At 72.8% G+C, this 113,642-nt stretch carries 99 protein-coding genes, 2 pseudogenes and 1 riboswitch (2 of these 102 only partly in view); of the genes and pseudogenes, 64 read left to right on the top strand and 37 right to left on the bottom strand.

What is annotated here, in order from left to right:
• From glmS to AC2RP6_RS17135, 7 genes are all read left to right on the top strand, one after another.
• Positions 1–669 carry the final stretch of a glutamine--fructose-6-phosphate transaminase (isomerizing) gene (glmS, locus tag AC2RP6_RS17165; RefSeq protein WP_486447012.1) on the top strand. The gene continues 1,179 nt to the left of window position 1, outside the view, so 669 of the gene's 1,848 nt are visible here — the last part of the coding sequence; the start codon falls outside the window, past its left edge; its stop codon occupies positions 667–669.
• A 21-nt stretch (positions 670–690) separates the two neighbouring features.
• Entirely contained in the window at positions 691–1,059 is a 369-nt protein-coding gene (locus AC2RP6_RS17160) for a holo-ACP synthase (RefSeq protein WP_366677796.1), read from the top strand.
• Positions 1,060–1,063: 4 nt separating this feature from the next.
• Positions 1,064–2,467 (top strand): NAD(P)H-hydrate dehydratase, encoded by a 1,404-nt coding sequence (locus AC2RP6_RS17155; RefSeq protein WP_486447011.1) that lies wholly within the window; start codon positions 1,064–1,066, stop codon positions 2,465–2,467.
• Between the two features lie 108 nt (positions 2,468–2,575).
• The gene (alr, locus tag AC2RP6_RS17150) at positions 2,576–3,712 is read left to right on the top strand and encodes an alanine racemase (protein WP_486447010.1); all 1,137 of its coding nucleotides are present in this window, start codon (positions 2,576–2,578) and stop codon (positions 3,710–3,712) included.
• Positions 3,657–4,916, top strand: a complete 1,260-nt coding sequence (locus AC2RP6_RS17145) for an alpha/beta fold hydrolase (RefSeq protein WP_486447009.1) — start codon at positions 3,657–3,659, stop codon at positions 4,914–4,916. The genes alr and AC2RP6_RS17145 overlap by 56 nt, the downstream gene beginning before the upstream one ends.
• Positions 4,867–5,430 (top strand): tRNA (adenosine(37)-N6)-threonylcarbamoyltransferase complex ATPase subunit type 1 TsaE, encoded by a 564-nt coding sequence (tsaE, locus tag AC2RP6_RS17140; RefSeq protein WP_486447008.1) that lies wholly within the window; start codon positions 4,867–4,869, stop codon positions 5,428–5,430. The genes AC2RP6_RS17145 and tsaE overlap by 50 nt, the downstream gene beginning before the upstream one ends.
• Positions 5,431–5,549: 119 nt before the next feature.
• On the top strand, positions 5,550–5,732 hold the full coding sequence (locus AC2RP6_RS17135) for a hypothetical protein (protein ID WP_486447007.1): 183 nt from the start codon (positions 5,550–5,552) through the stop codon (positions 5,730–5,732).
• 61 nt (positions 5,733–5,793) lie between these two features.
• Here the strand turns inward: AC2RP6_RS17135 and AC2RP6_RS17130 are convergent, their stop codons facing one another.
• Positions 5,794–6,354 carry a hypothetical protein gene (locus tag AC2RP6_RS17130; protein WP_486447006.1) on the bottom strand — a complete coding sequence of 187 codons (561 nt, stop codon included), beginning with the start codon at positions 6,352–6,354 and terminating at the stop codon, positions 5,794–5,796.
• A 120-nt stretch (positions 6,355–6,474) separates the two neighbouring features.
• Here AC2RP6_RS17130 and tsaB point away from each other — a divergent pair, with 120 nt between their 5' ends.
• The 4 genes from tsaB to AC2RP6_RS17110 are packed head-to-tail and all read left to right on the top strand — an operon-like array spanning position 6,475 to position 9,068.
• Positions 6,475–7,137 carry a tRNA (adenosine(37)-N6)-threonylcarbamoyltransferase complex dimerization subunit type 1 TsaB gene (tsaB, locus tag AC2RP6_RS17125; protein ID WP_486447005.1) on the top strand — a complete coding sequence of 221 codons (663 nt, stop codon included), beginning with the start codon at positions 6,475–6,477 and terminating at the stop codon, positions 7,135–7,137.
• 26 nt (positions 7,138–7,163) lie between these two features.
• On the top strand, positions 7,164–7,643 hold the full coding sequence (gene rimI / locus AC2RP6_RS17120; RefSeq protein ID WP_030653711.1) for a ribosomal protein S18-alanine N-acetyltransferase: 480 nt from the start codon (positions 7,164–7,166) through the stop codon (positions 7,641–7,643).
• Positions 7,636–8,799: a tRNA (adenosine(37)-N6)-threonylcarbamoyltransferase complex transferase subunit TsaD gene (gene tsaD / locus AC2RP6_RS17115; protein WP_486447004.1), complete on the top strand. Its 1,164-nt coding sequence runs from the start codon at positions 7,636–7,638 to the stop codon at positions 8,797–8,799. Before rimI ends, tsaD begins: the two co-directional genes overlap by 8 nt.
• Positions 8,796–9,068, top strand: a complete 273-nt coding sequence (locus AC2RP6_RS17110; protein ID WP_486447003.1) for a hypothetical protein — start codon at positions 8,796–8,798, stop codon at positions 9,066–9,068. The genes tsaD and AC2RP6_RS17110 overlap by 4 nt, the downstream gene beginning before the upstream one ends.
• Before the next feature lie 15 nt (positions 9,069–9,083).
• Here the strand turns inward: AC2RP6_RS17110 and AC2RP6_RS17105 are convergent, their stop codons facing one another.
• Positions 9,084–10,280, bottom strand: coding sequence for a class I SAM-dependent methyltransferase (locus tag AC2RP6_RS17105; RefSeq protein ID WP_486447002.1), 1,197 nt, complete (start codon positions 10,278–10,280; stop codon positions 9,084–9,086).
• 107 nt (positions 10,281–10,387) lie between these two features.
• Here AC2RP6_RS17105 and AC2RP6_RS17100 point away from each other — a divergent pair, with 107 nt between their 5' ends.
• Positions 10,388–11,344 carry a polysaccharide deacetylase family protein gene (locus tag AC2RP6_RS17100; protein WP_486447001.1) on the top strand — a complete coding sequence of 319 codons (957 nt, stop codon included), beginning with the start codon at positions 10,388–10,390 and terminating at the stop codon, positions 11,342–11,344.
• A gap of 14 nt (positions 11,345–11,358) precedes the next feature.
• The gene (locus AC2RP6_RS17095) at positions 11,359–12,219 is read left to right on the top strand and encodes a polysaccharide deacetylase family protein (protein ID WP_486447000.1); all 861 of its coding nucleotides are present in this window, start codon (positions 11,359–11,361) and stop codon (positions 12,217–12,219) included.
• A gap of 1,643 nt (positions 12,220–13,862) precedes the next feature.
• Here AC2RP6_RS17095 and AC2RP6_RS17090 read toward each other — a convergent pair.
• The 4 genes from AC2RP6_RS17090 to AC2RP6_RS17075 form a co-directional block, all read right to left on the bottom strand.
• A complete protein-coding gene (locus AC2RP6_RS17090; protein ID WP_486446999.1) occupies positions 13,863–15,257 on the bottom strand; it encodes an FtsW/RodA/SpoVE family cell cycle protein in 1,395 nt (464 codons plus the stop codon).
• Entirely contained in the window at positions 15,245–16,450 is a 1,206-nt protein-coding gene (locus AC2RP6_RS17085) for an LCP family protein (RefSeq protein WP_486446998.1), read from the bottom strand. The genes AC2RP6_RS17090 and AC2RP6_RS17085 overlap by 13 nt, the downstream gene beginning before the upstream one ends.
• A 136-nt stretch (positions 16,451–16,586) precedes the next feature.
• Positions 16,587–17,978 (bottom strand): sensor histidine kinase, encoded by a 1,392-nt coding sequence (locus AC2RP6_RS17080; protein WP_486446997.1) that lies wholly within the window; start codon positions 17,976–17,978, stop codon positions 16,587–16,589.
• Positions 17,971–18,651, bottom strand: a complete 681-nt coding sequence (locus AC2RP6_RS17075; protein WP_486446996.1) for a response regulator transcription factor — start codon at positions 18,649–18,651, stop codon at positions 17,971–17,973. The genes AC2RP6_RS17080 and AC2RP6_RS17075 overlap by 8 nt, the downstream gene beginning before the upstream one ends.
• A gap of 924 nt (positions 18,652–19,575) precedes the next feature.
• Here AC2RP6_RS17075 and groES point away from each other — a divergent pair.
• Entirely contained in the window at positions 19,576–19,884 is a 309-nt protein-coding gene (gene groES, locus AC2RP6_RS17070) for a co-chaperone GroES (RefSeq protein ID WP_030011064.1), read from the top strand.
• Positions 19,885–19,995: 111 nt separating this feature from the next.
• Positions 19,996–21,624, top strand: a complete 1,629-nt coding sequence (gene groL, locus AC2RP6_RS17065) for a chaperonin GroEL (RefSeq protein ID WP_384447083.1) — start codon at positions 19,996–19,998, stop codon at positions 21,622–21,624.
• 63 nt (positions 21,625–21,687) lie between these two features.
• Here groL and AC2RP6_RS17060 read toward each other — a convergent pair whose 3' ends face one another.
• The 3 genes from AC2RP6_RS17060 to AC2RP6_RS17050 form a co-directional block, all read right to left on the bottom strand.
• A complete protein-coding gene (locus AC2RP6_RS17060; RefSeq protein ID WP_486446995.1) occupies positions 21,688–22,398 on the bottom strand; it encodes an ester cyclase in 711 nt (236 codons plus the stop codon).
• 105 nt (positions 22,399–22,503) lie between these two features.
• Positions 22,504–23,277: an SDR family NAD(P)-dependent oxidoreductase gene (locus AC2RP6_RS17055; RefSeq protein ID WP_486446994.1), complete on the bottom strand. Its 774-nt coding sequence runs from the start codon at positions 23,275–23,277 to the stop codon at positions 22,504–22,506.
• 31 nt (positions 23,278–23,308) lie between these two features.
• Entirely contained in the window at positions 23,309–23,995 is a 687-nt protein-coding gene (locus AC2RP6_RS17050) for an MOSC domain-containing protein (protein ID WP_486450360.1), read from the bottom strand.
• Between the two features lie 88 nt (positions 23,996–24,083).
• On the opposite strand from AC2RP6_RS17050, the gene AC2RP6_RS17045 reads away from it, so the two are divergent.
• Positions 24,084–24,983 (top strand): LysR family transcriptional regulator, encoded by a 900-nt coding sequence (locus AC2RP6_RS17045; RefSeq protein WP_486446993.1) that lies wholly within the window; start codon positions 24,084–24,086, stop codon positions 24,981–24,983.
• Between the two features lie 133 nt (positions 24,984–25,116).
• On the opposite strand, the gene AC2RP6_RS17040 is transcribed toward AC2RP6_RS17045, so the two are convergent.
• Positions 25,117–25,443 carry a WhiB family transcriptional regulator gene (locus AC2RP6_RS17040; protein ID WP_030027725.1) on the bottom strand — a complete coding sequence of 109 codons (327 nt, stop codon included), beginning with the start codon at positions 25,441–25,443 and terminating at the stop codon, positions 25,117–25,119.
• 389 nt (positions 25,444–25,832) lie between these two features.
• On the opposite strand from AC2RP6_RS17040, the gene AC2RP6_RS17035 reads away from it, so the two are divergent.
• The 4 genes from AC2RP6_RS17035 (at position 25,833) to AC2RP6_RS17020 (ending at position 30,372) form a co-directional block, all read left to right on the top strand.
• Complete coding sequence (locus tag AC2RP6_RS17035) at positions 25,833–26,444, top strand: response regulator transcription factor (RefSeq protein WP_003948568.1); 612 nt, start codon at positions 25,833–25,835, stop codon at positions 26,442–26,444.
• 375 nt (positions 26,445–26,819) lie between these two features.
• A complete protein-coding gene (locus AC2RP6_RS17030) occupies positions 26,820–27,449 on the top strand; it encodes a sigma-70 family RNA polymerase sigma factor (RefSeq protein WP_486446992.1) in 630 nt (209 codons plus the stop codon).
• Between the two features lie 113 nt (positions 27,450–27,562).
• Positions 27,563–29,062, top strand: coding sequence for an IMP dehydrogenase (gene guaB, locus AC2RP6_RS17025; protein ID WP_486446991.1), 1,500 nt, complete (start codon positions 27,563–27,565; stop codon positions 29,060–29,062).
• Between the two features lie 185 nt (positions 29,063–29,247).
• A complete protein-coding gene (locus AC2RP6_RS17020) occupies positions 29,248–30,372 on the top strand; it encodes a GuaB3 family IMP dehydrogenase-related protein (RefSeq protein WP_486446990.1) in 1,125 nt (374 codons plus the stop codon).
• Between the two features lie 81 nt (positions 30,373–30,453).
• On the opposite strand, the gene AC2RP6_RS17015 is transcribed toward AC2RP6_RS17020, so the two are convergent.
• Positions 30,454–30,921: a hypothetical protein gene (locus tag AC2RP6_RS17015; RefSeq protein WP_486446989.1), complete on the bottom strand. Its 468-nt coding sequence runs from the start codon at positions 30,919–30,921 to the stop codon at positions 30,454–30,456.
• A gap of 115 nt (positions 30,922–31,036) precedes the next feature.
• Entirely contained in the window at positions 31,037–32,266 is a 1,230-nt protein-coding gene (locus AC2RP6_RS17010; protein ID WP_486446988.1) for a nucleotide sugar dehydrogenase, read from the bottom strand.
• Positions 32,267–32,495: 229 nt separating this feature from the next.
• Here AC2RP6_RS17010 and AC2RP6_RS17005 point away from each other — a divergent pair, with 229 nt between their 5' ends.
• From AC2RP6_RS17005 to AC2RP6_RS16975, 7 genes are all read left to right on the top strand, one after another.
• The gene (locus AC2RP6_RS17005; protein WP_486446987.1) at positions 32,496–34,202 is read left to right on the top strand and encodes a glycerol-3-phosphate dehydrogenase/oxidase; all 1,707 of its coding nucleotides are present in this window, start codon (positions 32,496–32,498) and stop codon (positions 34,200–34,202) included.
• A 362-nt stretch (positions 34,203–34,564) separates the two neighbouring features.
• A complete protein-coding gene (locus tag AC2RP6_RS17000; protein ID WP_486446986.1) occupies positions 34,565–37,054 on the top strand; it encodes a serine/threonine-protein kinase in 2,490 nt (829 codons plus the stop codon).
• A gap of 77 nt (positions 37,055–37,131) precedes the next feature.
• Positions 37,132–39,726: a protein kinase gene (locus tag AC2RP6_RS16995; RefSeq protein ID WP_486446985.1), complete on the top strand. Its 2,595-nt coding sequence runs from the start codon at positions 37,132–37,134 to the stop codon at positions 39,724–39,726.
• A 125-nt stretch (positions 39,727–39,851) separates the two neighbouring features.
• Positions 39,852–41,501 (top strand): serine/threonine-protein kinase, encoded by a 1,650-nt coding sequence (locus AC2RP6_RS16990; protein ID WP_486446984.1) that lies wholly within the window; start codon positions 39,852–39,854, stop codon positions 41,499–41,501.
• A 103-nt stretch (positions 41,502–41,604) separates the two neighbouring features.
• Positions 41,605–43,236 carry a succinic semialdehyde dehydrogenase gene (locus AC2RP6_RS16985; RefSeq protein ID WP_486446983.1) on the top strand — a complete coding sequence of 544 codons (1,632 nt, stop codon included), beginning with the start codon at positions 41,605–41,607 and terminating at the stop codon, positions 43,234–43,236.
• A gap of 10 nt (positions 43,237–43,246) precedes the next feature.
• Positions 43,247–45,067, top strand: coding sequence for a GMC oxidoreductase (locus tag AC2RP6_RS16980; RefSeq protein ID WP_486446982.1), 1,821 nt, complete (start codon positions 43,247–43,249; stop codon positions 45,065–45,067).
• Between the two features lie 166 nt (positions 45,068–45,233).
• Positions 45,234–46,874 carry an LPXTG cell wall anchor domain-containing protein gene (locus AC2RP6_RS16975; protein ID WP_486446981.1) on the top strand — a complete coding sequence of 547 codons (1,641 nt, stop codon included), beginning with the start codon at positions 45,234–45,236 and terminating at the stop codon, positions 46,872–46,874.
• Between the two features lie 264 nt (positions 46,875–47,138).
• Here AC2RP6_RS16975 and AC2RP6_RS16970 read toward each other — a convergent pair whose 3' ends face one another.
• The gene (locus tag AC2RP6_RS16970; protein ID WP_381884652.1) at positions 47,139–47,399 is read right to left on the bottom strand and encodes a chorismate mutase; all 261 of its coding nucleotides are present in this window, start codon (positions 47,397–47,399) and stop codon (positions 47,139–47,141) included.
• 292 nt (positions 47,400–47,691) lie between these two features.
• On the opposite strand from AC2RP6_RS16970, the gene guaA reads away from it, so the two are divergent.
• The 4 genes from guaA (at position 47,692) to AC2RP6_RS16950 (ending at position 52,059) form a co-directional block, all read left to right on the top strand.
• Entirely contained in the window at positions 47,692–49,278 is a 1,587-nt protein-coding gene (gene guaA, locus AC2RP6_RS16965) for a glutamine-hydrolyzing GMP synthase (RefSeq protein WP_486446980.1), read from the top strand.
• A gap of 123 nt (positions 49,279–49,401) precedes the next feature.
• Positions 49,402–50,172, top strand: a complete 771-nt coding sequence (locus tag AC2RP6_RS16960) for a class II aldolase/adducin family protein (protein WP_486446979.1) — start codon at positions 49,402–49,404, stop codon at positions 50,170–50,172.
• A 102-nt stretch (positions 50,173–50,274) separates the two neighbouring features.
• Positions 50,275–51,531: a hypothetical protein gene (locus AC2RP6_RS16955; RefSeq protein ID WP_486446978.1), complete on the top strand. Its 1,257-nt coding sequence runs from the start codon at positions 50,275–50,277 to the stop codon at positions 51,529–51,531.
• Positions 51,532–51,549: 18 nt separating this feature from the next.
• Positions 51,550–52,059: a DoxX family protein gene (locus AC2RP6_RS16950; RefSeq protein ID WP_486446977.1), complete on the top strand. Its 510-nt coding sequence runs from the start codon at positions 51,550–51,552 to the stop codon at positions 52,057–52,059.
• Here AC2RP6_RS16950 and AC2RP6_RS16945 read toward each other — a convergent pair.
• Both AC2RP6_RS16945 and AC2RP6_RS16940 read right to left on the bottom strand, forming a co-directional pair.
• Entirely contained in the window at positions 52,005–52,229 is a 225-nt protein-coding gene (locus tag AC2RP6_RS16945) for a hypothetical protein (protein WP_486446976.1), read from the bottom strand. The two genes, AC2RP6_RS16950 and AC2RP6_RS16945, sit on opposite strands and share 55 nt — an antisense overlap.
• Positions 52,216–53,565 carry a PspC domain-containing protein gene (locus AC2RP6_RS16940; protein WP_486446975.1) on the bottom strand — a complete coding sequence of 450 codons (1,350 nt, stop codon included), beginning with the start codon at positions 53,563–53,565 and terminating at the stop codon, positions 52,216–52,218. The genes AC2RP6_RS16945 and AC2RP6_RS16940 overlap by 14 nt, the downstream gene beginning before the upstream one ends.
• Positions 53,566–53,696: 131 nt before the next feature.
• Between AC2RP6_RS16940 and AC2RP6_RS16935 the strand changes: the two genes are divergently transcribed.
• The 3 genes from AC2RP6_RS16935 (at position 53,697) to AC2RP6_RS16925 (ending at position 56,947) form a co-directional block, all read left to right on the top strand.
• The gene (locus tag AC2RP6_RS16935) at positions 53,697–54,992 is read left to right on the top strand and encodes an ATP-binding protein (RefSeq protein WP_486446974.1); all 1,296 of its coding nucleotides are present in this window, start codon (positions 53,697–53,699) and stop codon (positions 54,990–54,992) included.
• On the top strand, positions 54,989–55,687 hold the full coding sequence (locus AC2RP6_RS16930; RefSeq protein WP_376075144.1) for a LuxR C-terminal-related transcriptional regulator: 699 nt from the start codon (positions 54,989–54,991) through the stop codon (positions 55,685–55,687). Before AC2RP6_RS16935 ends, AC2RP6_RS16930 begins: the two co-directional genes overlap by 4 nt.
• A gap of 156 nt (positions 55,688–55,843) precedes the next feature.
• The gene (locus AC2RP6_RS16925) at positions 55,844–56,947 is read left to right on the top strand and encodes an alpha/beta hydrolase (RefSeq protein WP_486446973.1); all 1,104 of its coding nucleotides are present in this window, start codon (positions 55,844–55,846) and stop codon (positions 56,945–56,947) included.
• A 25-nt stretch (positions 56,948–56,972) separates the two neighbouring features.
• Here the strand turns inward: AC2RP6_RS16925 and AC2RP6_RS16920 are convergent, their stop codons facing one another.
• Together AC2RP6_RS16920 and AC2RP6_RS16915 are read right to left on the bottom strand one after the other, a co-directional pair.
• Positions 56,973–58,025, bottom strand: coding sequence for a C40 family peptidase (locus AC2RP6_RS16920; protein WP_486446972.1), 1,053 nt, complete (start codon positions 58,023–58,025; stop codon positions 56,973–56,975).
• Positions 58,026–58,171: 146 nt separating this feature from the next.
• Entirely contained in the window at positions 58,172–58,525 is a 354-nt protein-coding gene (locus AC2RP6_RS16915) for a hypothetical protein (protein WP_486446971.1), read from the bottom strand.
• 136 nt (positions 58,526–58,661) lie between these two features.
• On the opposite strand from AC2RP6_RS16915, the gene AC2RP6_RS16910 reads away from it, so the two are divergent.
• Complete coding sequence (locus AC2RP6_RS16910) at positions 58,662–59,009, top strand: ArsR/SmtB family transcription factor (protein ID WP_486446970.1); 348 nt, start codon at positions 58,662–58,664, stop codon at positions 59,007–59,009.
• Positions 58,993–61,512: a DNA helicase PcrA gene (gene pcrA / locus AC2RP6_RS16905; protein WP_486446969.1), complete on the top strand. Its 2,520-nt coding sequence runs from the start codon at positions 58,993–58,995 to the stop codon at positions 61,510–61,512. Before AC2RP6_RS16910 ends, pcrA begins: the two co-directional genes overlap by 17 nt.
• A 75-nt stretch (positions 61,513–61,587) precedes the next feature.
• On the opposite strand, the gene AC2RP6_RS16900 is transcribed toward pcrA, so the two are convergent.
• Together AC2RP6_RS16900 and AC2RP6_RS16895 are read right to left on the bottom strand one after the other, a co-directional pair.
• Complete coding sequence (locus AC2RP6_RS16900; RefSeq protein WP_486446968.1) at positions 61,588–63,237, bottom strand: M23 family metallopeptidase; 1,650 nt, start codon at positions 63,235–63,237, stop codon at positions 61,588–61,590.
• Between the two features lie 164 nt (positions 63,238–63,401).
• Entirely contained in the window at positions 63,402–64,184 is a 783-nt protein-coding gene (locus AC2RP6_RS16895; RefSeq protein WP_486446967.1) for an esterase/lipase family protein, read from the bottom strand.
• A gap of 173 nt (positions 64,185–64,357) precedes the next feature.
• On the opposite strand from AC2RP6_RS16895, the gene icmB reads away from it, so the two are divergent.
• Positions 64,358–64,759: a coenzyme B12-dependent isobutyryl CoA mutase small subunit gene (gene icmB / locus AC2RP6_RS16890; RefSeq protein ID WP_361590982.1), complete on the top strand. Its 402-nt coding sequence runs from the start codon at positions 64,358–64,360 to the stop codon at positions 64,757–64,759.
• Between the two features lie 282 nt (positions 64,760–65,041).
• On the opposite strand, the pseudogene AC2RP6_RS16885 reads toward icmB, so the two are convergent.
• Positions 65,042–66,623 (bottom strand): annotated as a pseudogene (locus AC2RP6_RS16885) (DUF5691 domain-containing protein).
• A gap of 250 nt (positions 66,624–66,873) precedes the next feature.
• A complete protein-coding gene (locus AC2RP6_RS16880) occupies positions 66,874–68,217 on the bottom strand; it encodes an SWIM zinc finger family protein (RefSeq protein ID WP_486446966.1) in 1,344 nt (447 codons plus the stop codon).
• A gap of 134 nt (positions 68,218–68,351) precedes the next feature.
• Here AC2RP6_RS16880 and AC2RP6_RS16875 point away from each other — a divergent pair, with 134 nt between their 5' ends.
• The 5 genes from AC2RP6_RS16875 (at position 68,352) to sucD (ending at position 75,416) form a co-directional block, all read left to right on the top strand.
• The gene (locus tag AC2RP6_RS16875; RefSeq protein WP_486446965.1) at positions 68,352–69,458 is read left to right on the top strand and encodes an ATP-binding protein; all 1,107 of its coding nucleotides are present in this window, start codon (positions 68,352–68,354) and stop codon (positions 69,456–69,458) included.
• Positions 69,455–71,794, top strand: a complete 2,340-nt coding sequence (locus AC2RP6_RS16870; protein ID WP_486446964.1) for a DUF5682 family protein — start codon at positions 69,455–69,457, stop codon at positions 71,792–71,794. Before AC2RP6_RS16875 ends, AC2RP6_RS16870 begins: the two co-directional genes overlap by 4 nt.
• A 43-nt stretch (positions 71,795–71,837) precedes the next feature.
• Positions 71,838–73,034 (top strand): VWA domain-containing protein, encoded by a 1,197-nt coding sequence (locus AC2RP6_RS16865; RefSeq protein WP_486446963.1) that lies wholly within the window; start codon positions 71,838–71,840, stop codon positions 73,032–73,034.
• Between the two features lie 291 nt (positions 73,035–73,325).
• The gene (gene sucC / locus AC2RP6_RS16860; protein WP_486446962.1) at positions 73,326–74,504 is read left to right on the top strand and encodes an ADP-forming succinate--CoA ligase subunit beta; all 1,179 of its coding nucleotides are present in this window, start codon (positions 73,326–73,328) and stop codon (positions 74,502–74,504) included.
• Between the two features lie 21 nt (positions 74,505–74,525).
• Positions 74,526–75,416, top strand: coding sequence for a succinate--CoA ligase subunit alpha (gene sucD / locus AC2RP6_RS16855; protein ID WP_030764277.1), 891 nt, complete (start codon positions 74,526–74,528; stop codon positions 75,414–75,416).
• 77 nt (positions 75,417–75,493) lie between these two features.
• On the opposite strand, the gene AC2RP6_RS16850 is transcribed toward sucD, so the two are convergent.
• Positions 75,494–76,768 carry a helix-turn-helix domain-containing protein gene (locus AC2RP6_RS16850; RefSeq protein WP_486446961.1) on the bottom strand — a complete coding sequence of 425 codons (1,275 nt, stop codon included), beginning with the start codon at positions 76,766–76,768 and terminating at the stop codon, positions 75,494–75,496.
• 119 nt (positions 76,769–76,887) lie between these two features.
• Here AC2RP6_RS16850 and AC2RP6_RS16845 point away from each other — a divergent pair, with 119 nt between their 5' ends.
• Positions 76,888–78,477 carry a cell division protein PerM gene (locus AC2RP6_RS16845; RefSeq protein WP_486446960.1) on the top strand — a complete coding sequence of 530 codons (1,590 nt, stop codon included), beginning with the start codon at positions 76,888–76,890 and terminating at the stop codon, positions 78,475–78,477.
• Positions 78,478–78,675: 198 nt separating this feature from the next.
• On the opposite strand, the gene AC2RP6_RS16840 is transcribed toward AC2RP6_RS16845, so the two are convergent.
• Positions 78,676–79,260, bottom strand: coding sequence for a hypothetical protein (locus AC2RP6_RS16840; protein WP_486446959.1), 585 nt, complete (start codon positions 79,258–79,260; stop codon positions 78,676–78,678).
• 243 nt (positions 79,261–79,503) lie between these two features.
• Between AC2RP6_RS16840 and purN the strand changes: the two genes are divergently transcribed.
• Both purN and purH read left to right on the top strand, forming a co-directional pair.
• Complete coding sequence (gene purN, locus AC2RP6_RS16835) at positions 79,504–80,127, top strand: phosphoribosylglycinamide formyltransferase (protein ID WP_486446958.1); 624 nt, start codon at positions 79,504–79,506, stop codon at positions 80,125–80,127.
• Positions 80,124–81,720 (top strand): annotated as a pseudogene (purH, locus tag AC2RP6_RS16830) (bifunctional phosphoribosylaminoimidazolecarboxamide formyltransferase/IMP cyclohydrolase). The gene purN and the pseudogene purH overlap by 4 nt, the downstream one beginning before the upstream one ends.
• A 78-nt stretch (positions 81,721–81,798) precedes the next feature.
• On the opposite strand, the gene AC2RP6_RS16825 reads toward purH, so the two are convergent.
• Positions 81,799–82,479: a hypothetical protein gene (locus AC2RP6_RS16825; RefSeq protein ID WP_486446957.1), complete on the bottom strand. Its 681-nt coding sequence runs from the start codon at positions 82,477–82,479 to the stop codon at positions 81,799–81,801.
• Positions 82,480–82,724: 245 nt separating this feature from the next.
• On the opposite strand from AC2RP6_RS16825, the gene AC2RP6_RS16820 reads away from it, so the two are divergent.
• The 6 genes from AC2RP6_RS16820 (at position 82,725) to AC2RP6_RS16795 (ending at position 88,385) form a co-directional block, all read left to right on the top strand.
• Positions 82,725–83,585, top strand: a complete 861-nt coding sequence (locus AC2RP6_RS16820; protein ID WP_486446956.1) for a bifunctional methylenetetrahydrofolate dehydrogenase/methenyltetrahydrofolate cyclohydrolase — start codon at positions 82,725–82,727, stop codon at positions 83,583–83,585.
• A complete protein-coding gene (locus AC2RP6_RS16815; RefSeq protein WP_486446955.1) occupies positions 83,575–84,006 on the top strand; it encodes a DUF3017 domain-containing protein in 432 nt (143 codons plus the stop codon). Before AC2RP6_RS16820 ends, AC2RP6_RS16815 begins: the two co-directional genes overlap by 11 nt.
• A 221-nt stretch (positions 84,007–84,227) precedes the next feature.
• The gene (locus tag AC2RP6_RS16810) at positions 84,228–85,217 is read left to right on the top strand and encodes a malate dehydrogenase (protein ID WP_486446954.1); all 990 of its coding nucleotides are present in this window, start codon (positions 84,228–84,230) and stop codon (positions 85,215–85,217) included.
• 143 nt (positions 85,218–85,360) lie between these two features.
• The gene (locus AC2RP6_RS16805) at positions 85,361–87,082 is read left to right on the top strand and encodes a hypothetical protein (RefSeq protein ID WP_486446953.1); all 1,722 of its coding nucleotides are present in this window, start codon (positions 85,361–85,363) and stop codon (positions 87,080–87,082) included.
• On the top strand, positions 87,069–87,452 hold the full coding sequence (locus AC2RP6_RS16800; RefSeq protein ID WP_486446952.1) for a hypothetical protein: 384 nt from the start codon (positions 87,069–87,071) through the stop codon (positions 87,450–87,452). Before AC2RP6_RS16805 ends, AC2RP6_RS16800 begins: the two co-directional genes overlap by 14 nt.
• Before the next feature lie 3 nt (positions 87,453–87,455).
• On the top strand, positions 87,456–88,385 hold the full coding sequence (locus AC2RP6_RS16795) for a hypothetical protein (RefSeq protein ID WP_486446951.1): 930 nt from the start codon (positions 87,456–87,458) through the stop codon (positions 88,383–88,385).
• Positions 88,386–88,447: 62 nt separating this feature from the next.
• Here the strand turns inward: AC2RP6_RS16795 and AC2RP6_RS16790 are convergent, their stop codons facing one another.
• Positions 88,448–88,972, bottom strand: a complete 525-nt coding sequence (locus AC2RP6_RS16790) for a carboxymuconolactone decarboxylase family protein (RefSeq protein ID WP_486446950.1) — start codon at positions 88,970–88,972, stop codon at positions 88,448–88,450.
• A gap of 47 nt (positions 88,973–89,019) precedes the next feature.
• Between AC2RP6_RS16790 and pdxR the strand changes: the two genes are divergently transcribed.
• A complete protein-coding gene (pdxR, locus tag AC2RP6_RS16785; RefSeq protein WP_486446949.1) occupies positions 89,020–90,417 on the top strand; it encodes a MocR-like pyridoxine biosynthesis transcription factor PdxR in 1,398 nt (465 codons plus the stop codon).
• A gap of 140 nt (positions 90,418–90,557) precedes the next feature.
• Here the strand turns inward: pdxR and AC2RP6_RS16780 are convergent, their stop codons facing one another.
• On the bottom strand, positions 90,558–91,412 hold the full coding sequence (locus tag AC2RP6_RS16780) for a DMT family protein (RefSeq protein WP_486446948.1): 855 nt from the start codon (positions 91,410–91,412) through the stop codon (positions 90,558–90,560).
• Between the two features lie 104 nt (positions 91,413–91,516).
• On the opposite strand from AC2RP6_RS16780, the gene AC2RP6_RS16775 reads away from it, so the two are divergent.
• Positions 91,517–91,813 (top strand): hypothetical protein, encoded by a 297-nt coding sequence (locus AC2RP6_RS16775; protein WP_030659419.1) that lies wholly within the window; start codon positions 91,517–91,519, stop codon positions 91,811–91,813.
• Positions 91,814–91,820: 7 nt separating this feature from the next.
• Positions 91,821–93,023, top strand: a complete 1,203-nt coding sequence (locus tag AC2RP6_RS16770; protein ID WP_486446947.1) for a glutathionylspermidine synthase family protein — start codon at positions 91,821–91,823, stop codon at positions 93,021–93,023.
• A gap of 18 nt (positions 93,024–93,041) precedes the next feature.
• On the opposite strand, the gene rocD is transcribed toward AC2RP6_RS16770, so the two are convergent.
• Positions 93,042–94,247 carry an ornithine--oxo-acid transaminase gene (rocD, locus tag AC2RP6_RS16765; RefSeq protein ID WP_486446946.1) on the bottom strand — a complete coding sequence of 402 codons (1,206 nt, stop codon included), beginning with the start codon at positions 94,245–94,247 and terminating at the stop codon, positions 93,042–93,044.
• Positions 94,248–94,373: 126 nt separating this feature from the next.
• Positions 94,374–94,464, top strand: a riboswitch (ZMP/ZTP riboswitch).
• A 34-nt stretch (positions 94,465–94,498) separates the two neighbouring features.
• Between rocD and AC2RP6_RS16760 the strand changes: the two genes are divergently transcribed.
• The 4 genes from AC2RP6_RS16760 to AC2RP6_RS16745 all read left to right on the top strand — a co-directional run bounded on the left by AC2RP6_RS16760 (position 94,499) and on the right by AC2RP6_RS16745 (position 98,707).
• A complete protein-coding gene (locus AC2RP6_RS16760) occupies positions 94,499–95,767 on the top strand; it encodes a serine hydroxymethyltransferase (RefSeq protein WP_486446945.1) in 1,269 nt (422 codons plus the stop codon).
• Positions 95,768–95,879: 112 nt separating this feature from the next.
• Positions 95,880–96,893, top strand: coding sequence for a tryptophan--tRNA ligase (gene trpS, locus AC2RP6_RS16755; protein ID WP_486446944.1), 1,014 nt, complete (start codon positions 95,880–95,882; stop codon positions 96,891–96,893).
• Between the two features lie 94 nt (positions 96,894–96,987).
• On the top strand, positions 96,988–97,593 hold the full coding sequence (locus AC2RP6_RS16750) for a 2'-5' RNA ligase family protein (RefSeq protein WP_486446943.1): 606 nt from the start codon (positions 96,988–96,990) through the stop codon (positions 97,591–97,593).
• A 178-nt stretch (positions 97,594–97,771) separates the two neighbouring features.
• On the top strand, positions 97,772–98,707 hold the full coding sequence (locus AC2RP6_RS16745) for a YihY/virulence factor BrkB family protein (RefSeq protein ID WP_486446942.1): 936 nt from the start codon (positions 97,772–97,774) through the stop codon (positions 98,705–98,707).
• A 186-nt stretch (positions 98,708–98,893) separates the two neighbouring features.
• On the opposite strand, the gene AC2RP6_RS16740 is transcribed toward AC2RP6_RS16745, so the two are convergent.
• Positions 98,894–100,141 (bottom strand): D-alanyl-D-alanine carboxypeptidase family protein, encoded by a 1,248-nt coding sequence (locus AC2RP6_RS16740; RefSeq protein WP_486446941.1) that lies wholly within the window; start codon positions 100,139–100,141, stop codon positions 98,894–98,896.
• A 121-nt stretch (positions 100,142–100,262) separates the two neighbouring features.
• Here AC2RP6_RS16740 and AC2RP6_RS16735 point away from each other — a divergent pair, with 121 nt between their 5' ends.
• From AC2RP6_RS16735 to AC2RP6_RS16725, 3 genes are all read left to right on the top strand, one after another.
• Positions 100,263–100,532, top strand: a complete 270-nt coding sequence (locus AC2RP6_RS16735; protein WP_486446940.1) for an SCO4848 family membrane protein — start codon at positions 100,263–100,265, stop codon at positions 100,530–100,532.
• Complete coding sequence (locus AC2RP6_RS16730) at positions 100,529–101,890, top strand: metallophosphoesterase (protein WP_486446939.1); 1,362 nt, start codon at positions 100,529–100,531, stop codon at positions 101,888–101,890. Before AC2RP6_RS16735 ends, AC2RP6_RS16730 begins: the two co-directional genes overlap by 4 nt.
• A gap of 123 nt (positions 101,891–102,013) precedes the next feature.
• On the top strand, positions 102,014–103,570 hold the full coding sequence (locus AC2RP6_RS16725) for an ABC transporter substrate-binding protein (RefSeq protein WP_486446938.1): 1,557 nt from the start codon (positions 102,014–102,016) through the stop codon (positions 103,568–103,570).
• A 7-nt stretch (positions 103,571–103,577) separates the two neighbouring features.
• Here the strand turns inward: AC2RP6_RS16725 and AC2RP6_RS16720 are convergent, their stop codons facing one another.
• The 4 genes from AC2RP6_RS16720 to AC2RP6_RS16705 all read right to left on the bottom strand — a co-directional run bounded on the left by AC2RP6_RS16720 (position 103,578) and on the right by AC2RP6_RS16705 (position 105,860).
• Entirely contained in the window at positions 103,578–104,306 is a 729-nt protein-coding gene (locus AC2RP6_RS16720) for a TetR/AcrR family transcriptional regulator (RefSeq protein ID WP_486446937.1), read from the bottom strand.
• Positions 104,307–104,317: 11 nt separating this feature from the next.
• The gene (locus AC2RP6_RS16715; RefSeq protein WP_486446936.1) at positions 104,318–104,743 is read right to left on the bottom strand and encodes a thiol-disulfide oxidoreductase DCC family protein; all 426 of its coding nucleotides are present in this window, start codon (positions 104,741–104,743) and stop codon (positions 104,318–104,320) included.
• Positions 104,744–104,746: 3 nt separating this feature from the next.
• A complete protein-coding gene (locus tag AC2RP6_RS16710; protein WP_486446935.1) occupies positions 104,747–105,151 on the bottom strand; it encodes a hypothetical protein in 405 nt (134 codons plus the stop codon).
• A gap of 157 nt (positions 105,152–105,308) precedes the next feature.
• Complete coding sequence (locus AC2RP6_RS16705; protein ID WP_486446934.1) at positions 105,309–105,860, bottom strand: hypothetical protein; 552 nt, start codon at positions 105,858–105,860, stop codon at positions 105,309–105,311.
• A gap of 147 nt (positions 105,861–106,007) precedes the next feature.
• Here AC2RP6_RS16705 and AC2RP6_RS16700 point away from each other — a divergent pair, with 147 nt between their 5' ends.
• Together AC2RP6_RS16700 and AC2RP6_RS16695 are read left to right on the top strand one after the other, a co-directional pair.
• Complete coding sequence (locus tag AC2RP6_RS16700) at positions 106,008–106,400, top strand: hypothetical protein (RefSeq protein WP_486446933.1); 393 nt, start codon at positions 106,008–106,010, stop codon at positions 106,398–106,400.
• Positions 106,400–108,823 carry a DUF4132 domain-containing protein gene (locus AC2RP6_RS16695; protein ID WP_486446932.1) on the top strand — a complete coding sequence of 808 codons (2,424 nt, stop codon included), beginning with the start codon at positions 106,400–106,402 and terminating at the stop codon, positions 108,821–108,823. Before AC2RP6_RS16700 ends, AC2RP6_RS16695 begins: the two co-directional genes overlap by 1 nt.
• Positions 108,824–108,906: 83 nt before the next feature.
• Here the strand turns inward: AC2RP6_RS16695 and AC2RP6_RS16690 are convergent, their stop codons facing one another.
• From AC2RP6_RS16690 to AC2RP6_RS16670, 5 genes are all read right to left on the bottom strand, one after another.
• Positions 108,907–109,674, bottom strand: a complete 768-nt coding sequence (locus AC2RP6_RS16690; RefSeq protein WP_486446931.1) for a succinate dehydrogenase iron-sulfur subunit — start codon at positions 109,672–109,674, stop codon at positions 108,907–108,909.
• Positions 109,674–111,428, bottom strand: coding sequence for a succinate dehydrogenase flavoprotein subunit (gene sdhA / locus AC2RP6_RS16685; protein WP_486446930.1), 1,755 nt, complete (start codon positions 111,426–111,428; stop codon positions 109,674–109,676). Before sdhA ends, AC2RP6_RS16690 begins: the two co-directional genes overlap by 1 nt.
• A gap of 23 nt (positions 111,429–111,451) precedes the next feature.
• On the bottom strand, positions 111,452–111,934 hold the full coding sequence (locus AC2RP6_RS16680) for a succinate dehydrogenase hydrophobic membrane anchor subunit (protein WP_486446929.1): 483 nt from the start codon (positions 111,932–111,934) through the stop codon (positions 111,452–111,454).
• A 5-nt stretch (positions 111,935–111,939) separates the two neighbouring features.
• Positions 111,940–112,320 (bottom strand): succinate dehydrogenase, cytochrome b556 subunit, encoded by a 381-nt coding sequence (gene sdhC / locus AC2RP6_RS16675; protein ID WP_078628202.1) that lies wholly within the window; start codon positions 112,318–112,320, stop codon positions 111,940–111,942.
• Positions 112,321–112,472: 152 nt separating this feature from the next.
• Complete coding sequence (locus AC2RP6_RS16670; RefSeq protein WP_486450359.1) at positions 112,473–113,045, bottom strand: 2-oxo-4-hydroxy-4-carboxy-5-ureidoimidazoline decarboxylase; 573 nt, start codon at positions 113,043–113,045, stop codon at positions 112,473–112,475.
• Between the two features lie 378 nt (positions 113,046–113,423).
• Here AC2RP6_RS16670 and AC2RP6_RS16665 point away from each other — a divergent pair, with 378 nt between their 5' ends.
• Positions 113,424–113,642, top strand: partial view of an RNA polymerase sigma factor gene (locus AC2RP6_RS16665; protein ID WP_486450358.1) — the 5' portion only. It continues 534 nt past the right edge of the window; only the first 219 of its 753 coding nucleotides appear in the window; it begins with the start codon at positions 113,424–113,426; its stop codon lies off the right edge, out of view.

Genomic DNA, 113,642 nt, shown 5'->3' with positions numbered 1-113,642 from the left:
CACGCCGGTCCGGAGGTCGCCGTCGCCTCCACCAAGGCCTTCCTGACGCAGCTGGTGGCCTGCTACCTGGTCGCCCTGTACCTGGGGCAGGTCCGCGGCACCAAGTGGGGCGACGAGATCCGGGCGGTGATCCGCGAGCTGTCGGACATCGCCGCGGCCGTGGACACCGTCCTGGAGACGATGGAGCCGGTACGCGCACTCGCGCGCTCCCTCGCCGACAAGGACACCGTGCTGTTCCTCGGACGGCACGTGGGCTACCCGGTGGCGCTGGAGGGCGCGCTCAAGCTCAAGGAACTGGCGTACATGCACGCCGAGGGCTTCGCGGCGGGCGAGCTCAAGCACGGGCCGATCGCGCTCATCGAGAAGGACCTTCCGGTGGTCGTGGTCGTCCCCTCGCCGCGCGGCCGGTCCGTGCTCCACGACAAGATCGTGTCGAACATCCAGGAGATCCGGGCGCGCGGGGCGCGGACCATCGTGATCGCGGAGGAGGGCGACGAGGCCGTCGTCCCCTACGCCGACCACCTGATCCGCATCCCGGCGACGCCGACGCTGCTCCAGCCGCTCGTGGCGACGGTGCCGTTGCAGGTGTTCGCCTGCGAGCTGGCGACGGCCCGGGGCAACGAGGTGGACCAGCCGCGTAATCTCGCAAAGTCCGTGACGGTGGAGTAGTCGGGTAGTGGGGTGGGCCAAGTGATCGTCGGCGTCGGGATCGATGTGGCGGAGATCGAGCGGTTCGGCGCGGCGTTGGAGCGCACCCCGGGCCTCGCCGGGCGGCTGTTCGTCGAGGCCGAGCTGACGCTGCCGAGCGGCGAGCGGCGCGGGACCGCCTCGCTCGCCGCCCGGTTCGCCGCCAAGGAGGCGCTGGCCAAGGCGCTCGGGGCGCCGGCGGGGCTGCTGTGGACCGACGCCGAGGTCTACGTGGAGGACAGCGGTCAGCCCCGGCTGCGCGTGTCGGGGACGGTCCAGGCGCGAGCGCTCGCGCTGGGCGTGAAGTCCTGGCACATCTCGCTGAGCCACGACGCCGGTGTGGCCTCCGCCGTGGTGATCGCCGAGGGTTGACCCCATGCGTACTGCTTACAGCGTGGACACCGTACGGGCCGCCGAGCGGGAGCTGATGGCCCGTCTCCCCGAGGGCGCCCTGATGCAGCGGGCGGCGGCCGGGCTGGCCGCCGCCTGCGCGGGACTGCCGGCCCGCCGGCGCGGCCGGGTCTACGGGGCCCGGGTCGTCCTGCTCGTCGGCCCCGGTGACAACGGCGGCGACGCCCTGTACGCCGGGGCCCGGCTGGCGCGGCGCGGAGCCGCAGTGACGGCCGTGCCGATGGACCCCGAACGGATGCACGCGGGCGGGCTGGCCGCGCTGCGCGCCGCCGGCGGCCGGGTGGAGCGGGCCGTACCGCAGCGGGCGGACCTGGTGGTGGACGGACTGCTCGGCATCGGCGGGCGGGGCGGGCTGCGGCCCGCGGCCGCCGCGCTGGCGGAGCGGATCCCGCCCGGCGTGCCCGTGGTCGCCGTTGACCTGCCGAGCGGGGTCGACGCCGACACCGGTGAGGTGGCGGGGCCGGCCGTCACCGCCGACGTGACGGTGACGTTCGGGGCGTACAAACCGGGACTGCTGATCGACCCCGGCGCCTCCCGGGCGGGCGCGCTGCACCTCGTGGACATCGGGCTGGAGCTGCCGGAGCCGGAACTGGAGGCCCTCCAGCACGCGGACGTCGCGGAACTGCTGCCGCAGCCGACGGCGTCGAGCGACAAGTACCGGCGCGGCGTCGTCGGCATCGTCGCCGGGTCGGCCCAGTACCCGGGAGCGGCCGTGCTGGCCGTGGCCGGGGCGCTGCGCGGCGGCGCGGGCGCGGTGCGCTACGTCGGCCCGGCGGCCGACGCCGTCCTGGCCCGCTACCCCGAGACGCTGATCGGGCCCGGGCGGGTCCAGTCGTGGGTGATCGGCCCGGGGCTGGGGGAGGGGCGCGCCGGCGAGGTGGCGGACCTGCTGGCGGGCGACGCGGCGGTGCTCGTCGACGCGGACGGGCTGCGCGGCCTGGACCCGGCGGCGCTGCGCGCCCGGACGGCCCCTACCCTGCTGACCCCGCACGCGGGGGAGGCCGCGGCGCTGCTCGGGGTCTCGCGGGAGTCGGTGGAGGCGGGCCGGCTGGAGGCCGTACGGCGGCTCGCGGAACGGTACGGAGCGACGGTCCTGCTCAAGGGGTCGACGACGCTGGTGGCCGCCGCGGGCGGCCGGCCGGTCCGGGTGAACCCGACGGGCACGCCGTGGCTGGCCACCGCGGGCAGCGGTGACGTGCTGTCCGGACTGGCGGGCTCCCTCCTGGCGGCCGGGCTGTCCGGGGCGGACGCCGGCTCGGTGGGCGCGTACCTGCACGGCCTGGCGGCCCGTCGCACCGGGGGCCCCCTCCTGGCCCACCACCTGGCCGAAGCCCTCCCCGCCGCCTGGCAGGACACCACCCACCCCTGACCGCGCGCGGCCCTGCCCCACTGCGCCCGCGCGCCGCGCGGGCGCAATCGTCCGCCGCATCGGCCGCCCGCACCGGGGCCCGGCGGGGATTCTGAGAGACTGTGGGCGATGAACGAGACAGCGACGCGCGTGTACGCCGAGATCGATCTTGATGCCGTACGGGACAACGTGCGCGCACTGCGCGAGCGGGCGCCCCGGTCCGAGTTGATGGCCGTCGTCAAGGCGAACGCCTACGGGCACGGGGCGGTGGAGTGCGCCAGGGCCGCCCGGCAGGCCGGCGCCACCTGGCTCGGGACCGCCACTCCCGAGGAGGCCCTCGCGCTGCGCGCCGCCGGGCTCGAAGGCCGCATCATGTGCTGGCTCTGGACCCCGGGCGGGCCCTGGCGCGAGGCCGTCGAGGCCGACGTGGACGTCTCCGTCAGCGGCATGTGGGCCCTCGACGAGGTCCGTGCGGCCGCCCGCGCGGCCGGCCGCACCGCCCGCGTCCAGCTCAAGGCCGACACCGGCCTCGGCCGCAACGGCTGTCAGCCCGGCGACTGGGAGGCCCTGGTCGGCGCGGCCGTCGCCGCCGAGGCCGAGGGCACCGTCAAGGTCACCGGCGTCTGGTCGCACTTCGCCTGCGCCGACGAGCCCGGCCACCCCTCGATCAAGCTCCAGCTCGACGCCTTCCGCGAGATGCTCGCGTACGCGGAGAAGGAGGGCATCGACCCCGAGGTCCGGCACATGGCCAACTCGCCCGCCACCCTCACCCTCCCCGAGTCGCACTTCGACCTGGTGCGCCCCGGCCTCGCCGTCTACGGGGTCTCGCCCGCGCCCGAGATCGGGACCCCGGCCCAGCTCGGCCTGCGGCCCGCCATGACCCTCAAGGCATCCCTCGCCCTGGTCAAGACGGTGCCCGCCGGGCACGGCGTCAGCTACGGCCACCACTACGTCACCAGCGGCGAGACCACGCTCGCGCTGGTACCGGCCGGCTACGCCGACGGCATCCCGCGCCACGCGTCGGGCGCCGGCCCCGTGCTCGTCGCCGGCAGGGTCCGCCACGTCGCCGGCCGCGTCGCCATGGACCAGTTCGTCGTCGACCTGGACGGGGACCGGGCCCGGGCGGGTGACGAGGTCGTCATCTTCGGGGACGCGGAACGCGGTGAACCCTCCGCCGGGGACTGGGCACGGGCGGCGGACACGATCGCGTATGAGATCGTCACCCGTATCGGTGGACGCGTACCCCGGGTGTACCTGGGCGGCTGAGCGGAGTGAGGGCGGCGGCGTGAGCGAGAACTGGCGCAGGGCCGGCTGGGCCGGCGCCGCCATCGGCGTGATAGCCGCGGGCGCGGCGGCCGGTGTCGCGGTCGAACGGATCACCGTCGGACGCGGCATGCGCCGCAAGGCCCGCCTGGCCCTCGACGCGGCGGGGGACTACGGCTCCCTGCGCGGTACCGAGGGCACCTGCCGGGCCGAGGACGCCACCGAGCTCTACTACGAGGTCGACGAACTCCCCGAGGACGGCAAGCGCCGCCGCCTGCGGCGCAAGGCCGAAGCCCCGGCCACCGTCGTCTTCTGCCACGGCTACTGCCTCGCCCAGGACTCCTGGCACTTCCAGCGGGCGGCCCTGCGCGGAGTCGTCCGCGCCGTCTACTGGGACCAGCGCAGCCACGGGCGCAGCGCGCGCGGCCTGGCCCAGGCCGACGGCGAACCGCTGACCATGGAGCAGCTCGGCCGGGACCTCAAGGCCGTCATCGACGCCGCAGCTCCCGAGGGCCCGCTGATCCTGGTGGGTCACTCGATGGGCGGAATGACCATCATGGGATTCGCCGAGCAGTATCCCGAGCTCGTGCGTGACCGCGTCGTCGGCGTGGCCCTGGTCGGTACCTCCAGCGGCCGCCTCGACGAGGTGACGTACGGACTGCCCGCCGCCGGCATGGGCGCCGTGCGCAGGATCCTGCCGGGCGTGCTCAAGGCCCTCGGGTCACAGGTGGAACTGGTCGAGAAGGGCCGCCGGGCCACCGCGGACCTGTTCGCCGGCATGATCAAGATGTACTCGTTCGGCTCGCGGGACGTGGATCCGGGCGTGGCGCGCTTCGCCGAGCGGCTGATCGAGGGCACGCCCATCGACGTCGTCGCGGAGTTCTACCCGGCCTTCCAGACCCACGACAAGTCCGCCGCGCTCCAGCAGTTCGCCGGCATCCCGGTCACCGTCATCGCCGGGGACAAGGACATGATCACCCCGCCGGGGCACAGCGTGGCCATCAAGGACGTGCTGCCCGCGGCGGAGCTCGTCGTCCTGGAGTCCACCGGGCACCTGATGATGCTGGAGCGGCCCGAGACCGTGACGCGGCTGCTCACGGAGCTGCTGGCGCGCACCGGGGCGGTGCCGGTCCCGGTAGCGACTAACGTTGGCGCGCATGGAAGAAGTACCGCTGGAAGCACAGCGCAGCCAGGCACCGGCAGCTGAGTCCGCGCACGGCACGCAGACCCGGATCACCGTCGACTCCCCCCACGCCATGCAGGAGCTGGGCCGCCGGATCGCCGGCCTGCTGCGGCCGGGAGACCTCGTCCTGCTGACCGGCGAGCTGGGCGCAGGCAAGACCACGCTGACCCGTGGCCTGGGCGAGGGCCTGGGCGTCCGCGGGGCCGTGACCTCGCCGACCTTCGTGATCGCCCGGGTGCACCCCTCGCTGACCGGCGGGCCGGCCCTGGTGCACGTGGACGCGTACCGCCTGGGCGGCGGGCTGGAGGAGATGGAGGACCTGGACCTCGACGTCTCGCTGCCCGAGTCCGTGGTCGTCGTCGAGTGGGGCGACGGAAAGGTCGAAGAGCTGTCCGACGACAGGCTGCACGTGGTGATCGCGCGGGCCGTCGGCCACGAGGAGGTCCTGGACGACGTGCGCGAGGTGTCCGTGCGCGGGATCGGCACGCGGTGGGGCGCGGGAGCGGGGCTGGAAGCCCTGGCCGGGGCGGTGTCGTAGGAAACGTACCGACAACTCGTCGGCAAGATATTGCGCCGGCGGCGGCGCTCGTGGTGACATGGTACCGAGAGTTTCTTAGGTATGCCTAAGTACGGCGTCCCGGGGTCCAGGAGGCAGCCATGTCGGCACCAGCAGGAGCACAGCGCCACCCCCGCCCGTCCGCCGTCTCCATGCGCGTGCTGCTGGCCGCCGGCATGGCCGCCAGCGCCGTCTCCACGCCCCCGCGCGACGACCGCGCACCGCGCGAGGACGGACCCGAGGACGTACGCGAACAGGCCGCTCCGGAGTCCGAAGCGGCCTGAGGGCTCATACCGTACGACGGGGCCCCAGCGGGGTCCCCCGTCCGGGTGAACGGGTGGCCCGTCAGGGCGTGACGACGACCTTGGAGCTGATCGTCGCGAAGGCCCACATGGCGTCGCCGTCCGCGCGCGTCATGCGGATGCCGCCGGTCTTCTTGTTCGGGTCGGGCTCCGGGGTCGTACCGTCCACCCGGGCGCTGAAACCGACCGCCACGCCCTCCGCGGTGGCGAACCGGACCACGTGCTCGATCGGCACCCCGTCGGATCCCGTGACCGAGCCCGAACGCGACCCCACGAGGTAGGTCCCCGGCTTCGGGTGCACCGTGCTGGGCATCACCGCGAACGACTTCGGCGGCTGCGCGGCGTCCGTCACCAGCCACACCCGCTTCTGGCCCACCGAGTACACGACGCGCACACCCGTGCCGGAACCTTCCGGCACCGGAACGGGCTTCGCCGGATCCTGCTTGCCCGCGGCCGCGGGGCTCGCGGCGGGCGCCGGCTCCTGCGCGGCCGCCTTCGGGGGGTGCGCCGGCGCCGTGGCGGAGGCCTGGTAGCCGAGGAAGCCGACGGCGGCGATCGCCGCGGCGGTGAGCCCGGCCACGATTCCCGAGCTGCTGCGTGCCACCTTGCTCCACCTCTCCGCGCTGACGTGATCCCTCGTGATCCCTTCCGTCGAAAGGTAGCAGCCGCCCCGCTCGACGACCGGGCGCAAGGGGCGCGGCCCCCGGAGTCGTAGGCTGTTCGCGTGCTCTTGCTCGCAGTAGATACCGCCACGCCCGCCGTCACCGTCGCCCTGCACGACGGCGAGTCCGTCGTCGCCGAGTCCAGCCAGGTCGACGCCCGCCGCCACGGGGAGCTGCTCATCCCCTCCGTGGACCGGATCCTCGCCGAGGCCGGACTGAAGCTCGACGCCGTCACCGGCATCGTGGTCGGCGTCGGCCCCGGCCCCTACACCGGACTGCGTGTCGGCCTCGTCACCGCCTCCACCTTCGCCGCCGTGCTGGGCGTGCCCGTCCACGGCCTGTGCACGCTCGACGGACTCGCCTACGCCGCGGGCGCCGCCGGGATCGAGGGCCCCTTCACCGTCGCCACCGACGCGCGGCGCAAGGAGGTCTACTGGGCGCGCTACGAGGACCCGCGCACCCGCGTCGGCGAGCCCGCCGTGGACCGCCCGGCGGAGATCGCCGAGCAGGTCGCCGGCCTGCCCGCGGTGGGCCAGGGCGCGCTCCTCTACCCCGAGGTCTTCCCCGACGCGCGCGGCCCCGAGCACCAGTCCGCCGCCGCACTGGCCTCGCTCGCCGCGGAACGGCTCGCGGCGGGCACGGATTTCCTGCCCCCGACGCCGCTCTACCTGCGCCGCCCCGACGCGCAGGTGCCCAAGAACTACAAGGTGGTCACCCCGCAGTGACCACGGCCGAGACGGTTCTGCGCGAGATGCGCTGGTGGGACATCGCACCGGTGCTGGAACTGGAACACGACCTCTTCCCCGAGGACGCCTGGTCCGCCGGGATGTTCTGGTCCGAACTGGCCCACGCGCGCGGCCCGCAGGCCACCCGCCGCTACGTCGTCGCCGAGACCGCCGACGGCCGCCTCGTCGGTTACGCCGGCCTGGCCGCCGCCGGCGACCTGGCCGACGTACAGACCATCGCGGCCGCACGCGACCAGTGGGGGACCGGGCTCGGCGCCCGGCTCCTCACCGACCTGCTGCGCGCCGCCACCGCGTTCGAGTGCGCCGAGGTGCTGCTGGAGGTGCGCGTGGACAACACCCGTGCCCAGAAGCTCTACGAGCGCTTCGGGTTCGAGCCCATCGGCTTCCGGCGCGGCTACTACCAGCCGGGCAACGTCGACGCGCTCGTCATGCGACTGACCGACCCCGCACAAGCACGAACTGAGAGCAGTGAGAGCAATGGCTGACGAACCGCTCGTCCTCGGCATCGAGACGTCCTGCGACGAGACCGGCGTCGGCGTCGTCCGCGGCACCACCCTCCTCGCGGACGCGATCGCGTCGAGCGTCGACGAGCACGCCCGCTTCGGCGGCGTCGTGCCCGAGGTGGCCTCGCGGGCCCACCTGGAGGCGATGGTCCCCACCATCGAACGCGCCCTGAAGGAGGCCGGCGTCAGCGCCCGCGACCTCGACGGCATCGCGGTCACCGCCGGACCCGGCCTCGCCGGGGCGCTGCTGGTGGGCACCTCGGCCGCCAAGGCCTACGCGTACGCCCTCGGCAAGCCCCTCTACGGCGTCAACCACCTGGCCTCGCACATCTGCGTCGACCAGCTGGAACACGGGCCGCTGCCCGAGCCGACGATGGCGCTCCTGGTCTCCGGCGGACACTCCTCGCTGCTCCTCGCGCCCGACATCACCTCCGACGTCCGGCCGCTCGGCGCGACCATCGACGACGCCGCCGGCGAGGCCTTCGACAAGATCGCCCGCGTGCTGCAGCTCGGCTTCCCCGGCGGCCCGGTCATCGACCGGCTCGCGAAGGAGGGCGACCCGAAGGCGATCAACTTCCCGCGCGGCCTGACGGGCTCGCGCGACCCCGCGTACGACTTCTCCTTCTCCGGCCTGAAGACGGCCGTCGCCCGCTGGATCGAGGCGAAGCGGAACGCGGGCGAGGAGGTGCCGGTGCGCGACGTCGCGGCGTCCTTCCAGGAGGCCGTGGTGGACGTCCTGACGCGCAAGGCGATCCGGGCGTGCAAGGACGAGGGCGTCGACCACCTGATGATCGGTGGCGGCGTGGCGGCCAACTCCCGGCTGCGCTCGCTCGCTCAGGAACGCTGCGACGCCGCGGGGATCACCCTGCGCGTACCGCGTCCCAAGCTGTGCACGGACAACGGCGCGATGGTCGCCGCGCTCGGCGCGGAGATGGTCAGGCGCAACCGCCCCGCCTCGGACTGGGACCTGTCCGCGGACTCCTCGCTTCCGGTCACGGACCCGCACGTACCGGGGACGTCCCGCACCCACGCGGACGGCCACGGGCACTCGCACGGGCACGCACCCGGCCACGGGCACGGGCACGGCCACGACCACGACCACGTGCACGAGCTGAGCAAGGACAACCTGTACTCGTGAGCACCGTCGTCCTGATGTGGGAGGCCCGGGCCGCCGACGGCCGGGGCAACGAACTGCTGGAGTGGTCCCGGGCCCAGATCCTGGCCCGGGAACCGGTACGCCGCGAGGTCTTCCGGGCCCCGCAGGACCGGGTGCTCGTGATGACCTGGTGGGAAGCGGCCGAGGGACTCGCGGCGGACCTGCCCGAACTGCCCGAACCGGCCGCCGACCTGATCACGCGCGCGGTGCACCGCTGGCGCTTCGAGTCGGTGGAGGTCGACGGGGGTTAGGGGGTGTCCGGCACGTCACTGCCCGGGCTCGGCCGCGGGCGGCACGGCCGGAGCGCCGATCAGCATCGAAGGGGCGCCCGCCACCCGGGTCAGGAAGACGGTCGCCGCGTTCGGGCCCTGCGGCTTGACCTTCCTGCGCAGCTCCTCGGGCTCGATCGCCGAACCGCGCTTCTTCACCGTCAGGATCCCCACCCCGCGCTCGCGCAGCAGGGCCTTCAGCTTCTTCAGGCCGAAGGGCAGCACGTCGGTGATCTCGTACGCCGTCGCGTACGGCGTCGCGCGCAGCTCGTCCGCGGTGATGTAGGCGATCGTCGGGTCGATGAGCCGGCCGTCCAGCTGCCCGGCGACCTCGGCGACCAGGTGGGCGCGGATCACGGCGCCGTCGGGCTCGTAGAGCCAGCGCCCCACCGGCCCCGCCTCCGGATCGGGCAGCGGATCGGCGGTGTGCAGCCCGCGCGGCCCCGGGAGCAGGGTGGCGCGCACCGTCCCGGGGGCGGTGCCGAACCACAGCACGGCCTCCTTGACGTCCCCCTGGTCGGAGATCCACTCCGCCTCGGCCTCCGCCGGGACCGCCTCGTGCGGGATCCCGGGCGCGATCTTGATCGCGGCGTACTTCGCCGCGCGGGCCGTCCGCACCGCCCACGACAGCGGCGGTGAGTACGACTCCGGGTCGAAGATCCGGCCGCGGCCCCCGCGCCGCGCCGGGTCGATGAAGACCGCGTCGAAGCCGGAAGTGTCCACCTCCGTCACATCGGCCTCCCGGACCTCGATCAGGTCCGCCAGTCCCAGCGCCTCGGCGTTGGCGCGCGCGACCGCGGCCGTCAGCGGGTCGCGGTCCACCGCGAGGACCCGGATGCCGAGCCGGGCCAGCGCCAGGGCGTCCCCGCCGATCCCGCAGCACAGGTCCGCGACGCTGCGCACGCCCAGCGCCGCGAGCCGCTCGGCCCGGTACGAGGCCACGGACGCGCGGGTGGCCATCTCGCCGCCCCCGGGGGTGAAGTACATCCGGAAGGCGTCCCCGGCCCCGAACTTCGCCACCGCGCGCTGTCGCAGCCGGGCCTGCCCGAGGGCTGCGGAGACCAGCGCGGCGGGGTGCTCGCGGCGCAGCCGGGTGGCGACGGCCAGCTCCTGGGCGGGGTCGTGGTCGCGGAGCGAGTCGAGGAGGGCGCGGCCCTCGGGGGTGAGGAGGGCGGCGAAGTCTTCGGGGGTCACGGGTCCATTGTCGGCGACGGGGTGTGTGGGCCGGTCGGAGGAACGTCGCACCCCGGTGCGCGGTGTCGTCCCGGAAGCCCGCGTGTCGGGTGCCAGGATGCGCAGCTATGCAGCTAGTCGGACAAAGGGAAGATAAGACGCAACTGGGTCACCGGTCCGCGGCGGGTGCGCGCGGCCGGTTCGGGGTGGCCGTGGCCGCCCTGCTGGTGGCAGCCCTCGGCACGGCCTGCGGCTCCGGGGAGTCGGGCGGGCCGGACAAGGCCGAGAAGGCGAAGGCCGCCAAGGGTGCGGAGGCGGGTGCCGCGGGCGCGCTCAGCGCCGCCGAGAAGGCCAAGGCGATGCAGCAGGCGCGCGTCGCCGCCGCCAAGAAGTGGGGGCTGCGCAAGGTGCCGCTCGCGGCCCCCGCGGCGCCGAAGGAGAAGCCCCACATCAGCACGCGTGACGGCTTCGAGGTGTGGAACCACGAAGAGGACGAACTGCCCCCGGTCTTCACCACCGTCCCGACCGAGGACAAGGTCGTCTTCCTGACCATCGACGACGGCTCGGAGAAGGACCCCGAGTTCCTGAAGATGATGCAGGAGCTGAAGATCCCGTACACGGCCTTCCTCAGCGACTACCTGGTGAAGGACAACTACCCGTACTTCAAGCAGATGCAGGCCGCCGGCGTCACCCTGAACAACCACACCCTCAACCACCGCTACATGCCCGGCCTGTCGTACGAGCAGCAGCGCGAGGAGATCTGCGGCCAGCAGGACACCATCCAGAAGACCTTCGGCAAGCGGCCGACCCTCTTCCGCCCGCCGTACGGCAACTACAACGACGACACCCTCAAGGCGGCGAAGTCCTGCGGCATCAAGGCCGTCCCGCTGTGGAACGCCGAGGCGTTCACCAACCGCATGGACTACCGCGAGTGGGACCGCGACCTGCACCCCGGTGACATCATCCTCACGCACTTCCGGGGTAAGGAGGACTGGAAGGGCACGATGCCTGACATGATCCGTCATGTCATGAAGACCGTCACGGACAAGGGATACGCCGTGGCTCGCCTGGAGGACTACTTGTGAGGTATGCGCGCCGGTTGGTAGCCGGAACGCTGGCGGCCGGCGCGCTCGCGCTCTCCCTGACGGGGTGCGGGGAGAGCGTGGACCCCATCGAACGGCTGGGCCGCAAGACGACGCAGGAGCCGTCGCAGACGCCGTCCGCGCCGGCTCCCGCGCCCGCGTCGCCCGCGCCGGGAGGCGCGGGCGACGAGGCGTACAAGAAGTGGGGCCTCACCGCCCCCGTCCAGTACGCGCCCAAGCCCGCCCAGAAGCCGCAGATCCCGAAGGCCGACCCCGGCAAGGTCCCTGTGATAGACCGAATACCCCTGCCGGCCGGGGAGAAAATAGTCTTCCTGACCTTCGACGACGGCGCGGAGAAGGACCCCGAGTTCCTCAAGATGGCGGCCGATCTCAAGCTGCCGATCAGCATGTTCCTCACGGACAGCGTGGCCTCCTCCGACTACGGGCACTTCGAGAAGCTCCGCGACAATGGCTCGGCGAGCACGGTGAACAACCACACGCTGACCCACCCGAACCTGAGGACCCTCTCCTTCGAGGCGCAGAAGAAGGAGATATGCGGCCAGCAGGACCGGCTGGAAAAGCGCTTCGGCCGGCGCCCGCCGCTCTTCCGCCCGCCCTTCGGCAACTACAACAACGACACCCTCCGGGCCGCCTCGGAGTGCGGTGTCTCGTCGGTACTCCTGTGGCGGGTGTCGATGCAGATCAACAACTTCCAGTACGCCCAGGGCTCCGCCCTCCAGCCCGGAGACATCATCCTGGCCCACTTCCGCGGCCCGTCCGAACTCAAGGGCGCGACGGAGATCCAGATGACGACCCGCATGCTCCAGCGGATCCAGGAACAGGGCTACGCGATCGGCCGCCTGGAGGACTACCTGTAGGGGCGGTACGCAGGCCTGGGCATTCGGGATCCCCACCCCCGCGGGCCCACCCCCTGGCCCGGTGGCTGCCCACCCGCCAACGGCGGTGGCGGTGCGGAAGCCGGCGGCTTGCGGGACGGGGGCTTGGGGGGAGCGGGACCCACCCGACCGGCATCAGAGCTGTCCTGGGGTTTCCCGTCAGTCCCATCGTCTTCCGTGTCGGGCCGGCCCCTCAAGGGCGCTCCTTCGTCGCGTCACTGCGTGATGGCCTTCGGCCACCCTTGACCGCCCGTCCCGCCACGGAAAGTCGAGGACTGTCGGGAAGCCCCCAGAAGAACGGGCCGGGCGTTCCGTTCCAGGGACGGGCAGATCACAGATGCGGACCGGTGCCCGGGGTGCGCCATAAATCGCTACGCGCTCCTCGAAGACGGCGTCCGCAGACCCCGAGGGCTGGGCATAAGCCGCCATCGATCGCTACGCGCTTCTCGATCACGCGTCCGCAGGCCTCTGGGGCTGGTCATAGGCCGCCACCTGTTGCGCACGCTTCTGCCTCACGCGGCTGCGATCCGCCTGGGGCTGGGCAGAAGCCGCAGAAGCCTTGTGTCTTCTCCTCGCGGTCGGCGTCCGGCGCTTGTTCGTGGTCTGGAGGGGCGATGTTGGGGGGCAGGGGAGCGATCCATCGGTTCAGCCGATGCCAACCCAGGAGAGCGGGGTGGTGGGATCCCACTCGCCGGTACAGACAGGGGTGATTGGGGCATATCGGCGGCTTTCTGAAGTGCCCACCCAGGCACACATGGATTGGGTTCGCTTCAGCCGTCGTCTGAGGCGTTTCCACCCCTCGCGAGGGTCTGACGCCGTCTGTGAGGGGTGAGGGAAGGTTTCTGCGGCCTGCGGCCAGCCCAGGACGAACTGCGGACGCGTGATCGAGAGCGCGCCACATCGATGGCGGCCTATGCCCAGCCCCAGGCGGGATCGCAGCCGCGTGAGAGAGGAACGTGCGTGATCGATGGCGGCCTATGACCAGCCACAGGAACTCGCAGGCGCTGTCTCGCAGGAGCGCGTAGCGATTGGTGGCGGCTTATGACCAGCCACAGGAACTCGCAGACGCCGTCCTTGAGGAGCGCGTAGAAAGCGGTGGCGGCCTATGTCGAGCCACAGGGGCTCGCAGGCGCCGTCGTTGAGGAGCGCGTAGCGATCGGTGGCGGTTTATGCCCAGCCCACGGGGCCTGCGGGCGCCGTCTGGCAGGAGCTCGTAGCGATTTGGGGCGCACTCGGCCACCGGCCCGCTTCTGTGACGCCCCGTCCCTTTGTCGAACGCCCGGCCCGTTCTTCTGGGGGCTTCCTGGCAGTCCTCGAATTTTCCGTGGCGGGACGGGCGGTCAAGGGTGGCCGTAGGCCATCACGCAGTGACGCGACCGCAGGGAGCGCCCTTGAGGGGCCGGCCCGACACGGAAGACGATGGGACTGACGGGAAACCCCAGGACATCTCTGATGCCGGTCGAGTGGATCCCGCCCTCCCCGAAGCCCCCGTCCCGCAAGCCGCCGGCTTCCGCACCGCCACCGCCGTTGGCGGGTGGGCAGCCACCGGGCCAGGGGGTGGGCCCGCGGGGGTGGAGGTCCGGGCGCGCGTCACTTCGTACCCCCCGCGCCTCCCCCCCGACCCCCTACGCGGCCGCCAGGGGGGTGATCGTCGTTTCCGCCGGGCCTCGGGCGTCCGCCTCGCGTTGGCGTTCCGCGCTGTCGCTGATGCGGAGGAGGAGGGCGATCATGATCCAGTTGGCGAGGAGTGACGAGCCGCCCTTGGCGAGGAAGGGCAGGGCCTTGCCCGTGAGGGGGATCAGGCCCGTCACGCCTCCGGCGACCACGAAGACCTGCAGGGCCAATGCCGCGGCCAGGCCGACCGCCAGCAGCTTGCCGAAGGGGTCGCGGGCGCCGAGTGCCATGCGCAGCCCGCGCTGCACGAGGAGCGCGTAGAGGATCAGTACGGCCATGACCCCGGCGAGGCCGAGTTCCTCGCCCACCGTGGTGAGGATGAAGTCGCTGCGGCCGGCGAACTTGATCAGCTCGGGGTGACCCTGGCCGAGGCCGGTCCCGGAGATGCCGCCCGTGCCGAAGCTGAAGAGCGCCTGCGCCGACTGGTCCGAGGTGACGCCCGGGGGAGGGTTGTCCCAGTAGACGGAGAGCGGGTTCAGCCAGGCCGCCACGCGCGCCTTGACGTGCGGCTCCGTCGAGCCGACGACGAAGGCTCCCGCCGCGGCCATGAGCACGCCGCACACGATCCAGCTGGTGCGCTCGGTGGCGACGTACAGCATCACCACGAAGACGCCGAAGAAGATCAGCGACGTGCCCAGGTCGCGCTCGAAGACCAGGACCAGCATCGAGAGGATCCACACCGTGATGATGGGTCCGAGCTGGCGCATCGGGGGCAGTCGCATGCCGAGGAACCTGCGGCCCGTCAGGGCGAGGGAGTCGCGGTGGACGACCAGGTAGCCGGCGAAGAAGATCGCGATCATGATCTTCACGAACTCCCCCGGCTGGATCGAGAAGCCGAAGAGGATGATCCACCGCTTGGCGCCGTACGTGTCGGCGCCGAAGAACGCCGGCGCGATGAGCAGCACCAGCGCGACGGCCATCGTGATGTAGATGAACCGCTGGAGCAGCCGGTGGTCGCGCAGCAGCGCCAGCATCGCGATGCACGCGGCGACGCCGACCACCGTCCACAGCAGCTGCCCGGGGGCGTTCGCGTCGGAGTTCCACCGCTCGATGTAGCCCTGGTCGAGCCGGTGGATCAGGACGAGCCCCAGGCCGGTCAGCAGCATGGCGAGCGGGAAGACCAGCGGGTCGGCGTAGGCGGCGAAGCGGCGCACGCCCAGGTGCCCCACCAGGGACAGCAGCGTCATGCTGATGGTGAAGTAGGCGAGGTTGGGCGGGAGCTCGCCGTTCATCGCGAGGCCCGCGGCCGCGTGCCCGAAGACCGCGATGGCGATGACGAGGACGAGGAGCAGTGCCTCGGTGCGACGGCGGGCGCCCGCCGTCGTCAGCGGCCTCAGTCCACGCACGGGATGCCGCCGACGTCCTTGGGGGCGGACGGGGAGGGCGCCGCGGGCCCGCTGGACGTGGAGGGCGGCGGGGCGCCGGGATCGGCGGAGGCGCCGGGTGTGCCGGGGCTTGCGGAGGCTTTGGGTCCGATCTGCTCGGCAATGAGGCGCTTTATCTTCATATCATCTACGACGTTGATGTCCTCCCCAAGGTTCCGTCCGAAGCCCTCGACGGGGAGTGTCGTGAACCGCACCCTGCCGCCGGACAGGCTCTTCGCCTGCTTCACGAACGACAGCAGGTCCCACCCCTGATCGGTCACCACGTCCTGTTTCGCGGCGTCGACCAGCTTGATCAGCTTCGCCGGATCGGTGAAGGTCCCGGCCGAGTTCAGCTTCTTCGTCGCGCCCGCCAGGAAGGCCTGCTGCCGCTTCGTCCGGTCCAGGTCGCCGCCGGCCAGACCGTGCCGCTGGCGCACGAAGGCGAGCGACTGCCGGCCGTCGAGGGTTTGCGGGCCCGCCGGGAAGTCGGCGCCCGAGTACCGGTCCTTGACCGCCTTGTTCAGGCACACCGGTACGCCGCCCAGCGCGTCCGCCAGGTGGTGGAAACCGGCCAGGTTCAGCTCGGCGAAGTGGTCCACCGGCACCCCCAGGAAGGCGCGCACCGTGGCGATCTGGGCCGCCCGTCCCGCTTCCCGGCCCTCCCGCTCCAGCTGCCGGGAGTCCTTCACCCCCTGGGCGGCGAGCTGCCCCTCCTTGCGGGCCTTCGCCAGCCCGTAGGCCTTCTTGATCTTGTCCTTGCCGTGGCCGGGTATGTCGACGAAGTCGTCGCGCGGCACGGAGAAGGCCTGCGCCCGGCCGCCGTCACCGGGCACGTGCAGCAGGATCAGGGTGTTCGCGTTGTAGCCGCCGATGTCCGAACTGCCGGCGTGCAGCTTGTCGAGGATCTCCTCCGGCAGCGGCTCACCGTTCTGGTCACGGCGGCTGTCCAGGCCCATCAGCAGGATGTTGGTGTCGCCGAACTTCGACTTCTCGGCGCCTTCGAGGACCTTCGAGCTGCCGATGCCGGAAGCCAGGTCCTGGTACAGGTACCAGGCGCCCCCGCCCGCCATGACCACCAGCGCGCAGCTCGTGACCAGCAGCGTGCGGACCAGTCGCCGCCCGCGGGACGGGGGTCGGCGTCGGGTCGGCGTCGTCTTCCTCCGGTGGGCGCTCATGCCAGTCGATGCTGGGGCAGACCCGCTGAAGGAATCCTGAGGGTCCTGAAGGGGCGTTCAGGGCCGCCGCCCGTGCCCCGCCGCTGCCTGCGCCCCGCTCAATGCCCACGCCCCCGCCGCCCGCGCCCCGCCGCCGTTACCGGATCCGCAGCACCAGCCGCGCGCCCCCGGCCGGGGCCGGCAGCGCCCGTACGTCGCCCCCGTGCGCCCGCGCGATCTCCCGCGCGATGGCCAGGCCGAGGCCGGTGCCGCCGACGGCCCGGCTGCGGTCCGCGTCCAGCCGTACGAACCGCTCGAAGACCCGGTCGCGGTCCGCGTCCGGGATGCCCGGGCCGTCGTCCGTGACCTCCAGCACCGCCCAGCCGTCCTGCTCGGACGCCCGTACGGCGACCTCCGAGCGGGCGTGCCGCAGGGCGTTGTCCACCAGGTTGGCCAGGGCCCGCTCCAGCCGCGCCGGGTCCCCGGCCGCCGGTACGGGTGCCCGCGCGTCCAGCCGGAGCGCGACCCGGGCTCCGCCCCGGCGCGCCACGTCCTCCGCCGCCAGCAGCGCCAGGTCCACCGGCTCGGTCCGGGGCGGCGGCCCACCGTCGAGGCGGGCCAGCAGCAGCAGGTCCGCGGCGATCCGCTGGAGCCGCTCGGTTTCGGCCAATGCGGCCACCACCGACTCGCGGTCGGGGCGGTCCGCCGCCAGCGCGACCTCCAGCCGGGACCGTACGGCGGCCAGCGGATTGCGCAGCTCGTGCGAAGCGTCCGCGGTGAACTGCCGCTGCCGGGCGTCGGAGCGCTCCAGCCGGTCCAGGGTGGCGTTGACGGTCCGCGCCAGCCGCGCGATCTCGTCCGCCCCGCCCGGGTCAGGGACCCGCCGGTCCAGTTCGCTGGCCGTCACTGCCGCCAGTTCGGTCCGGATGTCGCTCACCGGGCGCAGCGCGCGGCCGGTCACCCACCAGGCCAGGGCCGCGGCGAAGGCGATCAGCGGGGGCGCGCCGGCGAGCAGGCCGACGGCGACGGCCCGGGTCGCGTCGTCGACGTCGCCCAGCACGGTTACGGCGTACACCGTCCGCCCGCCGGGCGCCGCGACGGCGACCACGGCGCGCCGGTGTCCGCCGGGGTGCTCGGGCGGGAGTACGGCCGGGCGGGGGTCCTCGCCGGGGCCCGGCCGCGGCGCGCCGTCCAGGTCGGGGCCGGGGCCGGGGTCGGGGCCGCCGCCGGTCGCGGCGACCGTGCGGCCGGCCGCGTCCCGTACGAGGACCAGGTCCACGCCGTTCTCGGGCGCGGGCAGCCGCCCGCCGGGCGGCGGGTTCCGGCCGTCGAGCTGGGCGGCGGCCCGGAGGGCGGCGAGCTCGGTGCGGCCGGTGGTGTTGTCGAGCAGGTTGGCGCGCAGCAGGGCGTGCAGCCACAGGCCGCCGCCGGCCAGTACGGCGGCCATGGCGAGGGCGGCGGCCGCGGCGGTGCGCGCCCGGATGCCGGGTCGCCTGCGGCGGGCGGTGCGGGCGGTGTGGGCGCGCCGGTGCGCTTCGGGGTCAGCCACCGTCGGGGGCCATGCGGTAGCCGGTGCCGTGGACGGTGAGGATCGAGCGGCGGCCGAAGGGTGCGTCGATCTTCTTGCGCAGCGAGGAGACGTACACCTCGACGATGTTCGGGTCGATGTGCTGCGGCGTGTCCCAGACCTCGTCCAGGATGTCCTGCTTGGCGACGGCCCGGCCGGGCTGCTCCATGAGGCAGGCGAGTACGCCGAGTTCGCGTGCGGTCAGTTCGATGTCCCGCTCGCCGCGGCGGCAGCGGCGGCCGCGCGGGTCCAGGACGAGGTCGCCGGCCTGCAGGACGCCGCGGCCGGAGGCCCCGGCGCGGCGGGCCAGCGCGCGGATCCGGGCGGCGAGGACCACGAAGGAGAAGGGCTTGGTGAGGTAGTCGTCGGCGCCGGCGTCCAGCCCGTCGGCCTCGTCGTGCTCGCCGTCCCGGGCGGTGAGCATCAGGACGGGCGTGGTGTCGCCGTGGGCGCGCATGCGGGTGCAGATCGCGTGGCCGCCGGGACCCGGGAGCATCAGGTCGAGCAGGACGACGTCGTACGGGCCGCCGGCGAGGGCCAGGTCCAGGCCGCGGTGGCCGTCGTGGGCGACGTCGACGAGGTGCCCGTCCGCGGACAGGCCGCGCCGCAGGGACTCGGCGAGGCCCTCTTCGTCTTCGACCACGAGAATGCGCACGTCCCAAGCGTCACATATCGCCCGCCGCCGCCTCTCCCGGGCTCCGCCCGGCCCCGCGGCATGCCCTGCGGTCGGCTCGGCTCGGCGTGTGCGAGCCGGTGCCCGGGCGCTGCCCGGGCCCGCGCCTCAATCGCCGGCGGGGCTGGATGGTCGGGCCGGGTCGGCCTGGTCGGTGCGGGGTGCCACGGCGGGGTGTCTCCTCGGCTCGGCGCGTGCGGGCCATCGCGGTGGTGCCCGGGGGTCGCGCGCTCGTCCTGCGGGGACACCCCGCCCTGTCCCCCCTCCCCTCACGCCACCGGCGGGGTGGGGACACGCAGGAGGGTCCCCGCAGGACGAGGCGCAACCCCCGGGTACTGCCGCGAACCGCCCGCGCGCGCCGAGCCGAGGAGATCCTCGTGCGGGGCACCACCCCACACCGAGACCCCGCCCAACCAGCCCCGCCGGCGTTTGAGGCGCGGGTCCGGGCAGCGCCCGGGACACCGGCCCGCACCGCCGAGCCGCCCGCAGGGCGCACCGCGCGGGTCCGGGCAGCGCCCGGGACACCGGCCCGCACCGCCGAGCCGACCGCAGGGCGCACCGCGCGGGTCCGGGCAGAGACCGGGACATCGGGCCGCACATGTCGAGCCGACCGCAGGGCATACGGCGCGGGTCCGGGCAGGGCCCGGGAGGATGGGCGGGCGCCCCCCAGCGCCCCCCAGGGCACCCCCGCGGGGCGTCCCCGCAGGGGGGTCGCGCAACGCCCGGGGGACGGGAATTGGCACTCCGCTTGACCGAGTGCTAATCGCCGGAATAGTCTCGCACCTGGCACTCACCCCCGGTGAGTGCCAACACAGCGACAGGCAGGTCCGGCACCCGCGACGACGGATCGACCTGGTCGCCACCTCAGACAGTTAACCCCGGATCTCCGAAGGGGGAGGTCGGACAGTGACGACCGCCAGCTCCAAGGTTGCCATCAAGCCGCTTGAGGACCGCATTGTGGTCCAGCCGCTCGACGCCGAGCAGACCACGGCCTCCGGCCTGGTCATCCCGGACACCGCGAAGGAGAAGCCCCAGGAGGGCGTCGTCCTCGCGGTCGGTCCGGGTCGCTTCGAGGACGGCCAGCGTCTCCCGCTGGACGTCACCGTCGGCGACATCGTGCTGTACAGCAAGTACGGCGGCACCGAAGTGAAGTACAGCGGCGAGGAGTACCTCGTCCTCTCGGCTCGCGACGTGCTCGCGATCGTCGAGAAGTAATTTCGCTTCACAGCACTGCTTTGAGCTGCGCCCCTGGTCACCCCGCTGATTGCCGGGCGGCGAGGGGCGCAGCCCGTTAAACCGAGTTTTCGAGAGGGCTGAACCGCTCCCATGGCGAAGATCCTGAAGTTCGACGAGGACGCCCGTCGCGCCCTCGAGCGCGGCGTCAACAAGCTTGCCGACACGGTCAAGGTGACGATCGGCCCCAAGGGCCGCAACGTCGTCATCGACAAGAAGTTCGGCGCCCCCACCATCACCAACGACGGTGTCACCATCGCCCGCGAGGTCGAGCTGGACGACCCGTACGAGAACCTGGGCGCGCAGCTCGTGAAGGAGGTGGCGACCAAGACCAACGACATCGCGGGTGACGGCACCACCACCGCCACCGTGCTGGCCCAGGCGCTGGTCCGCGAGGGTCTGCGCAACGTCGCCGCGGGCGCGTCCCCGGCCGCCCTGAAGAAGGGCATCGACGCCGCGGTCAAGGCCGTGTCCGAGGACCTCCTCGCGACCGCCCGCCCGATCGAGGACAAGTCCGACATCGCCGCCGTCGCCGCGCTCTCCGCGCAGGACGCCCAGGTCGGCGAGCTCATCGCCGAGGCGATGGACAAGGTCGGCAAGGACGGTGTCATCACCGTCGAGGAGTCCAACACCTTCGGCCTGGAGCTGGAGTTCACCGAGGGCATGGCCTTCGACAAGGGCTACCTCTCGCCGTACATGGTCTCCGACCAGGAGCGTATGGAGGCCGTCCTCGACGACCCGTACATCCTGATCAACCAGGGCAAGATCTCCTCCATCCAGGACCTCCTGCCGCTGCTGGAGAAGGTCATCCAGGCGGGTGGCTCCAAGCCGCTGCTGATCATCGCCGAGGACGTCGAGGGCGAGGCGCTCTCCACCCTCGTCGTCAACAAGATCCGCGGCACCTTCAACGCGGTGGCCGTCAAGGCCCCGGGCTTCGGTGACCGTCGCAAGGCGATGCTGCAGGACATGGCCACCCTCACCGGTGCCACCGTCATCGCCGAGGAGGTCGGCCTCAAGCTCGACCAGGCCGGTCTGGACGTGCTGGGCTCCGCCCGCCGCGTGACCATCTCCAAGGACGACACCACCATCGTCGACGGTGCGGGCAGCTCCGACGAGGTCCTCGGCCGCGTGAACCAGATCAAGGCCGAGATCGAGGCCACGGACTCCGACTGGGACCGCGAGAAGCTGCAGGAGCGCCTGGCGAAGCTCGCCGGCGGCGTCTGCGTCATCAAGGTCGGCGCCGCCACCGAGGTGGAGCTCAAGGAGAAGAAGCACCGTCTCGAGGACGCCATCTCCGCGACCCGCGCCGCGGTCGAGGAGGGCATCGTCTCCGGCGGTGGCTCCGCGCTCGTCCACGCCGTCAAGGTCCTCGACGGCAACCTCGGCCTGTCGGGCGACGAGGCCACCGGTGTCGCGGTCGTGCGCCGCGCCGCCGTCGAACCGCTGCGCTGGATCGCCGAGAACGCGGGCCTCGAGGGCTACGTCATCACCTCGAAGGTCTCCGAGCTCGACAAGGGCCAGGGCTTCAACGCCGCCACCGGCGAGTACGGCGACCTGGTCAAGGCCGGCGTCATCGACCCGGTGAAGGTCACCCGTTCCGCGCTGGAGAACGCCGCCTCCATCGCCTCCCTGCTGCTCACGACCGAGACCCTGGTCGTCGAGAAGCCGGCGGAGGACGAGGGCGACGCCGGTCACGGCCACGGTCACGGCCACAGCCACTGACCCGCTCCACGTCGAAGGCCCCGTTCCGCAGCCGCGGAGCGGGGCCTTCCCCGTGTTCGGGCCTCAGCTGCCGTAGGGCGTTCCCGTTCCGCCCATCTGGCGCTGCAGCGCTCCGGGGTTGTAGTGCCACCAGCCCTCGGTGATCTCTCCGTCCTGGCACCGGAAGGTCGTGGTTCCGGACATCTCGTACGTCTTACCGGTCGGTGCGACCCCCATGAACTCTCCCTTGTGGGTGCCGCGCCAGTTCCACACCGTCGTGACCATGTCGCCCTCGGCCACCTGGGCGGTCGGCTCGAAGGCCATGTCGAAGGCCGCCCGCCACCTCTCCATGTCGGCGCGCATGCCCTCGCGCCCGATGACGGTGGCCTCCTCCTTGCTGACGTCGTGGTCGATGTAGTTCGTCGCGAAGCACTCGTCGAGGACGCTCATGTCCCCGGCCATGGCGGCGTCCCGGAACACCCGTGTGGCGAGCTGCTTGTTGAGGTGCTCGTCGCGGACCACGTCGAGGTTCATGAACGTCGGCATCCCCTCGCAGAGGGCCACCATCTCCTGGAACATCCGGTCCGTCTCGGGGAGCTGAGAGTTCCTCATGGCCTCCTCGTACGAGGCGAATTCCACCATGTCCACGTAGTGGTTCCGGGCCTCGCGGTCCTGGCCGATCATCGTGTGCGTGGCGGTGCGCCTGCCGCTGCTCTGCTCCGCCCAGCGGTCGATGAGCGCGTTCATCTCATCGAACCGCGTGGTCTCGTAATCGATCACCTGTACGAATGTCATCGCGTCGCCTCCCGCCTGAGATGGGACACGTCCAGTTTAGGGAGGTCTGACCCGATCGGCGGTTCCGGCAGGGCTGCGACGGACGCCACCGACGAGTCACGAACGCTACTGGGGCCCGTACTTGCGGCCCGTGCGCGAGGACATCCCGCCGAGCAGCCCGCGCGGCGCCAGCTTCACCACGCCCATCAGCGCCTTGTACCGCGGGTCCGGGATCGACACCGTCTTCCCGCGCGCCAGATCGGCCAGCGCCGCCGCCACCAGCTTGTCGGCGTCCAGCCACATCCAGCCGGGGATGTTGTCCGTGCCCATGCCGGCACGCTGGTGGAACTCCGTCCGCACGAAGCCGGGGCACAGTGCCATCAGCCGGACCCCCGACCCCGCCATGTCCCGCGCCGCGCCCTGGGTGAACTGCACGACCCAGGCCTTGCTGGCCCCGTACGTACCGCGGGGTACGAAGGCGGCCACCGACGCCACGTTGATCACGCCGCCGCGGCCGCGCGAGCGCATCGACTCCGCGGCCGCCGAGGTCAGCCGCAGCACCGCCTCGACGTGGACCTTCAGCATGGTCAGCTCGTCGGCCATGGAGACCTCGAGGTACCGGCCCTTGTTGCCGAAGCCCGCGTTGTTGACCAGCAGGTCGACCGGGTGCGTACGGTCGTCGAGGCGCTTCTCGACCGCCGCGATGCCCTCCTCCGTCGCGAGGTCGGCGGCCAGCACCTCGGCCTCGATGCCGTGCAGGTCGTGCAGCTCCGTGGCCTGTTCGCCGAGCCGCTTGGTGTCGCGCGCCACCAGCACGAGGTTGTGCCCCTGGGCGGCCAGCCGCCGGGCGAAGGCGGCGCCGATGCCCGCCGTGGATCCCGTAATCAACGCAGTCGTCATAGGCGCAACCTAGCCGCCCCGGATGACAGCGTTATCGCGCCCCGGCCCCCGCCCCGTACTTCTCCACGTACTGGCGCACCGTCTCGTGCGCCGCCGGCTCCATCGCAGCCCCGGCGGCGAGGGTGCGCGGCAGCAGGGCGCGCTCGGTGGTGAAGGCGCGGAACCACATCTGCACCGTCACGTCGTGGTCCGGCCTGTGGATGATCTCGATGGGGTCACCGGGGGACACCGAACCCTCTTCGATCACCCGCAGGTACGCGCCCGGCCGGGCCTCCCGCGTGAACCGCCGGACCCAGCCGGCCTCGCCGAGCACGCCCTGGAAGGTCCGGCACGGGATGCGGGCCGAGGCCACTTCGAGGACGAGGTCCGCGCCGACCCGCCAGCGGTCGCCGAGCCGCGCGGTGTTCAGGTCGACGCCGGAGGTCGTGAAGTTCTCGCCGAAGAGCCCGCCGGGCAGTTCGCGGCCCAGTTCGCGCTCCCACAGGTCCAGGTCCTCGCGGGCGTACGCGTAGACGGCCTGGTGGTCGCCGCCGTGGTGGCGCCGGTTGCAGACCGCGTCACCCTCCAGGCCGCTGCCGAGGCCGGTGGCCTTGGCGCCGGGGGCGAAGACGCGGACCGGACCGGGGACCGGGCGCTTGCCGATGCCCGTCACCCCGCTCTCGGCGTCGGTGTACTCGGAACGGGTCGCGGTGCCGACGTTGACGGAGATCAGATGCATGGGGCCCATGCGCACAGATTATCCGCGCGGCCCCAAAGCGTCACTGAGGTATTCGCACAGGCATCAAAGTGGGCCTTATGCTCAAGGGGTGATCGAGGCACGTCATCTCCGGGTACTGCGCGCCGTCGCCGGGACCGGATCCTTCTCCGCCGCCGCGCGCGAACTCGGCTGCACCCAGCCCGCCGTCTCCCAGCAGATGAAGGCGCTGGAGCAGTCGGCCGGCACCCCGCTGCTCATCCGCACCGGCCGCGAGATGCGGCTGACCCAGGCGGGCGAGGCCCTGGTCCGGCACGCCGCCGGGATCCTGGCCGGGCTGACCGCCGCCGAGGAGGAGGTCGCGGCCATCGCCGGGCTGCGCGCGGGCCGGGTGCGGCTCGTGTCCTTCCCGAGCGGCAGCTCCACCCTGGTGCCGACCGCGCTCGCGGCGATGCGCTCCGAGCACCCGGGCACCCGTATCTCCCTGGTCGAGGCCGAGCCGCCGCGGTCGGTGGAGATGCTGCGCGAGGGCGACTGCGACCTGGCGCTGGCCTTCCGCTACGGCGGGGCCGCCGGGTCGGCCGCCGAGTGGGACGACCTCGTGGTGCGGCCGTTGCTGACCGACCGGCTCGTGGGGCTGGTGCCCGAGGGGCACGCCCTGGCCGGGGCGGAACGCGTGGGCATGGCGGAGCTGGCCGACGAGCCCTGGATCGCGGGCTGCCCGCGCTGCCGCCGCCATCTGGTGGAGGTGTGCGAGGACGCGGGCTTCACCCCGCGCATCGACTTCGCCACCGACGACTATCCGGCGGTGGTCGGCCTGGTCGGAGCGGGGCTGGGCGTCGCCGTGCTGCCGGAGCTGGCGGTGGAGTCCGTACGGGCCAAGGGCGTCAGCGCGGTCGCCGTGGAGCCGGCCGTGGAGCGGGAGGTCGTGGCGCTGACGCTGCCCGACCTGGCCCGGGTACCGGCGGTGGCCGCGACCCTGGCCGAACTGGAGCGCGCGGCTGCGCGCTGACGCCGGACGCGTCGGCCGTACGCGCCGGGGCGCATACGGCCGAACGCGTGGAACCGGGACCGGGCGGCGACGGGACGCGCCCGGGCGGACGGGTGGTGCGGAGGAAACGTTCCTTCCGTCGTTTCGTCGGCTCTCAGTGCGGCGCGATCGGTCCGATCGCACTCGACGCGGGAATCAGTCGGTGCCGGGCGCGGCCCATCAGTTCCTCGCGTTCGTCCTCCGTGAGGCCGCCCCACACCCCGTAGGGCTCACGGACGGCGAGTGCGTGCGCGGCGCATTCCGAACGAACCGGGCATCGCATGCAGACCTCTTTAGCCGAGGCCTCGCGCGCGCTCCTGGCCGCGCCCCGCTCGCCTTCCGGGTGGAAGAAGAGGGAGCTGTCGACCCCGCGGCAGGCGGCTAGCAACTGCCAGTCCCAGAGGTCGGCGTTCGGTCCGGGGAGGCGGGAGAAATCTGCCATTGGTAGTCCTCTTGGTGCCGGTACTGAGGCGGATACGGTCCATGTCTCCAAGGGTCTCCACACCTACTGTCGGAGTAGATGTAAATATGACTCATTGGGAATCTAGCCTCAGACACGTGCCAAACGGAAGGAAAGCCGCCAAATAGGGCATAGCTCCAGATGGAGGACAGGCAGGGTGCGCCTCCGCCGCCGTGATCGCTTCCTCACGTAGAGTGCCGAAGGTGTCCGTCCGACCCGTAACTCTTTCGAGTGACCATCGTTGAGAGTGCGAAGGCGGTTGAACCGACAAGTTCTCGGACAGGTGTCCGGGAGCATCGACCGCACAGGTGACGATACGTACCAGCCTGGAGGCTCAAGGTGACGCGCATCAGCAGCTGCGGAGGGCGGTCATGACATCCGTCCTCGTCTGCGACGACTCCCCGCTTGCCCGAGAGGCGCTCCGTCGCGCGGTTGCCACCGTGCCCGGCGTCGAGCGTGTGACGACGGCTGCCAACGGCGAGGAAGTCCTCCGCCGCTGGGGCGCCGACCGCTCCGACCTGATCCTGATGGATGTGCGGATGCCCGGGCTCGGCGGTGTGGAGACGGTCCGCCGCCTCCTCTCGGCCGACCCCGGCGCCCGCATCATCATGCTGACGGTCGCCGAGGACCTGGACGGCGTGGCCCTCGCGGTCGCCGCCGGCGCCCGCGGCTACCTGCACAAGGACGCCTCGCGCGCCGAACTGCGGGCCACGGTCACCCAGGCGCTCGCCGACCCGACCTGGCGGCTGGCCCCGCGCCGGCTCCGCTCCGCCGAGATGGGCGCCGCGCCCACCCTCACGGCGCGCGAGATCCAGGTGCTGGAGGGCATGAGCCACGGCCGGTCGAACGCGGAGATCGGGCGCGAGCTCTTCCTCTCGGAGGACACGGTCAAGACGCACGCCCGCCGGCTCTTCAAGAAGCTCGGCGCCTCGGACCGCGCGCACGCCGTGGCGCTCGGCTTCCGCTGGGGTCTCGTCCGCTGACCCGGCCGCGGCCGGGCTCCGCCCGGTCCGCCGCACACCGCGGATCGTCGAGAGCGGTCCCGTCCGCCACCGGTGGACGGGGCGGCGCGCCGCTCTCGCCGTCGCCCGGCGCCTCCCGGCGCCCCTTCTCGTCGCGGTAGCCCCGTCCCGCCGTACCCGGTGCGCACCCGGGGGTTGGCGGGGCACAATCCGGGGGACGTCTCGCTTCGTGCGCGATGCCGCATCCTTGAGGGTGTGGAGTCTCTCGGGGACTATTCGGCCGAGCGGGAGGGGAGGGCGCAGATGCAGAGTTCCGGCGCACCCGCTCATAACGCTTCGACGTACAACAAGGGCCACGGTGCCGCGGATGCTCCGGCGTCAAGGCACCATGGACGGATGCGCGACGACGAGGCCCTGGGGTCCCTCGCGGCCACAGGCCCCACCGGCGCCGCCGGAGGCGGCAGTGCCGGGGGCGCGAGCGCGCTCGTCCGCCGGGCGGTCGAGGGCGACGAACAGGCCACCCACGACCTGCTCGCCTTCGTGCACCCCCTCGCGATCCGCTACTGCCGCACCCGGCTGTCGCGGCTGCCGGGTGACGCTCGCCACTTCGTGGAGGACCTGGCGCAGGAGGTCTGCGTCGCCGTCCTGATGGCGCTGCCGCGCTACCGGGACACCGGTCGCCCCTTCGAGGCGTTCGTCTTCGCCATCGCCGCGCACAAGGTCGCCGACCTGCAGCGGGCCGCCATGAGGCACCCGGGCAGCACGGCCGTGCCGTCGGACGAGATGCCCGAGCGGCCGGACGACTCGCTGGGCCCGGAGGAGCGCGCGCTGCTCAGCAGCGACGCCGCCTGGGCCAAGAAGCTGCTGGCGAACCTTCCGGAGAACCAGCGCGAACTCCTCGTCCTGCGGGTGGCCGTCGGGCTGACCGCGGAGGAGACCGGCCAGATGCTGGGGATGTCCCCCGGAGCCGTGCGCGTGGCCCAGCACCGGGCGCTCAGCAGGCTCCGCGCACTCGCCGAGCAGTAGGCCAGACGTAGGAAACTACGAATCTTCTGGTTGACCTTGGTCGTGGAATGAGACGCGTCGGGATCCCGTTAGCATGGACATCCGCGCTGAGCAAGACCATTTGGGAAGGTGTCATGACCGCCGACGGAGTGCCCGACAAATTCGCCACGCTCGGACTGACCTACGACGACGTGCTGCTGCTGCCGGGCGCGTCGGACATGGCACCGGACGACATCGACACCTCTTCCCTCATCTCCCGCAACGTGCGCGTGAACATCCCGCTGCTGTCCGCGGCCATGGACAAGGTCACCGAGTCGCGCATGGCCATCGCGATGGCCCGCCAGGGCGGCGTCGGCGTGCTGCACCGCAACCTGTCGATCGCCGACCAGGCCAACCAGGTCGACCTCGTCAAGCGCTCCGAGTCGGGCATGGTCACCGACCCGATCACGGTGCACCCCGACGCGACGCTGCGCGAGGCCGACGAGCTGTGCGCGAAGTTCCGCATCTCCGGCGTCCCGGTCACCGACCCCGCGGGCAAGCTCCTCGGCATCGTGACCAACCGCGACATGGCCTTCGAGTCGGACCGCAGCCGCCAGGTGCGCGAGGTCATGACGCCGATGCCGCTGGTCACGGGCAAGGTCGGCATCTCCGGCGTGGACGCCATGGAGCTGCTGCGCCGGCACAAGATCGAGAAGCTTCCGCTGGTCGACGAGGCGGGCGTCCTCAAGGGCCTCATCACGGTCAAGGACTTCGTCAAGGCCGAGAAGTACCCGAACGCCGCCAAGGACAAGGACGGCCGCCTGCTCGTCGGTGCGGCCGTCGGCGTCGCCGGTGACGCGTACGAGCGCGCCCAGGCCCTGATCGAGGCGGGCGCCGACTTCATCGTCGTCGACACCGCCCACGGCCACTCCCGCCTGGTCGGCGACATGGTCGCCAAGATCAAGTCGAACAGCACCGTCGACATCATCGGCGGCAACGTCGCGACCCGCGACGGCGCCCAGGCCCTGATCGACGCCGGCTGCGACGGCATCAAGGTGGGCGTCGGCCCCGGCTCCATCTGCACCACCCGCGTGGTCGCCGGCATCGGCGTCCCGCAGGTCACCGCGATCTACGAGGCCTCGCTCGCGGCCAAGGCGGCCGGCATCCCGGTCATCGGTGACGGCGGCCTGCAGTACTCCGGCGACATCGCCAAGGCCCTCGTCGCGGGTGCCGACACGGTGATGCTCGGCTCGCTGCTCGCCGGCTGCGAGGAATCCCCGGGCGAACTGCTCTTCATCAACGGCAAGCAGTTCAAGTCCTACCGAGGCATGGGCTCGCTCGGCGCGATGCAGTCCCGCGGTGACCAGCGCTCCTTCTCCAAGGACCGCTACTTCCAGGAGGGCGTGGGCGGCGACGACAAGCTCATCCCCGAGGGCATCGAGGGCCAGGTGCCCTACCGCGGTCCGCTGGCCGCGGTCGTCCACCAGCTCGTCGGCGGCCTGCGCCAGTCGATGTTCTACGTGGGCGGGCGCACCGTGCCGGAGCTCCAGGACAACGGCCGCTTCGTGCGCATCACGTCGGCGGGCCTCAAGGAGAGCCACCCGCACGACATCCAGATGACCGTCGAGGCACCGAACTACAGCCGCAAGGGCTGAGCAGGCGCAACGCGACAGGGGCGGGCCCGGGTCACCGGGCCCGCCCCTGTCGTGTGGAGACCGTGCCCCTCGCGCACGGAATCCGCCACGGAGTCCGCACGCCGTCCGTACAGCGGTCACCGGAACGCGGCCCGCCGGGGTTCGGGGATACTGGACGGGCAGACCCAGAGGAAAGGCCACCACACGTGACTGAGATCGAGATCGGGCGCGGCAAGCGCGGCCGCAGGGCGTACGCGTTCGACGACATCGCCATCGTCCCGAGCCGGCGTACCCGGGACCCGAAGGAGGTCTCGATCGCCTGGCAGATCGACGCGTACCGCTTCGAGCTCCCCTTCCTGGCCGCCCCCATGGACTCGGTCGTCTCCCCGCAGACCGCGATCCGCATCGGTGAGCTCGGCGGCCTCGGCGTGCTGAACCTCGAAGGCCTGTGGACCCGTTACGAGGACCCGCAGCCGCTGCTCGACGAGATCACGGAGCTGGACGAGGAGGCCGCCACCCGCCGCCTCCAGGAGATCTACTCCGCGCCGATCCAGGCGGACCTGATCCGTGAGCGGATCAAGGAGGTGCGCGACTCCGGTGTCGTCACCGCCGCCGCGCTCTCCCCGCAGCGCACCGCAGAGTTCTCCAAGGCCGTCGTCGACGCGGGCGTGGACATCTTCGTGATCCGCGGCACCACCGTCTCCGCCGAGCACGTCTCGGGCGCCGCCGAGCCGCTGAACCTGAAGCAGTTCATCTACGAGCTGGACGTCCCGGTCATCGTCGGCGGCTGCGCCACCTACACCGCGGCCCTGCACCTGATGCGCACCGGCGCCGCGGGCGTGCTGGTCGGCTTCGGCGGCGGCGCCGCGCACACCACGCGCAACGTCCTCGGCATCCAGGTCCCGATGGCGACCGCCGTCGCGGACGTGGCCGCGGCCCGCCGCGACTACATGGACGAGTCCGGCGGCCGCTACGTGCACGTCATCGCGGACGGCGGCGTGGGCTGGTCGGGCGACATCCCGAAGGCCGTGGCCTGCGGCGCCGACGCCGTGATGATGGGCTCCCCGCTGGCCCGCGCCACGGACGCGCCCGGCAAGGGCAACCACTGGGGCATGGAGGCCGTCCACGAGGACGTGCCGCGCGGCAAGAAGGTCGACCTCGGCACCGTCGGCACCACCGAGGAGATCCTCACCGGTCCCTCGCACAGCCCCGACGGCTCGATGAACATCTTCGGCGCGCTGCGCCGCTCGATGGCCACCACCGGCTACAGCGAGCTGAAGGAGTTCCAGCGGGTCGAGGTCACCGTCGCGGACTCCCAGCACCGCCGCTGACCCCCGCCCGTACGCCGTAGGGCCCGGCCCCCGCTCCACGGGCGCCGGGCCCTACGGCGTACGGGCCGCGCCCGGAACGGTTCAGGCGGACTTGCGGGCCGTCTGGAAGGCCGCGTACGCGCCGATCGCGTAGAAGAGCAGCGAGATGGGGTCGATGTTGTCCACGTAGAACCGGTTCAGGTTTACGAGCTCGGTGGTGAGCAGTTCGGAGACCGGGACCCCCTCGTGCTCGGACACGGCGAGGGCCATGTCCAGGAGGTATCCGACGTACACGCCGGCGAGCGTGAGCACGGCGCTCAGGACCGGCAGGACGGGGTTGCGGCCGCCGAGGCGGACTGCGACGAGGGCGACCGCGAGGCCGACGCCGGCGGCCAGGTAGCCGATCTGGAACGAGATCGCGCTCATGATGCCGCCGTAGGCGGCGCCCGCGACGAGGGCCGTGCCGGCCGCCGCGAGGATCGCCAGGCCGACGTTGCCGCTGCGGGCCGGGGCCGGGGCGGCGACCGGGGAGTAGGAGTCGGGCGCGGGCGGCGTGAAGTTCTGGCTCATCGGAAAGATCCCCCCAGGGATGCGAACGCACGTGTGGCCATCAGGCATAAGTGCGAGATAAGTGACGCCGCAGGCTAGCAGGCCGGTCGGACATCGGCAGGGGGGATTTCCGCTGCTAGAGGCGGTGGGCGGCGCCGACCGGGCTGGCGCCGCGGGTGTCCAGGAGCAGCTGCGCCTTCACCGCCAGGGCCTGCATGTCGTAGGTGCGGTGGTGCTGGAGCAGGATCGTCAGGTCCGCGTTGGCCGCGGCCTCGTACAGGGACTCGGCGCGGGGGACCGGCTGGTCCCTGACCCGCCACCCCGTGATGTACGGGTCGTGGTAGCTGATCAGAGCCCCGAGGTCGATGAGGCGGCTGGCGATCTCGCCGGCCGGGGAGCCCTCCTGGTCGGCGAGGTCGGGCTTGTAGGTGACCCCGAGGAGCAGGACCCGGGCCCCGCGGGCGGACTTGCCGTGCTCGTTCAGCAGGGTGGCGGAGCGCTGGATGACGTACTGCGGCATCCGGTCGTTGATCTCCTGCGCCAGGCCGACCATGCGCAGCGGGTGGCCGGGGGTGCGGGTGGGGTGGGGGAGGTAGTTCGGGTCGAGGGGGACGCCGTGGCCGCCGACGCCGGGGCCGGGGCGGAAGGCCTGGAATCCGTACGGCTTGGTCTCGGCGCAGCGGATGACGTCCCACAGGTCCACGCCCAGGTCGTGGCAGAGCACGGCCATCTCGTTCATCAGGGCGATGTTGACGTGGCGGTAGTTCGTCTCCAGGAGCTGGACGGTCTCGGCCTCGCGCAGGCCGCGGGCGCGGACGACCTTCTCGGTGAGGCGGGCGTAGAAAGCGTGTGCGGACTCGGTGCAGGCGGGGGTGAGGCCGCCGATGACCTTGGGGGTGTTGGCCACGCCGTGCGTGCGGTTGCCGGGGTCGAGGCGGCTGGGGGAGTAGGCCAGGTGGAAGTCCCGGCCGGCGCGGAGGCCGGACCCCTCCTCCAGGATCGGCCGCAGGTAGTCCTCGGTGACGCCGGGGTGGACGGCGGATTCGAGGATCACCGTGGTGTGCGGGCGCAGCCGGGCGGCGAGCGCGCGGCCGGCCCCGCCCACGGCGGACAGGTCCAGCGCGCGGTCGGGACCGAGCCGGGTGGGGGCGCAGATGACGGCCGTGCGGACCCGGCCGAGCTCGGCGGGGTCGGTGGTGACCCGGAAGCCGGCCGCCGACATGCGGCGGATCTCGGCAGCGGAGAGAGTGGAGTCCGTGACCGGACCGCTGTCGTAGCCGACCGTCTCGATTCCGGCGGCGACGGCCGCCTGTGCGAGCGGGAGGCCGAGATGGCCCAGTCCGATGACGGCGAGGTCTGCGGGCATGGGGATGCCGTCCCTTCCCTGGCGTGAGGAGGTGCCGCGCGAGTCCTCCGAGGACAGGGGAGCTGGCGCAATGTCAGACTAGGCTTATATATGACAGATATGTCGCATTCCGGGGTGAATGCCACCGTTGTGTTGTCCACAGGCGGTGGCTGATGTGGATGCGGGACGTCAGAATCGAGAAACGGGGGCATGTGAGCGGGGAACTCACCCGCACCAACGGGAGGCAGCCGTGAGGACAGCGACACTGGGGCCGGAGCAGCGGGCCGAGGCCTTCACCCGGATGGCCGAGCGGGAACTGGACGTCCTGGTGGTGGGCGCGGGCGTGGTCGGCGCGGGCACCGCGCTCGACGCCGTGACGAGGGGGCTGTCCACCGGTCTGGTGGAGGCGCGGGACTGGGCCTCGGGCACCTCCAGCCGGTCCAGCAAGCTCATCCACGGCGGCCTGCGGTATCTGGAGATGCTCGACTTCGCCCTCGTACGGGAGGCGCTGAAGGAGCGCGGCCTGCTGCTGGAGCGGCTCGCCCCGCACCTGGTGAAGCCCGTGCCCTTCCTGTACCCCTTGCAGCACAAGGGCTGGGAGCGGCTCTACGCCGGCGCGGGCGTCGCGATGTACGACGCGATGTCGGTCTCCAGCGGCCATGGACGGGGCCTGCCGGTGCACCGGCACCTGTCGCGCACGCGGGCGCTGCGCGTGGCGCCGGCCCTGCGCAAGGACGCCCTGGTGGGCGCCCTGCAGTACTACGACGCCCAGATGGACGACGCGCGCTACGTCACCACGCTCGTACGGACGGCCGCGGCGTACGGGGCGCACTGCGCCAACCGGGCGCGGGTCGTCGGGTTCCTGCGCGAGGGCGAACGGGTCGTCGGTGCGCGCGTGCGGGACGTGGAGGGCGGCGTCGAGTACGAGATCCGCGCGAAGCAGGTCGTGAACGCCACGGGCGTGTGGACCGACGACACCCAGGCACTGATCGGGGAGCGCGGGCAGTTCCACGTACGGGCCTCCAAGGGCATCCACCTGGTCGTGCCGAAGGACCGCATCCACTCGACCACCGGGCTGATCCTGCGGACCGAGAAGTCCGTGCTGTTCGTCATCCCGTGGGGCCGGCACTGGATCGTGGGGACCACGGACACCGACTGGGACCTGGACAAGGCGCACCCGGCGGCGTCCAGCGCGGACATCGACTACGTGCTGGAGCACGTCAACTCGGTGCTGGCGGTGCCGCTGACCCGGGACGACGTCCAAGGCGTCTACGCGGGCCTGCGGCCGCTGCTGGCCGGCGAGTCGGACGCCACGAGCAAGCTGTCGCGCGAGCACACGGTGGCGCATCCCGTGCCGGGGCTGGTGGTGGTCGCGGGCGGCAAGTACACGACGTACCGGGTCATGGCGAAGGACGCGGTCGACGAGGCGGTGCACGGGCTGGACCAGCGGGTGGCGCCGTGCGTGACGGAGGACGTGCCGCTGGTGGGAGCCGAGGGGTACCGCGCCCTGTGGAACGCGCGGGCCAGGATCGCTGCCCGGACGGGTCTCCATGTGGTCCGGGTGGAGCACCTGTTGAACCGGTACGGGACGCTGACCGAGGAGCTGCTGGCGCTCATCGCCGCCGACCCGGAACTGGGCAAGGCGGTGACCGGGGCGGACGACTACCTGCGGGCGGAGGTCGTGTACGCCGCCTCGCACGAGGGGGCGCGGCACCTGGACGACGTGCTGACGCGGCGGACGCGGATCTCGATCGAGACCTTCGACCGCGGGACGCGGTCGGCGCGGGAGTGCGCGGAGTTGATGGCGCCGGTGCTGGGGTGGGACAAGCAGCAGATCGAGAAGGAAGTGGAGCACTACGAGAAGCGGGTCCAGGCGGAACGGGAGTCGCAGCGGCAGCCGGACGACCAGACGGCGGACGCGGCACGGCTGGGGGCGCCCGACATCGTTCCGTTGTAACTCCGGGATACGGAACGCGGAACCGCAGACCCGGGGGGTCCGTCCGTTGCGGAGTGAGGAACAATGATGGCTCTGCCGGGGCGGGTTACCGTGGGCCCCGGCCGCCGGGTCGCTCAGCCGCTGGGGCGGGCGGAGCAGCGGCACGATCGCAGAGGGGACGCATGTCGAAGCCGGAGCACACCGAGTCACCTGCCGGGGCGCCTGCGGCGAAGCTTGACGATGGCGCCTCTGCGGGGTCGCCTGCGGGGTCGCCTGCGGCGAAGCCCGAGGATGTTTCCGTGCCGGCGGCAAGGACCGCCGCTGACGCGGAGGCTGACGGGCCGAAGCCCGCGGCTTCGCCTGCGGCGGAGCCGGAGGTGTCTGTGCCTGCGGCACGGGCCGCCGCCGAAGCGGAGCCTGACGCGGCGAAGCCGACCCTGAGCAAGGCCGCGCCCGCGCCTGTGGCGGAGCCGGAGGACGGGAAGCCTGCGGCGGCGAAGGCGAGCCCGGGCAAGGCCGCGCCCTCGGCTGCGGCGGAGCCGGAGGGTGCGAAGCCTGCGGCGGCGAAGGCGAGCCTGGGCAAGGCCGCGGCCGGCGGGACGAAGTCCGCCCGTGGCGCCGGGCCGGAGGGTGACGCCGAGCCCGCGGCTTCGCCTGCGGCGGAGCCGGAGGTGTCTGTGCCTGCGGCACGGGCCGCCGCCGAAGCGGAGCCTGACGCGGCGAAGCCGACCCTGAGCAAGGCCGCGCCCGCGCCTGTGGCGGAGCCGGAGGACGGGAAGCCTGCGGCGGCGAAGGCGAGCCTGGGCAAGGCCGTGCCTGCGGCGGAGGCCGCGGCTGCGGGGGAGTCCGACGGGGGGAAGGCGGGGGCGGGCAAGGCCGCGACCGGGGCCAATCCCGTCGTCGAGAAGGCCGACGCCATGGCCGCCGCCGTGAAGGCCGCCGCCGCCAAGGCGGCCAAGGGCGCGCACGACGAGGGACGGCTCCTGGCCGGCCGGTACCGGCTGGACGCCGTGCTCGGCAAGGGCGGCATGGGTACCGTCTGGCGTGCCCAGGACGAGACCCTGGGCCGCACCGTCGCCGTCAAGGAGCTCCGCTTCAGCAGCGGCGTCGACGAGGACGAGAAGCGCCGCCTCATCACCCGTACGCTCCGCGAGGCCAAGGCCATCGCCCGGATCCGCAGCGGCGGCGCCGTCACCGTCTACGACGTCGTCGACGAGGACGCCCGCCCGTGGATCGTCATGGAGCTCATCGAGGGGCCCTCCCTCGCCGAGTTCATCCGGGAGAACGGCCCCCTCACCCCGCACCGCGCCGCCGAGGTCGGCCTCGCCGTGCTGGACGTGCTGCGCGCCGCGCACGGCCAGGGCATCCTGCACCGCGACGTGAAGCCCTCCAACGTGCTCATCGCCGGCAACGGCCGTGTCGTGCTGACCGACTTCGGCATCGCGCAGGTCGAGGGTGACCCCTCCGTCACCTCCACCGGCATGCTCGTCGGCGCCCCGTCCTACATCTCGCCCGAGCGAGCCCGCGGCCAGAAGCCCGGCCCGCCCGCCGACATGTGGTCGCTCGGCGGTCTCCTGTACGCCTCTGTCGAGGGCGTGCCCCCGTACGACAAGGGGTCCGCGCTCGCCACGCTCACCGCGGTGATGACCGAGCCGGTGGATCCGCCGAAGAACGCCGGGCCGCTCGCCGAGGTCATCTACGGTCTCCTCGCCAAGGACCCGGCCCGCCGCCTCGACGAGGCACGCGCCCGGGCGATGCTCACCGCCGTCCTCGCCGCGCCCGAGCCGGTACCGGACCCGGTGCCCGCCGTCGCCGAGGAGACCCGTCAGATCTCGCTGGCCGACGCCCGGCAGGCCGCGGAGAAGGCCACCGCGGAGAAGGCCGCCGAGAAGGCGGCCAAGAAGGAGCGGGAGCGCCACGAGCGGGAGCAGCGCGAGCGCGCCCGCGCCGCGCTGAAGGCCGCCCGCAAGGCGCAGGCGGCCGCCGCGGCCACCACCGCGGCCTCGGCCGCGGAGGCGCCGAAGAGCCGCCCGGCCTCGGTCGTCGCACCGCTCACGGACGTCATGCCGCGCCGCACCATCGCGCTGGCCGTGGTCGCCGTGGTCGCCGTGCTGGCGGTGGTCGGCTCGCTGATCGCCTGGGCGGTCAGCGGCGACGACAAGGACAAGAAGGACCAGGGCAAGGGCGGCAAGGCCACTCCGGCGGCCTCCGCGCCGCAGACCCCGGGCGGCGCCGACCAGGGCTCCCCGAAGCCGTCGGGGAACACCGGCGAGACGGGTACGGGCGACACCGCCGGCACCGGAAACGGCACCGACGCGGGAGCCGGCGGCCAGGGCCAGGGCCAGGGCCAGCAGACCGCCGGCCAGGGCCAGGGGCAGGGGCAGGGAGCCACGACCGGGGGAGCGGGCGCCGCCCTCCCGCCCGGGTACGCGATGGTGACGGAGCCCGGGTTCCACTTCTCGATGGCGATGCCCGAAGGGTTCAAGCGGACGGGCACGGCCGGCGACAACTCCGGCGGGATATTCAGCCGTGACGGCGGATTCCCCCGGATCCAGGTCGACTTCACCGGTAAGCCGGGCGACGACGCGGCCCTCGCCTGGGTGAAGCTGGCTCCCGCCGTGGGCGGCAGCAGCAAGGGCTACCGGCAGATCCGCATAGACAAGGTGGACTACCGGGGTTACCCGACCGCCGCGGACTGGGAGTTCGAGCGCGAGCAGGGCGGGACGAAGGTCCGGGTGCTCAACCGCGGCTTCAAGACCGACGCCACGCACGGCTACGCCATCATGATCAGCTGCCCCGCGGACCAGTGGGACGGCCCGGAGTGCACCCAGATGCGCAACGTCGCCTTCGAGACCTTCCGGCCTCTCGGCTGACCCCGGGACGCAGGCTCCCCTGTCGACGTATCGTGTCAGCGGGGCCCAGGGGGCCTGCCGCACTCGGGGGAGGCGATGTGGAGGAGTACGCGGGCCGGATCCTGGCCGGCCGCTACCGCCTGCCGCTGCCGCCGTCCGACGACTACGAGCTGGTCGAGACCCGGGCCTTCGACACGCGCAGCGGGCAGGAAGTCCTGGTGCGCCAGGTGCCGTTGCCGGAGGTCGTGGACGCCGAGCTGGTGGACGGGCCCCTGGCCGTTCCCGCGGCTCGCCGGGCTCCCGCCGACCTGCCGGCCGTGCGGCGCGCGATCGGGGCGGCGCAGGCCGCGGCCTCGATTCCCGACCACCCCCGGCTGGACCAGGTCTTCGACGTCTTCGCCGAGGGCGAGTCGTTGTGGATAGTGAGCGAACTCGTCCCGGCCAGGCCGCTGGCCGCGCTCATCGCCGACGAACCCCTCAGTCCCTACAGGGCGGCTGAGGTGGCGTCGGACGTGCTCACCGCGCTGCGCGTGCTGCACGCGCACGGCTGGACCCACCGGAACATCACCGTCCGCACGGTGCTGGTGTGCGAGGACGGCCGGGTCGTACTGACCGGCCTGGCGGCCGGCGCCGCGGAGGAGGCCCTCTGCGGGTACGACCCCGTCCCACGGGCCGAGGACTCCGCTCCCGACGAGCGGTGGGGTGCGGGCCCCGCCCCCGCCCCGTTACCGGCTCCCGCGGCCCCGGCCCCGGCCGTTCCGGCTCCGCCGCTCCCCCCACCAGGGGCGTCCGGCGGGCCGGGCGACGTGGGGTACGCGCCGCTCGTGGCCCCCGGCTACGACACCGGGCCGCGGTACACCGACCACATCACCGCCGGCCGGCCCCAGGACGCCCCCGACCAGCAGGCCGCGGCGCGCGCAGGGGTCGTCGCCGCGTACCGGGCGGGTGCGCGGGCGGCGGCCGCCCGGGTCACCGAGCAGCGCAAGGCCGAAGCCGCCGCGATCGAAGCGGGCTCGGGGCCCGGCGCCGCTGCCGAGCGCAGGCCCGAGGGGTCGACGCTCCCGCAGGGCTACTCGTACCCGTACGGCAGTGGACCGCAGGCCCGGGACGGCGGCGCCTGGCACGGCGCGACCCCGCGCCGCCCGGCCCTGCCCCAGCAGGAACAACAACAGCAGCAACAGCAGCAACGACAACAGCAGCAACAGGAACGGCAGCAACAGGAACAGCGGCCGGAGCAGGCCCCACAGCACCGGCCGGAGCCGGAGCCGGAGTCCGCACGTGAGCCGCTGCCCGGGCGCGGCCCCGTACCCGCGCCGAGGCCCGAGCCCGCCCCGTCGGGCCGGGGCCGGGCCGCCCCGCCCGCGCCGGCCCTGCCCGCCCGGCTCGCGCTGCCCCAGGGTTACCGCCAGGCCGACGCCCCCGGAGGCCCGGCACCTGCCGGCCCCACCCCCCTCCCGGCCCCGGCCCCGTTCCCGGAACCGGCCGCGCAGCGCCCTGCGCGACCGGCTCCCTGGACCGGGCTCGACGCCGAACGGGCCCGGCACACGCGCATGGCCGTGGTCGGCGCGGTCACCGAACGGTGGGCCCCCGAACAGGCCGGGCCCGTGCACGGCCACTGGCAGCTGGCGGCGCCCGTCGGCCCCGCGACCGACCTCTGGGCGCTCGGCGCGCTGCTCTACCGCGCCGTGCAGGGGCACGCCCCGTACCCGGAGGAGAACGTCGCCGACCTCGTCGAGATGGTCTGCGCCGAGCCCCCCGCCTTCGCCGAGGAGTGCGGCGCGCTCCGCCCGGTCGTGGAGTCCCTGTTGCGTCAGGACCCCACCGAGCGGCCCGACTTCGAGGAGCTGCGCGGCTGGCTGCGCTCGCTCGTACGGTCCGCTCCCGAGCCGGACGCCGGGCTCGGCCTGCTCCCGATGCCCGATCCCGATCCGGCACGGCTGCCCGTCGTACGCCGCCGCGGCGAGGTCCACGGGCGGCACCGCAATCCCACGGCCGCCCGCAGGCCGCGCGCGCTCGGCCGGACCCTGCTCGTCGGCATCCTGGTCCTCCTCGCCGGGGCCGTCGCGTACGCGATGCTGTTCATGCCCCGGGCCGGCGTCCCGCAGGAGGACGGTCCCGGGGAGGCCACCGCGCACGCCTCGTCGCGGCCGAGCCCCTCCCAGGTGCCCTCCGGCACCCCCGAGTCCAGGCCCGCGCCCCAGACGACCGGGCCCGCGGCCTCGCAGCCGGCTCCCGCACCGGCCCCGCCCGGCTACACCACCCAGCAGGACCCCGAGCACTTCGAGATCGCCGTCCCCGAGGGCTGGGAGCGCCGCGGGATCAACGAGGCGGGCCAGGTGCGGTACACCGACGGGGCGTTCGTGCTGACCGTGGTCCCCGGCCGGGACAAGGTCGAGGGCAATCCGGACCCGGCCGCGTACCAGAAGGACAAGGAGCCGGAGCTGACGCCGTACCGCACCTCCACCTGGTCGACCGTCGGGGACGTGAAGAGCACCCGGGTCGGGCAGCAACTGCGGGCCACGGGACGCTACACGTGGATCGACGGGACCGGTCGCAACGTCTTCGCCCGCAACTTCGTCGTCGCGCTGGGCGGCAGTTACCACGTCGTCCTGGTGACCGGTCCGGAGGACGAACAGAGCAAGGTCACCGAAGTCTTCGAGAAGGCCACGGCGAGTTACAAGGCGGGCGGATGAGCGGATATTGACGACTGATCAGTACGGCGATTGCGTCACAGTGCCGTCTTTCGGCGCCCGGGCGGTTCCGACAGCCCCCGTGGGCTCCGTAATCTGGCCTGAAGTGCAGAGAGCGGCGGGATTTCGTGGAACAGCAGACTGGTGGGGGCGCCGTGCTGGCGGGCCGGTACAGGCTCGTCGAGCCGATCGGCCGGGGCGGTATGGGAAAGGTGTGGCGCGCGCATGACGAGCTGCTCCACAGGACCGTCGCGGTCAAGGAACTGACGGCGGGTCTGTACGTCGCCCAGGCCGACCGGGACGTCATGCACGCCCGGACGCAGAAGGAGGCGCGGGCCGCGGCCCGCATCCAGCACCCGGCGGTGGTCACCGTCCACGACGTGCTGGAGCACGACGACCGGCCGTGGATCGTCATGGAGTACATCGACGGGCCCTCCCTCGCGGACGCGGCCAAGGCGGCAGGACGCATCGAGCCGCGGGAGGCGGCGCGGATCGGACTGCACGTGCTGGGCGCGCTGCGCGCCGCGCACGCGGTCGGCGTGCTGCACCGGGACGTGAAGCCGGGCAACGTGCTCCTCGCCAAGGACGGCCGGGTGCTGCTCACGGACTTCGGGATCGCCGCGATCGAGGGCGACTCGTCCATCACGCGCACCGGCGAGATCGTGGGCTCGATCGACTACCTGGCACCCGAGCGGGTCACCGGTGGCATCCCCGACCCGTCCTCCGACCTGTGGTCGCTGGGCGCCACCCTCTACACGGCGGTGGAGGCGCGCTCCCCGTTCCGCCGTACGTCGCCCATTTCCAGCATGCAGGCCGTGGTGAACGACGAGCCGCCCGCGCTGCGCCAGGCGGGGGCGCTGGGTCCGGTGATCACGTCCCTGCTGCGCAAGGACCCGACGGAGCGGCCCTCGGCGGAGGAGGCCGAGCGGATGCTGCTGGAGGCGATGGAGGGCCGCGAGCCGAAGGCGGCGCACGCGTACGTGCCGACGCGCGCGGTCACCCCCGAGGAGCTCGCCCCGGCGCAGGAGCGGCCCGAGGAACCGGCCCCGCGGGAGGAGGTCGCTCGGACGGCCCCACTGCCGGAGCCCGCCGTTTCCGGGACCGTGGCCGCGCCCGCGCCCGCGCCCGCCGACGGGGACAGCGGCTGGCTCAAGCGCGCCGCGGTGGTGGCGTTGGTGGCCGCGCTGCTCGGCGGCGGCGGTGTCTTCGGGGTCCTCAAGTACACCGGGGACTCGGGGGCGGACGGCAGTACCGACAAGGTCACCAGCTCACCGGACGGCCAGTCCGGCGAGGACGGCAAGCCGGAGGCGGCGGCCCCGCCGGCCGGCTACACGAGGGTCGTCGACCCCATCGCGGGCTTCACCCTGTTCGTTCCGGAGGGCTGGAAGAGACAGGCGAACGGTGACCAGATCGACTACACCCCGGACGACGGCAAGCACCTCATCCGGATCGCGGCCGACCCCAGCCCGGACTACAAGGACCCGTACGCCCACCTGCTGGACCTGGAGCAGAAGGTGGCGGCGCGGACCGACTACAAGAAGCACCAGCTGAACCAGAACACCTTCCGGGGCAGCACCCGGGGCGCGCTCTGGGACTTCAGCTGGACGGAGAAGCAGAGCCACCCCGGCCCGCGCAGGGCCAGGGAGCAGATGTACGTCGCCGCGGACGAGACCGAGTACGCGATCTACATGTCGAGCCCGGTCGCCGACTGGGACAAGACCCGCCAGCAGTTCGACGTCGTGCTCAGCGGGTGGGAGCCGCCCGCCAAGAAGCCCTGATCGGCACCGATCCGGGCATCCTGCCAGCGATCACTGGCGGAAAAGGCAAAATCCGGTTACCGGCGGGTACCCAAAGGCTGCCGGGCGCAATACGCTCACCGGCATGACGGACTCGCAGGCCCCCGCCGCCCCCCTCCGGACCGCACCGGAGCCCACCAACCCGGTCGCCCCGGCCCCGGCCGGTGCCCGCACCGCAGCCGATGTGGTGACTCCCGACCTGGTCGCCCGGCTGACTCGCGGAGTGATCGGCTCCGGCCGCACCGCCAACCACACCCCCTTCACCGGGGACCGGCTGGCGGAGCTGCCCGAGGCCACCCCCGAGGACGTCGCCGAGGCCTTCGACCGGGCCCGGGCCGCGCAACCCGCATGGGCCGCCGTCCCCGTGCGCAAACGGGCCGCCGTCCTGCTCCGCTTCCACGACCTGGTCCTGGCCCGGCAGGCCGAGGTCCTGGACCTGATCCAGCTGGAGACCGGCAAGGCCCGCCTGCACGCCCACGAGGAGGTCCAGGCGGTCGCCGTCTCCGCCCGCCACTACGGCCGCAGGGCGCCCTCGTACCTGCGGCCCAAGGGCCACACCGGTGCGATGCCCACCCTCACCAAAGTGACCGAGCTGCGCCAGCCGCGCGGGGTCGTGGGCCAGATCGCCCCCTGGAACTACCCCCTGGAGCTGTCCGTCGGCGACGCCCTGCCGGCCTTCGTCGCGGGCAACGCGCTCGTCATGAAGCCCGACACCGAGACCGCGCTGACCGCCCTGTGGGCCCGCGACCTGCTGATCGAGGCGGGGCTGCCCGCCGAGGTCTTCCAGATCGTCCTCGGCGAGGGCCCCGTCGTCGGCCCCGAGGTGGTCCGACACGCCGACTACGTCTCCTTCACCGGCTCCACCCGCACCGGCCGCGAGGTCGCCCGCGGCGCCGCCGACCGCCTCGTCGGGGTCTCCCTCGAACTCGGCGGCAAGAACGCCATGCTCGTCCTGCACGACGCCGACATCGAGAAGGCCGCCGCGGGCGCCGTCCGCGCCTGCTTCTCCTCCGCCGGCCAGCTCTGCATCTCCATCGAGCGGCTCTACGTCCACGCGTCCATCGCCGACGCCTTCGTCGAGCGGTTCGCCGCCCGCACCCGGGCCATGCGGCTCGGCGCCTCCCTCGCCTACGGCGCCGACATGGGCTCGCTGGTCGGCGAGCGCCAGCTGGAGACCGTGACCCGGCACGTCGACGAGGCCGTCGCCAAGGGCGCCACCCTCGTCGCGGGCGGCACCGCCCGCCCCGACATCGGCCCGCTCTTCTACGAGCCCACCATCCTCGACGGCGTCGAGGCCCCCATGGCCGTGTGCGGCGAGGAGACCTTCGGGCCGGTCGTCTCGATCTACCGCTTCACCGACGAGGAGCAGGCGATCGCTGAGGCCAACGCCACCGCCTACGGCCTCAACTCCAGCGTCTGGACCAAGGACGCCCGCCGCGGCCACTCCGTCGCCGCCCGCCTGCGCACCGGCACCGTCAACATCAACGAGGGCTACGCCCCCGCGTACGGCAGCGCCCAGGCCCCCATGGGCGGCATGAAGGACTCCGGCCTCGGCCGCCGCCACGGCTCCGAGGGCATCCTCAAGTACACCGAGGCCCAGACCGTGGCCCACCAGCGGGTGCTCCCCATGGCGCCCTCCCTGGGCATGGACGACGAGAAGTACGCGGCGTTCATGACCCGCAGCCTCCAGGTCATGAAGGCTCTCCGACTGCGCTGAGGAGGTATCCGTGTCGCACGACGACGCATCCGGCGACGACGCCTACGACTACGACGTCATCGTCATCGGATCGGGCTTCGGAGGGTCGGTCTCGGCCCTGCGCCTCACCGAGAAGGGCTACCGGGTCGGTGTCCTGGAGGCAGGGCGCCGCTTCACCCGCGAGAGCCTGCCGAAGAACAGCTGGGACCTGCGCAACTACCTGTGGGCGCCGGCCCTCGGGCTGTACGGGATCCAGCGGATCCACCTGCTCGGCAACGTCATGGTGCTCGCGGGCGCCGGCGTGGGAGGTGGCTCGCTCAACTACGCCAACACCCTGTACGTGCCACCGGACGCCTTCTTCCGGGACCGGCAGTGGGCGTCCATCACCGACTGGCGGGACGAACTCGCCCCGTACTACGACCAGGCCAAGCGGATGCTCGGGGTGCGCCTCAACCCGACCATGACGCCCTCCGACGTCCACCTGAAGGCGGCCGCCGAGAAGATGGGCGTCGGCGACTCCTTCCACATGGCGCCCGTCGGCGTCTTCTTCGGCGACGGCAAGGACGCCGCGGGCACCTCCCGGGCCCGCCCCGGCGAGGAGAGCCCCGACCCGTACTTCGGCGGCGCGGGCCCCGCCCGCAAGGCCTGCACCGAGTGCGGCGAGTGCATGACCGGCTGCCGGCACGGCGCGAAGAACACCCTGAACGAGAACTACCTCCACCTCGCCGAGCGGGCCGGCGCCGTCATCCACCCCATGACGACCGTCACCGCCCTGTCCGAGCACCCCGACGGCGGCCACCGCGTCCGCACCGTGCCCACCGACGGCCGCCGCCGCGGCAGGGCGAAGGTGCTGCGCTGCCGGTACGTGGTCGTCGCGGCGGGCACGTACGGTACGCAGACCCTGTTGCACACCATGAAGGACCGCGGGGAGCTGCCCGGGATCTCGCCGCGCCTGGGCGACCTGACCCGGACCAACTCGGAGGGCATCATCGGCGCCCAGACCGACGACCGCCGCTACCGCAGGCGGCGCGGCGCGGTCCCCGGCGAGGAGCAGCGGGCCGACTTCACCCGCGGCGTGGCGATCACTTCCTCGGTGCACCCCAACGCCGACACCCACATCGAGCCCGTCCGCTACGGCAAGGGCTCCAACGCCATGGGGTTCATGACCGTCCTCCAGGTCCCCTACAGCGCCCACCGGGTCCGCGGCTGGTTCGCCCGGACCGCGCGGCACCCCCTCCAGCTGGCCCGGTCGCTGTCCAACCGGCGCTGGTCGGAGCGGACCATCATCGGCCTGGTCATGCAGTCCCTGGACAACTCGCTGACCACCTACCGCAAGCCGGGCGGCATCGGGAAGGGCCTGCTCACGGCCCGCCAGGGGCACGGAGCCCCGAACCCGGTGCAGATCGCCGAGGCCACGCAGGCCGCGACCCTGCTGGCGGAGGAGATCAACGGCTTCCCGGGCAGCAACATCGGCGAGCTGATGGGCACGCCGCTGACCGCGCACTTCCTCGGTGGCTGCCCGATCGGGGCCTCGGCGCAGGAGGGAGTCGTGGACCCGTACCACCGGCTCTACGGGCACCCGGGCATCTCGGTGGTCGACGGCGCGGCCGTCTCCGCGAACCTGGGGGTCAATCCCTCGCTGACGATCACCGCGCAGGCGGAGCGGGCGATGTCGTACTGGCCGAACAAGGGGGAGCGGGACCCGCGGCCCGAACAGGGCGCCGCCTACACCCGCCTGGACGCGGTCGAACCGGTCCGGCCGGCCGTCCCCAAGGACGCGTTCGGCGCGCTGCGGCTGCCGTTCCTGGCAGTCCCCGAAATTCCCCCACGGGATCCGGAACCGGCCGGATGACGGCGGTGGGTACCGCGCTCCCCCTCCGAGCGCGGTACCCACCGCGGTACATACGTGACAGATGTTCAGCCTTGATGGTTGTACCGGAATCCGCCCCGCCGGGCTGTGGTGTCGATCACACGGTCAATGAGGCAACTGCGCATCGCATTCGGCCGTCAACGGCAGCATGAGAAAGCGCATCTCCCTGCTGGCTGCCTGCGGCGTCGCCGCCGTAGGGCTCGCCGCCACTCCCGCGCAGGCCGCGGACCCCGTCTTCGCCCTGGCCGGACCGGCCGAGGTCGGCCTGCGCCCGCACCCCGGGCAGAACGGCGGACCGCAGAAGACCTCGGTGGAGTTCCGGCTTGTCAACGACACCGGCTCCGCGTTCGACCGCCGGAGCACCTTCACGATCGACCTCACCGCACTCAAGGGCGTCGCCGACGTCGCGCTCGCCCGGCAGCAGGGCTCCGACTGCGCGCTCACCGAGGCCGCCGTCACCTGCAAGCGCCCCGCGCTGTGGAAGGGCGAGACCACCGTCGTGGACCTCGACCTGACCGCCGCCAAGGACAGCAAGGCCGGTGCCACCGCCGACCTCACCGTGACGGGCAAGGCCGAGGGCGCCACCTTCAAGGCCGCCACCACCAAGGTCCGCGTCGGCGGCCCCGACCTCGTCCTGGAGCGGGCCGACCTCAAGGCGGAGCAGCAGCCGGGTGACAAGCAGCCCCTGTCGGTCGTCTTCGCCAACGAGGGCACGGAGTCCGTACAGGGCGTCGTCCTGGAGATGCGCACCACCCACGGCATCGACCTCGTCGAGCAGTACGACAACTGCTCCTCCTCCGAGGACACCGGCGACGGGCAGCCCTGGAACACCGGCTGGACCACGGTGCAGTGCCTGCTGGAGGGCGAGTACGAGCCGGGCACCGTCTACGGGGTCGACGGGCCGCTCACCCTCAAGGCCGCCCCGCACGCCTTCGCCGACGGCCTCACCTATGCCGTCTACGCCGCCGGCGACCAGCCGAAGGCCGGCAAGACCTCCAAGAAGCCGGTCGGCGGCAAGAAGCTGGCCGCACGCGAGCGTCCCGCCAAGGCCTCCGCGCAGTCGGCCGACCTCGACCCCTGGAACAACCTCCAGGAGTTCGACTTCCGCACCAGGAACAGCGCCGACCTCGTGGCGTGGCCCGTCGCCCTCGCCGGCGCCGCCGGCGAGACGGTGAAGGCCGACTTCGGCTTCCGCAACAACGGCCCCGCATGGGTGGCGTACCTGCGCTCCGGCGAGAGCGTCGCCCGCACCGACATCGTGATCCCCGCCGGCACGAAGGCCACGAAGGTCCCGGCCGGCTGCCAGGCGGTCAACGCCGACGGCAGCCCCCGTGAGCAGACGCCGGGCGCTCCGCGCTACTTCTGCTCCACCGGGCACGTCGTGGGAGAGCGGGAGAAGTTCTCCTACCCGTTCGAGCTGAAGATCGAACAGGTCGTCGCGAACGCGGCGGGCTCCGTCTCGGTCGGGCAGTGGACGCCCGACGGCACCAAGGGCCAGCCGTGGGACCCCAACCACGCCAACGACAAGGCGCCCGTCGTGATCAGCGCGAAGGGCGGCGGCGCCTCGCCGAGCCCGACGGCCACGGCCGGCGCCTCGCCGACCGCCACGGCGTCCGCCTCGGCCTCGGCCACGGCCGCGGCCACCGCGACCTCCGGCACCACGGCCGGTGGCGGCCTGGCCGCCACCGGCAGCTCCGCCGGGGCGCTCGCGCTCGGCGGCGCGGTGCTCGTGGCCGCGGGCGGCGGCCTGGTCCTGGCCTTCCGCCGCAGGAGCGGCACGCACGCGTAGCCGCGGCGGTACCGCACGCGCAACGGCCGGCCCGGGGCGTCCCCCGGGCCGGCCGTTTTCTACGGGGTGACCGGTCTGCTGTCCCCTGCCGCCCGGTCACGCGAAGGAGCGAGGTCCCACGACGCGCGCACCACGAGGCGCACGTCTCATCGCTCCGGCGGAGCCACGCGTGGTGTTGCGGTTCCGCGGCTGGCTGTCGCGGACACCCTCACCAACGAAGCCCTTCCCGGGCCGGTCACGCTCCGGACGGGTGACGAACAGCCGTCACACCCGGCCCCGGCACAGCTCCAGCAGGGTCATCGCCAGGGCCGTGCCCGGCCTGCCGAGGGCGTCGCTCCAATGGGACAGCACCTCCATCTCACGGGACAGGTGCACCCGGCGCCCGCCGGAGGCGATCCGGGCGTCCTGGATCACCGTCGAGACGGCCATCCGCTCCTGGATCAGTCCGATGATCCTGTCGTCGATCGCGTCGATCCGGGTGCGGGAGTCGGCGATCAGCTGCTCGGGGGTGGTGGTGACGCTCATGGTGTTCTCCTGTGGGTCGTGCCGGCAGGAGCGGAAACGCGGAGCGCCCCGGTCCTGTCGGACCGGGGCGCTCTGGGAAGTCAGCGGCTCAAGCGAGCATCACGATGACCCATGGCGACCGGACCGACCGGTGCCATAGGTAAAGAGGAAGCTCAGCTGCTCGTGCACGGAAGGGATTATTGCCTCCCCTCCGCCCGCACGCCAAGCACATTCGGATGGTGAGACGAAGGGGCCCCGGCGTCCCCCGTTAGAATCGACAAAACAGCCACCTCTTCCGCCGGAAGGCCGCCCCGTGCCAGAAGCACCCTCCGCCGCCCACGACAGCGCCCCGGACACGGTTCTCGTCGTCGACTTCGGCGCCCAGTACGCCCAGCTCATCGCCCGCCGCGTCCGCGAGGCACGGGTCTACAGCGAGATCGTGCCGAGCTCGATGCCCGTCGACGAGATGCTGGCCAAGAACCCCAAGGCGATCATCCTCTCCGGCGGCCCGTCCTCCGTCTACGAGGAGGGCGCCCCGCAGCTGGACCGCGCGATCTTCGAGGCCGGGGTCCCCGTCTTCGGCATGTGCTACGGCTTCCAGCTGATGGCGACCACCCTGGGCGGGACGGTCGACAACACCGGCGCCCGCGAGTACGGCCGCACCCCGCTGGCCGTCTCCAAGGCCGGCTCCACCCTCTTCGAGGGCACCCCGGCGAACCAGTCGGTGTGGATGTCGCACGGCGACGCCTGCTCCGCCGCCCCCGAGGGCTTCACCGTCACCGCGTCGACGAACGTCGTCCCCGTGGCGGCCTTCGAGAACGACGAGAAGAAGCTGTACGGCGTGCAGTACCACCCCGAGGTGATGCACTCCACGCACGGCCAGCAGATCCTGGAGCACTTCCTCTACCGCGGCGCCGGCCTCGCCCCCACCTGGACCACCGGCAACATCGTCGAGGAGCAGATCGCGGCCATCAAGGCGCAGGTCGGCGACAAGCGCGCGATCTGCGGCCTGTCCGGCGGCGTGGACTCCGCGGTCGCCGCGGCCCTCGTGCAGAAGGCCATCGGCTCCCAGCTGACCTGCGTCTACGTCGACCACGGCCTGATGCGCAAGGGCGAGACCGAGCAGGTCGAGAAGGACTTCGTCGCCGCCACCGGCGTGCAGCTGAAGGTCGTCGACGCGCAGGAGCGCTTCCTGACCGCCCTCGCCGGCGTCTCCGACCCGGAGACCAAGCGGAAGATCATCGGCCGCGAGTTCATCCGCGTCTTCGAGCAGGCCCAGCTGGAGATCCTCCAGGAGGACGGTCCCGCGGTCGCCTTCCTCGTGCAGGGCACGCTGTACCCGGACGTCGTCGAGTCCGGCGGCGGCACCGGTACCGCGAACATCAAGTCGCACCACAACGTCGGCGGTCTCCCCGACGACATCGAGTTCGAACTCGTCGAGCCGCTGCGCCAGCTGTTCAAGGACGAGGTCCGCATGGTCGGCCAGGAACTCGGCCTGCCCGACGAGATCGTCCAGCGCCAGCCCTTCCCCGGCCCCGGCCTCGGCATCCGCATCGTCGGCGAGGTCACCAAGGAGCGCCTGGACCTGCTGCGCGAGGCCGACGCCATCGCCCGCCACGAGCTCACCGCGGCCGGCCTCGACCGCGAGATCTGGCAGTGCCCGGTCGTCCTGCTCGCGGACGTCCGCAGCGTCGGCGTCCAGGGCGACGGCCGGACCTACGGCCACCCGATCGTGCTGCGCCCCGTGTCCTCCGAGGACGCGATGACCGCGGACTGGACGCGCATGCCGTACGAGGTGCTCGCCCGGATCTCGACCCGCATCACCAACGAGGTGCCGGAGGTGAACCGGGTGGTCCTGGACTGCACGAGCAAGCCCCCGGGCACCATCGAGTGGGAGTAGTCCCCACCCGCAGTGCGTGACGAGCCGCCGCTCCCTCCGGAGCGGCGGCTCCGCCGTTTCTCTGGCCACTTGGCAGACGCGCGGGTACCTTGCGCCGCGAGCCGAGCCGTCGAAGGAGCGCCCATGCCGGACCAGCCCGCACCCGTGCCCGTGGAACGGCTCCGCTTCGAGATGCCGCCCGTGCACACGGACCCGGCAGAGGAACGCGCCCACCGCAAGGAGCGGCTCGCGGGCGCGCTGCGGCTGTTCGCCCGGCTCGGGTACGAGGACGGGGTCGCCGGGCACGTCACCGCCCGGGACCCGGAGGCCGACGACTGCTACTGGGTGAACCCCTTCGGCCGGGCCTTCGCCTCGCTCGGCCCCGAGGACCTGCTGCTCGTCGACGGCGACGGGCGGGTCCTGCGGGGGGAGCGGCGCGTCAACCAGCTGGCCTTCGCCGTGCACGCCGCCGTGCACCGGGCCCGCCCCGACGCGGTCGCCGTCGTCCGCGCGCAGGCCCCGTACGGCCGGGCCCTCGCCGCCCTCGGCGAGCTGCTCGCCCCGGTGACCCACGAGGCCTGTGCCTTCTACGAGGACCACGCGCTCCTCGACGAGTACGCCGGCGCGGAGGACGGCGCGCGCATCGCCCGCGCGCTCGGCCCGTACAAGGCGCTCGTCCTGCGCAACCACGGGCTGCTGACGGTCGGCGGCTCGGTGGACGCCGCCGTCTGGTGGTCCGTCGCGGCGGAACGGGCGGCGCAGGTCCAGCTGATCGCCCGGGCCGCCGGGAAGCCGGTGCTCATCGACCACCACAGCGCCCTCGCCACCCGCGAGCGGTTCGGCGGGGACCTGGCCGCCTGGGTGAGCTACCAGCCGCTGTGGCAGACCGTCGCGGACATGGCGTCAACATCATGAACCGTTAATCACCTGCTCTGACATCGTGCGCAATCCGGAGCACTGCCCCAGTGGTGCACAATTCGCTGGCATTGCCCCGTAGTTCAGAGAGGCGGCACGTACGTGGCTGTCCAAGAGATGTCCCGCGGCACCCATACCGCTGCCTGCGCCTGCGAAGAGTGCGCTCGGGAGGGGCACCGCCGCGCGGTCGCCGCGTTCCTGGAGAAGCGCGACGAGTTCGCCGCCGGACAGGGCGTGCCGTCCGCCGTCGCCCACTCCCTCGGCGCCTCCCGCCAGTGGGTCTCCGACGAGCTGACCCTGTCGGCCCGTACCGTCGCCGACCGCGGCCGCGAAGCCGGCACCTCCTGGCTGTACGTGTTCTCCCGGCGGGCCGTCCTCGCCGTGTGGATCGCCGCCGGCGTGCTGCTCGTGGTCCAGGTCGCCGCCGCGCTCGGCACCGGCTGGTCCACGGCCCGCACCGCCGGGCTGCTCGCGGCCCTGCTGCTCGCCGGGCTGCTGACGGTCGCCGCCCGCGCCCAGTCGGTGCGCGGCGGGCTGCTGGCCCCGCTGGTCGGCGAGGACAACCGGCTGTCCACCTCCAAGGCGGTGCCCAGTGCCTGGGTGGTGCTGACGGCGTTCGCCACGCTGCTGCTCGCGCTGCGGCTGGCCGCCTCGGCCCCCGGCCCGGAGCGGCAGGCGCTCTCCGCGGGCCTCGCCCTGGACCGGGCGCTGCCGCTGCTGTCGGTGGTCGTGCTGACCTCCGCGGTGGCGGTGCTGGTGCGCCGCGTGGTCTGCGTACGGATCATGAGCCAGCGGCTGCAGAAACTGCCGGCCGACCGGCCGCGCGGAGCGGACCTGCTGACGGACGACGCGGGCCGCGGCAGCTTCCCGGACGCGCAGTACCTGCTCGTCTCCACGGTCGCACTGGCCTACGCGGCGGCCTCGCTCGCCCGCTTCCCCGGCCGGCTGCCGCAGCTGCCCTGGGCGCTGGCCCTGCTGGTGGCCCTGTCGGCCGCCGTCTACCTGGCGGCGAAGTACGCCGAGGGCAGCCGCCCGCTGGTGCTGTCGGTGGTGCGCAGACGCGAGCCCGGGGACCTGGACGCCGCCGTCCGCCCCGGGGACGACATCGAGATCCGCGGGGTGGGCTTCGTCCCGCCGGGCGCGCAGACCCCCGAGATGCTCGCCCGGCTGGTGGTACGGATCGGCGCGGTCCACGTCCACGTGCCGCTGGTCCCGGTGCCCGGCGGGTTCACCAACCCCTCCGACGCGGTGCTCACGGTGCCGGTCCCGGCGGAAGTGGAACCCGGGCGCACCGAGATCCAGGTGGTCACGGCCGCCGGAGTGGAATCCAACCGCTGCACCATCGACGTGGCCGAGTGATCGGGGTAGACATGTCGCGTGACCAGAACCGAAGCACCTCCCCGGACCGACGTACCGCGCGGGCTGCGTGACCAGGCTGCCCGGTACCACCTGCTGCCCCTGCGCCTCTTCCTCGGCGTGACCTTCGTCTACGCGGGTCTGGACAAGCTCTTCGACCCCGCGTTCCTCTCGGCCTCCGGCGACGGCTCCATCGGCGACCTGATGCGCGGGGTGCGCGACACCTCCGCGGTCCCCGCCCTCGTGGACCTGTCCCTGGAAGCGCCCGTCGGCTTCGCCGTGTTCCTCGCGATCGCCGAGGTCCTGGTGGGCCTGGGCACCCTGGCCGGTCTGCTGTCGCGGGCCGCGGCCGCGGGCGGGGCGCTGATCTCGCTGAGCCTCTGGCTCACGGTGTCCTGGGCCGTGACCCCGTACTACTACGGCAACGACCTGATCTACCTGATGGCCTGGACTCCGCTGATCCTCGCCGGCGCGCCCTACCTGTCGCTGGACTCGGAGATCCGGTCTCGCCGGTCCCGGCGCACCGCGTAGGTCACCAGCCCCACCAGCGCGGCCAGCGTCAGCCCGCCCGCGGTCAGCGGGACGACCGCGTACCACGGCATGTCGGTCCCGCCGGTGGTCTCCACGAGGTGGAGCGCGCCCGCCAGCAGCAGGACCAGCCCCGCGATCAGCCGTCCCGGCTGGAACTCATGACGCCGCACGGGCCACCTCCACCTGTCCGATTCCCGCACTGAGGTCCAGCTCGATCGTCCCGCCCGCCTCGGTGCCGGCGGGCGGCGCGAGGGTCGCCGTCCGGTGCTGCTTCCCGGGCCCGGCCCGCTCGATGCGGCCCGCGGAGTCGCCGGGCAGCTGGATGTCGCCCAGGCGCCGGACGGTGACGTCCGCCTCGGCGGTGACCTCCCGCGGCAGCAGCACCTTGAGCCGGCCCGCGTCGACGGCGGCGCGGACGGTCACGCTGGTGCCCTTCGGCACGTCCAGGCGGCTCAGGTCCAAGGTGGCCAGCCCGGTGCCCGCCTCGTACACGGGCCGTACGTCGGCCACCGCGGCCGGGCGCCACTCGATCTCCTGCCAGTCGGTGCCGATCTCGCGCGGCAGCGCCGCGGCGCCCGCCAGCAGACCGGACGTGAGCAGGGCCAGGACGACCGTGCCGAAGCCGGTACGGCCCAGCAGGGAGCTGACCGCGAGGCCGAGGCCGAAGACGATCAGAGCGCAGGCGAGACCCGTCTGCAGGGCCACGCCGAGCGGGTTGCCCTCCCAGGCCGCCGCGGTACCGGCGCCCCCGGCCAGCAGGGCCAGTACGAACACCCGGCCGCCGATGCCGCCGCGCCCCCGCACCGCGGCGGCGGGCCGCCGTACGGCCGCGGCCGCGGCGCCGGACGCGCCGGACGCGCCGGACTCTGCCGGGTCGACGGTGTCGTCGGGCCCCCACAGGTATCCCGTCGCACCGACCGGACCGGTGGTGCCGTCCTTGACCAGCGGGTCGCGCCACCAGGAGGGGGAGCCCGGGGCGGGCGGCGCCTTCGTCTCCGGCGGGGCCGCCGGCGCGTGCGCGGCGCGGGGTGCGGCCCCGCCCGGGGCCGGTGCCTCCGCCTCGGGGGCCACGGCCTGCCTCCGCCGCTGCGACCAGTACGAGGCACCGCCCAGCGCCAGCACCACCAGCACCGAGAAGACCGCCAGGCCGCCGTTGTCCAGCATCGACAGGAACAGCGCACAGCCCACCAGCGCGGCGAACACCGCCGCCAGCGTCGCCCCTTCGACCCGGCCCGTCAGCAGCTTCTTCGCCTCGCTGTCCTCCTCGCCCTCCTGCGGGAGCAGCAGCCACGCGAAGCCGTAGAAGATCAGGCCGACGCCGCCGGTGACCGCGAGGACGCCCAGGACGATCCGGAAGACCACCGGGTCCAGGTCGAAGTACCGTCCCAGACCGCCGCACACGCCCGCGAGGACCTTGTCGCGCTTGCTGCGCCGCAGGGGCGGCCGGGCTTCGGCGCCCCGGGGTGCCCCGGGCGCCTCCGGCGGGGCATCGTGTACTTCGGTCATGCGTCCATGGTGACGGGCGGCGCGGCCGCCCGGAATCCGGCCCTACCCTGGCGCAACCCTGAAATCCCCCGGGCAGAAGTGGGGGGATGCCCTGATGCCGGGCCGCGTCGAGCCGTGTGACCCTAGGTGACATGCCCGTAGCCGCCGCCTCCCGCCCCCCGCACGCCCCGGACGCCGACGACCCGCCGCAGCGCAAGCTCTACCGGAGCGCCGACGGCCGGATGCTGGGCGGTGTCGCGCGCGGACTGGCCGGGCACCTCGGGCTGCCCGTGGGCTGGGTCCGGCTCGCGTTCCTGCTGCTGTTCATGTGGGGCGACGGGCTGGGCGTGCTGCTGTACGCCGCGTTCTGGGTGTTCGTACCGCTCGGCGTCGGCGGGCGCGCCGGGCACCGCTCCTTCTTCGAGTCCCTCCCCGACGGCACCCGCCGCCTGCGCAAACCGGACCGCGGGCAGATCACCGCGCTGATCGCCCTGTTCATCGGCGCGGGCATCTTCATCTCCAAGGTCCAGCTGGGCGGTGAGTCCGGGCGCTACGTGTGGCCCACGCTGCTGGTCGGAGCCGGGGTGGTGCTCGTGTGGCGGCAGGCCGACAACGCCCGCCGCGCCCATTGGACCACCGCCGCCGGCCGGCACGGGCGCCTCTTCCAGGCCGCCCGCGCACTCGCCGGGGTCGCCCTGGTCGGCGTGGGCCTGACCGTCTTCATCGTCGTACGGGGCTCGGCCGCGCAGCTCGGCAACGTCCTCACCGCCACCCTCGCCGTCCTCGTCGGCGTTGCCCTGCTCGCCGGACCCTGGCTGATCCGGATGACCCAGGACCTCTCCGAGGAACGGCTGATGCGCATCCGCGCCCAGGAACGCGCCGAGGTCGCCGCGCACGTGCACGACTCGGTGCTGCACACCCTCACCCTGATCCAGCGCAACGCGGAGGACGTGGGCGAGGTGCGCCGCCTCGCCCGCGCCCAGGAGCGCGAACTGCGCAACTGGCTCTACAGGCCCGAGGGCACCGGCAAGGACGAGGCGGAGGAGCCGGCCACCCTGGCGGAGGCCGTGAAGAAGACCGCCGCCGAGGTCGAGGACCACCACGGCGTGCCCATCGAGGTCGTCGTCGTCGGTGACTGCCCGCTCGACGACAAGCTGGGCGCACAGATCCAGGCCGCGCGCGAGGCGATGGTCAACGCCGCCAAGTACGGTGGCGAGGGCGGGCCGGTGCAGGTGTACGCCGAGGTCGAGGGCCAGACGGTGTTCGTGTCCGTACGGGACCGCGGACCGGGCTTCGACATCGACGCGGTACCCGACGACCGCATGGGCGTACGAGAATCGATCATCGGCCGGATGCAGCGCAACGGCGGGACCGCGCGACTGCGGTCCGCGCCCGACGGTGGCACGGAAGTCGAGCTGGAGATGGAGAGGGCGGCGAACGCGGCATGACCGAGGACGAGAAGAACGCAGGCGTGGGGGAGACCAGGCGCGTCCGGGTGGTGCTCGTCGACGACCACAGGATGTTCCGCACCGGCGTGCAGGCCGAGATCGGCGAGACCGGCCGGACCGGCGTGGAGGTCGTCGGCGAGGCCGCCGACGTCGACCAGGCCGTCACCGTCATCACGGCCACCCGCCCCGAGGTGGTCCTCCTCGACGTGCACCTGCCCGGCGGCGGCGGCGTCGAGGTGCTGCGGCGGTGCGCCCCGCTGATGGCCGCCGCCGAGAACCCGGTGCGGTTCCTGGCGCTGTCGGTGTCGGACGCGGCCGAGGACGTCATCGGCGTGATCCGCGGCGGAGCGCGCGGCTACGTCACCAAGACCATCACCGGCACCGACCTGGTGGACTCCGTCTTCCGCGTGCAGGACGGCGACGCGGTGTTCTCGCCGCGCCTGGCCGGCTTCGTGCTGGACGCGTTCGCCTCGACGGACGCGCCGCCGGTGGACGAGGACCTGGACCGGCTCACGCAGCGCGAGCGCGAGGTGCTGCGGCTGATCGCGCGCGGGTACGCGTACAAGGAGATCGCCAAGCAGCTCTTCATCTCGGTGAAGACGGTGGAGTCGCACGTCTCGGCGGTGCTGCGCAAGCTCCAGCTCTCCAACCGGCACGAGCTGACCCGCTGGGCGACGGCCCGCCGCCTGGTCTGAACCGTGGGGCGCATGTGACGCAGGAGGTGCGCGTGATGTCGGACACCTGAGGTCCGGCGGCCGTCGCCCCCGGTGCCCCGTTGACCTGCGGTGTGACCGAAACCGCAGGTCGACGGGGCAACCGGGGCCCGGTGAGCGGGCCTCTACGGTGGCGTGATGAGCCTGACCGGGACACCCTTCTTCGCCACGGTGATCGCACTGACCGCGATCGCCGTCATCCTGCCCCTGGCCGTGTGGAGCAAGGTGCGCGGCCCCGCCGTGGTGCGTACGTCCCTGCGCTTCCTGATGGTGGTGTTCGCCCAGGTCACGGCCGTCGCCGTGGTGTTCGTGGCCGTCAACCGCGCCGAGCACTTCTACAACTCGTGGGGCGACCTGCTCGGGACCGGCGACTACGTCACGGCGGCCCCCGACCTCGGTCCGGACGGGCTCGGCGGCAAGAAGGTCCAAGAGGCGCCCAAGGTCAAGCAGGCCTTCCAGCCCGTCGACGGGCTCGGCGGCCGGGTGCAGAAGACGGAGCTCGACGGCAAGATCTCCGGCGTGAAGGGCGACGTCCTGGTGTGGCTGCCGCCGCAGTACGACGACCCGGCCTTCAAGGACAAGAAGTTCCCCGTCGTCGAGCTGATCCCGGGCATACCCGGAACGGGCAAGTCCTGGTTCCAGGGGCTCAAGGCGCACGAGGTGCTGGAGCCGCTGATGAAGAGCGGCAAGGTGCAGCCGTTCATCCTGGTCTCGCCGCGCGCCATGCTGGTGGGCAACGGCGACACGGGCTGCGCCAACCTCCCCGGCAAGGTCAACGCCGACAGCTGGTTCAGCGTCGACGTCCGCAAGATGGTCGTCGACAACTTCCGGGCCTCGGACGAGGCACGCACCTGGGGCGTCGCCGGGTACTCGGCCGGCGCCTACTGCGCCGCCAAGCTGGCCATCTCCCACCCCGACCGCTACAGCGCCGCCGTCTCCCTGTCGGGCTACAACGACCCCGGCCAGGAGCCCACCTCGCTGGTCGCGCAGGACCCGCAGACGCGGGCCGCGCACAACCTGAAGAACATCCTCAAGGCGCAGCCGGCCCCGCCCGCCGTCTCCTTGTGGCTGTCGGGCGCGGAGCAGGACGGTTACCTGTCCGGCATGGACCTCAAGGGGATCGCGCAGAAGCCCACCGCCGTCCACGCGGAGAAGGTCGTCGGCGGCCACAACCTGGAGTCGTGGTCCAAGCAGCTGCCGCAGACCTTCGGCTGGCTGAGCGGCGTGGTCAAGGCCCCGTAGGCCCAGCGCGGGCAGGGCCGAGGGCTCACGCGGGGCGGGATGCGCCGGCCCAGGGCATCGAGTCGATCGGCGCCAGCCGGACCGTCGATCCCGGGCGCGGGGCGTGGATCATCTGGCCGTTGCCGACGTAGAGACCGACGTGCGTGATCCCGGAGTAGAAGAACACCAGGTCCCCGGGGGCCAGCTGGTCGCGGGACACGCGCCGGCCGGCGTTGATCTGGGTGTAGGTGGTGCGGGGCAGCGAGACCCCCGCCGAGCGCCAGGCCGCCTGGGTCAGCCCCGAGCAGTCGAAGGAGCCGGGCCCCGTCGCGCCCCACACGTAGGGCTTGCCGATCGAGCCGTACGCGAAGGCCACGGCGCGGGCCGCGCGCGAGCCGTCGGCCGGCGGCGGGGGCGCGGGTGCGGCCTGACCGGCGGGGGCCGCGGCGGAGGCGGCGCCGGGCGCCTGGGCCTCGTAGGCGGCCCGCTCCTCGGCGGTGAGCCTGGCCAGCAGCCGCTTGGCGGCCGCGAGCTTCTCCTCGGCCTCCGCCTTGTGGGCGGCGAGCTCGTCCTGCCGGGTGCGCAGGTCGGCGAGCCGTCCCGACGCCTGCTCGCGCAGCCGGGAGACCTCGTCGAGCTTGCGGCGCACGGTGCTGATCCCGGCGGCGTTGCGCTCCCCGGCGCGCGAGATGAAGGAGGCCTGGGCGAGGTACTCCTGCGGGTCGTCCGCCAGCGCGAGCCGGACGGCGGTGCCCAGGGAGCCGCTGCGGTACTGGGAGGCGGCGAGCGTCCCGAGCGCGCCGCGGGCGGTGTTGAGCTGCTCGGCCTTGCGGGCGGCCTCGTCGCGCAGGCCGGTCAGGGCCCGTTCGGCGTCGTCGGCCTGTTCCTTCGCCCCGTTGTACCGCTCGGTCGCCGCCTCGGCCTCCTCGTAGAGCCGGTCCACCTCCGTCTTGATCTGCGCGGGAGTGGGCCGGGGGTCGGCCTGGGAGGTGCCTTCGAAGGCGGTGGCGGTGGCAGCGCCCGCGAGGGCGATGGTGGCTGCGGTGCGTACCGAGCCGCCGGAGAGCGCGCGCTGCCTGGGCTTTCGATGACTGGCCACGAGGGCCTCACGTCCTTCCTCTGCCGGTGCTGCTTGGAGGAGGACGCTAGACCCGCAGGTAACGGGCGGATGACGGGATGATCGTAAGTGGCCTGATGCGACCGGAGCTGGCCGCGCCGGACCGGAGCGGATCGTTCCGGGGTGGGTCAGTGCCAGAGAAGGGCGATGAAGACGTTGATCACGGTCAGGCCACCGACCGTGGCGAACGCCGCCTTGTCCACGTGCTCCTCGTCGCGCTTGACGTAGACCAGGGCGAGGATCACGAAGAGGAGCGCGAGCTTCACGCCGACCTTGACGTTGTTGACGGGGCTGCCGTCCATCTCGTTGAAGCCGACCAGCAGCACGCCGGTGACGAGCATGGTGAGCGCGCCGTGCAGCATGGCGGGCGTGAAGCGGGCGGTGCCCGCGCCCATCGCCTTCATCTGGGTCAGGAAGCCGCCGAGCAGGGCCGCGATCCCGATGATGTGCAGTCCGACGAAGACACTGATCAGTACGTCCATGGCAGCCGAGCGTACGGGGACGGGTGTGCGGCCCGGCGGGCGGGGCGGTCCGCGGACGACCCCCGCACGGGGCCGACCGTACGAGATCCTCGAATGCTCGCGAGGTGTCCGTACGAGATCTGCGTACAGTGGGGCCATGCCCGCCTCCGCCGACCCGCCCCACCCCGCCGCCGACCGCATCCAGCTGGTCGACGTCCTGGCGGCGCTCGGCCATCCCGTCCGGTTGGAGATCGTCCGCAAGCTGGCCTCCGGCGCGGAGGCCTCCTGCGGCGAGGTCGTACCCGACCTGCCCCGGTCCAGCGTCACGCACCACCTCAGGACGCTGCGCGAGAGCGGAGTCATCTGCCGGCGGGCCCAGGGCCGCAAGCTCTACCTGGCGCTGCGCCGCGACGACCTGGAGCTGCGTTTCCCCGGTCTGCTGGAACTCGTGCTGACGTGTCGGTCCCGCCCCCTAGACTCGGAATGCGATGAGCAGCCTCTTTGACGACAGCTTCCTGGCGGACCTCACCCCCTCCGACGAGGTCCCGCCGCCGCCCGAGGAGCACCCCGCCCCGGAGGCGGGTGCGGACGACCTCTTCGGGGGTCACTTCGACGTGCCCATGACCGGGGACGCGTACTACCGGGACGGCGCCCCCAAGCCCGTCATCGACCCGGCGACGCTCCTCGACGGCCTGAACGAGCAGCAGGCCGCGGCCGTGGTGCACGCGGGTTCCCCGCTGCTCATCGTGGCCAGCGCCGGCTCCGGCAAGACCCGGGTGCTGACGCACCGCATCGGCCACCTGCTGTCCGCGCGCAACGTCCACCCCGGCCAGATCCTCGCGATCACCTTCACCAACAAGGCCGCCGGCGAGATGAAGGAGCGCGTCGAGGGCCTGGTCGGCCCGCGCGCGGGCGCCATGTGGGTCTCCACCTTCCACAGCGCGTGCGTGCGCATACTGCGCCGCGAGTCCAAGCGGCTCGGCTTCACCTCCTCCTTCTCGATCTACGACGCGGCCGACTCGAAGCGCCTGATGGCGCTCGTCTGCCGCGACCTGGACCTGGACCCCAAGAAGTTCCCCCCGAAGTCCTTCAACGCCAAGATCTCGAACCTGAAGAACGAGCTGATCGACGAAGAGGCCTTCGCCGACCAGGCCGCCGACGGCTTCGAGAAGACCCTGGCCCAGGCGTACGTGATGTACCAGGCGAGGCTGCGCGAGGCCAACGCCCTCGACTTCGACGACATCATCATGACCACGGTCCACCTGCTCCAGGCGTTCCCGGACGTCGCCGAGCACTACCGGCGCCGCTTCCGGCACGTCCTGGTCGACGAGTACCAGGACACCAACCACGCCCAGTACACGCTGGTGCGCGAGTTGGTCGGCACCGGCTACCCGGACCTGCCCCCGGCCGAGCTGTGCGTGGTGGGTGACGCCGACCAGTCGATCTACGCCTTCCGCGGCGCGACGATCCGCAACATCCTCCAGTTCGAGGAGGACTACAAGGACGCGACGACGATCCTGCTGGAGCAGAACTACCGCTCCACGCAGACGATCCTCTCCGCCGCCAACGCCGTCATCGAGCGCAACGAGAACCGCCGGGCGAAGAACCTGTGGACCGAGGCCGGCACCGGCGCGGTCATCACCGGCTACGTCGCGGACACCGAGCACGACGAGGCGCAGTTCGTCGCCGACGAGATCGACCGGCTCACCGACGCCGGGGACGCCAAGTCCGGCGATGTCGCGATCTTCTACCGGACCAACGCCCAGTCGCGCGTGTTCGAAGAGATCTTCATCCGGGTCGGCCTGCCCTACAAGGTCGTCGGCGGCGTCCGCTTCTACGAGCGCAAGGAGGTCCGCGACGTCCTCGCGTACCTGCGCGTCCTGGCGAACCCCGAGGACAACGTCCCGCTGCGCCGCATCCTGAACGTCCCCAAGCGCGGCATCGGCGAGCGCGCCGAGGCCATGATCGACGCGCTCGCGCTGCGCGAGAAGATCACCTTCCCGCAGGCGCTGCGGCGGGTGGACGAGGCCTTCGGCATGGCGGCCCGCTCCACCAACGCGGTGAAGCGGTTCAACGCGCTGATGGAGGAGCTCCGTACGATCGTCGACTCGGGTGCCGGCCCGGCGGTGGTGCTGGAAGCGGTCCTGGAGCGCACCGGTTACCTCGCCGAACTCCAGGCGTCGACCGACCCGCAGGACGAGACGCGCATCGAGAACCTCCAGGAACTGGCGGCGGTGGCGCTGGAGTTCGAGCAGGCCCGGGAGGCTGCGGCCGCCGAGGCGCCCGAGGGCGCGGCGGCCCCCGTCGGTCCCGGCACCCTCGCCGAGTTCCTGGAGCAGGTCGCCCTGGTCGCCGACTCCGACCAGATCCCCGACGAGGACGAGGACGGTTCCGGGGTCATCACCCTCATGACCCTGCACACCGCCAAAGGCCTCGAATTCCCGGTGGTGTTCCTGACCGGCATGGAGGACGGGGTCTTCCCGCACATGCGGGCGCTCGGCCAGACCAAGGAGCTCGAGGAGGAGCGCCGCCTCGCCTACGTCGGCATCACGCGGGCGCGCGAGCGGCTGTACCTGACCCGTTCCAGCATGCGCAGCGCATGGGGCACGCCCTCCTACAACCCGCCGTCGCGGTTCCTGGAGGAGATCCCGGACCAGTACCTGCAGTGGAAGCGCACGGGGGCGGCCCAGAAGCCGGCCGGTCCGATGCGCAGTTCCGGATACGGCTCGGGCACGGGCGGCGGACGGTCGTCTTTCGGCACCTCGCCCGAGGCCTTCCTGTCCTCGTCGCGCACGAAGTCGGGCCCGTCCGGGTTCGCGACGCGCCGGGCCTCGGACAAGCCGGTCATCGCGCTGGTGGTGGGGGACCGGGTCACGCACGACCAGTTCGGGCTCGGCACCGTCATGGAGGTCAAGGGAGCGGGCGCGGACGCGCAGGCCACCATCGACTTCGGCGACGACAAGCCGAAGCGGCTGCTGCTGCGGTACGCGCCGGTGCAGAAGCTCTGAGGACTGCCGACCACGCGCGCGTGCCCGGCACCCTGGGGGGTGCCGGGCACGGGTGGAGCGGTGGGGCAGGAGCCGCTATCTCGGGTCGAGGCCGTGGCTGCGCAGCCAGGCCAGCGGGTCGATCGCGGAGCCGCCGCCGGGCCGGACCTCGAAGTGCAGGTGCGGGCCGGTGGAGTTGCCGGAGTTGCCCGAGTAGGCGATGACGTCGCCCGCCTTGACCTTGCCGCCGCGGATCTTGGTGGAGCTGAGGTGGCAGTACCAGGTCTCGGTGCCGTCGGGCGCGGTCACTATGGCCATGTTGCCGTAGGCGCTGTTGTACTGCGTGCGCACGGTGCCGTCGGTGGCCGCCATGACCGGCGTGCCGTAGGACACCGGGAAGTCGATGCCGGTGTGCACCGACATCCACATGCCGCCGGCCTGGCCGAAGTTGGCGCTGAGGCCGTGCTGGTTCACCGGGATGGCGAACTTGGGGCGGGCGGCCTCCTTGGCCGCGGCCTCCTCGGCCTTCTTCTTCTTCTCCTCTTCCTGGCGCTCGCGCAGGTCGATGCGCTCCTGCGTGCGGCTCGCGCGGTCCGCGAAGTCGCCCGCGTCGGCGCTGAGCGCGACCAGTTGGGTGTCCAGCTTGGTGTTCGCCGCGACCGGCTTCACCGAGGCCGGGTCGGGCGCGGCCATCGTGGTGGTGTCCTCGCCGGGCGCGTCCGAGCCGGTCAGCCCGCCGACGGAGGCGGCCGCGACGCCCGCGACCCCCATCACGCAGGCGGAGGGAACGGCGACGGTCAGCAGGGCGGAACGCTTCGCCGGGGTGCGGCGACGGCCGCCGGCCGACTTGGCGCCGGCCGCCTTCGTACCGGCCGCCTTCGTACCGGCCGACTTGGCGTTGCCCTTGGTGGCGTTGCGGCGCGCGGCGCGCGGCGCGGACGTCACCGGCATGGCCTGGGTGGGCATGTCGTGGACGCCGTGCAGTTCGACCTCGGGCAGTTCGTACGCCTCGTAGGTCTCATGGGCCTCGGGCGAGTCGTGAACCTCGTGGGCCTCGGGCGTCTCGGCCGCCCCGTCGGTGAGGACCTCGAACACGGCGGTCTCGCTGTAGGCGTTGCCGCCCCCGGCCTCGTGGGCCCCCTGCGCCTCGTGCACCTCGTGGGCGTACCCGACGGTGCCGAGGGAGGTCGTGCCGTACGCGTAGTCCTGCTGCGCGGGCTGGTAGTCGTACGCGTATGCGGCCTCGGGCTGCGCCGGGGTCTGCGGGACGGTGTTCCAGGCGGTCGCGTCGTAGGCGCCGGTCTCGGTGCCGGTGGTGCCGAAGCCCGGCATCGCCCAGTGGCCGGTCTGCTCGGCGGAGGTGTCGTAGCCGAAGGAGGCCGACGGGTAGGCGGTGTAGCCGGACTGGTCCGTGCCCGCACCCCCGGCAGCGTTCCATGCGCTCGCGTCCCAGCTCCCGGTGGTGTCCTCGGGTGCGGACTGCGACGGGATCGTGGACAGGTAGGGGTCCTGCGAGGTCCACGCGGTGGTGTCGTACGCGCCGGTCTCATAGGAGCCGTAGCCCGCGTAGTTGACCCCCTGGCCCTGCGTTTCATAGGAAACGTAGGCCGAGTCACCAGCGAAAGCGGTGGTGGAAAGGCCGTCATACCCGGGATCCGGGTACTGGCCCGACGAGGGGCGGTCGTTCACCAACTTCTCTTTCGCCTCGGCAGTGGGGGCCTGGGTGGCCGGGAACTCGAAGTTCACCGGAGGAGAGCAGTGGCGTGACTGTACCCGGCGGTCACTCGCCACGACAATCTTCGCCGGGTCCTCAGATCAGCGGAACCGGGCATTCGGCCGTCTTTCGGTCGACGAAAGACGCAGCCTTGGCCTTGAGTTCGAAATCTGTTCGACTCTCAGTCGCCGGGTGGTCAGGCGACGGAAGCGGCGTCCGGGCCCGTCATCGCAGTGGGGGCGGGGCCGTCGAGGGTGCGGACGACCGCCGCGATGACCGCCGGGTGTGCCGGGAGGGCGAGATGCCCGATGCCCGTGACCTGCACATTTTCCACACACAGGTCCGGGTGTTCGATCCGTGCGCTGCCCACTGGGGCCATCAGCGTGTCGAACCCGCTCCAGAACGCCACGCAGCGGGTGGCGCAGCCGGGCGAGGGCGCCGCCAACTCGGCCAGCACCTCGGAGCCCGGACGCATCTGCCGCACCAGGGGGTGCGCGTCCATGAAGGGGGCGACCCGGGTGCCGGAATGCGGGGTGCCGAGCGTGACGAGGGTGCGCACGCGCGTGTCGCCGCCGAGGCGCTGGACGTAGTACCGGCCGACGAGGCCGCCCAGGCTGTGCCCGACGAGGTCGACCTGCTCGTGTCCGGTGCGCTCGCACAGCTCCTCGACGCGCCGGGCGAGGTGGCGGGCGATGACGCGCAGATCGAGCGTGAGCGGCGAATAGTTGTACGCCTCCACCTGCCGCAGCCCGCCGGCCGCCAGGGCGCGGCGCAGCAGGAAGAAGACGGAGCGGTTGTCGGTGAACCCGTGGAGGAGCAGGACGGGCGGGCGCGTCGTGGCGGCGACGGTCGCCCTCTTCTCCTGGCACACCCCGGTGGGGTACAGCAGGAGGTGCCCTCCGAGGACGACGACCTCCAGCGCACCGGCCCGCAGTGCGGCGCCGGACAAGGGGACGGGAACGGGTAAGGACAGACCCATCGACGGCCTCCCATGATCCTCCTGGGGCGGCGGCCGCCGCACCACCGTGCCGTGCGGCTGGCGGCACGGTGGCGCAATGCCGTCCCACGTGTGATTTCCCCCTCGTGCTTGACCGCGAAACGGCGGCGTGCGCGATGCTGTACTTAACGTTCGTTCACTCGGGAGGCAGTGCGATGGGTGTGACCGGTCCGATCCGTGTGGTGGTGGCCAAGCCGGGTCTCGACGGCCACGACCGCGGGGCCAAGGTGATCGCGCGTGCGCTGCGGGACGCGGGCATGGAGGTCATCTACACCGGCCTCCACCAGACCCCCGAGCAGATCGTGGACACCGCGATCCAGGAGGACGCCGACGCGATCGGCCTGTCGATCCTCTCCGGCGCCCACAACACGCTCTTCGTGCGCGTGCTGGAGCTCCTCAAGGAGCGCGACGCGGAGGACATCAAGGTCTTCGGCGGCGGCATCATCCCGGAGGACGACATCGCCCCCCTCAAGGAGAAGGGCGTGGCCGAGATCTTCACTCCGGGTGCCACGACGACCGCCATCGTGGACTGGGTCAACGCCCACGTGCGGCAGTAGCCGCCGGCGCCCGGACAGCGGGCCGTCCGCCCGGACGGCCCCGCGCCGCAGGACGGGACGCGCACCGCCCGGCCCGCGGCCGCGCCCGGCCCGCGGCCGCGCCCGGCCCGCCCGGACGGTCCCGCGTAGGTCGGGCGCCGTCATGGCGGGACCGGAGGGGCTGCTCGTCGCGTCCGTCCCGCGCGGCGCATGCACACCTGCGCCTGCGCCTGCGCCTGCATCTGCATGCGCATCGGCCTCTCCGCGCCGCGCGGGCCGGGGAGGGTACCGTCCCACCAGGAATCAGGCCGGGGTCAGTTCCGACAGCATCGACGCGCGCAGCCGGAGCGTGGCCACCAGGCGCTGGAAGGCCTCCGCCCAGTACGCCGCCGCCCCCGGGGACGCGTCCGGCGTGTCCTGCGTGGCGGAGGTCAGGGCCTCCAGCCGGCCTGCTTCGGAGGGGTCGAGGCAGCGCTCGGCCAGGCCCATCACCCCGCTGAAGCTCCACGGATAGCTGCCCGCCTCGCGCGCGATGTCCAGCGCGTCCACGACGGCCCGGCCGAGCGCGCCCGCCCATGGCACCACGCACACCCCGAGCAGCTGGAAGGCCTCGGAGAGCCCGTGGGCCCGTATGAACTCCGCGACCCATTCGGCCCGTTCCGCATGCGGCAGGGTCTCCAGCAGCTTGGCCCGCTCCGCGAGGGAGGCCGTGCCCGGACCCGCCGCCGGGGGCGCCGATGCCGGGCCGAGCAGGGCCCGCGACCACTCCGGGTCCCGCTGGCGGACCGCCGCCCGGCACCACGCGGCGTGCAGCTCCTCCGTCCAGCCGTCGGCCGCGGCCACCGGCAGGGCGACCAGCTCCGCGGGGCCGAGGCCCCCGAACCGCTCCCGCCAGCACGACAGCGGTGCCGCCTCCACCAGCTGGCCGAGCCACCAGGCCCGCTCCCCGCGCCCGGCGGGCGGCCGCTTGACCACCCCGTCGCGCAGCATCCCCGCGTCGCACTCGGCCGGCGGCGTCACCCCCTCCGGTCCCACGCAGGCCAGCGCGCGCTCGGCCATCCGCCCGGCCAGCGCCGACTGCGGCAGCGCGGACAGCAGTTCGGCGGCCGTCGCCCGCACATTGCGACTCCGGTCGCCCAGCGCCGCCTCCAGGAAGGGCTCGTCCTCCAGGGACAGTCCCGACCGCAGCGAGTCGAGGAACATCAGCCGGTCCTCGGCCCGTTCGGTCGCCCAGGTCGTCGCCAGCAGCCGCGGTGCGGCCGCGGGCTCATGGGCCCGTACGGCGCCCAGCAGCGCCACCCGCTCCGCGAACAGCCCCTCCTCCCAGAGCCGTTCCACCGCTGAGGGGTCGGTCACGTCCGGCAGCTGCCCGCCGCCCGCCCCGCCGCGCAGGGCGAAGCGCCAGTCGGGATTCATCCGCGCCAGCCACAGCCCGCGCGTCCCGGCCAGGGCCAGGGCGTGCGGACGCAGGTCGGTACGGGCCCGGGCGGCGTCCAGCAGTGCCGGTGCGAGCGCGTCGGGCGCGCGGTAGCCGTGCCGGCCGGCCGCGGCCAGCCACTGCGGGAGCAGCTCCGTCAGGTCCGGGGCCGACCCGCGCCGTCCGCCGCCGTTCACCGGGCCGCTGCGCCCGGCCAGCAGTTGCGCGAGCCGGTGGGCCGCCGCCTCCGGAGGCGCCGGCCGCGGGTCGCGGGGTGCGGGCTCCGGGCGCGGGCGCGCCTCCGCGGGCCGCAGCCCCGCCCGGCGGCGGACGGCGTGGACGGCCGCGGCGTCCAGCAGTGCCTCCGGCGAGCCCGGCCGGGCCCCCGCCCCGGCGCCGGTCGGTGCCCAGCAGCGCGGCGCCGACCAGCTCCTCCCACTCCCCGTACCCCTCGTCACCCTCGCCCATCGGTGCCCCTCCCTCGCTGCTCGTCCTGGATCGTGTCCGTCGCCCCGGTCCCGCCCCCTCCGCGGGACCGGGGCTGTCTGTGCCTCGTGCGGCTTCGGTCAACTGGCGTGGTTGTCGTTCATGAAAGCCCCCCGGCTTCTCGTCGTTGCGTCTACGGCGCCCCCCGGCGCCGCACCTCCCCGTGCCGCTCCCGTGCGACGGCACAGGACCCCCCAGGCCCCCTGCTGTCCGGTTGTCTCCCGCGTCCCGCTCAGGACAGGGCGACCGGCTCGGTCGAGCCGGGCTGCCATGCCGTCAGCGGGGTGAACCCGCGGTGGCCGCACTCGCCGAAGACCGTCACCGGGCCCCCGCCCGACAACGCGGCCAGCTGCCACAGCCCTCCGCGGGAGCGGCTGCCCGCCCCGGTGAGGGGCACCGGCAGCGCGGAGGCGCCCTCCGCGTCGGCCAGCTGCCAGCCGGCCTCTCCCGGTATCGGAACCACCGGCCCGAGCACCACCGGCCAGGACTCCAGCCACGGGTCCTCCCGCAGCGCCGCCCCGTAGGCCTCCAGGGCCGCCCCTGTACTCACCCCGGCCGGCACCTCCGTGCACGGCGCGGCCGCCGCGGACCTCTCCCCGAGGTCCGCCCGCAGCCCCGCCGAGCCGGGCCGGAAGCGCATCTCCGCCTCCAGCACCAGACCCACCGGCAGCGCCAGCCCCGGCGGCCGCCCGGGCGGTCCGAAGTCCAGCACCAGCGCGGGCCGTCCCCCCGTCAGCCCGCGCAGCCATATGCGGCGCGTGGTGAGCCGGCCGTCCGGCGACACCGAGTCGTACTGGGCGAGCACCAGCCAGCGGTCCCGTACGGCCTCCCCCTCCCCGGAGGCCGGCAGTCCCACCCGGCTGCGCACGGTCGCCGCCAACTGGTCCGGAAGCCCCGTCACCCCCATCCAGGCCCGGTCCAGCAGGTGCAGCAGCGCCGCCTCCTCCAGCATCCGGGCGGGCCAGCCCGGGCCGCAACTGGGTATCGTCCCCAACTCCCGGACCCGCCCCGCCAGTCCGGGTGCCTGGGCGTCGACCATCCGGGCGGCGGTCTCCTCCCACGCCGCGTACCCGGTCCGCTCCTGGCCCGCGAGCCCGCCGCGCAGCAGGTCGGCCAGCCGCTGTTCCAGCTCGGCGACCCCCGCACCGACGCGCGCCGCCCGCCGCTCGGCCCGTCGCCGGGCCGCCTCCTCGTCCACCGGCCCGGTCGCCCCGGCCGCCGTCCGCGCTGCCTTGGCGGCGCGGTCCGACAACCACTGCGCGGCCCAGTCCGGTGCCTCCCCGGGCTCGCCCACCCCCTCGGCGGACCAGAGCAGGAGCAGCCCCAGCGCGTGCTTGCACGGGAACTTCCGGCTCGGGCAGGAGCACTTGTAGGCCGGACCCGTCAGATCGACGACCGTCCGGTACGGATTGCTCCCGCTGCCCTTGCACAACCCCCATACAGAACCGGAAGCGGAACCTCCGATCTGTGACCACGGCCCCGCACCGCCGAGTCTGCCACCCGCCTTGCGTGAGGCATCGTCAGGAGCCAGAGCCAGTACCTGTTCCGCCGTCCAGCGGACCCCCTGCTCAGTCATGTGAACCACCGTAGAGACCCCCTCTGACAATCGCTCTGACCTGCAACGACGTCCTGGGCGAGGGGTGTTGTCAGTGGCGTGGTGCACCGTGGGAACAGCAGTCGGGAGCGGCTGCCGAGCATTGGAGGGGGACCATGAGCAAGCCCGAGAACGGCATCGGCGCCGAGGCGCTGCGACCGCACGCCGAAGACGCCTTCGCACACGAACTGAAAGCCCTGGCGGCCGCCGACGACCGGCCCCGCCCGACCCGCTGGAAGCTCTCCCCGTGGGCCGTCGCCACCTACCTGCTCGGCGGCACGCTCGACGACGGCACGGTGATCACACCCAAGTACGTCGGCCCGCGCCGCATCGTCGAGGTCGCGGTCACCACCCTGGCCACCGACCGCGCCCTGCTGCTGCTCGGCGTTCCCGGCACGGCCAAGACCTGGGTGTCGGAGCACCTCGCGGCCGCCGTCAGCGGCGACTCCACGCTCCTCGTCCAGGGCACCGCCGGCACCCCGGAGGAGGCCATCCGGTACGGCTGGAACTACGCCCGCCTCCTCGCCCACGGCCCCAGCCGGGAGGCCCTCGTCCCCAGCCCCGTCATGCGGGCCATGGCCGACGGCATGACCGCCCGCGTCGAGGAGCTCACCCGCATCCCCGCCGACGTCCAGGACACCCTCATCACCGTCCTGTCCGAGAAGACCCTGCCGATACCGGAGCTCGGCGAAGAGGTCCAGGCCGTACGCGGGTTCAACCTGATCGCCACCGCCAACGACCGCGACCGCGGCGTCAACGAGCTCTCCAGCGCGCTGCGCCGCCGCTTCAACACCGTCGTCCTGCCGCTGCCCGCCACCGCGGACGCGGAGGTCGACATCGTCGCCCGCCGCGTCGACCAGATGGGCCGCGCCCTCGACCTGCCGGCCGTGCCCGAGGGGCTGGAGGAGATCCGCCGCGTCGTCACCGTCTTCCGCGAGCTGCGCGACGGCGTCACCGACGACGGCCGGACGAAGGTGAAGTCGCCCAGCGGCACCCTGTCCACGGCCGAGGCCATCTCCGTCGTCACCAACGGCCTCGCCCTGGCGGCCCACTTCGGCGACGGCGTCCTGCGTCCCTCCGACGTGGCCGCGGGCATCCTCGGCGCGGTCGTCCGCGACCCCGCGGCCGACAAGGTCGTCTGGCAGGAGTACCTGGAGGCCGTGGTCCGCGAGCGCGACGGCTGGAAGGACTTCTACCGGGCCTGCCGGGAGGTGACGGCATGAGCACCGCCCGCCAGGGTCCGCTGCTCCTCGGAGTGCGCCACCACGGGCCCGGATCGGCCCGGGGGGTCCGGGCCGCCCTGGACGCGGCCCGCCCGGCCGCCGTGCTGATCGAGGGACCGCCCGAGGGGGACGCACTGCTCGGACTGGCCGCCGATCCCGGTATGCGGCCGCCCGTGGCGCTGCTCGCGCACGCCGCGGACGACCCCGGCCGGGCCGCGTTCTGGCCGCTGGCCGACTTCTCCCCGGAGTGGGTCGCGATCCGCTGGGCGCAGGAGGCGGGCGTACCGGTCCGCTTCATGGACCTGCCCGCCGCTCACTCGCTGGCCGCCGCCGGGGAGCCGGAGGCGGACCACTCCGAGCCCGACGCGGTCCGGGTGGACCCGCTCGCGGTGCTCGCCGGGACCGCCGGGTACGACGACCCCGAGCGCTGGTGGGAGGACGTCGTCGAGCACCGGGGGACCGGCGGCGCGGGCGAGGAGGCGCTCGGCGCGTTCGAGGCGCTCGGAGAGGCCATGGGCGCCCTGCGCGAGACCTACGGCGACGGCGGTCACCACCGCGACCTGGTCCGCGAGGCGTACATGCGGCAGCGGATGCGGGCCGCCCGCCGCGAGTTCGGCGACGGCTACGCCGTGGTGTGCGGGGCCTGGCACGTTCCGGCGCTGCGGGCGAAGACCACGGTGGCCGCCGACAAGGCGCTGCTGACCGGCCTGCCCAAGGTCAAGGTGGAGACGACCTGGGTGCCGTGGACGCACCGCCGGCTCGCCCGCGCCGGCGGGTACGGGGCGGGGATCACCTCGCCCGGGTGGTATGCCCACCTCTTCTCCGCCCGCGACCGGCCCGTCGAGCGGTGGCTGACCAAGGTCGCCGGCCTGCTGCGGGAGGAGGACCGGCAGGTGTCCTCGGCGCACGTCATAGAAGCGGTCCGGCTCGCCGAGACGCTGGCCGCGATGCGGGGCAGGCCCCTGCCCGGCCTGACGGAGACCCTGGAATCGGTCCGGGCGGTGATGTGCGACGGCTCCGACGTACCGCTCGCGCTCGTCGAGGACCGCCTGGTCGTCGGCGACGTGCTCGGTGAGGTACCCGACGGGGCGCCCGTCGTACCGCTCCAGCGCGACCTGACACGGCAGCAGCGCTCCCTGCGGCTCAAGGTGGAGGCGCAGGAGCGCGAGCTGGAGCTCGACCTGCGCAAGGACGCCGACGCGGCCAAGTCCCGGCTGCTGCACCGGCTGCGGCTCCTCGGCATCGGCTGGGGCAGCCCGACGGCGTCCCGGAGCAGCACCGGAACCTTCCGCGAGACCTGGCGGCTGCGCTGGGAGCCGGAGCTGTCCGTACGGGTCGCCGAGGCCGGGATCTGGGGCACCACCGTCCTCGCCGCGGCCACCGCGAAGGCGGAGGCGGACGCCGCCGGCGCCGAGGAGCTGGGCGAGGTGACGGCGCTGGCCGAGCGCTGCCTCCTCGCCGGACTCTCCGAGGCCCTCCCGGCCGTCCTGCGGGCCCTCGCGGACCGCGCCGCGCTGGACACCGACGTCGCACAGCTCGCGAAGGCCCTGCCGGCGCTGGCCCGTTCACTGCGCTACGGCGACGTGCGCGGCACCGACGCGACGGCCCTCGGCGCGGTCGCGGCCGGGCTCGCCGAGCGGATATGCGTGGCGCTCCCGCCAGCCTGCGCGGCCGGACTGGACGCCGACGCGGCGGTGGAGCTGCGGGGCCACGTGGACGGCGTGCACACGGCGGTCGGCATGCTGGCGGACGCCGACGCCGACGCCGACGCCGACGCCGACGCCTATGCCGACGCGGACACGGACGACGGGCTGCGGAAACGCTGGTCCGCCGTGCTGCGGACGCTGGCGGACCGGGACACCGTGCCGGGCGTCATCCGGGGCCGGGCGGCCCGGCTGCTCCTCGACGACGGGCGGCTGGAGGCCGGGGTGACGGCCCGGCTGATGGGGCTCGCACTGTCCCCGGCGGCCCCGCCCGCCGACGCGGCCGGCTGGATCGAGGGCTTCGCGGGCGGGAGTTCGGGCGGCGGCACCCTGCTGGTCCACGACGACCGCTTGCTGGGCCTGATCGACACCTGGCTGGTGGGGGTGCCGGAGCGTGCCTTCACCGACGTACTGCCGCTGCTGAGGCGGACGTTCGGGGCGTACGAGCCGGGCGTCCGGCGGAGCCTGGGCGAGCTGGTCCGGCGCGGCCCGGGCGGCTCCGCCGGAGCGGCGCGGTCCGCCGGCGGCGCCCCCGAGGGCTTCGGCCCCGACCTGGACCCCGAGCGGGCGGACGCGGTGACGGAGCTGGTCCGGATGCTGCTCGCCTCCGCCGACGGGGTGGCGGCCGCCTGACAGTGCGGTGCAACGAGTACGACGAGTGGAGGGGGACGGACGGATGAGCGGGACGGACATGGGCGTGGCGGCAGGACAGGACACCGCGGCAACCGCCGGGGGCGAGCGGCTGCGGCGGTGGCGGATGGTGCTCGGCGGGGGAGACGCGGACGGCACCGGGCACGCGCTGACCGGGCGGGACGCGGCGATGGACGCCGCGCTCGGCGCGCTGTACGGGGGAGGCGGCGAAGGAGGGGGCCGCCGGTCCCCGGGATCGGCCCGGTCGGCCGGGCTCGGCGGCTCCGCGCCGAACGTGGCCCGCTGGCTGGGGGACATCCGGACGTACTTCCCCGGCTCGGTGGTCCAGGTGATGCAGCGCGACGCGATCGAGCGGCTCGGCCTGTCCGCCCTGCTGCTGGAGCCGGAGATGCTGGAGGCCGTCGAACCGGACGTCCACCTGGTCGGCACCCTCCTCTCGCTGAACAAGGCGATGCCCGAGACGACGAGGGAGACGGCGCGGGCCGTGGTCCGCAAGGTCGTCGAGCAGCTGGAGAAGCGGCTCGCCACCCGCACCCGGGCCACCCTCACCGGTGCGCTCGACCGCTCCGCCCGGATCAGCCGGCCCCGCCACCGCGACATCGACTGGGACCGCACGATCCGGGCCAACCTGAAGAACTACCTGCCCGAATACGGCACGGTCGTCCCCGAGCGGCTGATCGGATACGGCCGGGCGGCGCAATCGGTCAAGAAGGAGGTCATCCTCTGCATCGACCAGTCGGGGTCGATGGCGGCCTCCGTCGTCTACGCCTCCGTCTTCGGCGCCGTCCTCGCCTCCATGCGCTCGATCGCCACCCGCCTGGTCGTGTTCGACACGGCCGTCGTCGACCTGACCGACCAGCTCGACGACCCGGTCGACGTCCTCTTCGGCACCCAGCTGGGTGGCGGCACGGACATCAACCGCGCCCTCGCCTACTGCCAGTCGAAGATCACCCGGCCCGCGGACACGGTCGTCGTCCTCATCAGTGATCTCTACGAGGGCGGCATACGCAACGAAATGCTGAAGCGGGTGGCCGCAATGAAGGGGGCGGGTGTCGAGTTCGTGACCCTGCTGGCGCTGTCCGACGAGGGCGCCCCGGCCTACGACCGTGAGCACGCCGCGGCCCTCGCCGCGCTCGGCGCGCCGGCCTTCGCCTGCACCCCCGACCTGTTCCCGGAGGTGATGGCCGCGGCGCTGGAGAAGAGGCCCCTGCCGACCTCCTGACGTTCCTCCGACACGCCCGCCCCGGCACGCCGTGTGAATCGGCCGATCACACGAATTTCCAGTTCAACCGTGAGGTGTTCTGTGACAGGTATCACCGCTCAGGTGTGATCTGCGATTTAGGGACGCACGCCCCACGGGGATAACCTGCCGGACGGACATGCCGCGTCCACGGTCACCGTGTGCGCCTTCCTTGTGACAGCGCCGTCACGTTGCCCTCCGCGGCACGCCCACGCAGATAGCAGACAACCGCGAATCACTGCGAATCTTTAAAAAGACAAGGGACGGACGCGCGTGGACCTGTTCGAGTACCAGGCGAGGGACCTCTTCGCCAAGCACGGTGTACCGGTGCTGGCCGGTGAAGTCATCGACACGCCTGAGGCGGCTCGCGAGGCCACCGAGCGGCTGGGCGGCAAGTCGGTCGTCAAGGCGCAGGTGAAGGTCGGCGGCCGCGGCAAGGCCGGCGGCGTGAAGCTGGCCGCCACCCCGGACGAGGCCGTCGCCCGCGCGACGGACATCCTGGGCATGGACATCAAGGGCCACACGGTCCACAAGGTGATGATCGCGGAGACCGCTCCCGAGATCGTCGAGGAGTACTACGTCTCGTACCTCCTCGACCGCACCAACCGCACCTTCCTGGCCATGGCCTCGGTCGCGGGCGGCATGGACATCGAGCAGGTCGCCGAGGAGACCCCGGAGAAGCTCGCCAAGGTCCCGGTGAACGCCAACGAGGGCGTGACCATCGAGAAGGCCCGCGAGATCGTCGCCCTGGCGAAGTTCCCGGCCGAGGTCGCCGAGAAGGTCGCCGAGGTCCTCGTGACCCTGTGGGACACCTTCATCGCCGAGGACGCGCTCCTCGTCGAGGTCAACCCGCTCGCGAAGGTCGCCTCCGGCGAGGTCATCGCCCTCGACGGCAAGGTCTCCCTCGACGAGAACGCCGAGTTCCGCCAGCCGGGTCACGAGGAGTTCGTCGACCACGCCGCCGCGAACCCGCTCGAGGCCGCCGCCAAGGCGAAGAACCTCAACTACGTCAAGCTCGACGGTGAGGTCGGCATCATCGGCAACGGCGCGGGTCTCGTCATGAGCACCCTGGACGTCGTCGCCTACGCCGGCGAGAACCACGGTGGCGTCAAGCCCGCCAACTTCCTGGACATCGGCGGTGGCGCCTCCGCCGCCGTCATGGCCAACGGTCTCGAGATCATCCTCGGGGACCCGGACGTCAAGTCCGTCTTCGTCAACGTCTTCGGTGGCATCACCGCGTGCGACGAGGTCGCCAACGGCATCGTCCAGGCGCTGGCCCTGCTGGAGGAGAAGGGCGAGGCGGTCACCAAGCCGCTCGTCGTCCGTCTCGACGGCAACAACGCCGAGCTGGGTCGCAAGATCCTCCCGGACGCCAACCACCCGCTGGTGCAGCGCGTGGACACCATGGACGGCGCGGCCGACAAGGCCGCCGAGCTCGCGGCTGCGAAGTAAGGGCAGAGGTCACAGACTCACATGGCTATCTTCCTCAACAAGGACAGCAAGGTCATCGTCCAGGGCATGACCGGTGCCACGGGCATGAAGCACACCAAGCTGATGCTGGCTGACGGCACCAACATCGTCGGCGGCGTGAACCCGCGCAAGGCCGGCACCACCGTCGACTTCGACGGCACCGAGGTCCCGGTCTTCGGCTCCGTCGCCGAGGCGATGGAGAAGACGGGCGCCAACGTCTCCGTCCTCTTCGTCCCGCCGGCCTTCGCCAAGGCCGCCGTCGTCGAGGCCATCGACGCCGAGATCCCCCTCGCCGTCGTCATCACCGAGGGCATCGCGGTGCACGACTCCGCCGCCTTCTGGGCGTACGCGACCGCCAAGGGCAACAAGACCCGGATCATCGGCCCGAACTGCCCGGGTCTGATCACCCCCGGCCAGTCCAACGCCGGCATCATCCCGGGCGACATCACCAAGCCCGGCAAGATCGGTCTCGTGTCCAAGTCCGGCACGCTGACCTACCAGATGATGTACGAGCTCCGTGACATCGGCTTCACCTCCGCCGTCGGCATCGGTGGCGACCCGGTCATCGGCACCACGCACATCGACGCCCTGGAGGCCTTCGAGGCCGACCCGGAGACCGAGCTGATCGTCATGATCGGCGAGATCGGCGGCGACGCCGAGGAGCGTGCGGCGGACTTCATCGCGAAGAACGTCACCAAGCCGGTCGTCGGTTACGTCGCGGGCTTCACCGCCCCCGAGGGCAAGACCATGGGCCACGCCGGCGCCATCGTCTCCGGCTCCTCCGGCACCGCGCAGGCCAAGAAGGAGGCCCTTGAGGCCGCCGGCGTCAAGGTCGGCAAGACGCCGACCGAGACCGCCGAGCTCGCGCGCGCGATCCTGAACGCCGCCCAGTAGGCACCGGCCTCACGGCTGAACGGGCGTGGCCCGCACCCTCACCGGGGTGCGGGCCACGCCCGTTCGCGTACGCCGGCTCAGTCGAGCCTGGGGGCGACGCGCGCCGGACCCGCCTCGGGGTCCGCGCGGAGCTTGTCGTGGAGTTGCCTGCTCCGTTCCGTGAGCTGCTGCGGACCGCTGAGCGGCGGCACCCCGGACACGCTCTCGCCGGGTGAGAGCGGCGGGTCGTACCGGGTGGGCGCGGTCGTGGCCGTGTAGGCGGTGGCTGCCGTGATCATCGCGGTCAGCCCGAGGGTGGCCCGGGTCCACTGCCGGGTGCGCCGCTCACCGCCGCCGCGGACCGCCGCCGCCGGGCGCGGGTCGAGGGAGAACGGCGGCCGCAGCGCGGCGAGCCGCTCCCGCAGCGCCGCGGACTGCTTCTCCACCGGTACGTCGGCCAGTTCGGGCACCCGGGCCGCCAGGTCGGCGTGCGCGTTGATGATGCGGTTGCCGGTGGCCGGGGTGGTGGCCTCGGTCTCCGCGGCCGTGTCGGGCAGGTCGAGGCCGACGCCGTCGTAGAGCAGGACCGTACGCCGGTGGAAGCGGGGCAGGGCGAGCAGGGCGTCGAGCAGGATCCGGTCGGCCGGATCGGCCGGGGGCTTGTCGGGCCGGCGGTGGGCCCGCCGGAACCGGTGCCAGGGGGAGAGGGCGTACTCGTACACGATCGCGCGAACCCAGCCCACGGGGTCCGGGTCCGTGGCCACCTCGGGCCACTGGTCCCAGGCCCGGGTGAAGGCCCGGTCCACGGCCTCCAGGGCGAGCGCGCGGCGGCCGGTGAGCAGGTAGGCCTGCCGGGCGAGGGCGGGCGCGGCCAGGTCGTAGAGGGTGTCGAAGGCTTCGGCCGGATCGGTGACGGGCCGTACGCCGGGCCGGGTGACCGGTCCGGCGGCGGACACCGTCCAGGCCCCGGCCGGGCCGCCCGGGTCGGCCACGGGGGCCACGGCCGTCGCGGCGGCGACCGGCTCGTCGGGAACCTCCGGAACGCCGTCGGCCCCGGGCCGGGGGGCGACCGCCACCAGGACCGGTTCGGCAGGGGCGACCGGGGCCACGGGGGCGACCGCGGCGGCCGGTTCGGGCCGCTCGGGCGGTCCGGTGGCTCCGGCCGCCACCGCGCGTTCGGGGAGGCGGGCCAGGAAGCGCGCGTACGCGTCGCGCTTGCGCCCGCGCGGGGTGGTGCGCCCGGACTCCCAGGAGCGCACCGTCGCCGCGGCGACGCCGACCTCCTTCGCGACCTCATCGAGTGTCAGTTCCGCAGCCTCGCGCAGTCTTCGGCGCTCGTTGGGGGCGGGCAGGCCCTCGACGTTTCGTGTCATGCCGCACTCCCCGCGACCCGGCAGCCCTGAGCGAAAAAGTACATAAACGTATATTGGGCGACACCACGGACATTCGCCTGTTACCCGTCCATAGCGCGTGTCGTTGGCACCATGGCGGGGTGACCCAAGTGACCGAACGCGGGACCCGGTTGCCGACGGCCCCGCGAGCCGGTGTGCGGCGGCGTTCGCCGGCCGCCGCCGCATGCGTGGTGGGCGGCGCCGTGGCGGCCGGACTCGGGCTCGGCTTCCTCGCCGTGCTCGTCATCGTCCTGTGGATCAGCTCCCCCTATCCGGACAGCGGCCCCGGCGGCGCCCTGCACCTGGCCGCCGGGCTGTGGCTGCTCGCCCACGGGACCGAGCTGGTGCGGTACGAGACGCTTTCCGGCGTGCCCGCACCCGTTGGTGTGACACCGCTGCTCCTCGTCGCCCTGCCCGCCCTGCTCATGCGGCGGGCCGCCCGGCTGGGCGGCGCCTCCGAGGAGGACGACGAGGACGTGCTGCCCGCGACGGCCGTGTTCTCGGCCGTGCTCTGCGGCTACCTCTCCGTCGGGGCCCTCGCCACGGTGTACGCCGCCGGGGGCCCGATGCCGGCCGACCCGATCAGTGCCGCGTGGCACGTTCCGCTGGTTGCCGTGCCGGCCGCGGCCGGTGGTGTGTGGGGGGCCAAGGGGCGCCCGCCGGGACCGCTGCCGCACTGGCTGCCGGAGGGCGTACGACGCGGGTTCGTGCGCCCTCGTTACGCGCTGGCGCTGCGGGCGGGCGCGGGCGGGGCCCTGGTGCTCCTGGGCGGCGGAGCGCTGCTCGTCGGGGCCTCGCTCGCCTGGCACGGGGCGCAGGTCCAGGCCTCGTTCCTGTCGCTGACCGGGGTGTGGTCGGGGCGGTTCGCCGTCCTGCTGCTCGCGCTCGCGCTGATCCCGAACGCCATGGTCTGGGGGGCGGCCTACGCCCTCGGTCCCGGCTTCGCCCTCGGCGCCGGGGTGACGGCCACCCCGCTCGGCTCCGGGGGCGCGCCCGCGCTGCCCCGGTTCCCGCTGTTGGAGGCGCTCCCGGCCGCGGGCCCGGGCACCCCGCTGACCTGGGCGGCCGCCGGGGTGCCGGTGGTCGCGGGGCTGGCGGTGGGCTGGTTCTCGGTACGCCGGGCGCGTGAGGTCTCGTACGGGGAGACCGCGCTGACGGCGGCCCTCGGGGCGGTGGTGTGCGGCCTGGCGATGGCCGGGCTGGCGGCGGCCTCGGCGGGGCCGATGGGCTCGCGTCGGCTGATCGAGTTCGGGCCGGTGTGGTGGGCCACGGGAGCGGCGGCCCTCGCGTGGACGCTGGTGCTGGCCGTGCCGGTGGCGGTGGGGGTGCACGCGTGGCGCTACCGGCCGGCGGCCGGTCCGGGGGCGGGGGGCGCGGATGCGGACGAGCCGGTCGGGGGAGGGTGGCACGACAGCGGGGTGCGGGAGCTCCGGTGGGAGCTGATGCGGAAGGCGTCGGGGACGCTGGTGCCGGAGATCGTGCCCGAGCCGGTGGCTCCGCCGGTTGCGCCGGTTGCGCCGGTCGTGCCGGTGGCTTCGCCGGTTCGGCGGGCCGTGACCGTGGTGGCGGGGCTGGATCTGGGGCCGGCCCCGGTGGCGCCTCCTCCGGATGACCCGGGTGCCCCTGCCGAAGCGGCTGTTCCGGACGTGGTCGGGGTGCGGGTGCTGGCTCGGCGGAAGCCGTCCGCGTAGCCCGCGGGCGGGTGCCGGGTGCGGCGCCGTTGCCGGGGGCTCCGCCCCGGACCCCCGCGCCTCACACGCCGGCGGGGCTGAAACACCGGGGCTCAGCCCCGGACCCCCGCGCCTCACACGCCGGCGGGGCTGGAGGGGGCGGCGGGGCTGGAAGACCGGGGGTCGGCCCCGGGCCCCCTCGCCTCGGACGTCGGAGGGTTACTGGCGGACCTTCAGGACCTCGCCGATCACGTTGTTCGGGAGGAGGGTGTTGCACTGGAGTTCCGCCGCGTGGGTGAGGGCGTCGTCGCGGCACACGTAGAAGTCCTTGTACGCGAGCTGCAGCGCGTACGAGCTCATCGCCAGCAGGATCGCCAGTGAGGCGGTGACCAGGCCGCTCACCGCCGCCGTGCGCTGGGGGCGGGCCGCCGGGCCGAGGGCGTCCAGGCCCGTCGGGGCGCCCGGTTCGCCGGTCGCCGCCGCCGGCTTGCCGCGCAGCGCGCTGATGCCCCAGTACAGGGCGAGCGCGCCCAGCAGCAGGCCGACCGAGGGGATCCCGAAGATCCCGAAGAAGAAGCCCCACATGCCCGCCAGCAGCGCGTACCGCGCGCGGCGCTGGATCGGGTCGGTCGGGTCCCAGCGTGCCGGACCCCGCTGGCCGCCCGAGTCCCCCGGCCCGTTCCCGTCGCCGTTCCCGCCGTCGCCTCCGCTGCGCGGCTGCCACGGCTGGTCGGGCCGGCCTTCCGGCGGGGCCGCGAAGGGGTTGTCGTCGGTGGGGGAGTCGGGCTGGCGGCGGTCCGGCATCGGGTGTGTTACTTCCCCTGTGTCGTGGACGTCACGTGGACATCGAGGCGAGGTGGGCCAGTTTGCGGCGTGTAGGCCAGACGCTACCGCCCGGCCGTCCCCCCGTCCCTCGGGGGCCGTCCGGTGTGCCGGTATCGTTGCAGGCGGTCGGCGGCTTCGTATGGTTCCCCGTATATCGGTACCCCGAAGTTTCGTATGACCACACAAAGACGAACGACGCAATTACGTGAGAAAGGGCCTCCCATGGCCGCCTCCCGCCTGGTCGTGCTGGTCTCGGGGTCCGGCACCAACCTCCAGGCCCTGCTCGACGCCATCGACGCCCACCCCGGCGGATCCGAGGGCTTCGGCGCCGAAGTCGTCGCCGTGGGGGCCGACCGTGCGAACATCGCCGGCCTGGAGCGGGCGGAGAAGGCCGGGATCCCCACCTTCGTCTGCCCGGTGAAGGACTACGGGAGCCGCGCCGAGTGGGACGCCGCCCTCACCGCGGCGACCGACGCGCACGCGCCCGACCTGGTCGTGTCCGCCGGTTTCATGAAGATCGTGGGCAAGGAGTTCCTCGACCGCTTCGGCGGCCGGTTCGTCAACACCCACCCCGCCCTCCTCCCCGCCTTCCCCGGAGCCCACGGCGTCCGGGACGCGCTCGCCTACGGCGCGAAGGTCACCGGCTGCACGGTCCACTTCGTGGACGGCGGCGTGGACACGGGTCCGATCATCGCCCAGGGTGTGGTCGAGGTCCGGGACGAGGACGACGAAGCCGCTCTGCACGAGCGCATCAAGGAAGTCGAGCGACAGCTGCTCGTCGACGTCGTGGGGCGCCTGGCCCGGCACGGCTACCGCATTGAGGGACGAAAGGTAACAATCCAGTGACCGCCGCAGACACCGCAGCGAGCAACGACCCGACCACGACCCGGCGGCCGATCCGGCGTGCGCTCATCAGCGTCTACGACAAGACGGGACTGGAAGAGCTGGCCCGCGGCCTGCACGGGGCGGGCGTCGCGCTCGTCTCCACCGGCTCCACCGCCTCGAAGATCGCCGCCGCAGGGGTGCCCGTCACCAAGGTCGAGGAGCTGACCGGCTTCCCCGAGTGCCTCGACGGCCGGGTCAAGACCCTGCACCCCCGCGTGCACGCCGGCATCCTCGCCGACCTGCGCCTGGAGGACCACCGCAACCAGCTCGCCGAGCTGGGCGTCGAGCCCTTCGACCTCGTCGTCGTCAACCTGTACCCGTTCCTGGCCACCGTCCAGTCGGGTGCCACTCCCGACGAGTGCGTCGAGCAGATCGACATCGGCGGCCCCTCGATGGTCCGCGCCGCCGCCAAGAACCACCCGTCGGTGTCCGTGGTCACCAGCCCCGCGCGCTACGCCGACGTCATCGCCGCGGCCCAGGGCGGCGGCTTCGACCTCACCGCGCGCAAGCGGCTGGCGGCCGAGGCCTTCCAGCACACCGCCGCCTACGACGTGGCCGTCGCCTCCTGGTTCACGAACGCGTACGCCCCGGAGGGCGAGGAGGGCGCCCTGCCCGAGTTCCTCGCCGGCGCCTGGGAGCGCAAGTCCACCCTGCGCTACGGCGAGAACCCGCACCAGGCCGCCGCCCTCTACACGGACGGGCAGCCGGGCGGGCTCGCCAACGCCGAGCAGCTGCACGGCAAGGAGATGTCCTTCAACAACTACGTGGACACCGAGGCCGCGCGCCGCGCCGCCCACGACCACGAGGAGCCGTGCGTCGCGATCATCAAGCACGCCAACCCGTGCGGCATCGCGATCGGCGCGGACGTCGCCGCCGCCCACCGCAAGGCGCACGCCTGCGACCCGCTGTCGGCGTTCGGCGGCGTCATCGCCGTCAACCGTCCGGTGACCGTCGAGCTTCGCCGAGCAGGTCGCGGAGATCTTCACCGAGGTCATCGCCGCCCCCGGCTACGAGGACGGCGCGGTCGAGATCCTGGCCAGGAAGAAGAACATCCGCGTCCTGAAGGTCGACGGGACCCCGCACCAGCCGGGCGACCTCAAGCCCATCAGCGGCGGCGCGCTGCTCCAGCAGTCGGACCTGTTCCAGGCCGAGGGCGACGACCCCGCCAACTGGACCCTGGCCACCGGCGACGCGCTGTCCCCGGCCGAGCTCGCCGAGCTGGCCTTCGCGTGGCGGGCCTGCCGGGCCGTCAAGTCGAACGCGATCCTGCTGGCGAAGGACGGCGCCTCGGTCGGCGTCGGCATGGGCCAGGTCAACCGCGTCGACTCGGCCAAGCTCGCCGTCGAGCGGGCCGGCGCCGAGCGCGCGCAGGGTTCGTACGCGGCGTCCGACGCCTTCTTCCCCTTCCCGGACGGGCTGGAGATCCTGACGGCCGCGGGCATCAAGGCCGTGGTCCAGCCCGGCGGTTCGGTCCGTGACGAGCAGGTCGTCGAGGCCGCGCAGAAGGCCGGCGTGACCATGTACTTCACCGGCACCCGGCACTTCTTCCACTGAGTCCGGCCCGCCCCGGCACACGGCGAAGGCCGCGACCCGCAGTGCGGGGCGCGGCCTTCGCCGTGTGCGGAGGGCGGCTCAGTAGCGCGGGCGCTTGAAGTAGTCGCCGGCCTTCGCGAGGCCGATGACGATGGTGAGGCCGAGGGCGAGGGAGACCAGGGCGGGCAGCAGGACGATGGCGGTGGGCCCGCCGCTCGACGAGTGCTCGCTCGCGCCGAGGGCCGCCACGTTGACGAGCAGGCTCAGACCGGCGAAGAAGGTCTGCAGCGAGCCGTAGACGATGCCGGACACGCGCACGCCGTTGCGGCCCTTGCCCATCTTGACCGCCGTCAGGAACGGCCACAGGGCCATGCCGATCAGGACGAGGCCGCCGATGACGAAGCCGACGCTGACGGCCGTCCCCACGTCCTGCGCCGAGGAGCTGGAGGACCCCGAGAAGGCGGAGGCGAAGACGGCGCCGCCGATGATGATCAACAGCCCGGCCAGCGCCTGCAGGCCCCCCAGGATGAAGAGGATGACCCGGGCCGCCTTCGCGCCGCCGGGCATCTCCATGTGGGCGCCCGGGTACCCGCCGGGACCGCCCGGGTAGCCCCCCGGGTAGCCGGCGGGGCCGCCGGGGTAGCCCTGCGGGGCCTGCTGCGGGTAGGCGTAGCCGCCCTGCGGCGGGACGCCCTGGGGGGCCTGCTGCGGGTAGCCGTAACCGGGCTGGCCCTGCGCCGGCTGCTGTCCGTACGGATTGTGCGGGTCGCCGAAACTCATCTGGGGTGTTCCTCCGTGGAAGTGCGGGGACGCACGGCAATGAAGCGCGGAGGAATCCTGCACGGTGCGGTCCGCCCCCCGGCACTGCCCGCGGCACTCAGTCGTTTCATCGTGGTCCGACCGGCGAGGCCTTGTCCAGCGGGTTGGCATACGGACGGTCACTTGTTGTGCAAGTGCAATGAACCCTGAGGTCCCGCGAGCGCCTTGACTGGAACCAGGGCCACCTCATCCGGGAGGATGGGGGCATGACCGCCCAGATTCTCGATGGCAAGGCCACCGCGGCCGCGATCAAGTCCGAACTGACCGCCCGCGTGGCGGCCCTGAAGGCCCGGGGCATCACCCCCGGCCTCGGCACCCTGCTGGTCGGCGACGATCCGGGCAGCCGCTGGTACGTCAACGGCAAGCACAAGGACTGCGCCGAGGTCGGCATCGCCTCCATCCAGCGCGAACTGCCCGCGACGGCCTCCCAGGAGGACATCGAGGAGGTCGTGCGCGAGCTCAACGCCAACCCGCAGTGCACGGGCTACATCGTGCAACTCCCGCTGCCCAAGGGCATCGACACCAACCGGGTCCTGGAGCTGATGGACCCGCTGAAGGACGCCGACGGACTGCACCCGACCTCCCTGGGCCGGCTCGTGCTGAACGAGCCGGGACCGCTGCCCTGCACCCCGTACGGGATCGTCGAACTGCTGCGCCACCACGACGTCGAGATCGACGGGGCGCACGTCGTCGTCCTCGGCCGCGGGATCACCGTCGGGCGGTCCATCGGGCTGCTGCTGACGCGCAAGTCCGAGAACGCCACCGTGACGCTGTGCCACACCGGCACGCGCGACCTCTCCGGGCTGCTGCGCCAGGCGGACATCGTCGTCGCCGCGGCCGGGGTCCCGCACCTGGTCAAGCCCGAGGACGTGAAGCCGGGCGCGGCCGTGCTCGACGTGGGCGTCAGCCGCGACGAGGCCGGGAAGATCGTCGGCGACGTGCACCCCGGTGTCGCCGAGGTCGCCGCGTGGATCTCGCCGAACCCGGGCGGCGTCGGCCCGATGACCCGCGCCCAGCTGCTCGTCAACGTCGTCGAGGCGGCGGAGCGGTCCGGCCGTGAGGGCTGAACCGGGCACCGAGCACGTGAACGGGAGCGGCACGGCCAAGTCCCGCCGCTTCCCCTCCGTCACGCGGGACACGGCCCGCCCCGAGGGCAGCGGCCGCGCCGTCCCCGGCGCCGTGTCCACGCCCGCCCGCCAGTGGCCGATGCTCAGCGTGCTCGCCGCGACCGCGGTGGGGCTGCTGGTCACGGCCCTCGGGCAGGCCCGGTACGGCTGCCTGGTGATCGGCGTGGCCCTGATCGCGGCGTCCGTGCTGCGGCGCGTGCTGCCGTCGGTGGGGATGCTCGCGGTGCGCTCCCGCTTCACGGACATGATCACCTACGGGCTGCTGGGCGTCGCGATCACGCTGCTCGCGCTGGTCATGGAGCCGCAGCCGCTGCTGAAGATCCCGTTCCTGGAGAGCGCGGTCCGCTTCACCGTGCGCTGAGCGCACCGGGTCGGCCGCCGAACAAAGGCCCGGGGACCGGCTGCGCCTTCGAAACGCCGGGGTACGTGTGCCACGCACCACAGGGACCCGGGGGTTGGGCCGCGCCCGGGTCGGATAGCCTGACCGCGGATGTCTCTTCACGTCAAGATTTACAGGGGAGCGGCGTCCTCCAGCACATGGGGCAGGGACGCCCCACCGCCAGCTGTCTAACGGAGAAGGCCATGACCCGCACTCCTGTGAATGTCACCGTCACCGGCGCCGCCGGCCAGATCGGCTACGCGCTGCTCTTCCGTATCGCGTCCGGTCACCTGCTCGGCGCCGACGTGCCGGTCAAGCTCCGCCTCCTGGAGATCCCCCAGGGCATGAAGGCCGCCGAGGGCACCGCCATGGAGCTCGACGACTGCGCCTTCCCGCTGCTCGCCGGCATCGACATCTTCGACGACCCGAACAAGGGCTTCGAGGGTGCCAACGTCGCGCTGCTCGTGGGCGCCCGCCCGCGCACCAAGGGCATGGAGCGCGGCGACCTGCTCGCCGCCAACGGCGGCATCTTCAAGCCGCAGGGCCAGGCCATCAACGCGCACGCCGCGGACGACATCAAGGTCCTCGTCGTGGGCAACCCGGCCAACACCAACGCGCTCATCGCGCAGGCCGCCGCCCCGGACGTACCGGCCGAGCGCTTCACCGCGATGACCCGCCTGGACCACAACCGCGCGATCTCGCAGCTGGCCGCCAAGACCGGTGCCGCCGTCTCCGACATCAAGCGCCTGACGATCTGGGGCAACCACTCGGCGACCCAGTACCCGGACATCTTCCACGCGGAGATCGCCGGCAAGAACGCCGCCGAGGTCGTGAACGACCAGGCGTGGCTCGCCGACACCTTCATCCCGACCGTTGCCAAGCGCGGCGCCGCGATCATCGACGCCCGTGGCGCGTCGTCCGCCGCCTCGGCCGCAAACGCCGCCATCGACCACGTGCACACCTGGGTCAACGGCACCGCCGAGGGCGACTGGACCTCGATGGGCATCCCGTCGGACGGCTCCTACGGCGTTCCGGAGGGTCTGATCTCCTCCTTCCCCGTCACCTGCAAGGACGGCGCGTACGAGATCGTCCAGGGCCTGGACGTCAACGAGTTCTCCCGCTCCCGCATCGACGCCTCCGTCCAGGAGCTGTCGGAGGAGCGCGACGCCGTCCGCGAACTCGGCCTGATCTGATCCTTCGCTCCTCACCGAGGAGCACGGACCCCTTCGCCACCTCGGCGAGGAGCACGCACCGCGGCGCCCCGGCCCCCATGGGCCGGGGCGCTTTGGCGTGATTGCGCCTGTCGGAAGTTGTAAGGGAAATCTAAGGTCGGTCGGTGACCGAGAGCCCGATTCCCCGCCAATACACCGGCGCCCCACAGGACGAACCCCGCACCGGCCGTCCCCCCGTCGACCCGGCGGTCAGCGAGGCCGGCCGCTTCCTGTGCGCGGGCACCTACCTCGACGCCGGGTACCGCGACCGCGTCATCGAGGAGCTGTACGTCCACGAGGAGCGCATCGTCGCGCCCTCCTACGGCTTCGACGCCTCGCGCGTCCTCGCCCACGCCCTGCGCGCCCGCCGCGCCGAACTCGGCTGGGCCGTCGGCATACTCGGTGCCTGGTTCGTGGGATCCCTCCTGACCGGCGGCGCCCTCGTGGTGCTGCTCCTGCCGTTCCTGATGCTGAGCCTCGCCGGCTGGCTCAGGGCCCGGTCCGGGCTGCTGCCGCGCCTGCTGGGCCTCGTCGTGCGGATCTACGCCTGGTGGAACCTGGCCGTCATCGTGATCCTGGTCCTCGGGATCTGGCTGGCGCTCCTCGGTGCCTTCGGCGACGAGGACGAAGGCCCCGTCGGCCTCGGCCTGCTGCTCTTCTCCGAGGGCGTCGGCGGTCCCGCGGCCGGCTTCGTCCTCGGATGGATCCCGGCGGTCTTCGCCGCCGTCGTCACCGTCGTCGGTCTCCAGCGCGGCCACGTCGCCCGGACCATCGCCAACGACCTCAACCGGGACCGGTACGCCCACCGCTCCGCGGACCCCGCGGAAGCGGAGCAGGGCGTACGGTTCGCCCGCGTCCGGCAGCGCATCCTGCACGAGCAGCACGCGCCGATGATCATGTACGACATCAACGACCCATTTCTCGGCGCCGGCGAGGCGTACCACCCCTGGCAGGTGTCCTTCGAGCTGCGCGCCCGCGAGGACCTCGAAGCCGGTCGGAAGCCGGAGCCGCTCACCAACGCCCGCATCGTGGAGCGGATCGTGCCGATGCTGGAGCAGCTGCGCGTGCCGTCGCAGCACGGGTCCCCGCAGGCCGAGGCCGACGTACTGGACCGCCTGCGCGAACTGGTCGTCGACAGCTGCGTGTTCCTGCCCGGCGGCGGACTGGACCACCGCGACGAGGGCCCGCACCTGCGCGCCGACTTCGAGGCGCACCGGGCCGCCGCCGTCGAGGAGGGCGGCGAGCGCCGCCGGTACTTCCTGCGCGTCCGGGTCGGCGGCTGGGACGAGAACCTCGTCGTCACCGTGTTCGTACGGGTCCACACCCAGGGCGGGATGATGATGGTCGAGGTGGCGCCGCACGTCCTGCTGCCCGTCCACGTCGCCTTCCACAACGCGGACGCCGACGCCCACCGCTACCTGAACAACAGCCGCTTCGGTAAGGCCGTCTGGGCCCTGCGGCACACGCCCGCCTCCTTCCCGGCGGCCCTCGTCACCCTGGGCCGCGGCATCGCCAGCTGGTGGCGGATCGCCACCGCCGGCAACGGCGGGGCCCGCCCCGAGGGGCCGCGGGCCTCGGTGCGCGAACTCGCCGCGCAGGACAACGGATCGCTCTTCCACCTGATGGACCTCGACCGGTACCTGAAGACCATTCAGGACCGGATCGTCGCCGGCATTACCGTGGTCCTGGACGAAGCCGGCTGGCACACCGAGGCGTTCGCGCGGCGCGCCGACGTCTACGTCGGCGCCGGCGGGACCTACATCGGCGCGATGCACGACAGCGCCGCCAGCTTCGGCGGCAGCGGGAACCACAACAGCACACACAGGGGGAGCCATGGCAGCAAGTGACGGAGGAGCACAGGAGCCCGCCGTGCGGATCGGCAGCGTCCACGGCAGCGCGTTCAGCATCGGCGGCTCCGGCAACACCAACAGCGTCCACCAGGGCGGTACGGGAGCGGACGCGCCCGGCGCGGCGGAGCTGCTGGAGGCGGTGCTCGCCCTGCGCGAGGCCCTCGTCCGGGAGGCGCCGCGGGGCGCCGAACGGACCGCGCTCGACGCCGAACTGGACGGGGTCGCCGAGCAGCTGGAGGGCGCCGAGGAGATCCGGCCCGGCCTGGTCACCCGGCTGCGCGGGGCGCTGGAGCGGTGGGCGCCGCTGGTGGAGACGGTGAGCGCGGCCACTGCCCTGGGCAGCCTGCTCGGCGCGCTGGGAGGCTGATCCGTGGCTCCGGCACAGCCGCCGACCGGCCCCCGCCGCTGGGACGCCCGGGCGCAGCGCTGGGTGGCCGACCAGGCTCCGGCCGGTCCGCCGACGGGGACCCCGGCCGCCCCGGCGCCGGTCCCCGGTCCGGGCCTGCCGCCGCTTCCCCCGCAGCCGCCGACCCCGCCCGCGCCCACGCCCCCGTACGGGCCGCCACCCGTGCCGCCGCAGCAGCACGGCCCGGGCGCCGGGGCCGGCGGGAGGCCGGGCGGCCGTTGGCTGACCCCGGCGACGGCGGGCATCGCGGTCGCCTCCGTGGCGATCGGCGCGGCAGCCGTCTGGTTCGTGGCCCGGGACACGGGCGACGCCGACCGCGCGGGCGAGAAGAACGGCACGGTGACCTCGGGTGCGCCGACGGAATCCGGCGGGGGCCCGCCCACGGCCACCGGCGCCCCGACCACCGCCGCACCGATCGGGACGCCCACCCCGGGCCCCACCGGCACCGGGGCGGGCGGGGCAGCCCACGAGACCAGGCGCGACCCGGCGGGCTTCACCGTCGCCGTGCCCGCGGGCTGGGCGCGCGAGGAGGTCAAGGAAGGCGTCTTCTACCGCTCGGCCGACCGGACCGCGCTGATCCAGGTGTTCCGGGTGTCGGAGCCGGAACTCAGCCCGCTCCAGGCGGTCCGGCAGGCCTCCACCTACCTGCGGGGCGGCACCCGGGGGTACGAGGAGATCAGCGTCGGCCCGGTGTCCGGCGGCGCCGACGCGGCGGAGCTCGTCTACCAGTACGACAGCGAGGAGTCGCGCGGCGTGCGGCGCGGGGTCGAACGGGTCTTCCTCGCGGCGGACGGCAGCAAATGGGCGCTGCTCACCGCGGGCCCGGTCGCCGAGTGGCCGCTCACGCAGGAGCACCACGCGGCGGCCGTGGCGGCGTTCCGCCCGACGGGCTGACGGCCGCGGCCGGCCGGCGGGCCCGGCGGGCCCCGCCGGCCCCGCCGGCCCCGCCGGGCCGGTCAGGCCTTGTACGCGCCCGGCTTGTAGTGGCCCGGCACCATGCGCGTGGTGACGGCGATGCGGTTCCACACGTTGATCGTCGCGATGACGGCGATCAGCTGGGCCAGCTCCTGCTCCTCGAAGTGCGCCGCGGCCTTCGCGTACACCTCGTCGGGCACGAAGCCGTCCGTCAGCACCGTGACGGCCTCGGTGAACTCGATCGCGGCGAGCTCCTTCTCGGTGTAGAAGTGCCGCGACTCCTCCCAGGCGCCCAGTTGGACGATCCGCTCGACGCTCTCACCGGCGGCGATCGCGTCCTTGGTGTGCATGTCGAGGCAGAAGGCGCAGTGGTTGAGCTGGGAGGCGCGGATCTTGACGAGCTCGACCAGGGACGGCTCCAGGCCCTTGCGGGCGGCGAGCTCCAGGGCCAGGACGGCCTTGTAGACCTCGGGCGTGAGCTTCGCCATGTGCATGCGCGGGGTGTGCTCGGGCGCGAGGTCGTGGGTGTGCGCGTGGGTCTGCGGGTTCTCCGCGGTGGTCGTCATGTGTTCCACCGTAGGAGCGGGGCGGCCCGCCGGTATGGTCCATTTTCATGACGGATCCTTGGGCCACTTTCGGAGCCGACCTGCACCTGGACCTCTCCGCAGGGCAGGGTCTGCGGGCCGGGCTCACCGATGCGCTGCGGGAGGCCGCGCGCGGCGGGCGGCTGGCGCCCGGCACGCGGCTGCCGTCCTCCCGGACCCTCGCGGCCGACCTGGGCATCGCGCGGAACACGGTCGCCGAGGCGTACGCCGAGCTGGTCGCGGAGGGCTGGCTCACCGCCCGCCAGGGCTCCGGCACCCGGGTCGCGCAGCGGGCCCGCCCGCGCCGGGCGGCGGCGGCCGCCCCCGTACGGCGCCCCGCGCGCGGCGGGCCGGCGTACAGCCTGGTCCCCGGCACGCCGGACCTGGGCGGCTTCCCGCGTGGGGCCTGGCTGTCGGCGGCCCGGCGGGCGCTGACCGCCGCCCCGAACGAGGCCTTCGGCTACGCCACCGACCCGCGCGGCCGCGTCGAGCTGCGGCAGGCGCTGGCGGGCTACCTGGCGCGGGCGCGCGGTGTGTACGCGGACCCGGACCGGATCGTCCTGTGCTCCGGGTTCCTGCACGGGCTGAAGCTGCTCGCGGCGGTGCTGCGGGCGCGGCGGGTGCGGGAGGTCGCGGTGGAGGGGTACGGCCTGGACTTCCACCGGGACGTGCTGGTGGGGGCGGGGCTGCGGACCAGTCCGCTCGGGGTGGACGACGAGGGCGCCCGTACGGGCGAGCTGACGGCGGCGGCGGGTGCGGTACTGCTGACCCCGGCCCACCAGTTCCCGACGGGCGCCGCGCTGACCCCGGCCCGCCGGGCGGCCGCCGTCGACTGGGCCCGGACCACCGGCGGGCTGATCCTGGAGGACGACTACGACGGCGAGTTCCGCTACGACCGGCAGCCGGTGGGGGCCCTGCAGGGGCTGGACCCGGACCGGGTGGTGTACCTCGGCACGGCCAGCAAGTCCCTCGCTCCGGGGCTGCGGATCGGCTGGATGGTCGTCCCGCCGGGCCTGCTGGAGGAGGTCACCGAGGCGAAGGGCCACACCGACTGGACCTCCAGCGCGCCGGACCAGCTGACGCTGGCGGAGTTCATCGCCTCGGGGGCGTACGACCGGCACGTGCGCGGGATGCGGCTGCGCTACCGGCGGCGGCGGGACGAACTGGTGGCGGCGGTGGCCGGGAGGGTCACAGGTGTCTCGGGGATCGCGGCGGGCCTGCACGCGGTGCTGGACCTCCCTGCGGGCACGGAGCGGTCGGTGCTGCAGTCCGCGGCCTGGTACGACCTGGCCCTGCACGGCCTGTCCGCCTTCCGCCACCCGCAGGCCGAGGCCGTGCCGCGGGACGCGCTGGTCGTCGGCTACGGGACCCCGTCGGACAGCGCCTGGTCACCGACCCTTGCGGCGCTCGCCGCCTCGCTGCCCTGACCCTGCGGGGTGCCGCGCCGTTGCGGGGGCGTCGCCCCCGGACGCCCGCGCCCCACAGGCCGGCGGGGCCGGAACAGGGCCCCGCGAGGGCTCGGGGGCGGAGCCCCCGCACGGGTGCGGCAGGCGGGAAAGGGCTCCACTCAGCCACAGCCACGTGGTGGTGCTGGGGCCGATGGCGATGTCGGTTCGCCGAAGCGGGAGAGGGCCAGGGAGCCGGCCACGGCCACCGCGAAGCCCGTCACCGCCAGCCAGGTCAGGCCCTCCCGGGTGCGGTCGCCGAGCCACACCACGCCCACCAGCGCCGGGCCGATCGTCTCGCCGAGCACCAGGCCTGCCGTCGCGACCGTCACCGAGCCGCGCGCCAGCGCCGAGGTCAGCAGCAGGAACCCCGCCGCGCCGCCCAGCAGGAGCGCGTACAGGGCCGGGTTGGCGAAGTCCCGTACCGAGTCGATGAGCCGCACCGAGACCTCCACCACGCCGAAGCCCGTGCCCGACCCGAGACCGAGGACCAGCGCCCGCGGCCCGTCCGGCAGCCCGCCCGCGACCACCCCGACGGCCAGCACCAGCACCGCCACCCCCAGCAGCCCCAGCTTCAGCGCGAGCGAACCCGTCCCGGCGCCTTCCTCCCCCGCGGAGAGCCCCAGCATCAGAAGCCCCACGCACACCACGCCCACCGCGCACCACTCCGCCGCGGACAGCCGCACCGCCATCAGCCGCGAGGCGACCACCGCCGTCACCGCCAGGCTGGCGGCCAGCGCCGCCCCGACCACGTAGATCGGCACGTGCCGCAGCGCGATGATCTGCAGCACGAATCCGGCCGCGTCCAGGGTCAGACCCAGGACGTAGCGCCACTGCCGCGCGGCCCGCAGGAACAGCGCCGCGTCCACTCCGGACCCGCTGCCCGGCTCCACCGCCCGCGTCGCGACGGCCTGCAGAACGGACGCCGTGCCGAAGCACACCGCCGCACCCAGCGCGCAAATCATCCCAATCAGCACGAACTGACTCTAGGTCACGGATCTCACGGCGGCCGGATTCCATCGGCCGGGGGCCCCGTTCTAGTCTGTCGGGAGCACGCCAGGCCCCAGGGGGAGCAGCAGACATGGACAGCAGCAGCACCAACCAGCGCCGGATGCGTTCGGGCGCCGTCGCCCTCGGAGGCATGGGCCTGCTCGCGGCCACCCTCGTGGCCTGCGGCAGCAGCGACGAACCGGACCGCCGTTGTGCGTCCCGCTCGACGCTGGACCATCTGAACAGCAAGGAGTGCAAGACCGGCGGAACCGGCGCGTACTACTACGGCGGCCGCGTCAGCAACGGCAAGGTCACCGGCGGCAGCTTCGACAAGTCCGCCGTCACCCGCGGCGGCATCGGCGGCCACTCCAGCTCCAGCGGCGGCTGATCACACGATGCAGCGGCACACCATCGAGCCCCGCCCCGGCTGGCAGAAGACGGTCGAGGAGCAGGGGCTGATCTACCCCCTCACCCGTTACCCCGACGACTCGCTGCGCCCCTACTGGGACGAGAGCGCCTACTACTCCTTCTCCCTGCCGGAGATCGAGGCGCTGGAGAACGTCGTCGAGGAACTGCACGCCATGTGCCTGGCCGCCGCCGCGCACATCGTCGAGCACGACCGCTTCACCGACCTCGGCATCACCGATCCGAAGCTCGCCGCGCTGATCACCGAGTCCTGGCGGCGCCGCGCCGAACAGCCCTCCCTCTACGGCCGTTTCGACCTGCGCTACGACGGCAGCGGCAGCCCGGCCAAGATGCTGGAGTACAACGCCGACACCCCGACCTCCCTGGTGGAGGCGGCCAGTCCGCAGTGGTTCTGGATGGAGGAGCGGTTCCCCGGCGCCGACCAGTGGAACTCCCTGCACGAGCGCCTCGTCGACGCCTGGCGCCGCCAGGCGGAGCTGCTGGCGCCCGGCCCGCTGCACTTCGCGCACTCCGAGACCGACGAGCTCGGCGAGGACCTGATGACGGTCGCCTACCTGCAGGAGACCGCGGACCAGGCCGGTCTGGAGACCCACGCCCTGTCCGTCGAGCAGATCGGCTGGGACAGCCTGTCCGGCCGGTTCGTCGACGACAAGCTCCGCTTCATTCGCAGCTGCTTCAAGCTCTACCCGTGGGAGTGGCTGGCCACGGACGAGTTCGGCCCCCAGGTCCTGGGCACCTACGACCACGGCGGTGGCTCCGGCACCACCTGCTGGATCGAGCCGCTGTGGAAGATGCTGCTCTCCAACAAGGCGCTGCTCGCGATCCTGTGGGAGCTGTTCCCGGAGCACCCGAACCTGCTGCCCGCCTACCTCGACGGCCCGCGCGAGCTGGCGGAGCCCGGGGCGGACGGGTACGTGGCCAAGCCCCTCCTCGGCCGTGAGGGCGCCGGCGTCACCCTGCACGAGCCGGGCCCGGACGGCGAGCCGTTCGTCCCGGAGCCGGGGGAGCGGTACTGCTTCCAGGGGCTGGCCCCGCTGCCCGACTTCGACGGCAACCGGGTGGTGCTCGGCGCGTGGGTCGTCGAGGACGAGGCGGCGGGGCTCGGGATCCGCGAGTCGGCCGGGCCGGTCACGGACGAGTACGCCCGCTTCCTGCCCCACGTCATCCTCTGAGGATCCGCCGGACGCCGCCTAAGCGGACAGCACCGCCCGGAGCTGTTCCAGCCCCCAGTCCAGGTCCTCCTTGGTGATCACCAGCGGCGGGGCGATCCGGATCGTCGACCCGTGGGTGTCCTTCACGAGCACGCCGCGCTCCATCATCTTCTCGGAGATCTCCCGGCCCGTGCCGTGGGAGGGGGCGATGTCGACGCCCGCCCACAGGCCGCGGCCGCGCACGGCGGTCACGGCGCCCCCGCCGACGAGCAGGCCCAGCTCGCTGTGGAGGTGGTCGCCCAGTTCGGTGGCGCGCTGCTGGTACTCGCCGGTCCGGAGCATGGCGATCACCTCCAGGGCGACGGCGCACGCGAGCGGGTTCCCGCCGAAGGTGGACCCGTGCTGGCCGGGCCCGAACACCCCCAGCACGTCCCGGTCCGCGACCACCGCCGACACCGGCACGACGCCGCCGCCGAGCGCCTTGCCGAGGAGGTAGACGTCGGGGACGACCCCCTCGTGCTCGCAGGCGAAGGTCTTCCCGGTCCGGCCGAGCCCGGACTGGATCTCGTCGGCCATGAACAGGACGTTCCGCTCGCGGGTCAGTTCCCGTACGCCGCTCAGGTACCCGGCGGGCGGCACCAGCACCCCCGCCTCGCCCTGGATCGGCTCCAGCAGCACGGCCACGGTGTTCTCCGTGACGGCGTGGGACAGCGCGGTGAGGTCCCCGTACGGGACGATCTCGAAGCCGGGCGTGTACGGGCCGAAGTGGTCGCGGGCGTCGTGGTCCGTGGAGAAGGAGACGACGGTCGTGGTCCGGCCGTGGAAGTTGTCGGCGGCCACGACGATCTTGGCGTGGCCGTCCGGGACGCCCTTGACCTCGTAGCCCCACTTGCGGGCGGTCTTCACCGCCGTCTCCACGGCCTCCGCACCCGTGTTCATGGGCAGCACCATCTCCTTGCCGCACAGCGCGGCGAGTTCGGTGCAGAAGTCGGCGAACCGGTCGTGGTGGAAGGCGCGCGAGGTGAGCGTGACCCGCTCCAGCTGGGCGCGCGCCGCGTCGATCAGACGGCGGTTGCCGTGCCCGAAGTTCAGCGCGGAGTACCCGGCGAGCATGTCGAGGTATCTGCGGCCTTCCACGTCGGTCATCCACGCGCCCTCCGCGGACGCGACGACGACCGGCAGGGGGTGGTAGTTGTGCGCGCTGTGCGCGTCGGCGGAGCGGATGGCATCAGCTGTTGTCGACACGGGGTCTCCGATCGTCCGTCTGGCCGGTGAAGCGGTGAAGCGGTGACGAGGGTGGCGTCACCTTCTTATCGTCGCTCGTATCCCGGACGCAGAAACCTCTCCCGCGGCGAGGCGGATAAGGTGTTCGATACGCACGGCGACTGGCGTACGGAGAACCAACTCCGGGGGAGTCGTGCGCGCTCGACCGCATACAGGGCCGCTCGCCTGGGCCTCGCGGGGTACCGATCACATCGACCCCGGAGGAGCCCGCCGTGTCCGCGAGCCGCCATCCCGCCCTGTCCGCGACCGATCCCGAACTGGCGTCCTACGTCGCCGCGGAGGAAGTCCTCCAGGCGGAGACCCTGCGCCTGATCCCCAGCGAGAACTACGTGTCCGCGGCCGTCCTCGAAGCCTCCGGCACCGTGCTGCAGAACAAGTACAGCGAGGGCTACCCCGGCCGCCGCTACTACGAGGGCCAGCAGAACATCGACCGCGTCGAGGCCCTGGCGGTCGAGCGGGCCAAGGGCCTGTTCGGCGTGGAGCACGCCAACGTGCAGCCGTACTCCGGCTCCCCCGCCAACCTGGCCGTGTACCTGGCCTTCGCGAAGCCCGGCGACACGGTCATGGGCATGGCCCTGCCGATGGGCGGCCACCTGACGCACGGCTGGGGCGTCTCGGCGACCGGCTCGTGGTTCCGCGGCGTGCAGTACGGCGTCCGCGCCGACACCGGGCTGATCGACTACGACGCCGTGCGCGACCTGGCGCTCGCCGAGCGGCCCAAGGTGATCTTCTGCGGCGGTACCGCCCTGCCGAGGACCATCGACTTCGCCGCCTTCGCCCGGATCGCGCGCGAGGCGGGCTCGGTCCTGGTCGCGGACGTCGCCCACATCGCCGGCCTGATCGCGGGCGGTGCGCACCCGTCCCCGGCGGACCACGTGGACGTCATCTCCACCACGACCCACAAGACGCTGCGCGGCCCGCGCGGCGCGATGCTGATGTGCCGCGAGGAGCACGCCAAGGCGATCGACAAGGCCGTCTTCCCCGGGCTGCAGGGCGGCCCGCACAACCAGACGACGGCGGGCATCGCGGTGGCGCTGCACGAGGCGGCGCAGCCGTCCTTCGTCCGGTACGCGCACGCGGTCGTGGCCAATGCCAAGGCGCTGGCCGCGGCCCTGCTGGAGCGGGGCTTCGACCTGGTGTCGGGCGGTACGGACAACCACCTGATCCTGATCGACCTGACGGGCAAGGAAGTGCCGGGGAAGGTCGCGGCCAAGGCGCTGGACCGGGCCGGCATCGTCGTGAACCACAACACGGTCCCCTTCGACCCGCGCAAGCCGTTCGACCCGTCGGGCATCCGCATCGGTACGCCCTCGCTGACGTCGCGCGGCCTGACCGCGGAGCACATGCCGGTGGTCGCCGACTGGATCTCGCGCGCGGTGGACGCCGCCGCGAGGCAGGACGAGACCGCGCTGAAGGTGATCCGTGCCGAGGTCGCCGACCTGATGGCCGCCTTCCCGGCCCCGGGCCTGCCGCTGTCGTAGCCCCGCGGCGCCGCTGCGGGGGTCCGGGGCTGCCGCCCCGGACCCCCGCGCGGCGGAACGAACCGGCCGAGTGCGGGCGTGAGCCCCTCCCCGCACCTGAGAGAATGGGCCCATGGCTTCTGATCGTCCTCGCGCGCTCTCCGGCATCCAGCCCACCTCCGGCTCGTTCCACCTCGGGAACTACCTCGGAGCCATCCGCCAGTACGTCGCCCTGCAGGAGACGCACGACGCGTTCTACATGGTCGTCGACCTGCACGCGATCACCATGCCCCAGGATCCGAAGGACCTGCGCGCGAACACCCGCCTCTCCGCCGCGCAGCTGCTGGCCGCCGGTCTGGACCCGGAGCGCTGCACGCTCTTCATCCAGAGCCACGTGCCCGAGCACGCGCAGCTCGGCTGGGTGATGAACTGCATCACCGGCTTCGGCGAGGCCAGCCGGATGACGCAGTTCAAGGACAAGTCGGCCAAGGGCGGTGTCAACAGCGCCAGCGTCGGCCTCTTCACGTACCCGATCCTCCAGGTCGCCGACATCCTGCTCTATCAGGCGGACGCCGTCCCGGTCGGCGAGGACCAGCGCCAGCACATCGAACTGACCCGCGACCTGGCCGAGCGCTTCAACGGCCGCTTCGGCCGGACCTTCACCCTCCCGGCGGCGCACATCGTCAAGGAGGTCGCGAAGATCTACGACCTCCAGGACCCGGCGATCAAGATGTCGAAGTCCGCGTCGTCGCCCAAGGGCCTGATCAACCTCCTCGACGAGGCCAAGGTCACCGAGAAGAAGATCAAGAGCGCGGTCACCGACACCGAGGCCGAGATCCGGTTCGACACCGAGAAGAAGCCCGGCGTCAGCAACCTGCTCACGATCTACTCCACCCTCACGGGCGAGTCGATCACCGCCCTGGAGGAGAAGTACGCGGGCAAGGGCTACGGCGCGCTGAAGACGGACCTGGCCGGAGTGATGGTCGATTTCGTCACACCCTTCAAGCAGCGCACCCAGGAGTACCTGGACGACCCGGAGACGCTGGACTCCATCCTGGCCAAGGGCGCGGAGAAGGCCCGCGCGGTCGCCGCGGAGACCCTCGCGCAGGCGTACGACCGGCTGGGTCTGCTGCCCGCCAAGCACTGACGAACGCACCTACGGAAAGACGGCTCTGGCACGAAGTGGGGTCCTGGCCGCACACTGGGGCGGCAGGACACAGGGACAAACGGAGGAGAGATACGTGGGGACCGTAACGCTCGGCGTTTCGATCGCGGTCCCGGAGCCCTACGGCAGCCGACTCCAGGAGCTGCGCGCGGGCTTCGGGGACGCCGCCGCGCACGGCATCCCCACGCACGTCACCCTCGTCCCGCCGACCGAGGTGGAGGCGGACCGGCTCCCGGCGGTCCGGGCCCACCTGACCGCGGTGGCGTCCGCCTTCCGCGCCTTTCCGATGCGGCTGGAGGGGACGGGCACCTTCCGGCCCGTCTCGCCGGTCGTCTTCGTCAAGATCGTCGAGGGCGTCGCGGGCTGCACCCGGCTCCAGAGCGAGGTCCGCGACCCGTCCGGGCCGCTCAGCCGCGAGCTGGCCTTCCCGTACCACCCGCACGTCACCGTCGCCCACGGGATCTCCGAAGAAGCGATGGACCTGGCGTTCTCGACGCTGGCGGACTACGCCGCCCAGTGGGTCTGCGCCGGGTTCGCCCTCTACGAGCAGGGCTCCGACGGGGTCTGGCGCAAGCTGCGCGAATATCCCTTCGGGAGTGGGCCCATAGGTGTTCCGGCGCAGCCGGGTTCCCCCGTCGACCAGACCGCCGAGGCGGCCGGGGCGACCGTACGGCCTTCCTGACGCAGCGGGCGGAGGGTCAGCCGGGCGGTGCGCCGGGCGCGGAACCTCAGCCTCCGCAGGACCAGGGTGTGGAACGGACGCCCCGTCGAGGGCGCTGGGCGAAAAGTCACAATCGACGACCGTAGTCCCTGAAAGCGACAATCCCGGCTATTTCCGGCGCCTCATTTACGGTGACCCCATGGACTGGCTGACGAAACTCCCGGTGGTCGGGCCGCTGGCGGGCCGTCTGATGAAGACGCACGCGTGGCGCTCCTACGAACGCCTCGACCGCGTGCACTGGACCCGGCTCGCCGCCGCGATCACCTTCATCAGCTTCCTCGCGCTCTTCCCCCTGATCGCCGTGGCCGCGGCGGTCGGAGCCGCGCTGCTCAGCGACGAGCAGCTGGACACGCTGGAGAAGAACTTCGCCGAGCAGGTCCCCGGCATCTCCGACCAGCTCGACATCGGGGGGCTCGTCGCGAACGCCGCCACGATCGGCCTGGTCGCGGGCGCACTCCTCCTCTTCACCGGCATCGGCTGGGTGGGCTCCATGCGGGACTGCCTGCGTGCGGTGTGGGAGAAGGACGACGAGGACGAAGGGAACCCGATCGTCCGCAAGGGCAAGGACGGGCTCGTCCTGCTCGGCCTCGGCGCGGTGGGCCTGGTCTCCGCCGCGGCCTCGATCCTCGGGTCCAGCGCCGTCGGGAAGTCCGCCGACTGGCTGGGCATCCCGCGCGAGGGCCCGGGCGGCGCGCTGCTGCGCGCCTTCGCCTTCCTGGTCGGCGTGGTCGCCGCCTTCCTGGTGCTGCTCTACCTGCTGACCCTGCTCCCCGGCGTCGAACCGCCGAGGCGCCGCCTGATCGAGGCGGCTCTGATCGGCGCGGCCGGCTTCGAGCTGCTGAAGCTGCTCCTCAGCGGTTACATGCGCGAGGTCGCCGGCAAGAGCGTGTACGGCGCCTTCGGCGTGCCGATCGCCCTGCTGCTCTGGATCAACTTCATGGCGAAGTTGCTGCTGTACGTCTCGGCCTGGACGGCCACCGGCGCCGACGACACCGACGCCGCCGCCGACGACGCCGGCGAAGCCGACGCCGAGGTCCCGCCCGCGCAGCAGGGGCCCGCCGCCACCGACCGGTGACCGGGTCCCCACCGGACCCTCCCTGGGCCCTGTCGTCAACGTTGCACCTGGCCCGCGGCGCCCGGCACCGCACCTCGCCGCGTTGTCGGGGCGCCCACGTACGTCCAGTACTCGGGCGCCCCTCCGCCTCGCGATGCACGGCACCGGACACCGCGGGCCTGACCGGCGCCACTTTGACGACAGGACCTAGACGAGTTCCTCGTCGGCACCCCGGCTGCGGCGGCCGCGCGGCCAGCGGCGGTTGACGACGTACGCGCCGCCCGCCAGGGCCGCGAGCGCTCCACCCGCGACGCCGAGCGCGGTGCCCACGCCGCCGGCCGGGCCCCCGCCGGCCGAGGCGTTGTTCTCGTGCGACTGCGCCGGCGAGCCGTGGGGTGAGGTGTCCGCGCTCTTCGGCGGCACCAGCTCACCCACCGGCTTGACCTTCCCGGCCGCGGCGAAGCCCCAGTCGAAGAGCGCGGCGGTCTCCTCGTAGACCGAGTTCACGCCCCCCGCGCCCGGGTTCATCACCGTGACCAGCAGCTTCCGCGAGCCCTGCTGCGCCGCACCCGTGAAGGTGGACCCCGCCATCGTCGTGTTGCCGTTCTTCACCCCGGCGATGCCCTTGTACGGGGCGATCCCGCCCGCGCCCGTCATCAGCCGGTTGGTGTTCTGGATCTCGAAGAAGTCCCGCGGCTTCCCCGGCTCCTGCAGGCCGGGGAACTTCGCGCTCGCCGTGCCGCAGTACTCCCGGAAGTCCTGTTTCTGCAGTCCGGAGCGGGCGATCAGCGTGAGGTCGTACGCGCTCGACACCTGGTCGGGGGCGTCGTACCCGTCGGGCGACACCACGTGGGTGTCCAGCGCCTGGAGCTCCTCCGCGTGCGCCTGCATGTCCCTGACCGTCTTCTCCACGCCGCCGTTCATGGCCGACAGCACGTGCACGGCGTCGTTGCCCGACCGCAGGAACACCCCCAGCCACAGGTCGTGGACGGAGTACTCGTGGTCCTCCTTGACCCCGACCAGGCTGCTGCCGGGGCCCACGCCCTCCATGTCCTGGTCGGTGACCTTGTGGACCTGCTCCTTGGGCAGCCCCGGCAGCAGTGTGTCCGCGAACAGCATCTTCATCGTGGAGGCGGGGGGCAGCCGCCAGTGCGCGTTGTACGCCGCCAGGACCTCGCCGGACTCGGCGTCCGCCACGATCCACGACCGGCCGGTGAGGTTCGTCGGCAGGGCGGGCGCGCCGGGCAGCAGGTTCACCTGCGTCCCGGGCTGGCCGAGCAGGGATCCGCCGACCGTGGACATCGACGCGGGCGGTGCGGCCGCCGCCGGAGCCTTGGCGGGCCCGCCCTTCCCGTCGGCCGGCGGGGTCGGCGCGGCGTGGGCGGTGGGCACCAGCAGGGCGGGCACGAGCAACGCGGCGGTAAGGACCGTCAGAGCGGTCGTCTTGGCAGACACGCAGGTGAAAGTACATCCCGATGAGCTGGATGGCGTCGCGGACCGGCCATTTCGCGGCAACCACCCCCGGGACAGCCCACCCCGGCGCGTCCGTCCCGGCGACGAAACCGATACTGAGGACATGAAACTCAGCCGTGCCGCTTCCTGGTTCCTGCTCGCCTTCGGAGTGTGGACCTGGTTCATCTGGGTGTCTTTCGTCCGGAACCTGTGGAAGAACGGCAGTGGCCTGGCCTTCGACACGGCGGGCGACCCCACTGCCTACTTCTGGGTCCACCTGACGCTCGCCGTGACGTCCTTTCTCCTGGGGACGGCGGTCGGCGTGATCGGGTTGCGTGCGGTCCTGGCCCTGCGGCGCGGATCACGTTCCGGAGCAGAGGACGGCGCGGCATGACCGTCGTACTCTTCGCGCTGATCGCACTGGCCGTCGTCGCGCTGCTGGTCGCGGTGCACCGCTGGCTGTGGATCCGGCTGGTCCGTGACACCACCGCCCCCGGTGGCCCGCCCCGCCGCGTCGGCACCGCGTTGACCATCGCCCTGCCCCTCCTGTCGGTGGCCGCCCTGACCGCGGGCCGGGCCGGGGCCCCGTTCTGGTTCCAGCAGACGGTGTCCTGGCCTGGGTACCTCTGGCTCGCGGTGCTCCTGTACCTGACCCTGACGATGCTGGTCGCGGAGCCGATCCGCGCGCTGTTGCTCCGCCGTCTGGCCCACCGCGACCCCTCCCGGGCGGTAGCGGCACCCTCCACGCCGCCCCCTGCGGCGTCTCCCGCCGCACCTTCCGCGACCACCGTCGGCGCCCCCGACTCCGGCCCGGCCACCGCCACCGCACCGTCGTCCCCCGCCGGCTCCGCCGCGGAGTCCGGCGCGGTGCTCGCCGCGGACGGCGCGGCCCGCGGCCCGGCCCCGGCGGCACCGGGCGGCGCCGGGCTCAGCCGGCGCACCTTCGTCGCACGCACGGTCGGCGGCGCGGCCGCCGCCGTCGCCCTCGGCACCGTCGCCGGCGGCACGTACGGGGTGCTGCGCGGGCCGAGCGTGCGGCGCGTCCAGGTCCCCCTGGCCAAGCTGCCGCGCGCGGCGCACGGCTTCCGGATCGCCGTCGTCAGCGACGTCCACCTCGGCCCCGTGCTCGGCCGCGCCCACGCCCAGTGCGTCGTCGACACGGTCAACCGCACCCAGCCCGACCTGATCGCCATCGTCGGCGACCTCGTCGACGGCAGCGTCCCCGACCTGGGGCCGGCGGCGGAACCGCTGCGCGGACTGACCGCCCGCCACGGCTCCTTCTTCGTCACCGGCAACCACGAGTACTTCTCCGGCGCCGAGCAGTGGGTCGAGCACGTCCGCGAGCTCGGCCTGACCCCGCTGGAGAACGCCCGCCGCGCCCTGCCGCACTTCGACCTCGCGGGCGTGAACGACGTCCAGGGGGAGCGGGAGGGGAGCGGCCCCGACTTCCGGGCCGCCCTCGGCGACCGCGACCGGAGCCGGGCCGCCGTACTCCTCGCCCACCAGCCGGTGGTCATCCACGACGCCGTCCGGCACGGCGTCGACCTGCAGCTCTCCGGCCACACCCACGGCGGCCAGCTCTGGCCGGGCAACTTCCTCGCCGAACTCGCCAACCCCACCGTCGCCGGGCTGGAGCGCTACGGCGACACCCAGCTCTACGTCTCGCGCGGGGCGGGCGCCTGGGGGCCGCCGGTCCGCGTCGGCGCGCCGTCCGACATCACCGTCGTCGAACTCGCCTCATACCAGGCCTGACCCGCCCCAACCGTCAACCGGCCGACTGCGAACCGATCTTCCGGTGGCTGATATTCCGTGATGGGATATCCGTTAATCGGACAGCGGGTCGCTGTCTCCGGGACAAGGGGTGGGGTTCACGGGATGCGGTCTGTCCGCTGGAAGATCATCGCGGCCGGGCTGGTCCTCGGCACGGCCGGTGTCGGCGCCTGGCAGTTGCTGCCGTCGGACGGCGGCGGCCACGGCGCCATCCGCGTCGGGACCAGTGACGTGGTCTCCTCCCTCGACCCCGCCGGGGCGTACGACGCGGGCTCCTGGGCGCTGTTCAGCAACGTCTACCAGTCGCTGCTGACCATCAGGCCCGGCTCCGACGCGCCCGTGCCGGACGCCGCCTCCTCCTGCGGGTTCGTCGGCCAGAAGCTCACCACCTACCAGTGCGAGCTGCGCCCCGACCTGAAGTTCGCCGGCGGCCGGGCGATCACCGCCGAGGACGTCAAGCACTCCTTCGACCGCATCAAGGCGATCAACTCCGACCAGGGACCGGCCCCGCTCTTCAACACCCTGGAGTCGGTCAGGGCCGAGGGCCGCAAGGTCACCTTCACCCTGTCCGCCGGTGACGCCACCTTCCCCTTCAAGATCGCGACGGGTGCCGCCTCGATCGTCGACAAGGACACGTACCCGGCGAAGTCCCTGCGCGAGGACGGCAGGGTCGACGGCTCCGGTCCGTACACGCTGGGCGCCTACAAGGCCGGTGCGAGCGCGGAGCTGAAGCCCAACGCCTCCTACAAGGGGCAGGGCAAGCCCGCCCGGGCGGCCGTCACGGTCAAGTACTTCAAGGACTCGGAGCAGCTCGACCAGGCATGGAAAAGCCGCCAGGTCGAGGTCGCCCACCGGGAGATGCCGCCCGCGGTACTCGCCGGCCTCAACCCCGGGATGAAGGACACCCGTTACCAGGCCTCCGGAGGCAGCGAGACCCGCTCGATCGTCTTCAACGTCCGCCCCGGCTCCGCCGCCGCCCCGCTCGCCGTCCGCCAGGCCGTCGCCGCCGTGCTGGACCGCACCAAGGTCGCCGCCGACGTTTACCGGGGCACCGTCACCCCGCTGTACTCCCTGGTCCCGGCGGGCATCGCCGGCCACAGCACCCCGTTCTTCGACGCCTACCCGACACCCAACGGGGCCACCGCCAAGAAGCTCCTCAAGGACGCCGGGATCAACGGTCCGGTGCACCTGAAGCTCGGGGTGAACGTACGCGGTGCGAACCTGCCGGAGGCCGAGGAGATCAAGCGGCAGCTGGAGGCCGGCGGCCTCTTCCAGGTGACCCTCAAGCCGGTGGAGGAGTGGAACGACTTCCAGAAGGGTTACGCGGCGGGTGAGTTCGACGCCTACACGATCGGGTGGATCGCGGACTTCCCGGACGCGGACAACTTCCTCGCCCCGCTGGTCGGCGCCGACTCCTCGATGAACAGCGGCTTCTCCGACAAGCACGTGGACGAGCTGATCACCCGTACCCAGTCCCACTCGGAGCGCGCCGACGCCTCGTCCGACTTCCGCGACCTGCAGAAGCTGGTGGCCCAGCAGGCCCCGATGGTGCCCATCTGGCAGAAGAAGGACTACGTGATGTCCCGCGAGGCCGTCACCGGTGCCCAGAACCTCTCCGACGGCACCGGTGTGTGGCGCCTGTGGGAACTCAACTGGCTGTAGGAAGTGCCTAATCGGCCTTCGGATGCGGGTCGGAGGCCTTGCGCCGGCCGGCCGCCGTCTGGGCCATGCCCGGCAGGAAGTCCGCGAACAGTTCATGGACCTCGCGCACCAGCGGCCGCAGCACGCGGAAGCGGGCCAGGACGATGCCCCGCGTCGTGAGCTGCGCGCCGCGCTCCGCGAGCCGCCGCGACTTCTCGCTGTCGGGGGAGCGGTCGAAGACCCAGTACAGGACCAGGCCCATCTGCGAGAGCCACATCAGCTCCGGCAGTACGTCGGCCAGCTCGGCCGGCACCTTGGTCTTCGCGCCCGCCAGCACCTCGCGGTGGATGTCGATCGCGGCCTTGCGCGCCGGCTCCGACTCCGGTGAGAAGGGGCTGAGCGGGCTCTCGGGGTCGGCCGCGTTCTTGAAGAACTGCGAGGCGAACTCGTGGTACGGGGCGCCGATGTCCAGCCAGCTCGTCAGCACGCCCGCGAGCCGCTTCTGCAGATCGGTCTCGCTGTCCAGGATGGGCCGGACCGCCGCCTGGTGGGCGGCGCTGATCCGGTCGTAGAAGCCCTGGACCAGGTGTTCCTTCGACTCGAAGTAGTAGTAGGCGTTGCCGACCGAGACACCGGCTTCCTTCGCGATGCCCCGCATGGTCGTCTTGTCGAAGCCGCGCTCCTGGAAGAGGCGGAGCGCGGTTTCGAGGATGAGCGTGCGGGTCTGCTCGCTCTTGGGAGCCTTCTGATCAGTCACGGTGTATGAGCCTATCGGGGGACGGGGCACTGGTCGTCACAGGCCGGTCCCTCGACCGGCCCGGGCTGCCCTTCGGCGCGCACGGCCTGCCGCCAGGCGGAGGCCGTGAACATCGCGGCCCGGGCGAACGGGCGGCCGGCCGGTGTCGCCAGCCAGTTCGCCTTCGGCCGGTGGTCGGCCAGTGCCCACAGGCACACGATGAAGGCGTCCGTTCCGGTCCACACCTGCCCGGAGTCCCCGACGACGGTGATCTCCTTGAGCGTCGAGGCGTGGTCGAGCCTGGGGAACCGCCGCCGCGCCTCCCAGGACGCGGCGGGGACCAGGGTGATCGGGAGGAGCCGGGGCTGCGCGAGCAGCCAGTGCCGGATGTGCACGCAGAGCGGGCAGTCGGCGTCGTAGAGGACGGTCAGGTGCCGTACGGCTCCGGTGGGCGCCACGGCTCAGGCCCCGAGCGGAGCGGTCCACCCCTGCGGGGCGACGGGCGGGGTCTGCTGACGCTCCATGATGCCGCGGCGGCGCATCCTGTTCAGGACCCACACGTTGCCGAGGTGCATGACGCCGAGGACCAGCAGGACGACGCCGAGCTTGACCGAGAGCGCCTCGAAGAGGGCGCGGGCGGTGGCGATCTCCTCGCTGGAGCGCAGGTAGAGGGTCACGAACCCGATGTTGACGAGGTAGAAGCCGACCACGAGCAGCTGGTTGACGGCGTCCGCGAGCTTCTCGTTGCCCTGGAGGACGTCCCCGATGAAGACGCGGCCGTTGCGGCTGAGCGTACGGGCCACCCAGACGGTGAGGGCGATGCTGATGAGCAGGTAGATGACGTACGTGACCACGGTGAGGTCCATAGCCCCAGCCCCCTTGAACGTGTTCAAATGCTCTGACGTCGATGACTCTAGAGGCTTTTTTGAACAAGTTCAAGCGACGTCGCGCACCCCGTGGGAGCCCCGGAACGCACGCGGGCCCCGGCCGTGCGGCCGGGGCCCGAAGCGACGCGGGTGGGACTCACATGCTGAGCGCGCGTGCGTGGCCCAGCTGCGACATCACCCAGTGGTAGGTGTTCGCGTCCACCGCCGGGATCATCGTGGAGTGGTGGCGGCCGCCGCTGGTCACGGTGACCTGGATGTAGCCGGTGGTGGTCTTCTCCTTCATCAGGAGGAAGAGCAGGCCGAGCAGGCAGAAGAGGAAGAAGACGATCGCCAGCACGATCGCGTGCGGCGGGATCTTCTCCTCGGTGCGCGAGAAGTCCGTCGCGTTCCACATCGCGCCCCTGAGCGGCATCGCGCCCGACGGGGTGATGATCTGGTCGCCGGCGACGGTGATGTCGCCGAGGGCGAAGCCGGCGCCGCCGATCGGCGCGGCCGGGTAACCGCCGGGGGCGGGGATGCCCGCGCCGCCGATGGTCGGCTGGTAGGCCGGCGCCGCCGGGTAGGGCTGGGGGTATCCGTAACTGGCCTCACCGGGCCCCCACTTGTAGTCGCCCTGGCCGGGCGCCCCGGGCTGACCGCCCTGACCGGCGGGATCGCTCGTGTACGGGTTCGGCTGCTGCTCGCTCATGCGGCCGATCCTTCCACAGGCACCCCCGCCCCGTACCCGGGGTCACGCAGTCCGCCGGCACCCCGGGGACTGACGCGCCGTCGGTCCGCAGCCGCGCTCCCCGCGCCCCGGGGCGCGTTGTCAGTGGTCCGTCCTACGGTCGACGGCATGGGAATGGTGACCTTCGTCGACGAGACGACCGCCGGAGGCCGTGGTGACGGCTGGGGACTTGAGATCGCCGAGGAACGGCTCGCCCTGCGCGAGCTGATCCGGCGCAGGGTGTTCCAGGAGGTCGCGGAGTACCATGCCCGGCGGCCCGAGGTGTTCCAGGGGCTGGTGCAGCCGGAGGGCGCCGAGCGGACCCTCAACGGGTACGCGCTGCGGACACCGCGCCGCATCGATCCGGAGAAGCAGACCGCCCTGGCGCTGCGGGCCTTCGAGCGCAACGGCTTCCTGGTCCTGGTGGGAGACCGTCAGATCACCGGCCTGGACGAGGAGATCGACCTCACGCTCGGCACCGAGGTCACCTTCCTCAAGCTCGTCGCACTGGTGGGTGGCTGATGTCCGGGCACGTCACGGTCACGGCGGACCGGCTGGTGCGCCGGGTGGCGGACTGCACCTTCCACCACCCCGCGGTCGGGCAGCAGCTCGCCGCGGTGGCGGAACTCCCGGCCGAGGAACGGCGCCTGCTGGTGCAGGAGTTCGCCGACCGCCACCGGCGGGGCGGCGACACCGAAGCGGTCCGGCTCGTGCTGCTCACCCTGACCGCGCTGGTCGGCCGGGGTCTGGACGGGCTGCCGCTGGCCGCGGAACGGGCCGCGCAGCTCGACGTACTCGGCCGCGCCCACTCCTTCTGGTACGGGCACCGCTGCGAGAGCCTCGTCGAGGCGGAGGCCGCCGCCGGCCGGACGCTCTCGCCCGCCGTGATCGCGACGGTCCGGCGCACCGCCGTGAGCGCGTACGCCGGCCAGGACATCGTCCGCTTCGCCGGGCGGTTCACCGACCCCGTGCTCAACGTGGGCGAGCCGTGGGCGGAGCGGGCCATGCAGGACGGCCGCCTGCACGAGGTGCTCGCGCACGCACTGACCGCCAAGGCCGCCCGGCCCTCCGCCGCCTGGGAGAAGCGCGGCCGGGCGCTCGTCGAGGGCCTCGGGGCCGACACCGTGCGCGAGGCCGTGCTGCCGGTGCTCGCCCTCGTCGGGCGGCCCCGCACCTTCGAGCTGGACCGGGCGGAGTACGAGCCGGACGTCAACGCCTCCTTCGACCCCTACAACGCCAACGCCCTGCGCGGCCTGGTCCGGCTCCTCGCCCTGCTCCCCGCGCACCCCGACACGGTGCGCGCCCTCGGCACGCTCGTGGAGACCTCGCTGCGCAAGGCCGCCGGGCTCGGCCCGCGCAGCCCCAAGGTGGCCAACGCGGCGGTCGGCGCACTGGCCGGGGCGGACGGGGAGGCCGCCCTGGCCGAACTGGCCCGGCTCGGTACCCGGGTCACCTACAAGGGCACCCTCAAGCTCATCGACGCGGCGCTGGAGGAGCGGGCCACCGCGCTCGGGCTGAGCCGCGAGGAGATCGAGGAGCTGGCCGTGCCCGCGTACGGGCTCACGGAGGTGGGAAGCGCCGTCTTCCGCCTGGGGGAGGCCACCGCGGAGCTGGCCGTTCGCGGGACCAGGGCGGCGCTGCTCTGGCGCAACGCCGCCGCAAAACCGGTCAAGTCCGCGCCGGCCGCTGTGCGCCGGGACCACGCCGAGGAGCTGAAGGAGCTCAAGGGCCTGGTCAAGGACATCGACAAGTCGCTGTCGGCGCAGTCCGAGCGGCTGGACCGGCTGTTCCTCGCCCGCCGCCGGTGGACGTACGGGCAGTGGCGCGAGCGGTACCTCGACCACCCGCTGGTGGGCACGCTGGCCCGGCGGCTGATCTGGAGGGTGGACGGGACGCCCGTCTGCTTCGCGGACGGGGCCCTGCGCACGCTGGCGGGCACCGCCGTCACCGACGGCGCCGCCGTCGAGCTGTGGCACCCCGTCGGCCGGGAGCCCGCCGAGGTGCTCGCCTGGCGGGAATGGCTGGAGCGGTACGCCGTGACCCAGCCCTTCAAGCAGGCCCACCGGGAGGTGTACCTGCTGACCGACGCCGAACGCAGGACGCGGACGTACTCCAACCGGTTCGCCGCGCACGTGCTGCGCCAGCACCAGTTCAACTCCCTGGCCGCGGCGCGGGGCTGGCACAACAGGCTCCGCCTGTGCGTGGACGACTCCGCCCCGCCCGCCACCCGCGAACTGCCCCAGTGGGGCCTGCGGGCCGAGTACTGGATCGAGGGCGAGGGGCACGAGTACGGCATCGACACCACCGACTCGGGCACCTACCTGCGGCTGCGCACCGACCAGGTGCGGTTCTATCCGATCGACGCCCCGCAGAACTGGGCGAGCTCCTACGGCGGCGGCTACGCGGCGTGGCCCCGGGCGGGGCGCCGCCGCCGCAAGGACGGCCCGCTGCCGCTGGCGCAGATACCGGAGGCGGTGCTGAGCGAGGTGCTGCGCGACGTGGACCTGTTCGTCGGCGTGGCCAGCGTCGGCAACGACCCGACCTGGTCCGACGGCGGGCCGCAGGGCCGCTTCCGGGACTACTGGACGTCCTACGGCTTCGGCGAGCTGGGCCAGAGCGCCGAGACCCGGCGGGCCCTGCTGGAGCGGCTGGTGCCGCGCCTGGCCATTGCGGACCGCTGCACGGTGGAGGGCCGGTTCCTGCACGTCCGCGGCGAGCTGCACACCTACAAGATCCATCTCGGCTCGGGGAACATCCTGATGTCGCCGAACGACCAGTACCTGTGCATCGTGCCCGGCGGCGCGGGCGGCCCCGCCGCCGAGCCGGGCTACCTGCCCTTCGAGGGGGACCGCACCCTCGCCGTCATCCTCTCCAAGGCGATGCTCCTCGCGAAGGACACGGAGATCACCGACCCGACGATCACCAGTCAGCTCGGCCGCCGCTGACGGCGACGCCGCCCGCGACGCGCGAGGGCCCCGCCCCCGGACGGACCGGGAGCGGGGCCCTCGTACAGGCAGGGACCGGGAGGTCAGAAGCGGCGCGTGATCAGCGCACGCTTGACTTCCTGGATCGCCTTGGTGACCTCGATGCCGCGCGGGCACGCGTCGGTGCAGTTGAAGGTCGTGCGGCAGCGCCACACGCCGTCCTTGTCGTTCAGGATCTCCAGCCGCTGCTCGCCGGCCTCGTCACGCGAGTCGAAGATGAAGCGGTGCGCGTTGACGATCGCCGCCGGGCCGAAGTACTGGCCGTCGTTCCAGAACACCGGGCACGAGGACGTGCACGCGGCGCACAGGATGCACTTGGTGGTGTCGTCGAAGCGCTCGCGGTCCTCGGCGGACTGCAGGCGCTCGCGCGTCGGCTCGTTGCCCTTGGTGACCAGGAACGGCATGACGTCCCGGTAAGCCTGGAAGAAGGGCTCCATGTCGACCACGAGGTCCTTCATCACCGTGAGGCCCTTGATGGCCTCGACGGTGATCGGCTTCTCGGGGTTGATGTCCTTGATCAGCGTCTTGCAGGCGAGCCTGTTCTTGCCGTTGATCCGCATCGCGTCCGAGCCGCAGATGCCGTGCGCGCACGAGCGGCGGAAGGTCAGCGTGCCGTCCAGGTCCCACTTGATCTTGTGGAGACCGTCGAGCACGCGCTCCTTCGGGTCGATCTCGATCTGGAAGTCCTGCCACTGCGACTCGTCCGAGATCTCGGGGTTGAAGCGGCGGATCCGGAAGGTGACCGTGATGTACGGGGAGGCCGCGGCCGCCTCTTCCATCTGGTCCGTCTTGGACAGGGTCGGGGTAGCCATCAGTACTTACGCTCCATCGGCTGGTAGCGGGTCGTGACGACCGGCTTGTAGTCGAGCCGGACCGAGTCCGAGCCGTCGGCTCCGACCTCGCGGTACGCCATGGTGTGGCGCATGAAGTTGACGTCGTCGCGGTTCGGGTAGTCCTCGCGGTAGTGACCACCGCGGGATTCCTTGCGCGCCAGGGCGGACACGGCCATGACCTCGGCCAGGTCGAGCAGGTTGCCCAGCTCGATGGCCTCCAGCAGGTCCGTGTTGAAGCGCTTGCCCTTGTCCTGGACGGACACGTTCTTGTAGCGCTCGCGCAGCTCCGCGATCTTCTCGACCGCGGTCTTGATGGTCTGCTCCGTGCGGAACACCATCACGTTCGCGTCCATCGTCTCCTGGAGCTCCAGACGCAGGTCGGCGACCCGCTCGTTGCCCGTGGAGTTGCGCAGGTGCTCGACCAGGTCGGCCACCTGCTGCGCCGGGTTCTCGGGGAGCTCGACGAAGTCGTTCTCCTGCGAGTACTTGGCGGCTGCGATGCCGGAACGCTTGCCGAAGACGTTGATGTCCAGCAGCGAGTTGGTGCCCAGGCGGTTCGCGCCGTGCACCGACACGCACGCGACCTCGCCGGCCGCGTACAGGCCCGGGACGACGGTGGTGTTGTCGGCCAGTACCTCACCCTCGACGTTCGTCGGGATGCCGCCCATGGCGTAGTGCGCGGTGGGCTGGATCGGGATCGGGTCCGTGTACGGCTCGATGCCCAGGTAGGTGCGCGCGAACTCGGTGATGTCCGGGAGCTTCGCGTCGAGCTGCTCCGGCGGGAGGTGCGTCAGGTCCAGGTACACGTGGTCACCGGCCGGACCGCAGCCGCGGCCCTCACGGATCTCGGTGTAGATGGAGCGCGAGACGACGTCACGGGACGCGAGGTCCTTCATGACCGGCGCGTACTTCTCCATGAAGCGCTCGCCGTCCTTGTTGCGGAGGATGCCGCCCTCACCGCGGGCGCCCTCCGTCAGCAGGATGCCCATGCGCCAGATGCCCGTCGGGTGGAACTGGAAGAACTCCATGTCCTCCAGCGGCAGGCCGCGGCGGTAGCAGGCCGCCTGGCCGTCACCCGTGAGGGTGTGCGCGTTGGAGGTCACCTTGAAGAACTTGCCGGTGCCGCCGGAGGCGTAGATGACGGCCTTGGCCTGGAACACGTGGATCTCGCCGGTGGCGAGCTCGTACGCGACCACACCGGCCGACTTCTTGACGCCGTCCTCCTCGACCAGGAGCTGGTCCAGGACGTAGAACTCGTTGAAGAACTCCACGCCCTCCTTGACGCAGTTCTGGTACAGCGTCTGGAGGATCATGTGACCGGTGCGGTCCGCGGCGTAGCAGGACCGGCGGACCGGCGCCTCGCCGTGGTTGCGGGAGTGCCCGCCGAAGCGGCGCTGGTCGATGGTGCCGTCCGGGGTGCGGTTGAACGGCAGGCCCATCTTCTCCAGGTCGAGGACGGCGTCGATGGCCTCCTTCGCCAGGATCTCGGCGGCGTCCTGGTCGACCAGGTAGTCACCGCCCTTGACCGTGTCGAAGGTGTGCCACTCCCAGTTGTCCTCCTCCACGTTCGCCAGCGCGGCGGCCATGCCGCCCTGCGCGGCGCCCGTGTGGGAGCGGGTGGGGTAGAGCTTCGTCAGCACCGCGGTGCGGCTGCGCTTCGTCGACTCGATGGCGGCGCGCATGCCGGCGCCACCTGCGCCGACGATGACGGTGTCGTACTTGTGGATCTTCATTGGTTTCGCCTCAGCCCCGTTGCCTAGCGGATGTTCGGGTCGAAGGTGAAGATCACCAGCGTGCCCAGAAGGATGGTGAACACCGTGGCGGTGTAGAGCAGGCCCTTCAGCCACAGCCGCGTGTTGGCACGCTCCGCGTAGTCGTTGATGACGGTACGCAGGCCGTTGGCGCCGTGCAGCATCGCCAGCCACAGCATCAGCAGGTCCCAGACCTGCCAGAACGGGGACGCCCAGCGGCCGGCCACGAAGGCGAAGCCGATCTTGGAGACGCCGCCGTCGAGCACCAGCTGGATCAGCAGGTGACCGATGACGAGGACGACGAGCACGATGCCCGAGAGGCGCATGAAGAGCCACGCGACCATCTCGAAGTTGCCGCGGGTCGAGCGGGGCGTCTTGCCCGTGCGCTTGCGCGGCGCCTCGATGTAGGGCGCGGGGTTGTCCACGTCGTAGAGGGAAACGCCCTCCACGTCGCCGATCGCCTTGGGGGAAGAAGTGTCAGAGGACATGCGCGTCACTTCCCGAACAGTTCAGCGGCCGCGTGGCCGAGCACGGGGTAGAGAGCCCCGACCATCAGCACGACCCAGATGCCCACGACCCACCAGAGCATCGTCTTCTGGTGGCGCGGGCCCTTGGACCAGAAGTCCACGGCGATGACACGGAGACCGTTGAGCGCGTGGAACAGGATGGCGGCGACGAGGCCGTACTCCAGCAGCGCGACGATCGGAGTCTTATAGGTAGCCACGACATCGTCGTACGCCTCGGGGGAGACGCGGACGAGAGCGGTGTCGAGGACGTGTACGAACAGGAAGAAGAAGATGAGGACGCCGGTGACTCGATGAGCCACCCAGGACCACATTCCTTCCCGGCCGCGGTACAACGTTCCAGCCGGCACGGAAAACCCTCCGGAAGCGGGGCGGGGGCCAGCCGGCTTCTTTGTCGGTCGGGCCCGGCCGGGTACGGTCCACCGGCCCCGGACATCGTAGCGACGAGTTGTCGGTTCCCTCGCGCGGGGTCCGGCTGTGTGATCAAACAGGCACGTACGGGCTATCCCACAGGGGCGAATAGCCCGATTTCAGCCGTAGGTGTCCCGTCGGAGCGGGTCAGCCAGCGCGTCGCGTCCAGCAGCCGGGCCTGCGCGAGACGGCGCAGCTCGTCCGCGGAGAGCGAGCGCTCCTCGTCCACCTCGTGCCCCATCCGCCGGCGGATCTCCCCCAGCAGCCGGTCGGCCCGCTCCTCCGGCGGGTGCCCGTCGAGGCAGATCACGAAGGCGTGGCCGAACTTCCGTTCGTACTCCGCGTGGGCGGCGTCGAGCGCCAGCAGCGCGGAGTACGGGGCCCCGTGGCCCAGCTCGGCCGAGTGCTCGGTGGCGAGCGCTTCGGTCAGGTCGGCCTGTGAGAGGTCGTAACTGGCCTCGTCCGCCGCGGCGAGCAGGGCGCCGGCGTCGGGGTAGGGCCGGTGCGCCGCCACCCGGTGCGCCCAGCGGGCGCTTCCGCAGCAGCGCAGGAGGACCGCCCGGGCCTCCTCGGGGGGCAGGGCGTTGAACCGTGCCAGTCCGGGTCCGCGGTCGGGGTCGGGGTCGGAGCGGCCGCGGGCCTGTGCCGGAAGGTGGCTGGACAGCGGGGGGCTCCTCGGGGCGTGGCGCGGGTGTGCCGCAACGCTATCGACGCAGGGCAGGGTGTGTCGTACCCATGCCGGGATTTCACCCGGAAGTGAGCCGAAAGGATGACGTGAGCGCCACGGACAGGCATGGTGGGATGCCCGGAAGGGGGAGGGCGACCGAGGCCGCCACCCCCCACAGGAGAGGCCCCGGCCGCCATCCGTCACGGGCTCGTGCGACAAGCCCGTACCCCTGTCAGCGCCGCGGGTGCGTTTTGTGTCACACCTCGCTCCGCGCAGGACTGGTTGCACGTTGTATCACTCGTGGACGAAGGTGCTTGAAAGCCGTAACGTGCTGATTTGCGCCACACGTACAGGACAGTGAACGGGTTGGGGACTTTGCTGGGGGACGACGCGGAGCTGACCGCCGCGGTGCTCGCGGCACAGGACGGCGACGAGAACGCGTTCCGTGCTGTGTACCGCGCCGTGCACCCACGCCTGCTCGGTTACGTACGCACGCTCGTCGGGGACGGCGACGCCGAGGACGTGACCTCGGAGGCCTGGTTGCAGATAGCCCGCGACCTCGACTCCTTCACCGGTGACGCCGACCGCTTCCGC

The organism is Streptomyces sp. WAC03905 (genome assembly GCF_057371075.1).
This window is presented reverse-complemented; position numbering and strand designations above follow the sequence as displayed.

Bases quoted from the DNA above. Each gene is read 5' to 3' on its own strand.
- AC2RP6_RS16975 (WP_486446981.1), top strand. From the start codon at position 45,234: ATGAGAAAGCGCATCTCCCTGCTGGCTGCCTGCGGCGTCGCCGCCGTA.
- AC2RP6_RS16985 (WP_486446983.1), top strand. From the start codon at position 41,605: ATGACGGACTCGCAGGCCCCCGCCGCCCCCCTCCGGACCGCACCGGAG.
- AC2RP6_RS16770 (WP_486446947.1), top strand. From the start codon at position 91,821: ATGCAGCGGCACACCATCGAGCCCCGCCCCGGCTGGCAGAAGACGGTC.
- AC2RP6_RS16800 (WP_486446952.1), top strand. From the start codon at position 87,069: ATGGCAGCAAGTGACGGAGGAGCACAGGAGCCCGCCGTGCGGATCGGC.
- AC2RP6_RS17145 (WP_486447009.1), top strand. From the start codon at position 3,657: ATGAGATCGTCACCCGTATCGGTGGACGCGTACCCCGGGTGTACCTGG.
- AC2RP6_RS16840 (WP_486446959.1), bottom strand. From the start codon at position 79,260: ATGCCGGACCGCCGCCAGCCCGACTCCCCCACCGACGACAACCCCTTC.
- AC2RP6_RS16915 (WP_486446971.1), bottom strand. From the start codon at position 58,525: ATGGACGTACTGATCAGTGTCTTCGTCGGACTGCACATCATCGGGATC.
- AC2RP6_RS16910 (WP_486446970.1), top strand. From the start codon at position 58,662: ATGCCCGCCTCCGCCGACCCGCCCCACCCCGCCGCCGACCGCATCCAG.
- AC2RP6_RS17010 (WP_486446988.1), bottom strand. From the start codon at position 32,266: ATGCCCGCAGACCTCGCCGTCATCGGACTGGGCCATCTCGGCCTCCCG.
- AC2RP6_RS16710 (WP_486446935.1), bottom strand. From the start codon at position 105,151: ATGGACCTCACCGTGGTCACGTACGTCATCTACCTGCTCATCAGCATC.
- AC2RP6_RS17015 (WP_486446989.1), bottom strand. From the start codon at position 30,921: ATGAGCCAGAACTTCACGCCGCCCGCGCCCGACTCCTACTCCCCGGTC.
- AC2RP6_RS17100 (WP_486447001.1), top strand. From the start codon at position 10,388: ATGCAGCTAGTCGGACAAAGGGAAGATAAGACGCAACTGGGTCACCGG.
- AC2RP6_RS17050 (WP_486450360.1), bottom strand. From the start codon at position 23,995: ATGCATCTGATCTCCGTCAACGTCGGCACCGCGACCCGTTCCGAGTAC.
- AC2RP6_RS17040 (WP_030027725.1), bottom strand. From the start codon at position 25,443: ATGGCAGATTTCTCCCGCCTCCCCGGACCGAACGCCGACCTCTGGGAC.
- tsaE (WP_486447008.1), top strand. From the start codon at position 4,867: ATGGAAGAAGTACCGCTGGAAGCACAGCGCAGCCAGGCACCGGCAGCT.
- AC2RP6_RS16700 (WP_486446933.1), top strand. From the start codon at position 106,008: ATGGGAATGGTGACCTTCGTCGACGAGACGACCGCCGGAGGCCGTGGT.
- AC2RP6_RS16925 (WP_486446973.1), top strand. From the start codon at position 55,844: ATGAGCCTGACCGGGACACCCTTCTTCGCCACGGTGATCGCACTGACC.
- rimI (WP_030653711.1), top strand. From the start codon at position 7,164: ATGCGCTGGTGGGACATCGCACCGGTGCTGGAACTGGAACACGACCTC.
- AC2RP6_RS17085 (WP_486446998.1), bottom strand. From the start codon at position 16,450: ATGAGCGCCCACCGGAGGAAGACGACGCCGACCCGACGCCGACCCCCG.
- AC2RP6_RS16820 (WP_486446956.1), top strand. From the start codon at position 82,725: ATGACCGCCCAGATTCTCGATGGCAAGGCCACCGCGGCCGCGATCAAG.
- AC2RP6_RS16735 (WP_486446940.1), top strand. From the start codon at position 100,263: ATGAAACTCAGCCGTGCCGCTTCCTGGTTCCTGCTCGCCTTCGGAGTG.
- AC2RP6_RS16690 (WP_486446931.1), bottom strand. From the start codon at position 109,674: ATGGCTACCCCGACCCTGTCCAAGACGGACCAGATGGAAGAGGCGGCC.
- AC2RP6_RS17030 (WP_486446992.1), top strand. From the start codon at position 26,820: ATGCGCGACGACGAGGCCCTGGGGTCCCTCGCGGCCACAGGCCCCACC.
- AC2RP6_RS16725 (WP_486446938.1), top strand. From the start codon at position 102,014: ATGCGGTCTGTCCGCTGGAAGATCATCGCGGCCGGGCTGGTCCTCGGC.
- AC2RP6_RS16960 (WP_486446979.1), top strand. From the start codon at position 49,402: ATGCCGGACCAGCCCGCACCCGTGCCCGTGGAACGGCTCCGCTTCGAG.
- tsaD (WP_486447004.1), top strand. From the start codon at position 7,636: ATGGCTGACGAACCGCTCGTCCTCGGCATCGAGACGTCCTGCGACGAG.
- AC2RP6_RS16825 (WP_486446957.1), bottom strand. From the start codon at position 82,479: ATGAGTTTCGGCGACCCGCACAATCCGTACGGACAGCAGCCGGCGCAG.
- groL (WP_384447083.1), top strand. From the start codon at position 19,996: ATGGCGAAGATCCTGAAGTTCGACGAGGACGCCCGTCGCGCCCTCGAG.
- AC2RP6_RS16850 (WP_486446961.1), bottom strand. From the start codon at position 76,768: ATGACACGAAACGTCGAGGGCCTGCCCGCCCCCAACGAGCGCCGAAGA.
- AC2RP6_RS16775 (WP_030659419.1), top strand. From the start codon at position 91,517: ATGGACAGCAGCAGCACCAACCAGCGCCGGATGCGTTCGGGCGCCGTC.
- AC2RP6_RS17035 (WP_003948568.1), top strand. From the start codon at position 25,833: ATGACATCCGTCCTCGTCTGCGACGACTCCCCGCTTGCCCGAGAGGCG.
- purN (WP_486446958.1), top strand. From the start codon at position 79,504: ATGGCCGCCTCCCGCCTGGTCGTGCTGGTCTCGGGGTCCGGCACCAAC.
- AC2RP6_RS16730 (WP_486446939.1), top strand. From the start codon at position 100,529: ATGACCGTCGTACTCTTCGCGCTGATCGCACTGGCCGTCGTCGCGCTG.
- icmB (WP_361590982.1), top strand. From the start codon at position 64,358: ATGGGTGTGACCGGTCCGATCCGTGTGGTGGTGGCCAAGCCGGGTCTC.
- AC2RP6_RS16940 (WP_486446975.1), bottom strand. From the start codon at position 53,565: ATGACCGAAGTACACGATGCCCCGCCGGAGGCGCCCGGGGCACCCCGG.
- guaB (WP_486446991.1), top strand. From the start codon at position 27,563: ATGACCGCCGACGGAGTGCCCGACAAATTCGCCACGCTCGGACTGACC.
- AC2RP6_RS17055 (WP_486446994.1), bottom strand. From the start codon at position 23,277: ATGACGACTGCGTTGATTACGGGATCCACGGCGGGCATCGGCGCCGCC.
- AC2RP6_RS16970 (WP_381884652.1), bottom strand. From the start codon at position 47,399: ATGAGCGTCACCACCACCCCCGAGCAGCTGATCGCCGACTCCCGCACC.
- AC2RP6_RS16790 (WP_486446950.1), bottom strand. From the start codon at position 88,972: ATGACGACCACCGCGGAGAACCCGCAGACCCACGCGCACACCCACGAC.
- AC2RP6_RS16935 (WP_486446974.1), top strand. From the start codon at position 53,697: ATGCCCGTAGCCGCCGCCTCCCGCCCCCCGCACGCCCCGGACGCCGAC.
- AC2RP6_RS16880 (WP_486446966.1), bottom strand. From the start codon at position 68,217: ATGACTGAGCAGGGGGTCCGCTGGACGGCGGAACAGGTACTGGCTCTG.
- sucD (WP_030764277.1), top strand. From the start codon at position 74,526: ATGGCTATCTTCCTCAACAAGGACAGCAAGGTCATCGTCCAGGGCATG.
- AC2RP6_RS16745 (WP_486446942.1), top strand. From the start codon at position 97,772: ATGGACTGGCTGACGAAACTCCCGGTGGTCGGGCCGCTGGCGGGCCGT.
- AC2RP6_RS16865 (WP_486446963.1), top strand. From the start codon at position 71,838: ATGAGCGGGACGGACATGGGCGTGGCGGCAGGACAGGACACCGCGGCA.
- AC2RP6_RS16930 (WP_376075144.1), top strand. From the start codon at position 54,989: ATGACCGAGGACGAGAAGAACGCAGGCGTGGGGGAGACCAGGCGCGTC.
- alr (WP_486447010.1), top strand. From the start codon at position 2,576: ATGAACGAGACAGCGACGCGCGTGTACGCCGAGATCGATCTTGATGCC.
- pdxR (WP_486446949.1), top strand. From the start codon at position 89,020: ATGACGGATCCTTGGGCCACTTTCGGAGCCGACCTGCACCTGGACCTC.
- pcrA (WP_486446969.1), top strand. From the start codon at position 58,993: ATGAGCAGCCTCTTTGACGACAGCTTCCTGGCGGACCTCACCCCCTCC.
- AC2RP6_RS17135 (WP_486447007.1), top strand. From the start codon at position 5,550: ATGTCGGCACCAGCAGGAGCACAGCGCCACCCCCGCCCGTCCGCCGTC.
- trpS (WP_486446944.1), top strand. From the start codon at position 95,880: ATGGCTTCTGATCGTCCTCGCGCGCTCTCCGGCATCCAGCCCACCTCC.
- AC2RP6_RS17155 (WP_486447011.1), top strand. From the start codon at position 1,064: ATGCGTACTGCTTACAGCGTGGACACCGTACGGGCCGCCGAGCGGGAG.
- AC2RP6_RS16895 (WP_486446967.1), bottom strand. From the start codon at position 64,184: ATGGGTCTGTCCTTACCCGTTCCCGTCCCCTTGTCCGGCGCCGCACTG.
- AC2RP6_RS16680 (WP_486446929.1), bottom strand. From the start codon at position 111,934: ATGTCCTCTGACACTTCTTCCCCCAAGGCGATCGGCGACGTGGAGGGC.
- AC2RP6_RS17060 (WP_486446995.1), bottom strand. From the start codon at position 22,398: ATGACATTCGTACAGGTGATCGATTACGAGACCACGCGGTTCGATGAG.
- sdhA (WP_486446930.1), bottom strand. From the start codon at position 111,428: ATGAAGATCCACAAGTACGACACCGTCATCGTCGGCGCAGGTGGCGCC.
- AC2RP6_RS16695 (WP_486446932.1), top strand. From the start codon at position 106,400: ATGTCCGGGCACGTCACGGTCACGGCGGACCGGCTGGTGCGCCGGGTG.
- AC2RP6_RS16870 (WP_486446964.1), top strand. From the start codon at position 69,455: ATGAGCACCGCCCGCCAGGGTCCGCTGCTCCTCGGAGTGCGCCACCAC.
- AC2RP6_RS16705 (WP_486446934.1), bottom strand. From the start codon at position 105,860: ATGAGCGAGCAGCAGCCGAACCCGTACACGAGCGATCCCGCCGGTCAG.
- AC2RP6_RS16810 (WP_486446954.1), top strand. From the start codon at position 84,228: ATGACCCGCACTCCTGTGAATGTCACCGTCACCGGCGCCGCCGGCCAG.
- AC2RP6_RS16875 (WP_486446965.1), top strand. From the start codon at position 68,352: ATGAGCAAGCCCGAGAACGGCATCGGCGCCGAGGCGCTGCGACCGCAC.